Origin of the sequence: Pilimelia terevasa (genome assembly GCF_014647915.1) — a bacterium.
GTDB lineage: Bacteria > Actinomycetota > Actinomycetes > Mycobacteriales > Micromonosporaceae > Pilimelia > Pilimelia terevasa.
This window is the reverse complement of the sequence record NZ_BMQC01000002.1, coordinates 342,205-456,749: the sequence shown is the minus strand read 5'-3', so window position 1 is coordinate 456,749 and position 114,545 is coordinate 342,205. Positions and strand designations below refer to the sequence as shown.

Genomic DNA, 114,545 nt, shown 5'->3' with positions numbered 1-114,545 from the left:
GCGTGTTCAGTCGGCCGCCACCACGGGGTTGACCAGCTCCCCGAGGCCCTCCACGGACACCGCGACCGTGTCGCCGGCCGTCAGCGGCCCGACGCCGGCCGGGGTGCCGGTGAGGACGACGTCGCCGGGCAGCAGCGTCATGACGTGCGAGATGTAGGAGACCAGCGTCGCCACGTCGAAGACCATCTGGCCGGTACGGCCGAGCTGGCGGACCTCGCGGCTGTCCGCCTCGGGTCCCACCTCGCAGCGGATCTCGCGGTCCGCCGGGGTCCAGTCGGTGGCGATCCACGGCCCCAGCGGGCAGAACGAGTCGAAGCCCTTGGCCCGGGTCCACTGGCCGTCGGTGGCCTGGAGGTCGCGGGCGGTGACGTCGTTGGCGCAGGTGTACCCGAAGATCGCCCGCTGGGCGGCGGCCCGGTCGGCGCGCCGGGCCCCGGGCGCCCCGATCACCACGGCCAGCTCGGCCTCGTGCTCGACCCGGGCGGACTGCACGGGCAGCCGGATCGCGTCCTGCGGGCCGATCACCGCCGTGGACGGCTTCAGGAACAGCAGGGGCTCCTTCGGCACCGGGGCGTCGTGCTCGGCCGCGTGGTCGGCGTAGTTGCGTCCCACGCAGACGACCTTGCTGGGCAGGATCGGCGAGAGCAGCCGCACGTCGGCCAGCGACCAGCGCTGCCCGGTCACGGCGACCTCCCCGAACGGGTGCCCGCCGATCGCGGCCACCGTCAGGCCCGCCGGGCCCGCCGCCGGATCTCCCTCCACCAGGCCGAAGGACATTCCTCCGTCGTGCACGAACCGGGCGATACGCACTGGTCTGCCGTCCTCACTGTCGCCGTCACGCTGCCGATGAAATCTAGCGCCCCGCCCGCCGGGGCGACCCGGTAGCCACGGGTGGCCCGGGCATGGCACCCTGCGGACATGAACCCTGTGATGATCACCCGGCGGGCGGCCCTGGCCGCGGCCGCCGCCACCGTCGTCGTCGGCCTGGCCGGCTGCGGAGGCGACGGGGACGACGACGATGACGACATCGACCTGAAGCGCAAGAAGAAAAAGAAGAAGCGCTCCTGAGGGCCGGTCCCGTGCCGACGAGGGCCGGTACCGCGCCCGCCGCGCTCCCCGCGCCGGTCTGGCGCGCCCGGCAGGCCGCGCACGAGGCGCGCGTCGACGCCTGGCTGGCCGGGCACCGCGCCCGCCGCGCCGAGGGCCGCCGGCACCCGGTCGAGGACTTCCTGTTCACCTACTACTCGCACCGGCCCGCGCAGCTCCGCCGCTGGCACCCCGGGGCGGGCGTCGTCCTGGGCGGCGCCGACCCGGCCGCCTGGGGCGGGGACTACGCGGCCGTACCCGGCGGCGCCGCGCTGGACGCCGCGGGCGTACTGGCCCGGCGCGGCGCGAGCGCCGCGTGGATCCGCGACCTGCTCGCCGCCACCGCCGCGCGGCCGGCGCACCTGGGGTGCTTCGGGATGCACGAGTGGGCGATGGTGTACCGGCAGGCCCAGGGCGAGGTCCGGCACGAGGCCTGGCCGCTGCGGCTCGGCCCCGAGGGCACCGCCGCCGTCGTGGACGCCGCCACGATCCGGTGCAGCCACTTCGACGCGTACCGGTTCTTCACCGAGGCCGCCCGCCCGCGCAACGCCCTGACGCCCACCCGGCAGGCGCAGCGGGCGCTGGAGCAGCCGGGCTGCCTGCACGCCAACATGGACCTGTACAAGTGGAGCTACAAGCTCTCGCCGCTGGTCCCCGGCGAACTCGTCGCCGACTGCTTCGCCCTGGCCCGGGAGATCCGGGTGCTGGACATGCGGGCCAGCCCCTACGACCTGCGCGCGCTCGGGTACGCGCCGGTGCCGGTGGAGACACCGGCCGGGCGGGCGGCCTACGCCGCGGCGCAGCGGGACTTCGCCGCCCGCGCGGCCGGCCTCCGGGACCGGTTGATCGCCGCGGTGGACGCGGCGGCGGCCGCCGCTCAGCCGTAGGCGCCGACGAGCGCGGCGCCCGACACGGCCAGCGCCAGTACCAGGCCCACCAGCCAGCCGATGAGCAGGCCCACGCCCAGCGCCACGTCCCGCCGCGCGATCAGCACCGCGCCGCCCACGACGCAGCCGACGAGCACCGCGAGCTGGCCGACGAGCGGGAAGCCGAAGACGAAGCCCGCCGAGGCCGGGCTGTCCTCGGTCAGGAACAGCAGCAGCAGCGGCAGCACGGTCACCAGGTGGGCGGCGCAGGCCAGGCCGACGCCGCCGAGGGTGCGGGCGGTGGGCAGCGGCCGGCGGGCGCCGGCCGGGGCGCGGTGGGCGGCGTACGAGGGGTCCACGGTGCTCCTTCCGCCGGACCCCGCCGCCGGCGCCCGCGCCGGGATCCAGTGATGATCAGCTATCGACCTGCTCAACGGTCGAACGGCCCCGACGACGTGCCCGCGCGGGCACCGCGGCCCGCGCGCGATGACCACGGCGGGGCGCGGCGGACGCGGATACGGTGGCAGCCGTGGATACTCCGCCGCGGCGGCTGCCGTTCAGCACCCTGTTCAACTTCCGGGATCTCGGCGGCTACGCCTCCCGCGCCGGGCACACCGTGCGCTGGCGGCGGCTGTTCCGCTCCGACTCCCTGCACCGGCTGACCGCGGCCGACGGGACCGCGTTCGACGCCCTGGGCATCCGCACGGTCGTGGACCTGCGGCGGCCGACCGAGGTCGACCGGGACGGCCGGGTACCGGGCCACCACCGGTTCACGTACCACCACATCGAACCCGACCACGCGCCGTGGGAGGCGGTCCCCGCGCCGGACGCCGAGGACGCGCACGCGCGCTGGCTGGCCGACCGGTACCTGGACCTGGCCCAGGACGGGGCGGCCGGCATCGCGGCGGCGCTGGCCGTCATCGCCGACCCGGCCAACGCCCCGGTGGCCGTCCACTGCGTCGCCGGCAAGGACCGCACCGGCGTGGTCTGCGCGCTGACGCTGGCGCTGCTGGGCGTCGCCGACGACGACATCGCCGTCGACTACGCGCTCAGCGCCGAGGCGACCGCCGAGTTGCTGTGCTGGCTGGAGGAGACCGGCGGCAGCCTGCCGCCGCTGCCGGCGGCGTACTTCGACTGCCCCGTGGACGCGATGCGACTGTTCCTGGCCGACCTGCGGGCGCGTCACGGCTCGGCGCAGGGGTACGCCCGCGCCGCCGGCCTGGGCGCGGCCGAGATCGGGGCGCTGCGCGCCCACCTGCTCGACCCCTCCGGCCGGTGACGCCGCGCGGTGGGCCCGGGATCAGCGGACCCGGTACACCCAGCCGTCGGGGTCCGGGGCGACGCCCCGCTGGAGGTCCAGCAGGGACTGCCGCAGCGCCATGGTGACCGGCCCCGGCTCCGCGCCGCCGGCCCGGAACTCGCCGCCGGCCCACTTCACCGCGCCGATCGGCGTGACGACCGCGGCCGTACCGCAGGCGAAGACCTCCCGCAGCCGGCCGCTGGCGGCGTCGGCGCGCCACTCGTCGAACGAGACCTGCCGCTCGCGCACCTCGTGCCCGGCCCGGCGGGCGAGCGTGAGGATCGACTCCCGGGTGATCCCCTCCAGGATCGTGCCGGTGAGGGCCGGGGTCACGACCGTGCCGTCGTCGTAGACGAAGAAGACGTTCATCCCGCCCAGCTCCTCGACGTACCGGTGCTCCACCGCGTCGAGGAAGACGACCTGGTCGCAGCCCTGCGCGATGGCCGCGGCCTGGGGGGCCAGCGAGGCGGCGTAGTTGCCGCCGCACTTGGCCGCGCCGGTGCCGCCGGGCGCCGCGCGGGCGTAGTCCTCGGAGACCCACAGGGTGACCGGCTTGACGCCGCCGCTGAAGTAGGCGCCGGCCGGCGAGGCGATGAGGACGTACAGGTACTCCTGGGCCGGCCGGACGCCGAGGAAGACCTCGCTGGCGAACATGAACGGCCGCAGGTACAGGCTGCCGCCCTCGGCCGTCGGGATCCACTCCCGGTCGATCTCGACGAGCGCCGCGATGGAGTCGAGGAACGCCTGCTCGGGCAGCCGCGGCATGGCCAGCCGGTCCGCGGACCGCTGGAAGCGGCGGGCGTTGGCCTCGGGGCGGAACAGGCTCACCCCGCCGTCGGGCAGCGCGTACGCCTTGAGGCCCTCGAAGATCTCCTGCGCGTAGTGCAGGACGGCGCTGGCCGGGTCCATCGGGATCGGGGCGCGCGCCTCGACGCGGCCGTCGTGCCACCCCTTGCCGTCGGCGTACCGCAGCGTCACCATGTGGTCGGTGAACACCTTGCCGAAGCCGGGGTTCACCAGGCGGGCGGCCCGCTCGGCGGGGCTCGTCGGATGCGCGTGCGGGTGCACGTCGAAGGCGAGAATGTCACCATCGCTCATCGCGTGGACCTCCAGTCTCCGGTTGTGGGCAGCCGGAGTGACCGGGCCCGGACTCCGCCGTCGGAGGATGTCGGGTGCCGTGGCCTGGCCCGACAGTGCCGCGAAAACGACCGCGACCCCGGACCTGGCCGGGGGCGGCTCGGCGGCGGCGGGCGGGAGGCGGCGCGTGCCCGCATCCGCCCCGGCGTCCTGCCCGAAGACGCCCCGGGCAGTGCCCGAGGACTCGGTGCCGCGCGGCACGCGGCGGTGGGGGAAGTGGAGAAACTGTAACCCGTGACCCGCGAGTAGGGGATAGCACGCTCAGCCGAAGATCGGCGAGTCAGCGGCGGACAAAAGAGCCCACACGGCGCGATCGCCTGAGAAAAGGGGACGCCCGGCCACGCCCGCGGGTCCCGTTCGGGTCACGCAGCAGGCCGCACGACGCCACCCGAAGGCGAAGCCGACCTCACTGCGTAACCGCATCAATACGCTAACGAGGCCCGGTGTGTGGCGCAACCCTCCATCGGCCGGTCGTCCAAACTCCCCCGACCGGGGCGGCGTTGCGGCGCCGCGGTCGGGCTCACCCGCGGACGCCGGGGGCCGGGGCTGTGCAAAGGTAGGGAGCAGGCGGCGGTCCGGCCGCGCGGCCCCGCGCCGACGCCCGACCGGACCCCCGAAGCCACCGGTACGGGCAGGAGATGCGCCACCAGATGCGCGGCGACGATCCCGCCTCCCGGGCGGCCCGGTGGGCCCGCCGGCGGACCCACGCGGCCGGCGACTGGCCGGCCGCCGCGCTCGCCGACCGCAAGGCCGGGCAGACGGTCAGCGTCGTGCTGCCGGCGCGCAACGAGCAGGACACGGTGGGCGCCATCGTGGCCACCGTCCGCCGCCAGCTCCTCGACCGCCACGGGCTCGTCGACGAGATCCTCGTGGTGGACTCCCGCTCCACCGACGCCACGGCGCGGGTGGCGGCCGCCGCGGGCGCGACCGTCGTCAGCCAGGACGAGGCCACCCGCGGGCTGCCCCGGCTGGACGGCAAGGGCGACGCGCTCTGGGCCGGGCTGGCCCGCTCGCGCGGCGACCTCGTGGTGTTCCTCGACGCCGATCTGCGCGAGTTCGACGCCGCGTACGTCACCGGGCTGCTCGGCCCGCTGCTGGCCGACCCCGCGGTCGCGTACGTCAAGGGCTTCTACCACCGGCCGCTGCGGCTGGCCGGCGGCGCGGAACCCGACGGCGGCGGGCGGGTCACCGAGCTGGTCGCCCGGCCCCTGCTCAACATGTTCTGGCCCGAGCTGTCCCGGGTGGTGCAGCCGCTGTCCGGCGAGTACGCCGGCCGGCGGGCGGTACTGGAGCGGCTGCCGTTCGCCTCCGGCTACGCGGTGGAGACGGCGCTGCTGATCGACCTAGTGGCGCTGGTCGGCCTCGACGCGCTGGCGCAGGTGGACCTCGGCGAGCGGCACCACCGGCACCAGGACAACCAGGCGCTGGGCCGGATGTCGGCGCAGATCCTGCACGCCGTGTGGTCCCGGCTCCAGCGCCGCGGCTGGGTGGACGGGCAGGCGGCGCCCGCGACCCTGCTCACCCAGTTCGCCCGGGCCGCCGACGGGCGCCAGGTGTCCACGACCGACATCAGCGTCGCCGAGCGTCCCCCGCTGCGCGACGTCGCCGCCGCCCACCGCGCCGCGCCGCGCTGACCGCGGCGCGGGCCGGCCGGCCGGCGTGGGTGCCGGCGTGCCGGTCAGGCGTCGAGCCAGCTCATCGTGCCGCGCAGCGCGGCGCCGGCCGCCTCGACCGGGTGGACGGCGGCGGCCTCGTCGGCGGCGGTGAGCTTCGGGCGCCCGGCGTCCTCGTCGGCCACCCACTCGGCGACGAACGTGCCGTCGCGCAGCTCGGCGAACACCTGCCGCAGCGCGTCCGCGGCCGTCTCGCCCACCACCCTCGGCCCGCGGGTCGCGGCGCCGAACCGGGCCACCTCGGAGGCGCCCGCGGCCACCCCCGCCAGCCCCCCGGCGTACAGGTCCTCGGCCATGGTCTGGAGCTGGTGGACGCAGGCCAGGTACGCCACGTCCGGCGACAGGCCCGCCGAGGTCAGCGTCGTGAAGCCCGCCCGGACCAGCTCCAGCGTGCCGCCGACGATCGCCTGCTCGGCGAACCGGGCCGCCTCGGCCTGGGCGGCGAACGTGGTCGCCCGCACCCCCGCCCGGGTCGCGCCGACCCCCTTGGCGTACGCCAGCAGCAGCCCCCAGGCCCCGCCGGAGGCATCGGCCTCGACCGCCACCAGGCAGGGCTGGCCCTTGCCGTCGAGGTACTGCCGGCGCAGCAGCGCCCCGTCGCCCATCGGCGCCAGCAGCAGCACGTCCACGGCGGGCGGCGGCGTGACCAGCCCGTACCGGATCGGGAAGCCGTCGGTGAACAGCAGCGCCTTGCCGGGGGCCAGGACGGGCGCGACAGCCTGCTCGTACACGAACCGCTGCAGCGCCAGCGGCGCCAGCATCACGATCACGTCAGCCTCGGCGGCGGCCTCCGAGGGCGTGCACACCGGCAGACCCTCGTCCTGGGCGCGGGACCGGTTGACGGAGGTGGGGGGCAGGCCCATCCGCACGTCCACACCCGAGTCCCGCAGGCAGAGCGCCTGGGCCGCGCCGTGGTCGCCGTAGCCGATGACCGCGACCTTGCGCCGGGTCAGCAGGGACAGGTCGGCGTCGTCGTCGAAGTACACCGGCGTCGTCATACGTCCTCTTTCTGGGCGGGGCCGTCCCGGACGGGCGACAGTGCGCACCTTAACCAACCGGGACCCCCGGCCGCCGGACACGGCCGCATCCACCGCCCCGGGCACCGCCCGCCGTGACCCAGCGCACACGCCTGGCGCCGGGAGGTCACCGGCGGACCCGCGAGGCTACCGGCCGACCCGCTACGATCGCGTGGATCGCGCGCTGAGGGGCGCCGGACGCAGGAGGTTGTCGCATGCACGTCCCCCCGATCCCGAGCCTGTCCTCGGCGGACCCCCAGCTCGCGGAGCTGATCCACGCCGAGGCCGCGCGCCAGCACGACAGCCTGCGGATGATCGCGTCGGAGAACTACGTCTCCCAGGCGGTCCTGGAGGCCACCGGGACCGTGCTCACCAACAAGTACTCCGAGGGGTACGCGGGCCGCCGGTACTACGAGGGCCAGCAGGTCGTCGACCAGGTCGAGACGCTGGCGGTGGACCGCGCCAAGGCGCTGTTCGGGGCCGCGCACGCCAACGTGCAGCCGTACTCGGGCTCACCGGCCAACCTCGCCGTGTACCTGGCCTTCCTGGCCCCCGGCGACACCGTGATGGGGATGGCGCTGCCGATGGGCGGGCACCTGACGCACGGCTGGTCGGTGTCGGCCACGGGCCGCTGGTTCCGCCCGGTGCAGTACAGCGTGGCCCGCGCGACGGGCCTGGTCGACTTCGACGAGGTCCGGGACCTGGCCCGCCGCGAGCGCCCGAAGGTGATCTTCTGCGGCGGCACGGCCATCCCGCGGACGATCGACTTCGCCGCGTTCGCGGAGGTCGCCAGGGAGGTCGGCGCGGTCCTGGTCGCCGACATCGCGCACATCGCCGGCCTGGTCGCGGGCGGCGCGCACCCGTCGCCGGTCGGGCACGCCGACGTGATCACCACCACCACGCACAAGACGCTGCGCGGCCCCCGCGGCGCGATGATCCTCACCACCGAGGAGTGCGCGAAGCCGATCGACAAGGCCGTCTTCCCCGGGCTCCAGGGCGGCCCGCACAACCACACCACCGCCGGCATCGCGGTGGCGCTGCACGAGGCGGCCCAGCCGGCCTTCCGCGAGTACGCGGCGCAGGTGGTCGCCAACGCCCGGGCGCTCGCCGCGGAGCTGACCGGGCGGGGCTTCGACCTGGTGTCCGGGGGTACGGACAACCACCTGGTGCTCGTGGACCTGACCAGCAAGCAGATCGGCGGCAAGCCGGCGGCCCAGGCGCTGGACCGGGCCGGCATCGAGCTGAACTACAACACGGTGCCCTACGACACCCGCAAGCCGTTCGACCCCTCCGGCATCCGGCTGGGTACGGCCGCGCTGACCACCCGGGGCCTGACCCCGGCCGACATGCCGCAGGTGGCGGCGTGGATGGACGAGGCGGTGACGGCGGCACTCAAGGACGACGAGCCGACGCTGGGCCGGATCGCCGGGGAGGTCCGCGACCTGCTGTCCCGGCACCCGATGCCCGGCTACGCCGCCTGAGGGCCGCCGCCGGGGTCCTCAGGCGCGCGCCCCGGCCACGGCGGCCGGGGCGCCCTGGTGGGAGGATGGCCAGGTGATGGCTACTTCCGAGAGACACGGGTCCGCGCCGGGCCGGGGGGCCGGCGACGGTACCGGGACGCCCGCGCCGCAGGACGCGGCAGCGGCACAGGACACGCCGGCGGCACAGGACGCGGCCGCGCCGCGCGCGGTGGTGCGGTTCCGGCGCAGCGGGGCCGCGTTCGCCGCCGCCGTGATCGCCGTCATCGCCGCCGCGCCGCTGACCACCGCGTCGCGGTGGCTGTTCCCGCTGCTGCTGGTACCGGTCGCCGTGGCCGTCTGGGCCTGGCGCTCGGGCACGGTCGCCGACGGCCGCGGGCTGACGGTCACCGCGCTGGCGGGGCGGCGGTTCCTGCCGTGGGAGACCGTGGCCGCCGTCGGCCCGGACGAGCACCGCGGCGCCATCGCGCGCCTCGACTCCGGCCACCTGGTCCGGCTGCCGGCCGTCGGTGCCGAGGACGTACCCCGGCTGCTCGCGGCCGCCCCCGGCGGAAACGCCACCACGGCCCACTGACGCGGAGCGGGCGCCGCCCCCGCAGGGAGGGCGCCGCGCGGGCGGCGCGGCAGGCTCAGTAGTCGCCGTGGACCACGTTGGCGAGGGGGGCGCCGGCCGCGTGCCGGCGGAGCTGGGCCCCCACCAGGTCGTACGCCCGGCGCATCATCCCGCCCACCGCGCCCGCCACGTGCGGGGTCAGCAGCACCCCCGGCAGCGTCCACAGCGGGTGCCCCGCGGGCAGCGGCTCGGGGTCGGTGACGTCCAGGGCGGCGCCGATCCGGCCGCCGGACAGCGCCCGGACCAGGGCGTCGGTGTCGACCACCGGCCCGCGGGCCGCGTTGACCAGCAGCGCCCCGTCGGGCATCGCCGCGAGGAAGGCGTCGTCGACCAGGCCGCGGGTCGCGGTGGTCAGCGGTACGACCAGGATCACCACGTCGTGGGCGGGCAGCAGCGCCGGCAGCGCCGCGACCGCGTGGACCCCCGGCCGCGCGTGCCGGGCCACGTAGGTCAGCGACACCTCGAACGGCGCCAGCCGCGCCCCGATCTTGGTGCCGATGGCGCCCGCCCCCACGACGAGCACCCGCTTGCCGGTCAGCTCGTCGGTCGGCGTGTGGGCGCTGTGCGCCCACTCCCCCCGCCCCTGCGCCCGGGCGAAGTGGTCGAACCGGCGCAGCCAGGCCAGCGTCGCGGTGACCGCCCAGTCGGCGGTCGGGGCGTCGTGCACCCCCTGGGCGTCGCACAGCAGCGCCGTCGGCGGGATCCGGCCCAGCCAGGCGTCGGCGCCGGCGGTGAGGAGCTGGACGACCCGCACGTCGGGCAGGGTGCCCGCGAACGCCGTCCACTCCGGGGAGCTGACCAGGTACGGCGGGGTCCAGAACGTCACGCCCGCCGGGTCCGAGGGCGGCGCCTGCGGGTCGGTGACGACCTCGACGGTCACGCCGGGCGGGACCTCGCCGAGCAGCGCCGGTCCGTCGGGGTGCGCGAGCCATGCCTTCACGGCGCCCAACCTACCGGGCGGCCGGCGGCCCGCCGGGACCGCGGCGGCGGGTCAGCCCGCGCGGGCGCGGGTCTCCGCGCGCCAGAGCAGGGCGGTCAGCCGGGCGGTGCCGGCGGCCAGGTGCCGGCGGTACGTGCTGGTGGGCAGGTCGAGCAGGTCCGCGGCGGCGCGCTGGGTGCCGGCCGGCTGGAGGTAGGTGTGGTGCAGGGCGCGGTACCCGGCCCGGTCGCGGGCCGAGCCCGCCAGCGCGCGGGCGCCCTCGCGCAGGAAGTCGGCCACGGCGCGGGCGCCGTCGGCGGTACCGGCCGCGCGGACCGCCGCCGCCGCGCACAGCGGCGACCCGGCCAGCCGGTCGGGCCGCTCGAAGTGCCGCAGCGCCTCCCGGACCGCGGCGGCGAACGCGGCCTCGTCCAGGGCCGGTACCGGCTCCGGGTCGACCCCGCCGGCCTCGGCCTCCTCGCGGTCGGCGAGCCGGGCCAGCCAGGCCAGCGGCGGGGTGGCCCGCCAGTCGTGCCCGTACACGCCGAACTGCCGGCCGCCCACGGCGAAGTCGGCGCCGGCCAGCCGGTCGAAGTCCACGTACGCGCACACCTCGGCCCAGCTCGCGGGGTCGGCGCAGACGAGGAAGTGGAAGGCCAGCCCCGGTGTGGTCAGGTAGTGCCGGACCAGGTGCAGCGACAGCATCGTCTGCACCGGCGACACCGCCTGGTAGCCCACCGCGTCCAGCCAGTGCCGGACCACCGTCACCCGGTCGCCGCGCCCGACGGGCGCGTGCCGCTGGAGGTACGCCCAGGCCGCCTCGGCGCCCGGGTCGGCCGCGCGCTGGGCGGACGTGGTCCGGTCCAGCGCGACGAGCAGTTGCAGGCCGGCGAGGGCGCCGTCGGCGCGGCGGACGGCCTGCACGCCCTCCGGCTGTACCGCCGCCCAGTGGGCGAACGCGGCCGCCGACCGCTCGCCCTCGTGCGCGGCCACCAGCGCCCGCAGCGCCGGCAGCTCGGCCGGCCCGGCGGCGACCAGCCGCAGGCCGAACGCGTCGGCGGGGTCCGGCCGGACGTGGGCGAGCATCGCCGCCAGCCCGGGGGCGTGCCGGTGCAGGAACGCGTAGTCGGCCAGGACGGCCTGCTGGCCCGCGGCGTCCGCGGCGGCGAACCGCTCGCGGTACCAGGCCCGCGCCCGCTGGCGGATCTCCGCGTGCTGGCGCGGGTGCCGCCAGCGCAGCTCGCCGGCCAGCACCTCGCGGGCCAGGTCGTGCGGCGCGAGGCCGGCGCCGGCCTCGTCGATGACGGACAGCCCGCGCAGCCAGGCGAACTCCGCGTGCGCGTCCGGCAGGTCCAGCAGGGCCGCCAGCAGCGGCTCGGTCGTCGCGCGGACCTGCGCCGCGGCCTCCAGGGCGGCGCGGTGCCGCGGGTCCGGTACCGCGTCGATCAGCTCGCGCAGCAGCGTGCCCAGCACCTCCCGGGTGGCCGCCGGGGTGGGCGGGCCGCCGGTGGCGGCGCACACGTCCCCGACCAGCGCGAGCGCCAGCGGATGGCCGTGGGTGAACTCCAGCGCCGCGGCGCAGGCGTGCGCGGGGACGCCGCGGTGCCGCAGCAGGGCGACCGCGTCGTCGGGGTCCAGGTTGCCCAGCGGCAGGCTGCGCAGCAGGGCCCGCCAGCCCGGGTCGGCGCGCAGTCGGGCGGGGATGCGGTCGCGGCCGGCGAGGACGGCGACGACGCCGCCGGGCAGGCGCGGCAGCAGCTCGTCCCAGAGCCAGCGCTCCGCGGCGCCGAGCCGCTCGATCGTGTCGACCACCAGCAGCGCCCCGGCGAGGTCGGCCAGCGCGGCCAGCGGGTCGGCCGGGCCGGCCGGCAGGGCCTCGCGCAGCGCGTCGACCGGGCCGGCGGCCAGGTCGCGGCCGTCCAGCCAGTGCACGGTGCGGCCGGTGGCCCCAGCCCGGGCGGCGAACTGCCGCAGCAGCGTGGTCTTGCCGACGCCGCCCGGCCCGTGCAGGTGCAGCAGGCAGCGGCTGTCGGCGCCGCGCAGCAGGTCGCCGAAGGCGGCCAGCTCGGCGGTACGTCCGACGAATCCCCGTTGCCGGGCGTCGGCGAGCCGGTCGGCCAGTCGCGTCGCCATTTGCCCAGTCTCCCACCGCCGGGCCGCCCCGCGGGCGGCCGCGCGGGGCGGCCCGGCGGACCGTTTCGGGCGGTTCACCCCCGGCCGGGCGGACCGGCCGACTCCGGCGTTCCCACCCGGCGCAACGGGCGACGCCACGGCGCCCCGGACCGGGCTACGCTGCCTGGATGACGCCCCTGGATCGATGCCCCCCCACCGGCCGCCCCACCGGCCGACGCCTCCGCCGCGGCGCCGCGGCCGGCACCGCGCTCGCCGCGCTCCTGGCGCTGTCCGGCTGCGGGCTCGGCGCGCCGCCGGTCGTCGAGAGCGCCGGCGCCGCCCGCAAGGGCGTCGCCGCCACCGCGCCCGACGACGGCGAGCCGGCGGTGTCCGTGCTGGCCAGCCGCCTGCGCGTACCGTGGGGCATCGACTTCCTGCCCGACGGCGGCGCGCTGGTGACCGAGCGGGACAGCCGCCGCCTGCTGCGGGTCGGCCCGGCCTCCGACAGCGGCGGCCTGACGGTCACCCCGATCCAGACGATCACCGAGGCCGACGCCAACGGCGAGGGCGGGCTGCTCGGCCTCGCCGTGTCCCCGCGGTACGCCACCGACAGGACCGTCTTCCTGTACTACACCACCGGGCAGGACAACCGGATCGCCAAGCTCACGCTCGGCGGCCGGCCGACGCCGATCGTCACCGGGATCCCGATCTCGGGCATCCACAACGGCGGCCGGCTCGGGTTCGGCCCGGACGGCTTCCTCTACGCCAGCACCGGCGACGCCAGCCGCACCGGCAACAGCCAGGACCTCAAGAGCCTAGGCGGCAAGGTGCTGCGGATGACGCCCGAGGGCAGGCCGGCCCCGGGCAACCCGTTCCCCGACTCGCTGGTCTGGTCCTACGGCCACCGCAACGTCCAGGGCTTCGCCTGGGACTCCGCCGGCCGCATGTTCGCCACCGAGTTCGGCCAGAACACCTGGGACGAGCTGAACCGGATCGAACCGGGCAAGAACTACGGCTGGCCGATCGTCGAGGGCAAGGGCAGCGACCCGCGGTACGTCGACCCGCTGGTGGTGTGGACCACCGCGGAGTCCTCCTGCTCCGGCGCGGCGATCATCGGCGACACGTTCCACGCCGCGTGCCTGCGCGGTACCCGGGTGTGGGCGGTCAAGCTGGGCGCCGACGGCGGCGTCGTCGGCGAGCCCGTGGCCAGCCTGCGCACCTTCGGCCGGCTGCGGACGGCGGTCAAGGCGCCCGACGGGTCCCTGTGGGTGAGCACGTCCAACCACGACGGCCGCGGCAACCCGGTCGCCGACGACGACCGGATCGTGCGGGTCAGCAGCGCGGGTACGGAGACGGGGCGGCGCTGACCGCCCGGCTGCGCGCCCGGACCCTGGCCACGCTGCGGCGGGCCGGGGCCCTGGCGCGGCGGGTCGCGGGCCCGGCGCGGCGCGCCCGGCCCGCGGCGGCCGTGGCGCTGGTCGCGGTCGTCGGCGCGGTACTCGCGGTGGCCGGTGCGGCCCGGCTCGACGCCGACCTCGGGCCGTTCCGCAGCACGCTGGCCGTCGCCCCCTCCCTCACCGGCGACACCGACATCGAGATCCCGCCGCTGGGCGAGCTGCTGCTGGACTCCCACGACGGCCCCGTCCACCTCACGGTCCGGCTGGACCGGCTCGACCAGCGCCGGACCACCGCCCTGATCACCGAGCCCGACGGCGTGGCCCAGGCCGGGGCCACCGCCCTGTCCGACCTCGGCGACGCCCTGGTGCGGCTGGGCCTGCGGACCGTGGCCGTGGCCGTCCTGGGCGCCGTCGTACTGGGCTGGGTGGTGCTGCGCGACCGGCGGCGGGTCGCCGCGGCGGCCGTGACGGCCCTGGCGCTGGCCCTGGCCGCGCTGGCGGCCGGCGGGGCGACCTTCCGCCGGGAGGCGCTGGCCGAGCCGCGGTACGAGGGGCTGCTGACCAACGCGCCGGCCGTGGTCGGCGACGCCCGCAAGGTCGCCGACCGGTACGAGGAGTACGCGGCCCAACTGCAGAAGCTGCTGACCAACGTCGGCCGGCTGTACAGCACGGTGTCGTCCCTGCCCACCTTCGAGGCGCAGCCCGGCACCGTCCGCGCCCTGCACGTGTCCGACCTGCACCTGAACCCGACCGCCTGGCCGACGATCCGCACGGTCGTGAAGCAGTTCGACGTCGACCTGGTCATCGACACCGGCGACATCACCGACTGGGGCAGCGAACCGGAGCAGTCGTACGTGGACGCCATCGGCGGCCTGGGCGTGCCGTACGTGTTCATCCCCGGCAACCACGACTCGGCCGGCACCGCCGCCGCCGTCGCCCGGCAGCGCGGCGCGGTCGTGCTGGACAACCGCGCCGTCCAGGTGGGCGGGCTGCGCCTGGCCGGGATCGGCGACCCGCGGTTCACCCCCGACAAGGCCGGCGCGACCGAGGGCAAGCAGGGCCTGGAGCGACTGCGCGAGAGCGGTGCCGCCCTGGCCGCCACCGTCCGCGCCACCTCCCCGTCGGTCGACGTGGCGCTCGTCCACGACCCGGTGTCGGCGGCCTCGCTGACCGGGACCGTCCCGCTCGTCCTGGCCGGGCACACCCACCAGCGCGCGTTCGCGCCGCTGCCCGCCGCCCCCGGCCGCCAGCGGACCTGGCTGTCGGTGTCCGGCTCGACCGGCGGGGCCGGCCTGCGCGGGCTGGAGGGCGGGGAGCCGACGCCGCTGTCGATGTCGGTCCTGTACTTCGACACCGCCCGGCGCCTCCAGGCGTACGACGACATCCGGCTCGGCGGGACCGGACAGTCGCAGGTGACGCTGGAGCGCCACGTCGTGGGGGCCGTCCCGCCCGCGACCGCGGCCGGGACGAGAGGTATTGCCGCCGCCACCGACACTCACTAGGCTCACGCTGTCTACTCCACGGTGGACGCCCCACCGCGGTGCCGGACCCGGTCCGCAGCGCCGCCGGGCGCCGCCGGCCGGAGCTGAATGCGCCCCGCGCGACAGTCGCACCGCGCACACGCCCCGCCCGCTCCGCGCGCCCGCCGCTTCCCCGCCGGGCGGCCCGCGTCCGACGGCCCCGCGTGCCCGCCGGCGTACCGGCTGCCCGCGGCGGCGCCCACGGACGGGAGGGCGCGTGCGGTACGACCGACCGACATGGACGGGGGTGTGGGCGGCGCTGGCCGCCGCGGCGCTGCTCGCCGGGCCGCTCCCGGCGACCGCGCGGACACCCCCTCCGGTGACCGCGGCCGGCAACGCGACGACTGAGGCGGACGCTTCCGCCGTCGACGCGGCGGCCGGGGCCGGCGCTTCCGCCGTCGGCGCGGCGGCCGGGGCGGGCGCCGCCGGCCTGGGCGACCGGGAGGTGTGGTCCGCCCGACAGGTGAACGACGACGTCGTGGAGGTCGGCGTGTACACCCCGGGCGACGGGGTGACGCCGCAGGAGCTGTACCGCGAACTGGACCGGCAGGGCGTCCGCGGCCTCCGCCGCCCCGCCGCGGCGCGCGCCGGCCAGTGCCGCCTCGGCACCGCGTACGCCCTGGAGGACGGCCGCTGCCCGCCGATCCGCTGGGCCTGGGCCGGCTACCCCGACCCGCAGGTCCACTTCCGCGACCGGACCCCGCGCGCCTGGCCGGTCAAGGAGGCCGTCCGGGCCTGGAACCGCGCGCCCGGCGTCGACTCGCACTGGACCGACCGCGGCTGCCCCCGGGAGCGGCGCCACTGCGTGGAGGTGCGCAGCGGCGACTTCGGGTCCGGCTGGGCCGGCAACACCACGTACCGCATGACGATGGGGCGCAACTTCGTCGACGGTTCGGTGCTGGTCCGGCTGAACGACCGGTACGCCACCAGCACCGCCGACCGGCGCAGCACCGCCTGCCACGAACTCGGCCACGCCCTGGGAGTGGGCCACAACACGTCGACCGCGAGCTGCATGTACCCGGTCGATAACGCGCTGGACCGCACCCAGCCGCACCGCGGCGACGTGGATCTGCTGCGCCGGGTGATCTACCCGTGACCACGGAAGGGCCCGCCATGCCCCGCACCACCGGCATCCGCCGCGCCGCCACCGGCCTCGGCCTCGCCGCGGCGCTCGCGGGGGGCGCGGGGTGCGCCCCCGTCGCCGCGGGGGACGCCGCCGCACCCGCCGGGGTCGCACAGGCGGGCGCCGCCACGGCCGCCGACCCGCCGACCCGCGGGCCCGGCGGCGCCTCCGTGGACCCGACCGACCCGGGCCGGCCGCGCACGGGGCCGCGGCGGCCGGTGCGCGGCGAGGCGTACCCCTACGACCTGTACACCCACTGCGGGATCGCGTTCGCCCGGTTCGGCGGCCGGACGTGGCTGGCCTCGTCGCGGCGGTCGGAGCCGGCGACCCGGCCGGACAACGCCGGCCTGAGCACCTACACCGGCTACACGGCCGGCACCATGACGCTGGTCGACCCGCGCACGGCCCGGTTCGTCATCGACCTGCGACGGGTCGCCGCGGGCGTCCACCCGGTGGTCACGTTCCGGCCCACGTCGCGCCGCGCCCCGGTCTGCCAGTAGCTCCCCGGCCGGGCGGCGTGGCCGTCAGCTAAGTCGGGCGATGATCAGTTCGCGGACCGTCCGCGCGTCCGCCTGCCCGCCGGTGGTCTTCATGACCGCCCCCACGAGCGCGCCCGCGGCGGCGACCTTGCCGTCGCGGACCTTGGCGGCGACGTCCGGGTTGGCCTCGATCGCCGCGTCCACCGCGGCGGTCAGCGCCCCGGTGTCGGACACGACCGCCAGCCCGCGGGCGGACATGACGGCGGCCGGGTCGCCCTCGCCCGCGACGACGCCCTCCAGTACCACCCGGGCCAGCTTGTCGTTGAGCCGGCCCTCGTCGACCAGGGCCTGCAGCGCCGCGACGTGCGCGGGGGTGACACCGACCGCCGCCAGCTCGACGCCCTGCTCGTTGGCGCGCCGGGCCAGGTCGCCGAGCCACCACTTGCGGGCGCCGGCCGCGGTGGCGCCCGCCGCCACGGTCTGCTCGATTAGCTCGACCGCGCCGGCGTTGAGGACCGCGGCCATCTCCGCGTCGCTGAGCTCCCACGCCGCCTGCAGCCGCTGGCGGTGTACCCGCGGCAGCTCGGGCAGGGCGTCCTTCAGCTCGGCCACCCAGGCGGCGTCCGGCGCCAGCGGCACCAGGTCGGGCTCGGGGAAGTACCGGTAGTCCGTCGCCGTCTCCTTCGAGCGGCCCGGCGTGGTGTCGCCGGTGTCCTCGTGGAAGTGCCGCGTCTCCTGGTGGATCGGCACGCCCGCGTCCAGGAGGCCGGCCTGGCGGACCATCTCACTGCGCACGGCGCGCTCGACGCTGCGCAGCGAGTTGACGTTCTTCGTCTCGGTGCGAGTGCCCCAGGCGGCGCCCGGGAGGTTCAGCGAGGTGTTGACGTCGCAGCGCATCGAGCCCTGCTCCATGCGCACGTCCGAGACGCCCAGGGAGCGGACCACGTCGCGCAGCTCGGTGACGTACGCCCGGGCGACCTGCGGGGCGCGCGCGCCGGTGCCGGGGATCGGCTTGGTGACGATCTCCACGAGCGGGATGCCGGCCCGGTTGTAGTCCACCAGGGACTCGCTGGCTCCGTGGATGCGGCCGGTGGCGCCGCCGACGTGGAGGGTCTTGCCGGTGTCCTCCTCCAGGTGCACGCGCTCGATGCCGATCCGCACCGTCTCGCCGTCGAGGTCGATGTCCAGCCAGCCCTCCCCGCACAGGGGCTCGTCGTACTGGCTGATCTGGTAGTTCTTCGGCATGTCCGGGTAGAAGTAGTTCTTCCGGGCGAACCGGCACCACGACGCGATGGTGCAGTTCAGCGCCAGCCCGATGCGGATCGTCGCCTCGATCGCGGCGGCGTTGGCCACCGGCAGCGAGCCCGGCAGGCCCAGGCACACCGGGCAGATCTGGGTGTTCGGAGCGGCGCCGAACCCGGTGGGGCAGGCGCAGAACATCTTGGTGTTCGTACCCAGCTCCACGTGCGTCTCCAGGCCGACCACGGGCTCGTACCGACTGGTCACGTCCTCGTACGACGGCGACACGATCGCGCCCATCCACAGCCTCCCGGCGAACACCCGACCGACAACCCCACCAGCCTAGCCGCCACGCCCGCCCCGGGCTGCGCTCCCCCACCGGCGCGCGCGGGCGGGGCGGACACGGCGCGCCGCGGTGGCGGAGAATGGCCCGATGGGGAGCGCGACGCGGGTGCGGCGGTCACGGTGCGTCCTGGGCGGCGGCGTCGCCGCCTGCACGGCGGGCGGCGCGCTGCTCGGCTGGGGAGCCCGCCGGGCCGTCGACTGGCTGGTCGCGCACGGCGGGGTGCCGCTGCCGCTGGGCGGCCTGTGGCGTCGGCTCGCCGCTCTCGGCGAGCCGCTGGGCACCCTGAGCTTCCCCGTCCTCGGCCTCCTGGCCGGCGGGTACGTCGCCTACCACCTGTGGGCCGGGCAGCTCACCGCCACCGTCACCGACGACACCCTGACGATCCGCCGGCTCAGCGCCGCCCACTCCGTACCGCGGGCGGCCACGACGGCGGTGTACGTCGAGCGCGCCGATGTCGTCGTCCTCGGCGCCGCGGGCGAGGAGGCGCTGCGCGTCAAGGGCGACCTGCCCGCGGGCGGCCTCGGCGCGGCGCTGACCGCCCACCGCTGGCCGTGGTGCCCCGACGGCGACCCGCACGAGAAGTCCTACCGCCGGTTCGTCCCGGACGACCCGGCCCTCACCCCGACCGTCAACGCGCTGCTGAAGGCGCGCGCCGACGCCCGGGCGCGGGGCCTGCGCGACACCGCGGACGAGCTGCGCCGCACGGTGGCCACCGCGGACCTCGTCGTGCACGACCGCAAACGCGACCAGTACTGGCGCCGGACCACCCCGCCCGGCTGAACCACCCCGGCTGAACCACCCCGCAAGGCCGCCCGTCAGCGGGTCAGCACGGTCGGCTCGTGGGCCACGGGGAAGTTCACCGACGCGGCGATGAAGCAGGCCCGGTGCGCGTCGGCGTGCAGCGCCAGGGCCCGTTCGCACATCCCCGGGTCGGCGACGACGACCTCGGGACGCAGCGTGGCGGACGTGAAGGACCCGCCCTCGCGGCCGGCCCGCATCGCGCCCTCCGCCCGGTCGGTGTACCCGGTGACCACGACGCCGCCCACGGCGCACAGGTGCAGATAGGACAGCATGTGGCACTGGGCCAGGGCCGCGAGCAGGAGCTGCTCGGGGTTCCACCGGTCGGCGTCGCCGTGGAACGCCCGGTCGGCGCTGCCGGCCAGCGGCGGCGGACCGTCGGCGGTCACCACGTGGGTGCGGTCGTAGGAGCGGTAGCCGGTGGTACCGGCGCCGCGGTCACCGGTCCAGGCGACCGTCACGGCGTACTGGTGTTCGCGCATACCCATACCTCAGCACACCGGCGGGCCGCGCGTCAGGCGACGCGGCAGCGCCGGCCGCCCAGCGCGACGACGTCGCCGCGGACCAACTGCCGGCCGCGCCGCCGCTCCACCTCGCCGTTGACCCGGACCTCCCCGTCGGCGATCAGCTCCTTGGCGTCCCCGCCGGTCTCGACCAGGTCCGCCAGCTTGAGTAGCTGACCCAGCCGGATCCCACCCGCCCCGACCTCGATGTCGCGCATCCCTATCTCCCACTCCCCCACAGCTCACGCAACGCCTGCAACGTGTCCTCGCGCCAGCGGGCGAAAGAGGGCACCTTGTCGAGGACGTCCAGAGTGATCAGTCCGGCCAGCCGCTCGTAGTAGTCGGTGACGGGCCGGCGGATGCGGATGCCGAGCTGCTGCAACGGCACCTTCGGATCAGGTACGCGCTCGACGGCGGCCGCCGACCGGGGTACGCCCAGCTCGTCGTCCGACCAGCTCACCCCCAGGGCGCGGCGGAGCGCCTGTCCGTCCGCGAGGATCCAGGCCTCCGTCTCGCGCATCGGCACCACCGTGACCAGGCGCCCGGTGGCGGCGGTCCACCGCTGCCGCAGCGGCTCCCGCCACTCGCGTTCGACGCGCTCGCCGTTCGCCCCGGCGTCGCGGTGCGCGAAGACGAGGTCGAAGCTGCCGCTGTTGCGCGCCGCGACACCCAGGATCTCCTCCACGCTGGGCGGACCGGTGCGGCAGCGAACCGGCATCACGTCGGCGACCTCCACCGGAAAGTCGAAGTGGTGCGCGCACATGCGTTCCAACGCACGCCCCAGCAGGCCCGGGTAGATGCGGTCGTCGCTGGTGCCCTCGGCCAGGAGAGCGCATGACAGGTATCTCACGGGTCGCCCAGCGACTCGCGCACCTCGTAGGCGGCGATCTCGGCATCGCTCACCACGTGGACCTCCGGGTCGGCGAGCAGGGGCTGCACGCGGTCGCGCACGGCACGCCAGCGGGTCACCCGGCTGACCCGCCCGCTGCCCTCCGTCCGCGTCACCGCGTCCAGCCAGATCACGTTCTGCTGGACGAGACTGCCGGGATCGTGGGACAGGGTGTGCAGGATCGCCGGCGAGTGGCTGCTGACCACAAGCTGGACCGGCGTCTCGGCCGCACCGGAGATCCGCCGCTCAAGCCCGCGTTCGACCTGCGTACGCAGATGGCGCATCAGTACCTGCAACCGCTGCGGGAACACCCCGTTCTCGGGCTCCTCGAAGCACACGAGACCCGCGCCGCGCGGCTCGTAGAGGGCGGCAAGCAGCGCGACGGTACGCAGCGTGCCGTCGGACGAGACGCGCGCCAGGAACGGCGCCTCGCCGTTGGTGAGCACCTCCACCTGCCGCTGCCGGCGTCCGGGGTCGTCGCTGATCCGCACGCCCTGGATGCCGGCCACGACGCTGGCCAGGTCCGCCGAGATATCGTTCAGCACTCCCTCGGGGCGATCCCCGGTACCCGTCTCCCGGCTGACGCGCCGCAGGGTGTTGGGCAGGTGTTGGCCCGTACCCGAGAGGCTGTCCGGGTCGTCGTAGGAGTCCGCCATCCGCAGCGCCGTCGGGTCGAGGTGGAGGAGGCGCCAGTTGGCGATCTCACGCTGGAGGGCGAACAGAAGCGGAAAGTCGTTGGCGGTCGTGATGCTCGACAGCGCCGTCGCCGTGGCATCGGCGGCCGGTAGCTGGCGCGGCTGGCCCTGTGACCCCTGCTGGTAGATCTTGAACCGTGGCCGCTCGGGGTCGGCGTCCACGTCCAGCAGCGGCTTGCGGTTCAGCGAGTAGACCGCGAGCCGCTCGGCGACCTGCGGCGGAAACTGCCTGATCCACCTGTCGTCGGCTTTCCTGATCCGCTGGACCCTTTCGTCGACGACGAATGGTCGCAGGCTCAGGTCGACCCGGCGGGCTTCGATCTCCACCTCGTAGCGGAGTCGGGAGTGGGTCACCACTGCCCGGTCGCCGAACGCGTCCACGGCAGCGCCGTCGAGCAGTACCTCCACCGCGAACCGCATCCGGTCGGCGTGACTGCCGTCCGCGTAGCGGTGCAGCAGTTCGGCCAGGTCTCCGCGGGTGTGCTGCACCGCGTGGAGGAGGGGCTCCGTCGCCAACAGCCGCAGGAACTGGAGCGCGTCGAAAAGGTTGGACTTGCCCGCGGCGTTGCGGCCGACGACCGTGAGCAGTGGCGGGACGTCCAGTGCGAAGCCACGGAAGGTCTTGAAGCCGTCGATCTCGATCCGGGTGAGCACGGCGACTCCCGCTACAAGGCCGGCGGCGCGAGCGGGCCGACGGCGGCCTCCAGCGCGGCGGCGACCCGGTACATCCGGTCGTCGGCCATCGTCGGCGCCATCACCTGGAGGCCGACCGGGAGGCCGTCGGACAGGCCGGCCGGTACGGAGATCGCCGGGCCGCCGTACAGGTTGGTCGGGATCGTGTACAGGTCAGCCAGGTACATCTGGTACGGGTCCGAGGTGCGCGCGCCGAACGGGAACGCCACGAACGGGGTCGTGGGCGAGATCAGCGCGTCGACCCTGCCGAACGCCGCCGTGAAGTCCCGGGTGATCAGCGTGCGGACCTTCTGGGCCTGCCCGTAGTACGCGTCGTAGTAGCCCGAGGACAGGGCGTACGCGCCGAGGATGATGCGCCGCTTCACCTCCGCGCCGAAGCCCGCCTCGCGGGTCATCGACATGACCTCCTCCAGCGAGCGCTGGCCGTCGTCGCCGGTGCGCAGGCCGAACCGGACGCCGTCGAAGCGGGCCAGGTTCGAGGAGCACTCGCTCGGCGCGATCAGGTAGTACGCCGGCAGCGCGTACGCGAAGTGGGGGCAGGAGACCTCGACGATCTCCGCGCCGAGCTTCGTCAGGCGCGCGACGGTGTCCCGGAACACCGCGGCCACGCCCGGCTCGGCGCCGTCGCCCGCGAACTCGGCCACCACGCCCAGCCGGACGCCGGACAGGTCGCCCGAGGCGCCCCGGCGGGCCGCCTCGACGACCGGCGGCACGGGCGCGGGGATCGACGTGGAGTCCATCGGGTCGTGGCCGCCGATCACCGCGTGCAGCAGAGCGGCGTCGGTGACGGTGCGGGCGCAGGGGCCCGGGGTGTCCAGCGAGGACGAGAAGGCGACCAGGCCGTAGCGGGAGGTGCCGCCGTAGGTGGGTTTGACGCCGACGGTGCCGGTGACCGCGCCCGGCTGGCGGATCGAGCCGCCGGTGTCGGTGCCGATGGCCAGCGGGGCCTCGTAGCCGGCCACGGCCGCGGCCGAGCCGCCGCCGGAGCCGCCCGGGATCCGGCCGAGGTCCCACGGGTTGCGGGTCGGGCCGTACGCGGAGTACTCGGTGGAGGAGCCCATCGCGAACTCGTCCATGTTGGTCTTGCCGAGGATCACCATGCCGGCCTCGCGCAGGCGGGCGACGAGCGTCGCGTCGTACGGCGGCCGCCAGCCCTCCAGGATCTTCGAGCCCGCGGTGGTCGGCACCCCCCGGGTGCACAGCACGTCCTTGACGGCGACCGGCACGCCGGCCAGCGGGCCGAGCGCCTCCCCGGCGGCGCGGCGGGCGTCCACGGCCCGGGCGGCGGCCAGCGCGCCGTCGGCGTCGACGTGCAGGAAGGCGTGCACGCGCGCGTCCACGGCGGCGATCCGGTCCAGGTGGGCCCGGGTGACCTCCTCCGCGGACGACTCGCCCGCGGCGATGGCGCGGCCGAGCTGCTCGGCGGTCGCGGTGGTGAGATCGGTCATGCTCACGCCTCCTCGTCCAGGATGCGCGGCACCCGGAAACGGTCCTCGTACGCGTCGGGCGCGCCGGCCAGCGCCTCGTCCCGCGCCAGCCCGGGGCGTACCTCGTCGGCGCGCAGGACGTTGGTCAGCGGCACCGAGTGCGAGGTCGGCGGGATGTCCGCCGCCACCACCTCGCCGACGCGGGCGACCGCCTGGAGAATGACGTCGAGCTGCCCGGCGAACTGGTCCAGCTCGGCGTCGGTGACGGCGAGCCGCGACAGGCGCGCCAGGTGCGCGACCTCCTCGCGGGAGATGGCGGCCATCGGTCCCCCTCGGTGACGGGTGGGTGCGGGTGCGACCCGTGGAGTCTATTTGCTGCGCGGGCTGGCCGAGGCGGCCGGGGTCGCGGCGAGTCCGTCGCGTGTCGCGCCGGTCGCGGCGGCGGGCGCCTCGTCGGCGGCGCCGTCGCGGGGGGCCAGCGGGCGCGGGGCCGGCAGGCGGGCGGGCACCACGGGCCGGTACCGCCCCAGCCACGTCATCAGTTCGTCGGCCGGCATCGGGCGGGCGTGGAACCAGCCCTGGGCGACGTGGCAGCCGGCGGCGTGCAGTGCCCGCCAGATCCGCTCGTCCTCCACGCCCTCGGCGACCACCCGCAGCCCGAGGGCGCCGGACAGCTCGATGATCGAGCGGACGATCGCCGCGTCGTCCGGGTCCACGGCCATGCCCAGGACGAACGAACGGTCGATCTTGACCTCGGTCAGCGGCAGCCGCCGCAGGTGCGACATCGAGGAGTAGCCGGTGCCGAAGTCGTCCAGCGCGATGGCCACCCCGGTGCGGTCCAGCCGGCTGATGGTGGCCAGCACCCGGCGCGGGTCGGCCATCAGCGCGCCCTCGGTGATCTCCAACTGGATCAGGTACGGCGGCAGGTCGTGCGCGGCGAGCAGCCGGGCGATCTGGTCCACGAGTTCGCCGGTGTGCAGGTCGCGGACGCTGACGTTGAGCGACGCGCGCAGCGGCCGGCCGGCCGCCGCCCAGGCGGCCACCTGGTGGACGACGGTGTCCACGACCCGCCGGGTCAGCAGGGCCATCACCGCCGTCTGCTCGGCGACCCGGATCAGCTCCTCCGGGTCGACCAGGCCGCGCCGCGGGTGGTGCCAGCGCAGCAGCGCCTCCACGCCGACGACCTCGCCGGTGGCGATGTCCACCTGGGGCTGGTAATACATGGCGATCTCGTCGGCCGCCGGGTCCTCCAGCGCCCGGCGCAGGTCGGCGAGCAGGGCCAGCCGGTCGGCGGTGTGGTGGTCGGACTCCGGGGCGTACACGGCGGTCCCGGCGCTGCTCTGCTTGGCCTCGTACATCGCCACGTCGGCGCGGCGCAGCAGCGTGTGCACGTCGTCGCCGTGGCGCGGGTACAGCGCAATGCCCATCGAGGCGTCCACGTCCAGCGGCAGCCCGTCCAGGACCACGGGCGGGCGCAGGGCCGCGCACAGCCGGTCGGCCAGCTCCCGGGCCTGCGCCTCGCCGCCGACGCCGACGGACAGGACGGCGAACTCGTCGCCGCCGAGGCGCGCGACCACGTCGGAGGGCCCGACGGCCGCGGTGAGCCGGTGCCCGACCTCGACCAGGAGCTGGTCGCCGACGGTGTGGCCGAGGGCGTCGTTGACGTGCTGGAAGCGGTCCAGGTCGAGCAGGATCAGGGCCATCGGCGGGCGCCGGCCGCGGCCGGGGGCCGCGATCCGGGCGGCGACGGCCGCGACGAGGGCGGTCCGGCTGGCCAGGCCGGTGAGGGTGTCCAGCCGGTCGCGGGCGATCTGCTCGGCGGCCAGCCGGCTCATCCGGTACACCGCGTACAGCGGCACGAGCACTAGGGGAATCAGCGCCGGGGTGGCCGACGCGGCGCTGAGCATGATCGGGCTGAGCAGCAGCAGGGCGGCGGTGGCCAGCGCCTCCACCCCCAGGCCGGGGAAGGCGCGCGCCCACCCGCCGCCGAAGCGCAGGTGGACGGCCAGGGTCACGGCGCCGTTGTTGACGCCGAACCAGGCCAGCCCGGCCAGCCCGAGCAGGGCCACCTGGCCCCACCGCTGCGGTACGCCCGGCGGCGCCGACCCGCCCAGCCGCAGCACCAGGTCGGCGGCCGCGAGCGCGAGGGTGTACTGCCCGACGTTGAAGCTCGCCCGCCACAGCGCCTGCCGCTGCCGGAGCGCGGCCACGACGACGGCCGCGCACTGCACCGCCGCGGCGGCGCCGAGTCCCCACTGGAGCAGGATCGCGAAGGTGAAGCAGATCGAGGGGAAGATCGCCGAGCTCTCCCGGCGGCCGGGCGGGACGAAGGGCCGGGCGTCGCTGACGACCGCGAGGATCGCCATCAGCCAGAAGCCCGCCGGCAGGTCGGGCACCGTGTCGACGAGGCGGCGCAGCGGGCCGGCGCAGGCCGTGACCGCGGCGATGGTGATCAACAGGGCGAAGCCGTAGAGCGGTACCGCCCGGTCGCGGGGAACCGTGTTCCGCGACGCTTCAGGCCCCATGGACGAACCTCCGACGCCTCATCCGGCTACGACCGTCGCCGGGCGGGGCCGTTCCTACTTCGTGTACACGCTACGGAGTAACGGACACTAAGGGACTAACCGGACTAACTTGTAACAAATTTGCAATCCCGGAGTGCGGGCCGTCCTACTCGCCGCGCTCGGCGACCGCCTCGGCGGCCTCGGGACCCCGGTCGAGCAGTACCGCGAAACCGGCCTCGTCGAGCACCGGCACCCCGAGCGTCAACGCCTTGTCGTATTTGCTGCCGGGGTTGTCCCCCACGACCACGAAACTGGTCTTCTTCGAAACGGATCCACTGACTTTCCCTCCGCGCGCCGCCACCGCCTCGGTGGCCTGGTCCCGCGAGTACGCCGCGAGCGTGCCGGTCACCACCACCGTCATCCCCTCCAACGGGCGCGGTCCCTGCTCGGCCGACTCCTCCGCCATCCGCACCCCGGCGGCGCGCCACTTCGCCACGACCTCACGGTGCCAGTCCACAGCAAACCATTGCCGGACGCTTTCCGCGATAGTCGGACCGACCCCTTCTGCCGCGGCCAATTCGTCGACGGCCGCCTCGGCAATGGCGTCCAGCGACCGGAAGTGCCTGGCCAGCCCCTGCGCGGACGTCGGCCCGACGTGGCGGATGGACAACGCGACAATAACTCTCCACAGTGGCCTGCCCTTGGCCACCTCCAGGTGCTCCAGTAGCTTTGCGGCATTGCTGCCCAACGATCCGTCCTTGTTCACGAAGAACGGACACCGGGCCAGCGCCGCCGCGTCGAGCCCGAACAGGTCGCCCTCGTCGGCGATGACCCCGGAGTCCAGCAGCGCGTTGGCCGCCTTCACCCCGAGCACCTCGATGTCCAGGGCGCCGCGGCCGGCCAGGTGGAACACCCGCTCGCGCAACTGGGCCGGGCAGGACCGGCGGTTCGGGCAGCGGATGTCGATGTCGCCCTCCTTGGCCGGCGCCAGCGCGGTGCCGCACACCGGGCAGTGGTCGGGCATCACGAACGCCCGCGCGTCGGCCGGCCGCCGCTCGACCACCGGGCCGAGCACCTCGGGGATCACGTCGCCGGCCTTGCGCAGCACCACGGTGTCCCCGATCAGCACGCCCTTGCGGGCCACCTCCTGCGCGTTGTGCAGGGTGGCCAGCGCCACGGTCGAACCGGCCACGAGCACCGGCTCCAGGACCGCGAACGGGGTCACCCGGCCCGTGCGCCCGACGTTGACCTGGATGTCGCGCAGCAGCGTGGTGACCTCCTCGGGCGGGTACTTGTAGGCGATCGCCCAGCGCGGCGCGCGGCTGGTCGAGCCGAGCCGCCCCTGCACAGCCACGTCGTCCACCTTGACCACGACGCCGTCGATCTCGTGCGCCACGTCGTGCCGGTGCGCCGCGTAGTGCCCGACGTACTCCCGTACGGCGGCCAGGTCCGGCGCCGGCCGCCACAGGTCGCTGACCGGCAGGCCCCAGGCGCCCATCGTCGCGTAGGCCGCGGACTGCGAGACCGGGGCGAAGCCGGCGCGGGCCCCGACGCCGTGCACCACCATCCGCAGCCGGCGCGAGGCGGTGACCCGCGGGTCCTTCTGCCGCAGGCTGCCGGCCGCGGCGTTGCGCGGGTTGGCGAAGGGTGCCCGGCCCTGCTCCACCAGGGCCGCGTTGAGCGCGGCGAACGCCGCCACCGGGAAGTACACCTCGCCGCGGACCTCCAGCAGCGCGGGCAGGTCCGCGCCGGTGAGCCGGTCGGGGACGTCGGCGATCGTGCGGACGTTGGCCGTCACGTCCTCGCCCGTGCGCCCGTCGCCGCGGGTCGCGGCGCGCACCAGCCGGCCGTCCTCGTACGTGAGGTTGATCGCCAGGCCGTCGACCTTGACCTCGCACAGGTAGCCGACCGGGCCGCCCGCATCGCGGGTGACCCGCTCGGCCCACGCCGCCAGCTCCGCGTCGTCGAAGGCGTTGTCCAGCGAGAGCATCCGCTGCGCGTGCGCCACGGGCGTGAAGTCGGTCGAGAACGTGCCGCCGACCCGCTGCGTCGGCGAGTCCGGGGTGCGCAGCGCCGGGTACTGCTCCTCCAGCGCCGCCAGCGTGCGCAGCAGCGCGTCGAACTCCGCGTCGGGGACGGTCGGGGCGTCCAGGACGTAGTAGCGGAACTGGTGCGTGCCCACCTCCTCGGCGAGCCGGGCGTGCCGGGCGCGGGCCTCGGGCGGCGGCTCGGCGCCGCCGTCGCCGGGGGCGGGGCTGACTTGCGCTGCGTCGGACACCGGTTGACCTCCGTGCTGGCGGCGCCGCGGCCAGGGCGCGGCACAGCCGGGCACCGGACCGGCGCGGCGCCGGATGCGTGCGGGTGCGCCCCGACCACGGGTCGCATGATCGCGGCGCTCTCGCGATAGTGCCGCATCCGGCACGCTAGTCACCGCCTGCGACACGCGGACCGCGGGCCGGCGACCCTCAGGCGGACCGCGGGCCGGCGACCGGACCGGCGGGGCCGGCGACCCCTCAGGCCGCCCCGTCCTCCCAGGCGGTCCCGAGCAGGTGGAGCTGGTCGGCGTACTCGATCCGGTGCGCCCACCCCGCCGGCCAGCCCTCCATCCCGTGCGCCGCCCCCAGCAGCGCGCCGGCCAGCGCGGCGATCGAGTCGGAGTCGCCCGAGGTCGCGGCGGCGCGGCCGAGGCCCGCGACCGGGTCGTCCCGGTGCCGGACCGCGCAGTACAGCGCCGTGGCCAGCGCCTCCTCGGCGACCCACCCGGCACCGGTGGCCAGGCAGGCGTCGCCGCCGTCGTCCGGGGCGGTGAGCGCGGCCTCCAGCCGGTCGAGGGCGGCGGCGCACTCGCCCCACCCGCGGGCGGTGAACTCCGCCGGGCTGTCGATGCCCGGCTGGTGCCACAGGTCGCCCAGCCACTCGCCGCGGTACACCGTGCGCTGCGAGTCGCACCGGGCCCGCAGCAGGCCGGGCACCCGGCCCAGCGGCGCGCCGTCGCGCAGCACCCACACCGCCAGCGCGGTCAGCTCGGCCGCCGCGACGGCCGTGGGGTGACCGTGGGTGAGTGCGGCCTGGAACTGCGCCATTCCGGCCAGGGTGTCGGTGTCCAGCCCGCGCAGCAGGCCGACCGGGGTGGCCCGCATGTTCGCGCCGCAGCCCTTGGACGCTGTCACGGTCGCCTCCCGCCACGGCAGCCCGGCGGCCAGCCGGCCGATCGCCTCCAGGCAGGTGCGGCCGGGGGCGCGGGTCTGGTCGGCGCTCATCGCCCAGGCGACGAACCGGGCGCGCAGCAGCGGTTCGAGCAGGTCCGGCGTGGGGCCGTCGGCGTCGTGCAGGGACCAGGCGACGGCCAGCGCGAGCTGGGTGTCGTCGGTGACCCGGGCGGGGTCGCCGACCAGGTCGCGGGGGCCGCCGGAGCCGTACCGGGCGACGATGGCGGGGTAGCCGAGGAACTCGGTGGGCGCGCCCAGCGCGTCGCCGTACGCGAGCCCGAACAGTGATCCGGTGACCCGCCGCACCGTCAGCTCCACAGCCGACCGGACCACGCGCCCCCGACCGTGGTCGGCGGGACGGGAGGTCGCGAGGTCGCCGCGGTGGACCGCAGCCCGGTCGGACCGGGACAGGCGAGCACAAACGAGTGCAAGCGGCCAATCACGGCAACTCCTTCCATTGATGGTCGTGAACCATAGTCCGATGGTGATCTATGCGCCAATCCGGTCACGGAGCTCCCGGGCGGCCTCGTGACACGCCGTGAGCAGGGCGCGGGCACGGGTCGCCGAAGCGCCCGCGAGACCACAGGCGGGCGTCACGACCACCTGACGCGGGAGCAGCTCCGGCGCGAAGCCGAGGACGTGCCACAGCCGCTGCACCCGGTCCGCGACCACCTGGGCGCTCGCCGGTACCTGCGGATCGGTGCTGGCGGCACCGGCGAACAACCCCAGACCACGGTCCAGCGCCCCGCCGAGTTCATCCAGGTCGCCCATCTGGTCGAGGTCGACCGCCACGGCGGCCGCCCCGGCCGAGGCGATCAGCGCCACCGGCGCGTCCGCGGCGCAGCAGTGGACGGTCGTCGGCACGCCCGCCCCCTCGACGACCGCCGCGAGCGCCGACCGGGCCAGGTCGGCCTCGACCGGGCGGATCGCCGACAGCGTGCTCGCGGTGGGAATCCGCCCGGCGAGCACCGCCGGCAGCAGCGGCTCGTCCAGTTGCAGCAGGAGGTGGGCGCCCGGGACGCGCGCCGCGACGTCGGCCACGTGGACCCGGACCCCCTCGGCCAGCGCCCCGGCGACGTCCCGGGCCGCGCCCGGGTCGGCCAGCGCCGGGCCGCCCCGGGGCAGCTCCAGGCTCGCCGCCAGCGTCCACGGGCCGGCGACCTGCACCTTCAGCGGGCCGGTGTAGCCGTCAGCGGCGGCCGTGAGCTGGTCGAGGTCGCGCTCCATCAGGTCCCGGGTCACCCGCAGGTCCCGGCCGGGGTGGCTGGCCAGTTGCCAGCGCGCGGCGTACAGCTCGACCGGCAGCGCGGCGAGCAGGCCGGCACCGCGGCCGACCAGGTCGGCGCCGGGACCGCGGCCGGGCAGCTCGACCAGGTGCGGCAGGTCACCCAGCTCGCCGAGCACCATCCGCTGCGCCTCGGCCACGTCGGTGCCGGGCAGGGAACCGATGCCGGTGGCGGAGCCCGCCGGCCAGGGCCACGTCTGCGCACTCATGAGCGCCGAGGTTACCCGGGAGTCAGTTGTCGCGGTGACCCGCGCCACCGGGGGCCGCTCAGGCGATGGTGGCGGCGCCGAGCACGATGTCGCCGCCGGGGTCCGGGCGGTACGCGACGAGCGCCTGGCCCGCCGCCACGCCGCGCACCGGCGTGCGCAGCCGGGCGGACCAGCCGTCGGCGCCGGCGGTCAGGACCGCGGGCGTGGCGGCGCCGTGCGCGCGGAGCTGCACCGCGCACTCCAGCGGCGCCGCGGGCGGCGGGCAGCCGGTCCAGACCGGGCGGACGGCGCGCACCTCGTCGACCTCCAGCGCCGCCGCCGGCCCGACGGTGACCGTGTTGCTGACCGGGGTCACCGACAGGACGTAGCGGGGCCGGCCGTCGGGGGCCGGGCGGTCCAGCCGCAGGCCGCGCCGCTGGCCGACGGTGTAGGCGTAGGCGCCGCCGTGGGTGCCGAGGACCTCGCCGCTGGCCGCGTCGACGATGTCACCGGGGCGCTCGCCGAGCCGCCGGGCCAGGAACCCGCGCGTGTCGCCGTCGGCGATGAAGCAGATGTCGTGCGAGTCCGGCTTGTCCGCCACCGCGAGGCCGCGGGCGGCCGCCTCCGCGCGGACCTGCTCCTTGGTGGAGTCGCCGAGCGGGAACAGCGAGCGGTCGAGCTGGCGGCGGTCGAGGACGGCCAGCACGTACGACTGGTCCTTCGCGGTGTCGACGCTGCGCCGCAGCAGGCCGTCCGCGCCGAGCCGGGCGTGGTGGCCGGTCACGACCGCGTCGAAGCCGAGCGCGACGGCCCGGTCCAGGACCGCCGCGAACTTGATCTTCTCGTTGCAGCGCAGGCAGGGGTTCGGGGTCCGGCCGGCGGCGTACTCGGCGACGAAGTCCTCGACCACGTCCTCGTGGAACTCCTGCGCCAGGTCCCAGACGTAGAACGGGATGCCGAGGACGTCGGCGGCGCGGCGGGCGTCGCGGGCGTCCTCGGCGGTGCAGCAGCCGCGCGCGCCGGTGCGGTACGCCTGGGGGTGGCGGGAGAGCGCCAGGTGCACGCCCGTGACGTCGTGGCCGGCGTCGACGGCGCGGGCCGCGGCCACCGCCGAGTCGACCCCGCCGGACATCGCCGCCACCACTCGCACGCGCCCACGGTACCGCGGGCCGCCGGGCCCGCCCTACTGGCCCCAGACCAGGCAGAACGGATGGCCGGCGGGGTCGGCGTACACCCGGAAGCCCGACCGGACCCCGCCGCCGCCGCGCAGCAGCCGGGCACCGAGGGCGCACACCCGCGGCTCGGCGACGCCGATGTCGGCGACCTCGATGTCCAGGTGCGCCTGCTGCGGGACGCCGGGCTCCGGCCAGGTCGGCGCCGGGTCCGCGGGCGCCCGCTGGAAGGCCAGCCGGACGCCGTCGCCCGCGCGCAGCGTCACCCAGGTCTCGTCCTCGTCGACCACGGCCAGCCCGGTCAGCTCCGCGTAGAACCGGGCCAGCGCGGCCGGGTCGGGGCAGTCGAGCACCACGGTGTGCAGCTTGCCTACGCTCATCCCCCGACCCTAGCGGCCGCCCCTTGGCAGCATCCGATATCACATGTAAGCTTTTTCTTACACGTGGAAGGTGATGCTGTGGATGAACCTGTGAACGGGGACCGGTTGCTCGCGGCGCTGTCCGCCCTGGGCAACCCGCAGCGGATGCGGATCGTGGCCACCCTCGCCGGCCGCCGGCAGTACGTCTCCCAGCTCGCCCGCGAGCTGGGGATCAGCCGGCCGCTGCTGCACATGCACCTCCAGCGCCTGGAGGCGGCCGACCTGGTCACCGCCGACCTGGAGATCTCCGACAGCGGCAAGGCCGTGAAGTACGTCGAGGCGGCGCCGTTCGCGCTGCATCTGACCCCCGAGACGATCGCCCGGGCGATCCCGACCCTGACCGAGCAGAAGGAGCAGAAATGAAGGACAACGTCCCCGCGTGGCCCGAGGTCGTGATGGGCATCGGCTTCGGGCTGGGCTTCCTCGTCCTGCTGACGATCGTGCTGGTGGTCAGCATCCGGGCGTTCACCCAGACGAAGCAGGCCAGTGCCGCGCTGGCGCGCGACGACGCGTACCGCAGGCTGGCCGAGCAGTACGACGCGCACCTGACCCGGGCGGCCACCGCCGAGCGCGACATGCGCGACGAGCTGGCGTTCATCCGCTCCCGCGTGGAGGCCGTGGAGACCCTGCTGCGCAGCGTCGACTGACCCCGCGCGACGACCGGATCCGCGCGGCGACCGGCTCGCCGGTGGCGCGGGGGCGCGCAGGGCGCCGGTGGCGCGGCGGGGTCAGCGGCGGGCGCGCAGGGCGCCGGCCGCGCGGGCGCGGGCGACCGCCGCCGGCAGCGCCCCGAGCAGGGCCTCGACATCGGCCCTGGTCGAGGTGTGGCCGAGAGTGAAGCGCAGCGAGCCGCGGGCCCGGTCGGCGTCCGCGCCCAGGGCGAGCAGGACGTGGGACGGTTGCGCCACGCCCGCCGAGCAGGCCGAACCGGTCGAGCAGGCCACACCCTGGGCGTCCAGGAGCAGCAGCAGCGCGTCGCCCTCGCAGCCGGGGAAGCTGAAGTGCGCGTTGCCGGGCAGCCGCGCGCGCGGGTGTCCGTTCAGGACCGCGTCCGGCACCGCCGCCCGCACACCGGCGACGAGGGCGTCGCGCAGGGCGGCCCGGGCGGGCGCCGCCCGCTCCCGCTCGGCCACCGCCGCGTCCAGCGCGGCCGCGAACGCCGCGATCCCGGCGACGTCCGGGGTGCCCGAGCGCACGTCGCGCTCCTGGCCGCCGCCGTGCAGCAGCGGCGTACAGGCGACGTCGCGCCCCAGCAGCAGCGCGCCCACCCCGACCGGGCCGCCGAGCTTGTGCCCGCTGACCGTCAGTGCGGCGACCCCGCTGGCGGCGAAGTCGACCGGGACCTGACCCACCGCCTGCACGGCGTCGGTGTGCATCGGCACGCCCCGCGCCGCGGCCAGCCGGGCCAGCTCGGCGATCGGCTGGACCGTGCCGATCTCGTTGTTCGCCCACATCACCGTCACCAGCGCCGGCTCGGGACCCTCGGCCGCCAGCGCCCGCGCCAGGCTGGCCGGGGCGACCACCCCGTCGCCGTCGGTGGGCAGCCAGGTGACCGCGGCGTCCCCGGCGTCGGCCAGCCACTGCACGGCGTCGAGGACGGCGTGGTGCTCGACCGCGCTGGCGATAACCCCGCGCCGGGCCGGCCGCGCGTCGCGGCGCGCCCAGAAGATGCCCTTGACCGCCAGGTTGTCGCTCTCGGTGCCGCCGGCGGTGAAGACGACCTCGGACGGGCGGGCGCCGAGTGCCGCGGCGACCCGCTCGCGCGCCTCCTCGACGCGGCGGCGGGCGCGGCGGCCGGCGGCGTGCAGCGAGGAGGCGTTGCCCACGCCGCCGGCCGCCTCCGCGTAGGCCGCGAGCGCCTCGGGCCGCATGGGCGTCGTCGCGGCGTGGTCCAGGTATGCCATGTCCGGGCCAGCTTAACGTCGGCGCCTCGGCGGACCGGGGCCGACCGGGTACGGGCCCCGGGCGACGGCACCGGGGCGCGGTACCGGGCCGGCGGAGGCGGAGCGTCCACGTTGGACAGGCTGCCCCCACCGGCGCGGCGTGAGCACGTAGGCTCTCCGGTACGCGCGGCTGTTGTCGGGGGAGCGGCGACAGCCGCGCGCTCGCCGCCCGTTCCGGCGCCCGGCCTCGGCCCGCCCCGCCCCGTTTCCGCCCGCCGTTTCCGCCCGGTCGCCGCGGGCGCCGTGCGCCCGGTGGCGGCGCGCGCCGAACCGGTCACTTGCGCTTGCGGATCTCCTCGGCGGCCTGCGGTACAACCTTGAAGATGTCGCCGACGACGCCGAAGTCGGCCAGCTCGAAGATCGGCGCCTCGCCGTCCTTGTTCACCGCCACGATCGTCTTCGAGGTCTGCATACCGGCGCGGTGCTGGATGGCCCCGGAGATGCCGAGTGCGACGTAGAGCTGCGGCGAGACCGTCTTGCCGGTCTGCCCGACCTGGAACTGGTGCGGGTAGAACCCGGAGTCCACCGCCGCGCGCGAGGCGCCCACCGCGCCGCCGAGCAGGTCGGCCAGCTCCTCCACCATCGTGAAGTTCTCCGCGTTGCCGACGCCGCGGCCCCCGGAGACGACGACGGACGCCTCGGTCAGCTCCGGCCGCGAGCCCTTCTGCTCGACCACCCGCTCGGACACCCGGGCCAGCCGGTCGGCGTCGGTCAGCTCCACGGCCACCGGCGTCACCTCGGCGTCGGCCGGGGCCGGCGTGGGGCTGATCGAGTTCGGCCGCAGCGCGACCAGCGGCAGGCCGCGGGTCACCCGGGCCGTGACGATGGTGGCCCCGGCGAACGCGACCTGCGTGGCCGCGCCGTCGGCGGCGACGGCGACGGCGTCGGTGAGCAGGCCGTTGTCCAGCCGGACCGCCAGGCGGCCGGCGATCTCCTTGCCCTCCTGGGTGGCCCCCACGAGGACGGCCGCCGGCTGGACCCGGGCGACCAGGTGCGCGAGGACGCTGACCTTCGGCGCGACGAGGTGGTTGTCGATGTCCTCGTGCTCGGCCGCGTAGATTTTCGCCGCCCCGTACTCGGCGAGCTTGTCGGTCAGCGCCGCGGCCGCGCCGGGCGCGCCCATGACGACGGCCGCGGGGGTGCCCAGCTCGCGGGCGTGGGTGAGCAGTTCGAGGGTGACCTTCTTGACGCCGGCCGCGTTGGCCTCGACGACGACGAGTACCTCAGCCATGATCCTTCTCCCCTGCCCTGCTCAGACGAACTTCTCGGTGGCCAGGTACTCCACCAGTCGGACCCCGCCGTCGCCGGAGTCGGCGACCGTCACGCCGGCGCTGCGGGCGGGGCGCCTGCGGTGCTCCAGCACCGCACTGGTGGCCCCCGCGGCGCCGACCTCCTCGGCCGGGATCCCCAGGTCGGCGAGGCTGACCGTGCGGACGGGCTTCTTCTTCGCGGCCATGATGCCCTTGAACGACGGGTACCGCGGCTCGTTGATCGTGTCCCAGACGGAGACGACCGCCGGGGTGGCGGCCGTGACGACCTCGTACCCCTCGTCGGTCTGCCGCTCGACGGTCAGGGTGTCCCCGTCGACGGTCAGCTTGCGCGCGCCGGTCAGCGCGGCCATGCCCAGGCGCTCGGCCAGCATGTGCGGCATGACCTGGACGCGGCCGTCGGTGGACTCCGCGCCGCAGAGGACGAGGTCCGGGTTCAGCTCGCGCAGCGCGGCGGCCAGCACCCGCGAGGTGGCCAGCGCGCACGAGCCCGCCAGCGCCTCGTCGGTGACGTGGACGGCGCCGTCGGGCCCCATCGACAGCGCCTTGCGGATCGACTCGGCGGCCCGCTCGGGGCCCATGGTGAGGATGGTGACCTCGCCGCCGCCGGCTTCCTGCAGTTGCAGGGCCTCCTCGATGGCGTACTCGTCCATCTCATTGATCACGTTGTCGGCGGCGGCCCGGTCGACGGTGTTGTCGTCGGCGCGCAGGGTGCGCTCCGCCCCGGAGTCAGGCACCTGCTTGACAAGTACGACGATGTTCATCGCGCCCGATGACCCCCCAGCTTGAGGTTAACGATCGTTCATGTGCGGACCCCATCCTAGCCGCACACCGCGGCACCGCGACCGGTCAGGAGGGCGGTCGGGGGGCATCTCACAGGATGCCTGCCGCGGCCGGGTACCGCGACCGACCCGCCGAAGCCCCGGGTGGCGGACCACGGTGTGGTCACACGGGCGGCGATCACGCATGATGGCGGGTATGGCCCGGCTACTCCTGCTGCTCACCGTCGTCGAGATCGGGCTGGCCATCGCCGCCCTGATCAGTTGCCTGTCCACCGACGAGGGGCGGGTCCGGGTGCTGCCCCGGATCGGCTGGGTCATCGTGATCCTGCTGTTCCCCATCGTCGGCGGCGTGGCCTGGTTCGCCGCCGGCCGCGACCGGGCGCCGCGGCCCCCGGCGCCCCGCCGGCCACTGGCGCCCGACGACGACCCCGACTTCCTGCGCTCCCTGCGCGAGCGCCCGGACGACGACCCGCCGCGCCGGCCCTAGGGAGCCCGCGCGGCGGGCGCGCCGTCCGGCGCCGCTGTCAGACCCGCCGCCGGACGGCGCGCACCGCCAGCGGGGCGAAGACGAGCGCGATCACCGCCCCCCAGACCAGCGACAACACGACCGGGCGGGCCACCGGCCCGCCGACCATCAGCCCGCGCATCGCGTCGGCGAGCAGGGTGACCGGGTTGACCTTCACCCACGCCTGGAGCCAGCCGGGCATCGACTCGGTCTGGACGAAGATGTTCGAGGTGAACGTCAGCGGGAACATCACCGTGAACCCGTAGACCTGGACCTTCTCGGGGTCGCTGGCCAGGACGCCGACGAGGACGGCGATCCACGCCGCGGCGAGGGCGAACAGCAGCATCAGGCCGGTGGCCGCCAGGATGCCGAGTACCCCGCCCGGGGCCCGGAAGCCCAGCGCGAAGCCGATGGCCAGCAGCAGCGCGATGGCCCACGCCTGCTTGACGGTGTCGGCCAGGATCCGGCCCGCCAGCGGCGCCGACCGGGCGATCGGCAGCGAACGCAGCCGGTCGAAGACGCCCTTGGTCAGGTCGCTATTGAGGCCCATGCCGGTGTACATCGTGGCGAATATCGTGTTCTGCACGATGATGCCCGGCAGCATGAACTGGAGGTACTGCTGCGGCGAGTCGGCGATCGCGCCGCCGAACACGTACGTGAACAGCAGGACGAACATGATGGGCGTGATGCTCAGGTCGAGCAGCTCCATCGGGTTGTGCCGGATCTGCACCAGGCTGCGCCAGGACAGCGTCAGGGTCTGCTGGAGCGCCGCGGCCGGTGACACCCGGGCGACGGTGGCGGCGGTCATGCCGGTACCTCGTTCTGTGCGGCGCCGGACTCCGCCGGGCGCCCGGTCAGGGACAGGAAGACCTCGTCGAGGCTGGGGTTGCGCAGGGACAGCTCGGCGACCGCCACGCCGTCGGCGTCCAGCCGCCGGACCAGGTGCGGGAGCACGTCGGCGTCCGCCACCCGGACCGACACCTGGTCGCCGGAGGTCTCGGGCGCGGCGTGGTCCAGCGCGGCCAGCGCCGCGGCCACGGTCGGCAGGTGGGCGGCGTCGGCCGGGCGGACCGACAGGGTCTGCGCGCCGGTGCGCGCCTTCAGCTCGGCGGGCGTGCCGGTGGCGATGACCCGGCCGTGGTCGATGACCACGATGTCGTCGGCGAGCCGGTCTGCCTCGTCGAGGTACTGGGTGGTCAGCAGGACCGTGACACCGTCGGCGACCAGGCCGCGGACGATGTCCCAGAGGTCGTTGCGGCTGCGCGGGTCCAGGCCCGTGGTGGGCTCGTCCAGGTAGAGGACGCGGGGCGAGCCGACGAGGCTGGCCGCCAGGTCGAGCCGCCGGCGCATACCGCCCGAGTAGGTCTTGGCCGCGCGCTGGGCGGCGTCGGCCAGGCCGAAGCGCCCGAGCAGGTCCGCGCCGCGGGCCCGGGCGGCGGTGCGGGACAGGCCCAGCAGGCGGCCGATCAGCAGCATGTTCTCCGCGCCGGTCAGGGTCTCGTCGACGGCCGCGTACTGGCCGGTCAGGCCGATGGCCTCGCGGACCCGGTGCGGCGCGGCGGCCAGGTCGTGGCCGGCTACGACGGCGCGCCCGGCGTCGGGCCGCAGCAGCGTGGCCAGGATGCGGACCGCCGTCGTCTTGCCCGCCCCGTTGGGGCCGAGCACGCCCAGGACGGTGCCGCTGGCGACCTCCAGGTCGACGCCGTCGAGCGCGGTGGTGTCGCCGAACCGTTTGACCAGGCCCTCCGCGACGATGGCGGGGCCGGTACTGGTGGCGTGGGTCATGGCAGTGGGATTCCCTCGGACAGCGGGGTGGTCGACAGCCCCAGACTGCCCGAGGGGTCCGACAAACTCGATCGGTTTTCCGCCGCCGCTCCCGTCCGGGCAGCGGCGGCGGCCCGGTCAGCGGCCGGTGAAGTCCGGCTTGCGCTTCTCCACGAACGCCGCCATGCCCTCGGTCCGGTCCGCCGTGGCGAACAGGCCGGCGAAGAGCTGGGTCTCCCACGCCAGCCCGGCCGCCAGGTCCATGCTCAGGCCGCCGTCGACCGCCAGCTTCGCCGCCCGCAGCGCCTGGGCCGGGCCGGTCAGGTACGGCCGCACCAGCGCGCACGCGGCGTCGTAGACGTCGGCCGCGGGGACGACGCGGTCGGCCAGGCCGATCGCCAGCGCCTCCGCGGCGTCCACCATCCGGCCGCTGAGGATGAGGTCCTTGGCGCGCGCCGGGCCGACGAGCCGGGCGAGGCGCTGGGTGCCGCCGGCGCCGGGGATGAGGCCCAGCTTGATCTCGGGCTGCCCGAGCCGGGCGTCGTCGGCCACGACCCGCCAGTCGCAGGCCAGCGCCAGCTCGCAGCCGCCGCCGAGGGCGTACCCGGTGACGGCGGCCACGACCGGCTTGCCGATCCGCGCGACGGCGTCGAAGGCGCTGCTGAGGCCCGGGGCGCGGGCGGCCATGTCGACGTACGACATGCCGGCCATCTCCTTGATGTCCGCACCCGCGGCGAACACCTTCCCGCCCCCGTACACCACGACCGCCCTGATCTCGGGTGCCGCGTCGGCGATCCCGGCCGCGGCGCGCAGCTCCTCCTGGAGCGCGGCGTTCAGGGCGTTCATCGGCGGCCGGTCCAGGTGCATGGTGGCCAGGCCGTCGGCGACCTCCAGCCGTACGAACTCGCCCTTGAAGCTGCCCTCGCTCATGCGCCCACTCCTGTCCTCCGCGGTGTGCGGCCGTCCTCCGGGTTGCGACCGTTTCACCCTACGGCGCGGACCCGGCGGGCGCGTACGGTGGTGCCGGTGGACCGGATGCACTACCGCGACTCGCGGGTGACGGTGACCGCCGCCGGCATCGAGACCGACGGCCGGCACATCCCGCTCGCCGAGCTGACCGAGGTGTGGCACCGGCGCGGCGGCCGGTCCTGGCGGCGCGTCGCGGGGCGGGCCACGCTCGGCCTGGTGATCGGCGTACCGGCGGCGCTGGGCCTGGCCGCCGTCGCGGTGGCGCTCGCGCTGCGGCTGTCCGGCATGGCGATGGCGGTCGTCGTCGGCGCCGCGCTGGTCGTCGGACTGGTCACCGCGCCGCTGGCCGACCTCGTGCTGGAGCACCTCGACCGCGCGTACGCCCGCGGCGCCCGCGAGTGGGAGATCTGGGGGCGCTGGCGGGGTACCGAGGTCCTGCTGCTGCGCACCCGGGACCGGCAGAAGTTCGGCCAGGTGTACCGGGCGATCGAGCGCGCCGCCGAGCGCTAGCCCGCCGCCGCGGCGGTGAACCGCTCGCCCACCCGCCGCACCTCCAGCGGCAGGGCGAACGCCGCCGACAGCGTCTCGGCCGTCACCGTCTCAGCTAGCGGCCCGCGGGCGACCACCGCGCCGCCGCGCAGGACGAGCGCGTGGGTGAAGCCGGGCGGAATCTCCTCGACGTGGTGGGTGACCAGCACCATCGTGGGGGCGGCCGGGTCCGCGGCGAGCGCCGCCAGCCGCTCCACCAGCCGCTCGCGGCCGGCCAGGTCGAGCCCGGCGGCCGGCTCGTCGAGCAGCAGCAGCTCCGGGTCGGTCATCAGCGCCCGGGCGATCTGCACCCGCTTGCGCTCGCCCTCGGACAGCGTGCCGTAGGACCGGTCGGCCAGCCCGCCGACCCCGAGCTGCGCCAGCAGCGCCGCGGCGCGCGCGTCGTCGAGCGCCTCGTACCGCTCCCGGAACCGGCCCACCACCGACCACGCGGCCGTCAGGACCACGTCGTGCACGCGCTCGCGGTCGGGCAGCCGGTCCGCGGCGCTGGTCAGGCCGATCCGGGCCCGCAGCGCGCCGACGTCGGTGGCGCCGAGGCGCTCACCCAGCAGGGTCACCGTGCCGCCGCTGGGGTGCATCCGGCCGGCGGCGAGCTGGAGCAGCGTGGTCTTGCCCGCGCCGTTGGGGCCGAGCACGACCCAGCGCTCGGCCGGGTCGACCTGCCAGTCGACCGCCTCCAGCAGCACGGCGTCGCCGCGGGTGACGCGGACCCCGCAGAGCGCGACGGCCGCCTCGTCGGCCGCGCACGGTGCGGGCGGGTCGGGCGGCTCCGCCGGGGCGGGCGCGGTGACGAGGGGCTCGGCTGCGGCATTCGGCACGGGCCAATGTAATCACGCCGCGCCGGCCCCGCCGCACCGGCCGCCCGGGCGCCGGCGGCCGGACCGGGCACTTGAACTTGTTCAAAATTGCCGCGTACACTCAGGACGCTTAGTTGAACGCGTTCAGAAAAGAGGTTTCTGATGGATTCGACAGGTGTGGGCGGCGCTCCGTGCCCGCTGACGGCGGCCGCGGCCGGGTGGGGTGTCCGCGGTGGCGGGGCGTGCGGCTGGGCCGGGCCGGGCGCGGCGTCGCGGGCCACTCCCGCCGCTCCCGCCGCCGCCCGGCGCCGGCTACCGTGGCGCCGGTGAGCGACGCACCCGCCCCCCCGACCGCCCGCGGCGACCGCACCCGGCAGCTCATCCTGGACACCGCCCTGCGGATGTTCCGCGAGCGCGGGTACGCCGCTACCACGATGCGGGCCGTCGCCCGGGAGGCCGGGGTCGCCGTCGGCAACGCCTACTACTACTTCCCGTCCAAGGAGCACCTGGTCCAGCACTTCTACGCCGACCTCCAGGAGCGCCTGCGGGCCGCGGCCGCCCCGGCCCTGGCGGCGGAGACGGCCTTCGCGCCGCGGCTGCGGGCGGTCCTGCACGCGGGCATCGACACCACCGCGCCGTACCACGACTTCGCCGGCACCTTCTTCAAGACCGCCGCCGCGCCGACCTCGCCGCTCAACCCGTTCTCGCCGGAGTCGGCGGGGCCCCGCGAGACGGCCGTGGGGCTGTTCCGGGACGTCCTCGACGGCGCCGCCGTCAAGCCCGACCCCGAACTGCGCGCGGACCTGCCCGAGCTGCTGTGGCTGGCCTACCTGGGCGTGGTCCTGTACTGGGTCCACGACCGGTCCCCCGGCCAGCGCCGCACCCGCACGCTCATCGACGGCGCGGTGCCGCTCATCGACCGGCTCGTCGGGCTGAGCCGGCTGCGGGTGCTGCGCCCGGTGACCCGCGAGGTGACCGCGCTGATCCGCGCGCTGCGCGCCTGACCCGCCGCGCCGGCCGCGACGCGCCGCGCGGCCCCGCCAGCGGCGGGCACGCCGCGGTGTGCGACCGCCGGGTCGGCGGTCGCACACCGGCGTCGCTCAGGAGGCGCGGGAGGTGCGGACCAGGGTCCGGATCTGGCGCAGCAGCACCGACAGCGCGGCCAGGTCGGCCGGGGACTCGCCGAACTCGGTGACGGCGTTGCGCGTCCGGGTGATCGCCGTGGCGTTGTCCTCCTCCCAGCGGCGGACCCGGTCCTCCGGCGACAGGCCGGACGCGGTACCGGCCAGCACCTCGTTGGTCAGCCCGGCCAGCGCCGCGTACAGGTCGTAGCGCAGGGCCATCCGGGCCAGGGTCTGCCAGCGGTCGTTGCGGGGCAGGTAGGAGACCTTGGACAGCAGGTTGTCGACCCGGAACCGCTCCGACAGCTCGAAGTACACCCCCGCGACCTCGCCGACCTCGTGGCCGGTGTTCGCCGCGATCTCGACGATGTCGAGCAGGCCGAAGCTGTACACCATGCGGGTCGAGCGCTCCGCCAGGTCGGCGGGTACGCCGCCCTCGGCCAGGTGCGCGACGTGCGCGCGCAGGGACTGGCGCTCGGCGCCCCGGAACAGGGCGTCGGTACGCGGCAGCAGGTCGGCGACCCCGGGCCGCAGGCGGGCGGTCTCGCCCGCGACGTCCAGCGGCGAGGGCCGGGAGCTGACCAGCCAGCGGACGGCGCGGTCGAGCAGCCGCCGCGACTCCAGGTACAGCGCCGTCTGCGCGTCGGTGGAGATCCGGTTGTCCTGGTCCTCGACCGTCTGCCACAGCTCCCGGAAGCCGTAGACCTCGCGCACGACCACGTACGCGCGCAGGATGTCGGCCACCGAGGCGCCGGTCTCCTCCACCGCGCGGTAGACGAACGAGGTACCGCCCCGGTTGACGACCTCGTTGACCAGCGCGGTGGTGATGATCTCCCGGCGCAGCCGGTGCTCGGTCATCCGGTCGGCGAACCGCTTGCGCAGCGGCGTCGGGAAGTAGTCGACGAGGAGGTCGGCCGTCCACGGGTCGTCGGGCAGCTCGCTGGCGAGGATCTCCTCCTCCATGGCGATCTTGACGAAGGCCAGCAGGACGGCGAACTCCGGCATCGTCAGGCCCCGGCCGCTCTCGCCGCGGATCTGCAGGTCGCTGTCCGTCGGCAGGGACTCCAGCACCCGGTCGATGTGCCCGGAGCGCTCCAGCTCGATGATCATCCGCCGGTGCACGGGCAGCAGGGAGAGCGCCTGCGCGCCCGCGTTGCCCAGCGCCCGCGCCTGGTCGTAGTTGTCCTGCAGGACCAGGTCGGCGACCTCGTCGGTCATCTCCACCAGCAGCGCGTCGCGCTCGGCCAGCGTCATCGTCCCGTCGGCGACCGCGCTGCCCAGCAGGATCTTGATGTTGACCTCGTGGTCGGAGCAGTCGACGCCGGCCGAGTTGTCGATGAAGTCGGTGAAGATCCGGCCCCCGTAGGTGGCGAACTCGATCCGCCCGCGCTGGGTCAGGCCCAGGTTGCCGCCCTCGCCGACCACCTTGACCCGTAGCTGGGCGCCGTTGACCCGGATGGCGTCGTTGGCCTTGTCCCCGACGTCCAGGTGGGTCTCGCCGGTGCCCTTGACGTAGGTCCCGATGCCGCCGTTCCAGAGCAGGTCCACCGGCGCCTGCAGGATCGCCTTCATCAGCTCCGGCGGCGTCATGGCCGCGACGGTGGGCTCGATGTGCAGGGCGTCCCTGATCTGCGGCGTCAGCTCGATCGACTTCATCGTCCGCGGGAAGACGGCGCCCCCGGCGGAGATCTTGGTCGGGTCGTAGTCCGCCCAGGACGAGCGCGGCAGCGCGAACATCCGGCTCCGCTCCGCGAACGACGTCGCGGCGTCCGGGTCCGGGTCGATGAAGATGTGCCGGTGGTCGAACGCCGCCACCAGCCGGATGTGCGCGCTGAGCAGCATCCCGTTGCCGAACACGTCGCCGGACATGTCGCCGACGCCGACGACGGTGAACTCCTGCGACTGGGTGTCCACGCCCAGGTCCCGGAAGTGCCGCTTCACCGACTCCCAGGCGCCGCGGGCGGTGATCCCCATGCCCTTGTGGTCGTAGCCGGCCGAGCCGCCCGAGGCGAACGCGTCGCCCATCCAGAAGCCGTAGTTGGCCGAGATCTCGTTGGCGATGTCGGAGAACGTCGCCGTCCCCTTGTCCGCCGCGACCACCAGGTACGGGTCGTCGCCGTCGTGCCGGACCACGTCGGTGGGGGGCACGACCGCGCCGGCCACGATGTTGTCGGTGACGTCCAGCAGCGCCGCGATGAACATCCGGTAGCAGGCGACCGCCTCGTCGCGGTCCCCCGGCTTCTGCTTGAGGACGAAGCCGCCCTTGGCGCCGACGGGCACGATGACGGCGTTCTTGACCATCTGCGCCTTGACCAGGCCCAGCACCTCGGTGCGGAAGTCTTCCCGGCGGTCGGACCAGCGCAGGCCGCCGCGGGCCACGGCGCCGAAGCGCAGGTGCACGCCCTCGAACCGCGGCGAGTACACGAAGATCTCGAACTTGGGCCGGGGGGCCGGCAGGTCCGGGATCGCCGTCGGGTCCAGCTTGAACGACACGTACGGCTTCGGCCGGCCGCCGTCGGCGGTGGAGGCGCGCTGGAAGAAGCTCGTGCGCAGGGTCGCCTGGATCAGGGTCAGGTACGAGCGCAAGATCCGGTCCTGGTCCAGGCTCGTGACGCCCTCCAGCTCCAGCCCGATCGCCGTGGTGATGTCGCGGGCCAGGTGGTCGCGGCCCGCCGGGGCGTGCACGGCCGGGGCGAAGCGCGCCTCGAACAGCCGCACCAGCAGCCGGGCGATCTGCGGGTAGCCGATGAAGGTCTGCTCCATGTACTCCTGGGAGAACACGGTGCCGGCCTGGCGCAGGTACTTGGCGTAGGCGCGCAGGACCACCACCTGCCGCCAGGTCAGGCCCGCCCGCAGCACCAGCTCGTTGAAGCCGTCGACCTCCGCCTCGCCGCGCCACGTCGCCGAGAACGCGTTCTCCACGTGCGCGCGGACCTCGGTCAGCGCCCGGTGGCCCTCGGGCAGTTGCAGCCCGAAGTCGTACAGGTAGATGGTGCCGTCGGTGCGGCGCACCTCGAACGGGTGCTCGTCGGCGACCTTCACGCCGAGGGAGTGCAGCACCGGCAGGACCGCGGACAGCAGCATCGGCTCGCCGTACCGGAACACCTTGAACCGGACGTCGTCGTCGTCCTTGCGCTTGCGGAACAGGTGCAGTTCGAGCTGCCCAGGCTCCTCCAGCAGCTCCAGCTTCGCCATGTCCTGGCCGGCCTCGAAGGCGGTGTGCTCGTCCTTGTACGACTCGGTCAGCGCCGGGGCGTACCGGTCGAACAGGATCCGCGCCTGGCTCTCGCCGAACTTGGCCTCCAACCCGATGCGGAAGTCGTCCTCCCACGCCCGGGTGGCCGTGTTCAGCTTCTCGGCCAGGGCCGGGGTGTCGACGTCGCCGGGCGGGTTGTGCGGGTCGGTGCGGACGATGAAGTGCACGCGGGCGAGTACCGACTCGCTGACCCGGGTCGTGTAGTCGACGCCGACGCCGTTCAGCTCGCGCAGCAGGATGGCCTGCATCTTCAGCCGGTTGGCGGTGGTGAAGCGGTCCCGCGGCAGGAAGATCAGGCAGGAGATGAACCGGCCGTAGTCGTCGCGGCGCAGGAACAGCCGCAACTGCCGGCGCCCGGCCATCCGCAGCACGCCGAGGACGGTGTGGAACAGCTCATCGGTCCGGGCGTGGAACAGCTCGTCGCGCGGGTAGCTCTCCAGGATGTCCATCAGGTCGCGGCCGGAGTGGCTGCGCAGGGTCAGGCCGGAGCGGTCGAGCACCTCGGCGACCTTGCGCTTGACCACCGGCAGCTCGCGCACGCTGGTCAGGTACGCCGAGGAGGAGAACAGGCCGAGGAACCGGCGCTCGCCCACCACCGCGCCGCTGTCGTCGAACGTCTTGAACCCGATGTAGTCCAGGTACGCGTTGCGGTGCACGGTCGCCCGCGAGTTGGCCTTGGTGATGGTCAGCAGCCGCCGCTCCAGCGCCTTGGCGTAGGCCTCCGGCGTCATCGACGACAGCACCCGGGCCGCGGCCGGCTCGGAGCGCAGGATGCCCAACCCGCTGCCGAGGACCGCCTGGAGCATCAGCTCCGGGCTGCCGTCCTCGCCCTCGGCGTCGATCAGCCGGTACTCGCGGTAGCCGAGGAAGGTGAAGTTGTCCTCCACCAGCCAGCGCAGCAGCTCGACGGAGTCGGAGATGTCCTTGTCCGGTACCGGGAGCTGCGCCTCGCGCAGCTCGTCGGCCAGCTCCAGCGCGCGCTGCTGCATCCGCGGCCAGTCCTCGACCGACTCGCGCACGTCGGTCAGGACCCGCTGGAGCGCGCGCTGCACCTCGACCCGCTTCGCCGGGTCCCGGACGATGTCGATCTCGATGCGGATCCAGCTCTCCACCATCTCGCCCGGGCCGGCCTCGTCGGGCTCGCGGTCGGCGATCTGGACGAGCTGCCCCAGCGCCTCGCGCCGGACCACCAGCAGCGGGTGCACGATGAGGCGGACGTCGAGGTGCTGGGCGGCGAGCGCCGCGGTCACCGAGTCGACCAGGAACGGCATGTCGTCGGTGGCGATCTCGACCACGGTGTGGTGGTCGCCCGGGGCCGGCTCGCCGATCCGCAGCTTCAGCTCGCCGCCCACCCGCCGGGCGGCCAGCTCCGCGTGCTGGCGGACCGCCGCCAGGAGCTGCTCCGGCGTCCGCCCGGCCAGGTCCTCGTCCGGCGCGAACATCCAGTACCGCGCGACCAGCGCCCGCTCGGCGTCGTCCGCCGCCGCGGCGGCGGCGGCGGCGATCAGGTGCTCGGCGCTGGGCGGGCCGTCCCCGACCGCCTCGCCGTCGCGCGTCGGTCCCGCGCCGACCGTGGTGCCCACGCTGACCCCGGCGTGCCGCTCCATGTACCGCCCACTCCCCTCGCCGCCGCGCGGCCACCGCGCGGCGCCCTGCTTCCTGGCGCCTCGTCGTCCGTCCCGCGCCGCTGCCCCGCGGTGCGCGCGGCCCGCCGGCTCCCGCGGTCCGCGCCGCGCCCGGTGGTGCCGCACGACGCGCGCCCGCGCGGCGCCGTCATCCGACTGGAGGATCCCTCACAGCCTAGGTCCTCGCCGGGCCCGGGCCGCAGCCAGCACGGGACTCGGCTGTTCCCGGACCGGCCCCCCGGAGTGTGGTACAGCAGGGAGTGGCACGCATGTCGGACAATGGCGTCTCGGCCGTCCAAGGAGTAAAACGCATGGGCCACCAGCAGGGCGCGCGCCGCCGCGGCTTCCTCCGCAGGCCGGCACACCGGACATCCGACCGCAAACCGACGTGGGGTGCCGGGCGCCGGTCCGCGGCGGTGACGGCGGCGGCCCTCGCGGCGGGCGTACTGGCCGCGTGCGGGTCGGACGGGCCGCGGGAGACCGCGCAGGCGTTCCTCGACGGCTGGCGGGGCGGCCGGCTCGACTCGCTGGCGTTCGTCCGGCCCGACGGGTCGAAGCTGGCCGCGGCCGAGGTGGCCGCGCAGCTCGCCGCGCTCTCCGGCGAGCTGCGCACCACCCCGCCGAACCTGAAGCTGCGCGGCGGGCCGAAGACCGCCGAGAAGGCGGCCGACTTCGCCGTCGACGTCGACTGGGGCCTGCCCGGGGGCGCGCGCTGGAGGTACGGGACCGCGCTCGCCCTCAACCGGGTCGGCGAGGAGTGGGCGGTCGTGTGGCAGTCGGCGGTCGTCCACCCGGACCTGGTCGACGGCGAGGCGCTGGGTACCGAGCGGGTCCCGGCCCCGCGCGGCCCCGTCCAGGACGCCGCCGGGCGGCCCCTGATCACCGACCGGCCGGTCGTGGTCGTCGGGGTGCAGCCCGGTCGGGTGGCCGACGTGAAGAAGCTGGTCCCGGCGCTGGCGGCCGCGTTCAAGCTCGCGGGTGTCACCGTCGACCTGGCGGGGCTGCCGGCCCAGGTGGCCAAGGCGGACAAGGACGCCTTCGTCGAGGTGGTCACACTCCGCCAGCCGGACTACAACAAGATCCGCAACCGGATCCAGCCGCTGGCCGGCACGGTCTTCCGGGAGGAGCACCGGCAGCTCGCGCCGAGCCGCACCTTCGCCCGCGCGGTACTGGGCACGGTGGACCCGGTCCAGCGCGACGACATGGCCGGGCGGCCGGGTGCCTACGCGCTCGGCGACCAGGTGGGGCACGGGGGGTTGCAGGGGCGGTACGAGGACCGGTTGCGGGGTACGGCCGGGCAGCGGATCGTGGCCCGCAGCAGCGCGCCCGGCGGCAGTGCGCAGGCGCGCGAGCTGCACCGGATCGAGCCGGTCGCCGGCCAGCCGGTGAAGTCCAGCCTCGAACCCGCGGTACAGGCGGCGGCCGAGCTGGCCCTGGCCGGGACCACGCGGCGCGCCGCGCTGGTGGCGGTCCGGGTCCGCGACGGCGCCGTGCTCGCGGCGGCCAACGCCCCGGCCGGCGCCGCGGTCAACCTGGCCTTCACCGCCCAGGTGCCGCCGGGGTCGACGTTCAAGATGGTCAGCGCGCTGGCGCTGCTGGACCGCGGCGCGGTCACCCCGGCGACGCCGGTCGCCTGCCCGAAGACCGTCGCCGCCGGCGGCCGCACCTTCAAGAACGCCAACAACTTCGCGCTCGGCACGGTCCCGTTCCGGGTCGACTTCGCGCAGTCGTGCAACACCGCCTTCGCCTCGCTGGCGCCGCGGCTGGGACCGGGCGGGTTGGCCGAGGCCGGCGCCAGCCTGGGGATCGGCCAGCGGTGGGACGTCGGGCTCGACGCGGCCAGCGGCACGGTCTCCCGCGACGGCGACCCGGCGGAGCAGGCCGCGGCGGCGTTCGGCCAGGGCCGCACCGTGGTCAGCCCGCTGGCGATGGCCGCCGCCACCGCCGCCGTCGCCCGCGGGAGCTGGCGGCCGCCGTCGTTCGTCCTGGACCCGCTGCCCGACGCGGCGGCGCCGCAGACGCCCTCGGCCGGCGTGCCGGGGGCGACCGCCGCGCCCACGACGGCGCCGCCCGCGCCGGTCCCCAGCGGCGGCCCGGCCGCCCCGCTGCGGGCCGCCAGCGTCCAGGCGCTGCACGCGATGATGCGCGAGGTGGTCACCGACGGCACGGCCGCGGCGCTGCGCGGCGTGCCCGGCGGCCCGGTCTACGGCAAGACGGGCACGGCCGAGTTCGACAACAACCCCGCCCACACCCACGCGTGGTTCGTCGGCTGGCGCGGGGACGTGGCGATCGCGGTGTTCGTGGAGAACGGGGGCGGCAGCGGCGCGACCGCCGTGCCGCTGGCGGGCCGGTTCCTCACCGCGGTCCGCGGCTGACGCCGCCCAACGGCCGCAGCGCCGCCAGGCCGCTGGCCAGCGCGGTGACCAGCTCTCCGGCGTGCTCGCCGTCGGAGTCGTAGTCGGGGTCGAAGACGGTCACCTGCATCCCCAGGCAGTGCGGGGTGTCCACCAGGCCCGCGAGCAGCAGCTCCAGCTCCGCCAGCGCGATCCCGCCGGGCTCCGGCGCGTCGACCGCCGGCATCACGGCCGGGTCGAGGACGTCCACGTCCACGTGCAGCCAGTAGCCCGCGCAGTCGGCGAGCTGCTCGCGCGCCCACTGGGCGCTGCGCGCCGGACCGTCGGTGCGCAGTTGCGGCACCTGCCGGTGCACGATCCCGGCGGCCTGGAGGTCGAGCCGGTAGTCGTCGTGCGCGCGCAGCCCCAGCACCGCCACGTCCACGTCCTGGAAGTACGGCCGGCGGCCCTCGATCGCCGCCAGGTCGCCCTGGCCGCGGCCCGTCACCAGCGCGAGCACCTCGCCGGCCGCCGCCCCGACGTAGGCGGCGTTGCCGGGGTGCCGGAAGTCGGAGTGGGCGTCGAGGTACACCAGGCCGACCCGGCCGCCGACCGCCTCCCCGAGCCGGTGCATCGCCAGCGCCGCGCCGAGCAGGATGCCGCAGTCCCCTCCCAGGACCAGGGGGAACTCGTCGGCGTCCACGATGGCGCCGATGCGCTCCGCCAGCCGCCGGGCGTACCCGGCGAGCTGCGGCGCGTGGGCGGCGCCGTCGCCGGGCCGCCAGCCGCCCAGGTCGTACCGCGGCGGGGTGAGGCAGCCGGCGTCGCGGGCGCCCAGCCGGCCGAGCAGGTCGTGGTCCCGCAGGGCGCCGGGCGCCTTCGCGCAGCCGGGTACGGACGTGGAGGTGGGGGGCCGCAGCCCGAGGTTGGACGGCGCGTCGAGCACCGCTATCCGACGCACCGCCGCCACCTCAGAACAGCGCGCTGGCCAGCGCCCGACGCGCCGCGGCCACCGCGGGATCGTCGGGTCCGGCAACGGCGAACAGGGAGACCAGGTGGTCGCGGACGGTGTCGCGCTCCTCGCCCGCCGTCCGGCGTACGAGCGCCACCAGCCGGTCGTACGCCCGCTCGGCCAGCCCCGACAGGACCTCGACGTCGGCGGCGGTGAGCTGCGCCGCCACGTCGGCGGGCGCCGCGTCGGCGGCGGCGACCGCCGCGGCGGGGTCGACGTGGCGCACCCGCCGGGTCAGCGTGACCTGGGCCAGGCCGGACTGCGCCGCGACGTCGCCGGGGGTCTCGTGCAGGATCTTCTGGTACGCCGCCTCGGCCGCGTCCAGGTCGCCCGTCATCAGGGCCTCGTCGGCCTCGTCCAGGCGCGGGTCCTCCGCGGCGACGACCTCGACGCCGCCGGCCTTGAGCAGCGCGTCGACCCACTGCCGGAGCTGGGCCTCGGGTACCACGCCGGAGAAGGCGTCGACCGGCTGCCCGCCGACGATGCCGATGACCATCGGGATGCCCTGGATGCGGAAGAGCTGCGCCAGCCGCGGGTTGGCGTCGACGTCGACCTTGGCCAGCACCCACGCGCCGCCGGCCTCGGCCGCGAGCTTCTCCAGGAGCGGCGAGAGCTGCTTGCACGGCTCGCACCAGGAGGCCCAGAAGTCCACGACCACCGGGGTGGTCAGCGAGCGTTCGAGGACCTCGCCCTGGAACGTGGCCTCGGTCACGTCCACCACGGCCACGGCGGCGCCGCCGGCCGGCGGGGCGGCGGACGCGGCCGCCGCCGGGGGCGCGGCCGGGCGGCGCAGCGCGCCCAGGTCCACCGCGCCGCGGGTGAAGATCGATGGGGAATTACGTGGGTCGCTCATAGTTGTCCAGTCTGGCACGTAGGGGCGCGGCGGTCGGCGTCAGAAGCGCGCCGGCTCGCGGTAGACACCCCACTCGGCCCGCAGCGCGTCGCAGATCTCGCCCATGCTCGCCTCGGCACGCACGGCGTCGAGCATCGCGGGGATCATGTTCCCGGTACCGCGGGCGACCTCGACCAGCGCGGCGAGCGCCGCGTCCACCGTGTCCCGCTGCCGGTCGGCCTTGCGCGCGGCGAGCAGCTTCTTCTGCGCCAGCTCGACCTCGTGGGAGATCCGCAGGATCTCCAGGTCCTTGGCGACGGTGGTGGTGTGGCAGTTGACGCCGACGATCCGCTTGTCGCCCTTCTCCAGCGCCTGCTGGTAGGTGAACGCCGAGTCGGCGATCTGGCCGGTGAAGTAGCCGTCCTCGATGCCGCGCAGGATGCCGGCGGTGATCGTGCCGTCGCTGCCCAGCGAACGGATCTTGGCGAAGATCGCCTCCGCCTCCGCCTCGATCTTGTCGGTGAGCGCCTCGACGTACCAGGAGCCGCCCAGCGGGTCGGCCACGTTGGTGACGCCGGTCTCCTCCATCAGCACCTGCTGGGTGCGCAGGGCGATCTCGGCGGACTCGTCGGTCGGCAGCGCCAGGGTCTCGTCCAGGGCGTTGGTGTGCAGCGAGTTCGTCCCGCCCAGGACGGCGGCCAGCGCCTCGACGGCGGTCCGCACGACGTTGTTGACCGGCTGCTGCGCGGTCAGCGACACTCCGGCGGTCTGCGTGTGGAACCGCAGCCACAGAGCCTTCTCGCTGGTGGCGCCGTACTCCTCGCGCAGCCAGCGGGCCCAGATCCGGCGGGCGGCGCGGAACTTCGCGATCTCCTCGAAGAAGTCCACGTGCGAGTCGAAGAAGAAGCTCAGGCCGGGGGCGAAGACGTTGACGTCCAGCCCGCGGGACAGGCCCAGCTCGACGTACCCGAAGCCGTCGGCCAGCGTGTACGCCAGCTCCTGCGCGGCCGTCGCCCCGGCCTCCCGGATGTGGTACCCGGACACCGACAGCGGCTTGTACCGCGGGATGTGCCGGGCGCAGTACTCCATCAGGTCGCCGATGAGGCGCAGGTGCGGCTCGGGCGCGAACAGCCACTCCTTCTGCGCGATGTACTCCTTGAAGATGTCGGTCTGGAGCGTGCCGTCGAGCTTGGTGATGTCGGCGCCCTGCCGCTCGGCCGCGACCAGGTACATGCAGAAGGCCGGGACCGCCGGCCCGGAGATCGTCATCGACGTGGTGGTGGCCTGCAGGTCGATGCCGTCGAACAGCGTCTCCATGTCGGCCGCCGAGTCGATCGCCACGCCGCAGTGGCCGACCTCGCCGAGCGCCTTGGGGTCGTCGGAGTCGTGGCCCATCAGCGTGGGCATGTCGAAGGCCACCGACAGGCCGCCGCCGCCCGCGGCGAGGATCATCTTGTACCGGGCGTTGGTCTGCTCGGCGTTGCCGAAGCCGGCGAACTGGCGGATCGTCCAGCGGCGGCCGCGGTACCCCGTCGGGTACAGGCCGCGGGTGTACGGGTACTCCCCCGGCCAGCCGATCCGCGCGAAGCCGGGCACCTCGGCGCCCTCCGGCGGGCCGTACAGCGGCTCGACCGGCATTCCGGACAACGTGGTGAAATCCGCGTCGCGCTTGCGGGCGGCGTCGTAGCGGGCCTGCCAGCGGGCCCGGCCTGCGGCGATCTCGTCGGCGTTCATGGGACGGCTCCTTCATCTCAGCGCCACCCGAGTCTAGTCAGCGCGCGGCGCGGCGCGGGGTGGCCCGGGGCACCCGGCAGGCGGGCCGGCCGCGGCCGGCCCGCCTGCCGCACGCGCCGAAGGCGCCCCCCGCGGACAGGGGACGCCTTCCGTGCGTCGTCGGCGCCGCTGCCCGCTCAGGTCGGCGGCGGGCCGGGTCCGCGGTCGCCCGCGGTCAGCGGCGGCCCTCGCCGTCGAAGTCGATCTCGAAGGCCGCGGCCGGGACCTTGGTGCCCTCCAGCTCGTGGGTGGTCACCTGGCCCAGGGTGATGCCGGTCGAGGCGACGACGTGCTGGACGCCCTGGCCGGCCGTGGTGTAGTCGTCGGCGACGTCCTCCATGCAGGTCGCGATGCTGTCCTTGCCGGTCGCCCGGATGTTGAACGTACCGGCCGAGAGGATCGGCATGTCGGACTTGCCCGCCACCTGATCCATGATCGACTCAACGAGCTGCTTGCACTGGGCCGTGGCCGTGGCCTTGTCCCGCTCCGTCATCTGCACGGCGCAGGTGAAGTAGCCGGCGTTGTCCTTGGTATTCACCATCGAGCAGTTGGCGAGCCGGCGCTCGTCGCCCCGGGCCTGGTCCTTGAAGGTGTAGGCCCACGAGTTGTAGTGGCTCATGCCGTCCAGCGAGTCGATGACCGCGGAGCCGTAGTGGCCGCCGTTGGCACACATGATGTGGTGGCCGTTGGCGTAGTGGATCGGCGAGAAGGACCAGTGGACCATGGTCCCGGAGTTGACGCGGCGCATGACCTCGAACAGCGCGTCGACGTCCTTGCTGCACGCCTCGTTCAGCGTGAGGATCTGCGGCTCGATCTCCCGGACCAGCTCGGCGGTGGCCTTGACCGACTTGCCCTGGGCGTAGCACTCCTTGTCGGCGCCGCTGTTGCACAGGTTGACCTGCAGGACGGTCGCGGCCTCCAGCCGCGGCGCGGCGGCCGCGGACGGGGCCAGCGGCGCCGCCACGCCGCTGCGGTGCCCGGCGTCGGCCGGCGCCGCGGAGGCCGCGGCGGGGGCGCCGAGCGCCGCGCCGACCAGCGCCGCGGCGACGGCGAAGCGGGCGAACCCGGTGGTACGCGAGGCGCCGGAGCGCACGCGAGTCAGACCATGTGAGGGCATGGAGTCCTGTCCTTCTGCGAATGAAAGTGAGAATCCCGCAGCGGTGTTCCGCTGCCGTGAACCAGGTGGTGCAGCCTGGCGGGGACCACTCCCCGGAGGAACCGCGCACACGCTGAAACGGACAATCGAGAACCGTCTATCCTATTCAGATGGCGTGTCAACCGACAAGTAATCCACATCAAGCAAAATGCTTAGCGCGAGCATAGCGTCGATAAAGGACAGCAATCTTCACAGCGCTGTGAAGGCGCCGGCAGATCGTCCCTTTGACACCTATTGCTTCGGCATACACCGCATCTCCGCCGGTGGGTCGCGCGGTGAAGGCCGACCATGAGGGATCGACGCCCGACCTGAAGGTCCACACGCACCCCGCCACGGACCGTCCAACTTTCACAACACAGACGTCGAGAACTGTCAAAAATGAAATAATTCTTTTTACAGTTGTCGACCGACACGTGTGCATGTGAACGCCACGCGGCCCGGCGGACCGCACGGTGCAGGTCGGCAGGGCCAGCGGGGGGAGGGGCCCGGTCAGGCCGGGTGGAGACGCTCCAGGACGGCGTCCGCGGCGGCGTACGGGTCGAGGCGGCCCGCGGCGACCGCGGCGGCGAGCGCGTCCAGGACGCTGGCCTCGCCCAGCCCGCCGATGCGCGCCCGCAGGACGCCCAGGGCGATCGACTCGATCTCCGCCGCCGCCCGGCGCTCGCGGCGGGCGGTCGCCTCGCCGGTCTCCACCAGCCACGCGCGGTGCTTGGCCACCGCGGCGACGATGTCCTCAATGCCCTCGTTGCGGAAGGCCACGGCCCGGACCACCTGGGGCCGCCACTGCCCGGCCGCGCGCTCGCCGAGCGCGATCATGCCCTGGGTGTCGCGGTACGTCGCGTCCGCGCCGTCGCGGTCCGCCTTATTGATCACGAAGACGTCGGCGATCTCCAGGATGCCGGCCTTCACGGCCTGGATCGCGTCGCCCATGCCCGGCGCCAGCAGCACCAGCGTCGTGTCCGCGAGGCTGGCAACCTCGACCTCCGCCTGGCCCACGCCGACCGTCTCCACGAGCACGACGTCGCAGCCGGCGCCCTCCAGCACCCGGACCGCCTGCGGGGTCGCCGCCGACAGGCCCCCGAGGTGGCCGCGGCTGGACATCGAGCGGATGTACACGCCCGCGTCGGTGGCGTGGTCCTGCATCCGCACCCGGTCGCCGAGGATGGCGCCGCCGGTGAACGGGCTGGACGGGTCGACGGCGAGCACGCCGACGCGGTGGCCGGCCGCGCGGTACGCCCGCACCAGCTCGTTGGTGGTGGTGGACTTGCCCACGCCCGGCGAGCCGGTCAGGCCGATCACCTGGGCCTGACCGGTGTAGGGCGCGAGCGCCGCCGCGATGGCGGGCAGCAGCGGATCGCCGTTCTCCACGAGGGTCAGCAGGCGCGCCACCGCGCGCGGGTCGCCGTCGCGCGCCAGCGCCACCAACTGCCCGACGTCCCGGGAGCGGCGCGGTGGGACGGTCATCGCCGACGCCTCAGGCGGTGGGGACGCGCAGCAGCAGGGCGTCGCCCTGGCCGCCGCCGCCGCACAGGCCCGCCGCGCCCAGGCCGCCGCCGCGGCGCTTGAGCTCCAGGGCCAGGGTGAGGGCCAGGCGGGCGCCGGACATGCCGATCGGGTGGCCGAGCGCGATGGCGCCGCCGTTGGGGTTGACCTTCTCCGGGTCCACGCCGAGCTGGGCGGTCGACGCGATGCCGACGGCCGCGAACGCCTCGTTGATCTCGATCAGGTCCAGGTCGTCGACCCCGAGGCCGGCCTTGGTCAGGGCGTGCCGGATCGCGTTGGCCGGCTGCGCGTGCAGCGAGTTGTCCGGGCCGGCGACGTTGCCGTGGGCGACGATCTCGGCGAGGTAGGACAGGCCCAGCTCGTCGGCCTTCGCCCGGCTCATGACCACCACGGCGCAGGCGCCGTCGGAGATCGGCGACGCGGTCCCCGCGGTGATCGTGCCGTCCTTGGCGAACGCCGGGCGCAGCCTGGCCAGCGACTCGGCCGTGGTGTCGGGCCGGATCCCCTCGTCCTCGGCCACGACGACCGGGTCGCCCTTGCGCTGCGGGATCTCCAGCGGGGTGATCTCGTCGGCGAAGTGGCCGTTCTTCTGGGCCGCGGCGGCGCGCTGGTGGCTGGCGGCGGCGAAGGCGTCCTGCGCCTCGCGGCTGATCCCGAGCTTGGTACCGGCGCGCTCGGTGGACTCCCCCATCGAGATGCCGTCGTAGGCGTCGGTGAGGCCGTCGAGCGCCATGTGGTCCTTGACCACGACGTCGCCGTACTTGTAGCCGGCGCGCTGGCCGAGCAGCAGGTGCGGGGCGTTGGTCATCGACTCCATGCCGCCGGCCACGACGATGTCGCACTCGCCGGCCCGGATGAGCTGGTCGGCCAGCGCGATGGCGTCGAGGCCGGACAGGCAGACCTTGTTCACCGTCAGCGCGGGTACCGACATCGGGATGCCGGCCTCGACCGCGGCCTGGCGGGCGGGGATCTGCCCGGTACCGGCCTGGAGCACCTGACCCATGATCACGTACTGCACCTGGTCGCCGGTGACGCCGGAGCGCTCCAGCGCCGCCCTGATCGCCGCGGCGCCCAGGCGGGTCGCCGGGAAGGTCTTCAGGTTGCCCAGCAGCCGGCCCATCGGGGTCCGCGCGCCACCAACGATCACCGAGGTCATGGTCTCCACCCTCCGAAGCACAGCCTGCCCGCCGCGAAGCACGGCCTGCCCACCGCTTGGGGCGGGGCTCCCCGCACACCCTAACGTTGGTTCAGCCAGACTATCCCCATGCACACCGGAGACGACCAGGACCACCCCGCGCCGCCCGCCGCGGACGCCCCTGTCGGGCCGGCGGGGATCGGCGTCCTGCGGATCGACCACGTCGGCCTCGCCGTCCCCGACCTGGACGCCGCGATCGCCTTCCACGCCGCGGCGTTCGGCCTGCGCTGCGCGCACCGGGAGGTGAACGAGGAGCAGGGGGTGGCCGAGGCCATGCTCACGGCCGGCGACGGCGCCACCCGGATCCAGTTGCTGGCCCCGCTGTCCCCGGAGAGCACGATCGCGAAGTTCCTGGACCGGCGCGGCCCGGGGATGCAGCAGCTCGCGTACACCGTCGCCGACCTCGACGCCGCGTGCGCCGCCCTGCGCGGCCGCGGCCTGCGGCTGCTGTTCGACGCCCCGCGCCGCGGCACGGCCGGCTCCCGGATCAACTTCGTCCACCCCGCCGACGCCGGTGGGGTCCTGGTGGAGCTGGTCGAACCGGCGGCCTGAGCCGCCCGTCGGCCACCCGATGGCCTGTCGGCGGCCTCCCCCGGCCGGTGGACATGCCGACACGCCCACCGCGCGGATCGCCGGACGACCGTCGCAACTCGGACTCGGCGTGCGACGGCCGCCGCACACCCCGCCGACCTTTCCTCCCCTGTGGAGAGACGCGCGCCGGTCAGCCTGGCCCTGCCCCGCGCGCGCCTCCGCGCGGGGCAGGGCGGACAGCCCGCCGCGGCACTCCGGGCGCCCCGGGCGGAAGACGCAAAACACCTTGTCAACTGTCGATGAATGCCCCTTATCGACCCTTGCGGAGCCCCCCGGTCGGTCTGCGACGATGTGGCAATGGCCCAGCAGGATTCGTCCATCGCGTTCTTCGACAACAGCAACGAGGACCAGTACTTCACCGTGGTCCTGCGCGGCTACGACCGCCAGCAGGTGGACAACCACCTCCAGCGGATGACGTCCGCCCTCGACCAGGCCAAGCAGGCCCGCGGCGAGGCCGAGCAACGGATGAACGACGCGCAGCGGCGCCTCCGCCAGACCGAGCAGCGGGTGACGGCGGTCGAGCAGAAGCTCTCCGACAGCCAGAAGCAGCTTGAGGAGAACAACCGACCGACGCTCGCCGGGCTGGGCACCCGCGTCGAGCAGATCCTGCGGCTGGCCGAGGAGCAGGCCAACGACCACCGCGCGGACGCGCGGCGCGAGGCCGAGGGCATCCTGTCGGCGGCGAAGCTGGAGTCGCGCGAGATCACCGACAAGGCCCGGGCCGAGGCCACGTCGCTGAAGGCCAGCGTCGAGCGCGAGACGGGCAACCTGCGCACCGCCGCCGAGCGCGAGGCCGCCGAGACGCGGGTCCAGGCGCGCCGGGAGGCCGACACCCTCCGCTCGGACGCCGAGCGCGAGACCAAGCAGCTACGCACCGTCGCCACGCACGAGGTCGCCGAGCTGAAGTCCACGGCCGAGCGGGAGGTCGCCACGATGCGGGCCACCGCCGAGCGGGAGGTGACCCAGCTACGGGCGAAGACCTCCCGCGAGGCCGAGGAGAAGCGCAACGAGGCCAGCAAGATCCTCGCCGACGCCCGCGAGAAGCGGGACAAGGACATCCAGGCGCTGGCGCTGGAGATCGCCGAGCGCAACGAGAAGGCCGAGCGCGAGGAGTCCCAGCGGCACGCGGCCCAGGTCTCCGCCACCCAGAAGCTGGTCGGCGAGGCCGAGGAGCGCGCGAAGGTCGCCGACCAGCGCGCCAAGGAGACCGAGAAGAAGACCGAGGGCCGCCGCCTGGAGGCGGAGAAGACCGCCGCCGAGACCGTCGACAAGGCCAAGACCACCGCGGACAAGACCGTCGCGGAGGCGCGGGCCGAGGCCCAGCGGCTGGTCAGCGAGGCGCGCACCGAGGCGGAGATCACCCTGCAGGCCGCCCGGCGGGAGGTCGAGGACCTCACGCGGCAGAAGGAGGTCGTCACGGCCCAGCTCGGGCAGATGCTGTCCGGCCTTGCGGGTATCGTGCCCACCGTCGGCGCACCGGCCGCGGCACCCGCCGCCGGCAAGCCCGCCTCCAAGGCGGACACGGGCAAGCCGGCCGCCACGCCGGCGCCCCCCGCCGACGCCGGCGGCAACCGCACGTCGAAGCAGGCAGCCAAGACCAGCTAGCCCGGGCGACGGCCCGGGCGGCACCCAGCCAGCGGACAGCCCGGCGCGGGGATGGATCCCCAGCGCGCCGGGCTCCCGCATGAAAAGATGTGAGCATGGTGCAGCACGGCGCAGAGTTCTTTCCCCTCGACGACGGCGCGACCGAACCCACCTTCGACTTCGCCCTCCGCGGCTACGACCGCCGCCAGGTCGAGCGCTACGTGGCCCAGGTCGACGCGGAGAAGGCCACGCTGAGCACGGAGTGCGAGCAGGCGTACGCGCAGGTGCAGGCCATGGCCGGCCAGATCGACCAGCTCCAGAACGAACTCGTCGACGCCCGGCGCCGCGCCGCCACCCCGGAGAAGGTCTCGTTCCGGCATCTCGGCGCCCGGGTCGAGCAGATCCTCAGCCTCGCCGAGGACCAGGCGGACCAGCTTCGCGGCGAGGCCGCGCGCGATGTCGAGCAGCTCCGGCAGGCCGCCGACCGCGCGCTGAGCGACGCGCAGGACAAGGCCCAGACCGCGGTCCGCGACTTCGAGGTCGCGCTGGCCGCCCGCCGGGCCGAGGAGGAGAAGACCGACGCCGAGCAGGAGCGCGTCCGACAGGCGAAGATCGCCGACACGACGCGCCAGTGCGCGGAGCTGCGCACCTCCGCGGCGCAGGAGGCGGGGAAGATCCGCGAGGCCGCCGAGCGCCAGCTCGCCGAGGCCAGGGGCGAGGTCGAGCGCCAGCTCGCCGCCGCGCGCGCCGAGGCCCAGCAGGTCACCGAGGGCGCCCGCAAGCAGGTCGAGAGCACGCTGTCCGAGCTGGAGGCGCAGACCCAGGCCGTCCGCGCCCAGCTCCAGCAGGAGGCGACGCAGCAGCGCGCCGCGCTGGAGCAGGAGATCACCAAGCGTCGCACTCAGGCCGAGCAGGAGTTCGCCCAGCGGCGGACCGAGCTGGAGCAGGAGATCACCGCCCGGCGCGGCCAGGCCGAGCAGGAACTGCGCACGCAGGTCACCAAGGTGGAGCAGGAGATCGCCCAGCGGCGCGCCGAGGCCGAGGAGTACGCCACCCAGGTGCACCGCGACGCCGAGACCCAGATGCAGCACGCCCGCGAGCGCATGGGCGGCCTGCAGGCCGAGATCACCCAGGCGCACGAACGGCTGGCCGAGGTCGAGCAGCGGACCGGCGAGACCCGCAAGGACCTCGTGGCCGGCCAGCAGCGCCTCGCCCATCTGGAGGAGCGCCTGGCGGCCACCTCCCGCAAGGTGCAGGACGCCGAAAGCAGGGCGCGCGCCGCCGGCCCGACGACCGGCGGCCCGACACCCGCGGCCGGGTCGCCGACGCAGTCCCTGCGCCCGCCGGCACCCTCCGGTCAGGCCCGGCCGGACGACAAGGCCCCGGACGACAAGACTGCGGTCGACAGGGACACAGGCGACAGGGCTGCGGGCGACAGGGCCGCGCGGGACGAGAAGGCGCAGGGCGGCGCCGCCGGGCAGCCGGCCGGTCCGGCGGCGGACTCCGGCGCTGCGGGTACCTCCGCGCGGCCGGCCGCCGACCAGCCGCCCGCGGCCCGCCCGACGGACCAGGCCAAGCGCGCCGAGCAGGCCGGCAACGCACGGCCGGCCGCGGGGGACGCCGCGGTGCAGGCCCAGCGGGTCGGCGCGGAAACCGACTAGAGCCCGCGCCGATGACCGGTTCGGACGCCGCCCCGCCACCGCCCGCACCGCCACCCGGCGGCGCGGGCGGCGACCCCGCGCCCCCGGATGCGGAAGCGGCCGCGGAGCCGGCGGCGGGGCGACCGCAGCCGGACGCCCCGGTGGCGGCGGAGCCCATCGACGACGGCCGGGAGGCGGGGACGCCGCCGCCGCCCTTCGGTCGTCGATCCGGGGACGGGCAGCGGTTCGGCAGTCCCGGCCGGCCGCTGTCGCGGAGCCAGTTCGCCTTCGGATTCGTCTTCGCCCTGGGCGCGCTCACCGCGTTCGGGGTGTTCCGCGCCCTGGACCAGGCGGCGCCGATGCTGGTCCTGGTGTTCAGCGCCCTGTTCCTGGCCATCGGCCTGAACCCGGCCGTGGAGGCCCTGCAGCGGCTACGGATGCGCCGCGGCTTCGCGGTACTGCTGGTCGCCCTGAGTGCCGTCGGGATCTTCGGCGGCGGCCTGCTGGCCCTGGTACCGCCGCTGGTGCACCAGTCCAAGGAGTTCGCCACCAAGCTGCCCGAGTACATCCAGGCGCTGAACCGCAGCGCCACCGTGCGCGACCTCGACGCGCGGTACCAGCTCATCGACAAGCTCCAGGGCGCGGTCACCGCCGACCGCCTCTCCGACCTGGCCGGCGGGCTCGTCGGCGGGGCCGGGGTGGTGTTCGGCACCCTGTTCAAGGTCCTCACCGTCTTCGTGCTGACGCTGTACTTCATGGCGTCCTTCAACCGGCTGCGCACCCGCGCCTACCAGCTCGTCCCGGCCTCGCGCCGCGAACGGGTGCAGCTTCTCGGCGACGCCATCCTGGTCAAGGTCGGCGCGTACCTCGTCGGGGCGCTGTCCATCGCCCTGCTCGCCGGCCTCAGCGCCTTCGGCTTCCTCTACGCCATGGGCGTGTCCTACTCGTTCGCGCTGGCGTTCGTCGTGGCCGTCTGCGACCTCATCCCGCAGATCGGGGCGACGCTGGGCGCGGTGGTGGTGAGCCTGGCCGGGTTCGCCACGTCCGTCCCCGTCGGCATCGCCTGCCTCGTCTTCTTCGTCGTGTACCAGCAGGTCGAGAACTACCTGATCTATCCCAAGATCATGAGACGGTCGGTCAAGGTCAGCGACCTGGCCGCGATCGTGGCCGCGCTGACCGGCGTCGCCCTGTTCGGCGTGATCGGGGCGCTCGTGGCGATCCCGGCGGTGGCGGCGATCCAGCTCGTCATCGACGAGGTCGTCGTACCGCGCCAGCAGCGCCACTGACCGCGCTCCGGCGCGTCGCCGACCGCCACGCAGACGTCTGATCTTTCTCGCACACCGCAGGGTTGGCCCGGCGCCTGCCCGGGTAGCCGGGGGCGACAGCGACCCGCCGATCCGCGGAGGTGTGCGTGCTCCTGGTGCTGATCGTGGAGGTGCTGTTTCTCGCGGTGTTCCTGCGCGCCCTCGTGGGGTACGTACGGCACCGCGACGCCCTCCAGCGCCAGGTGATGCTGGTCTTCGCCGCCGTGACCTGCCTGTTCGTCCTCGGGCTGTTCCGGTTCCTCGGCGTCACCGCGCCGGGCTGGGTGCAGACGGGCGTGACCCTGATGCTCCTGGGGCAGCCGTTCTTCACCCTCGGCCTGGCCGCGCTGATCCGACCCGTCGCGCGGTGGGTACGCGCGGTGACGCTGGCCGGCTGGGCGCTGACGGCGGCGGGGCTGCTGCTGTACCCGGTCCGCCCGCCCTGGTTCGTCTGGCTGCTCGTCGGGATGTTCGCCGCCGGGGAGCTCGTCGCCGCCGGCTACTTCCTCGCCGCCGCGCGCGGGCGGGCCGGCTCCTCGCGGCGGCGCCTGGTCCTGGCCGGACTGAGCACCATCGCGTTCGCCGTCACCCTGCTGGCGGCGGCGGGCGGGCCCACCGGCGGCCGCGTCTCCCGGGTCATCGCGCTGGCCTCGGCCGCCGGCTACGCGATGACGTTCGCGCCGCCCGGCTGGCTGCGCCGCCGCTGGTCGCGGGCCTCGGCGCACGAACTCACCCTGAGCCTGCTCGACCGGACGCCGCACACCACCGCGGCCGACACCTGGCAGCGGTACGTGGACACGGTCGCGCGGCTCAGCGCCTCGCAGGCGGTCCTCGTGGTGCTGCCCGAGACCCGCGGGGGGATGGTGGTCGGCGCCCAACGCGGCCTGCCGGCCGAGCCGGCCGGCCGCGCGCCGCGCCTGAGCGAGGAGGCGCGCGCGAGCCTGCTGGCCGCGGCCGCGCAGCCCCAGCGGCGGCTCACCTCGTCGGCGACCCGGGACCTCGCCCGCGAGGTGGGGCTGCGGGAGAGCGCCGCGCACGGCGTCGTCGCGGCCGTGCCGCTCCCCGACGGCCGGACCGGCGTGCTGATCGTCCTGGACGCGTACGAGACGCTGTTCGGCGAGGACGACATGCAGTTGTTCGGCGAGCTGGGCGGCGCGGCCGCCGTCCTCGCCGAGCGGCAGGCGCTCACCGACCGGCTCGCCGACGCGCTGGCCGCGGCCGACGCCGCGAGCGAGGCCAAGACGAAATTCGTGGCCAGCATGAGCCACGAACTGCGGACGCCCCTGAACGCGATCATCGGGTTCAGCGACCTGATGCGCGACGAGCCGGCGGTCGACACGGGCCGGGTCATCCCGGCCGAGTGGATCGAGTACGTGCACACCAGCGGCCAGCACCTGCTCGCCCTGATCAACGACGTTCTGGACCTGGCCAAGATCGAGGCCGGGAAGGTGGAGCTGCGGCCGGTCCTGCTCGACAGCGGCCAGGTCGTCGACGAGGTCGTCGCCTCCCTGCACTCCCTCGGCGCGGCCAAGCACCTCGACATCATGACCGCCGTGCCGCCGCTGCCGCTGCGCGCCGACGTGACCCGGCTGCGGCAGATCCTGACCAACCTGCTGTCCAACGCCATCAAGTTCACCCCCGAGGGCGGGTCCATCTTCGTGGCGGGCCGGCGGATCGGCGCCGACATCGCGATCACCGTCAGCGACACCGGGCCGGGCATCAGCGCCGCCGACCAGGCCCGGATCTTCGACGAGTTCCAGCAGGTCGGCGACCCGACGATGCACAAGTCCGGCAGTGGCCTCGGCCTGGCGCTGACCCGGCGGCTGGTCGAGGCGCACCACGGCCGGATCGACGTGGCCTCGGTGCCCGGGCACGGCGCCCGGTTCACAGTGTGGCTGCCCTCCACCCGGACCGACATCGTGGCCGCCCGCGCCGCGGACCAGCCCGGCCAGGCCGAGGTGGAGCACGGCGGCATCCTGGTCGTCGAGGACGACCGCGCCGCGGCCGACCTGCTGGCCACCCACCTGCGCCGGGTCGGGTACGCGGTCGGCGTCGCCGGCAACGGCGAGGCCGGGCTGGCCATGGCCGCCCAGCAGCGCCCGGAGCTGATCCTGCTCGACGTGGTCCTGCCCGGCATCGACGGCTGGGAGGTGATGCGCCGGCTCAAGGCCGACGCCCGGCTGCGGCACATCCCCGTGGCGATCATCAGCGTGGTGGAGGACCACACGGTGGCGCTGGCGCTCGGCGCGGTCGACTACTTCACCAAGCCGCTGAACTACGACCTCCTGCTGGCCTGGCTGATCCGGCACGGCATGGTCCCGCCGCTGGCCGCGGAGGAGACGAACCTGCTGGTCATCGACGACGACCCCGCGGTACGGACACTGGCCCAGCGCCGCCTCGCCCGGCCCGGCCTGCGGGTCGTCACCGCCGAGAACGGCGTCGAGGGGCTGCGGCTGGCCCGCCAGCACGCGTTCGACCTGATCATCTGCGACCTGCTGATGCCCGACCTGGACGGCTTCTCCGTCATTGCGGCGCTGCACGGGGACGCGCGCACCAGCGGTACGCCGGTGCTCGTACTCACCTCGCAGGACCTGTCGGAGGCGGACAAGGCGCGGCTCTCCGGCAAGATCCTCGGCGTCGCGGCCAAGGGTGCCGACCCGGTCGACGCGGTCCAGAACTGGCTGCACCACCTGGAGGACCTGACCGACCCGCAGGGCCGCGACCGGAGCGGGCGGGAGGACGCGGCCGCTCAGTCGGTGTCGAAGGCGGCGGTCGTCCGGTCGGCGTAGGCGCTGGCGTCGCCGTACTCCATCGGGCCGTCCCAGGCGCGCGGCAGCGGCCCGCGCCCCGGGGCGACCCGGGCCACGACCGCGTCCAGGACCGTCTCGGCGTCGCCGACCCACAGGTGCCTCGCCCCGGGTACCCCGACCACCTCGGCCTGCGGCACGGCCGCGAACCGCCGCCGCGCCTCGTCCGGCCGCAGGTAGTCGTCGTGCTCGGGGACCAGCGCGGTCAGCGGCTTGCCGCTGACCGCCCAGCGCGCCAGGTCCGCGGCCGTGGCGGAGCGCAGCGGCGGCGAGAGCAGGACGGCACCGGCGACGGCGGGGTCGCAGCCGTGCCGCAGGGCCAGGTCGGTGCCGAACGACCAGCCGAGCAGCCACCGGGACGGCAACTGCGCGAACTCGGCGTACTCGATGGCCGCGGCCACGTCGAACCGCTCGCCGTCGCCGCCGTCGAAGGCGCCCTCGCTGGTCCCCTGGACGCTCGCGGTACCGCGGGTGTTGAACCGCAGAACCGCGACGTCGGCGAGCGCCGGCAACCGCCAGGCCGCCTTGCGCAGGACGTGGCTGTCCATCATCCCGCCGTGGGTGGGCAGCGGGTGCAGGCAGATCAGCGTCGCCACCGGGGTCCGGCCGGCGGGCGGCAGGGCCAGCTCGCCGACCAGGCGCAGGCCGTCGGCGGTCTCCAGGGCCAGTGCCTCGCGGGTGGCCGGCAGGATCGAGTTGGCGCGGATCGGGGTGCTCACTCCCCCATGGTGCGCCGCGCCGGCCGCGGGCGCGGGCGCACCCCGCGGAAACGTGATCCAGACCGCGGCTACCGGTCCCGGTTGATCATTTCGGGATGGGAGACGAGGAACTGCTCGGTCGTGTCGCTGCGCAGCGCGGCCAGAAACTGCTTGGCAGCCGCGTCCAGCGCCTCGCCCTGGTACGCCCCGCCGGTCAGCACCGAGCCGCCGGTCAGCTTGACCATGGTGATGTTGTCCGAGCGGATGTTGCGCAGGACGAACGCGAAGTCGGTGACGCTGTGGCCGCGGCCGCTGAAGGTCAGCGTCTTGCCGGCGGCCTGGAGGACCGCGTCCAGCTTGCCGGGGTTGGTGACGACGTCCCGGCTGAGCGCCTGGCCGACCATCGCCCGCAGGAATTGCTGCTGGTGGCGCTGGCGGGCGTAGTCGCCGCCCTCGATGTAGCGCTGTCGCGTGTAGTCCAGGGCCTCCCAGCCGGAGAGCTGGTGGTTGCCCTTGCGGTACTGCTTGCGGGGGCCCTTGAAGGCCAGGGCGCCCTCGCCGCCGCCCGGGTTGGGCGCGCGGTGCTTGCCGTCGGGGCGCATGTGGATCGAGGCGACGTCCATGTCGACGTACATGCGCACGCCGCCGAGGGCGTCGACGATCCGCTTGAACCCGTTGAACGTCACGATCGCGCCCGCGTCGAACCGGGCGATCCCCGTGGCGTTGCTGACCGCCCGGGACAGCAGCTCGAAGCCGCGGACCGGATCCTTCCTGCCGTCGCCGTCGACCCGGGAGCCGTAGTACATGGCGTGGGTCAGCTTGTCCCTGCCGCCGGGGTACCGGGCCGGCGGGAAGGCCGGGATGTCCACCAGCAGGTCGCGGGGCAGCGAGAACAGGACGGCGCGGTCCAGGCTCGCCGGTACGTGCATCACCAGGACCGAGTCGGCCCGCAGGTCGGGATTGTCCTCCCACTCGCGTGGGTCGATGCCGGCGAGCAGGATGTTCATCGGGCCGCGCAGGTCCTTCGCGCCCTCGGCCGCCTCGGCGCCGTCGCCGAACAGGTCTCCCTTGCCGACCGCGTTGTCGACGCGGCTGGCCAGGACGGTCGTCGCCGTCAGGCTGCCGCCGGCGAGCACGGCCAGCGCGACCCCGCCGGCGACGCACAGGCGGGCCCAGAGCGGACTCTTGGCCGGTGTCCCGGCCGCGGCCGGGACACCCCGCGCGGCCGCGGCGCCGGTCGCGGCGGGACCGCCGCGCGCCGCCGCGCTGCCGTACACCCCGGGGCCGCCCTGCGCCGTCGACGCGGCCGGTGCCGCCGGAAGATCCTCTGCCACCCTGCTGAGCCGCCGCGCACCCGCCACGTTCCGTTCCTCCCCAGGAAACCCGACTCCGCACGCTACGACCTCGCCGTCGGGACCGCCACCCCCGACAACGCGATCAAGGAATTTCCGACGTTAATCCGTGATGAATGCGCGGGAAATCCCTTGATCAATGTCTAGGAGCGGGGCGGCCGGCGCCGGGACCGGGCCCGCCAGCAGCCGCTGTGCCAGTGGCGGCGGTCGGCGAGGTCGCCCCCGTCGTCCGCCGGCCACGCCACCACGTGCGGGGTGCCCGGGGCGATCTCGTGGTCGCAGCCGGGGCAGCGGTACGCCTTGGCCGCCGACGGCGCCGGGACGGTGCGCACGTGCCACCGCCCGCCGGCCCAGGTCTCGACCGTGGCCGCCCCCGGCCAGGCCCGGTCCGGGCCGCCGGGCGGCGCCGGGTCGTCACGCCGGTTGCGCCGGGGACTCACCGGCGGTGGGTACGGAAACCCTGACCCGCCCGCTGACCGGTCCGCCCGGCCGTGACCATCTGCTCCAGCAGCGGCGCCGGGGTGAACGACGGCTCGCCCGTCTCGGCACACATCCGGCGCAGGGTCGCCGCGGCCCGGTCCAGGCCCACGTGGTCGAGGAAGGCGATCGGGCCGACCGGGTACCCGCAGCCCTTCGTCATCGCGGCGTCGACCGCGTCGGCGTCGGCGTACCCGGAGTCGACCAGGGCCACCGCGTCGTTGAGGTACGGCATCAGCAGCGCGTGCACGATCGCCCCGGCCCGGTCGCGGCACTCGACGGCGACGCTGTCCAGGCTGGCCGCCAGCGCGCGGGCGGCGGCGAGCGCCGGCGCACCAGACCGGACGGTCGGGACGATCTCGATCAACTTCACGGCCGGGGCCGGCAGCCGGAGCCCCACGACGTCCTCCGGCCGGCCGCTGGCCGCCGCGCACGCGATCACCGGCAGGGCGTCGCCGGCCGCGGCCAGGACCGCGCCCGGCCGGCAGATCCGGCCCAGCTCGGCGAAGCGCGCCCGCACGGCGTCGGCGTCGGCGCCCGACATCTCGACCACGAGGTCGACGTCGGCGAGCGCGGACAGGTCCTCGGCCGCGGTCACGACCGTGCGGCCGGTCTCGCGCAGCCGGGTGGCCAGGATGCCGGCGACCGGTCCGGCGCCGACGACCCCCACGCGGCGCGGCGCCTCGGCGGCCGGGGCCGGCGCGGCCGCGTCGGCGACGGCCCTGCCGCCCTCGTACGTGTAGAACCCGCGGCCCGTCTTGCGGCCCAGCAGGCCGGCGGTGACCATCTCGGCCAGCAGCGGCGCCGGGGCGTGCCGGCGGCTGCGGCCCCCGCGGGCGTACATGGTGCGCAAAATCTCGTACGAGGTGTCCAGTCCGATGAGGTCCAGCAGGGCGAACGGCCCCATCGGCAGCGCGCAGCCGTGCCGCATCGCGGCGTCGATGTCGTCCCGGGTGGCGTGGCCGGCCTCCAGCATGCCGACGGCCTGGTTCAGGTACCCGAACAGCAGGTGGTTGGCCACGAAGCCGGCCCGGTCGCCGACCGTCACCGGCGTCTTGCCCAGCCAGGTGCACAGCGCGGCCAGGTCCTCGGCGACGTCGGGGGCCGTGACGACGGTGCGGACGATCTCGACGAGCTTCATCACCGGCGCGGGGTTGAAGAAGTGCACGCCGACGACCCGGTCGGGGCGGTGGGTGGCGACCGCGATGTCGGTGACGCTCAGCGAGGAGGTGTTGGTGGCCAGGATCGTGTCCGGCTTGCACACCCGGTCCAGCTCCGCGAACAGGGACCGCTTGATCTCCAGCCGCTCCGGTACCGCCTCCACCACGAGGTCCGCCTCGGCGAGCGCGGGCAGGCCGACGGCGAAGGCGACCCGGCCGAGTACGGCGTCGCGGTCGGCGGCGTCGAGCCGGCCGCGGGCGACCGCCTTGTCGACCGACGCGGTCAGCGTCCGCCGGCCGCGCTCCAGCGCCTCGTCGGTGATCTCGACGGCGGTGACCTCGGCGCCGTTGCGGGCGAAGACCTCCGCGATCCCGGCACCCATGGTGCCCAGCCCGATCACGCCGACTCGCTGGAACGTACGGCTCACGCCCGCCTCCTGCTGGCTCGCGTACGCCGCGGCCGGCGTACCCCGCCGGCATCCTCCCATGCCGGCGGCGGCCGCTAGTCGCTGAGCACCGGCATCTCCCGCCGCGGCGCCACTTCCTCTACTACCACCGCTCCGGCTCGGGAGAGGTCGTCAGAAGAGGGTCAGCTCGTCGCGCGCCAAGCCGCGCAGAGCGTCGTAGTCCAGGACGGCGCAGCGGATGCCCCGGTCCTCGGCCAGGACCCGCGCCTGCGGCTTGATCTCCTGGGCGGCGAAGACCCCGGCGACCGGGGCGAGCAGCGGGTCGCGGTTGAGCAGGGCGAGGTACCGGGTGAGCTGCTCCACGCCGTCGATCTCGCCGCGGCGCTTGATCTCCACGGCGACCGCGCCGCCCGCCGCGTCGCGGCACAGCAGGTCCACCGGGCCGATCGCGGTCATGTACTCGCGCCGGACCAGCGTCACGCCCGCGCCGAGCACCTCGGGCGAGGCGGCCAGCAGCTCCTGCAGGTGCGCCTCGACGCCGTCCTTGACCAGGCCCGGGTCCACGCCCAGCTCGTGCGCGCTGTCGTGCAGCACCTCGGCGATCGTGATCAGCAGGCGCTCGCCCTTGGGGTTGGCGACCGTCCACACGGCGCCGTCGGTGGTGAGCTTGCAGGGCGGGCTCATCCAGTTCAGCGGCTTGTACGCGCGGTCGTCGGCGTGGATCGACACCGACCCGTCGGCCTTGACCATGATCAGCCGGGTGGCCAGCGGCAGGTGTGCCGAGAGCCGTCCGACGTAGTCCACCTGGCACTGCGCGACCACCAACCGCATCCCGCGACCCTACCGACCCGGCGCCGCCGGCCGCCCGGCGCCCTCCGGCGCTCCGGCCGCGCCGCGGCGGGGGGCGGAAAGCGCGGGCGTTCGCGGTGTCGGCGCCGCGCGGGGCGGGGATGCTGGAGGCGTGTGGGAACTGGTGACCGGGATCGGGCTCGCGGCGGCGGCCGGGCTCAACGCGTACATCCCGCTGCTGCTGCTCGGCCTGCTCGCGCGGTACAGCGACCTCGTCGCGCTGCCGGAGTCGTGGCAGTGGCTGACCGGCGGCTGGACGCTGGGCATCCTGGCGCTGCTGCTCGCGGTGGAGTTCGTCGCCGACAAGATCCCGGCGGTCGACCACGTCAACGACATCCTGCAGACCGTCGTCCGGCCGACCGCGGGCGGCCTGGTGTTCGGCGCCGGCTCCGGGGCGCAGACCGCGGCGGTCACCGACCCGGGCGAGTTCTTCACCTCGCACCAGTGGGTTCCCGTGGCCTGCGGGCTGGCGGTCGCGCTGGCCGTCCACGGGGCCAAGGCACTGGCCCGGCCGGTGGTGAACACCATGACCGGCGGCGTCGGCGCGCCCGTGGTCAGTACCGCCGAGGACGTCACCAGCGCCTCGCTGTCGGTGGCGGCGCTGCTGCTCCCGGCGCTGGTGCTCGTCCTGCTGGGCGCGGTGGGGTACGGCGCATGGACGGTCCTGCGGCGACGCCGGGCGCGCGCGGCCGCACCGGAAACCGCCCCGCCGCCGGGCGGTGGCGCGCAGCGGGCCGGCGGCAGCGCGGAACAGGGCTGACCGCGCGGCGGTCAGCCGGTCAGGCCCGGCGGATCCGGGCGCCCGTGCCCACCGGCCCGGCCGCCAGCCAGCCCGCCGCGGCGTCGCCGTCGTCGTCGGGCCGCGGATCCCCGGCCCCGCGGCCGGCGGCGGCGTCCCGGCGCGGCGGCCGCGCCGCGGGCAACGCGGCGGGGATCAGCCGGCACGGAATGCCGTGCGCCCGCTCGCCCGGCGGCAGGATCGCGCCGGCCGGCAGGACCGCCAGCGGCGCCAGACCGGCGGCGGCGCCGACCGCGGAGTCCGGCAGCAGCACCGCGCCCTGGCCGACCGACGCCTCGTCCGCCACGGTCACGGTGCCCGTGAGGAACCGCTGCCCGGTCCGCAGGTCCGCCTTGACTACCGCGTCCGCGCCCAGGGCCGCGAACGCGCCGATCCGCACCAGGTCGAACCCGGCGATGCGGGTCGTCCCGAGGTAGGCGTGCGGGCCGACCCGCACCCCGAACGCGCGCAGCGGCCCGGCCAGGAAGGGCGTGCCGACCAGCGCCGACAGCAGCGGCGCGGCGAGCGTGTCGTAGGCGGCCGAGACGACGCCGTACAGGCGGGCGTACGGCGACCAGGCGGCCCGCGGCAGCGCCCGCACCCGGCCGAGCACCAGCCGCTTGAGCGCGGCGACCGCGGCCACGACCGCCGCGCCGGCCGCCAGCCCGAGCAGCGGGGCGACCGGTACCGCGGCCCAGGCGCCGAGGGCCGACCACAGCAGGTACGTCGGGTAGGCGAACAGCACCGCGCCGAGCAGGGCCAGGCCGTACGGTACGAGGACCCGCGCGGCGTCGTACAGCAGCCGCTCGGCCCGCTCCCGCCGGCTCGGTCGGTACCGCTGCGCCCGCGGCGCGGGCCTGCGCCCGACCGGCGCGGCCGGCGACCCCGCCCACCGGCTGCCGGCGGCGGACCGCTGGCTGTCGTCGGGGGCCAGCGTGCCCGGCGCGAGCGTGGAGTCGTCGCCGACGCTGACGCCGCCGCGGACGACGGCGCCGTCGCCGACCTCGCCGCGCCGGCCGATCCGGCTGGCCGCCACGGTGAAGGCGCCGCGGTGCACCCGGCGGGGGGCGACGACCGCGTCGGCGGCGAGGTGCGCGTCGGCGGCGACGTTCAGGGCCTCGGGCGAGACCAGGTGCGGGCGCTCGACCTCCGCGCCCGGGCCGATCTGGGCGCCGAACAGGGACAGCACCGGCCGGGTGAACGCCGTGCCGAACACCGGCGTCAGCGGCACCCGGACCACCCGCAGGAGCTGGTCGGCGAGCCACTTGCGCAGGTAGGCCGGGCTGTGCACGGGGTAGGTGCCGACGTAGAACTCGCCGAGCAGGCGCCGCCGCGCCACGGCCAGCAGCAGCACCGAGAACGGCGTCAGGACCGGCAGCGCGGCGACCACCGCCCCGGCCGCCGACCAGCCGCCGAGCCGTTCCGCGAGCGCGCCGTACAGCAGCAGGGCGAGCAGCGGCGGCAGCGCCGCCAGGAAAATGACCAGGTACGCGCCCAGCACGTGCGCCACGCCGTAGCCGAGCTGGCGGTGCCGGCTGGCCGGCGCCGCGGGGGCGGGCAGCGGCACCCGCGCCGGTACCGCGGGCGCCCCGCGCCGCTGCGCGCCGGCCGGGATCTGGCTGTCGGCGGCGAGCGCCGACTGGTCGTCCAGCGCGCAGTCGTCGCCGAGGACGACGTCCGGGCCGAGGGCGGCGCGGGCGCCGACGAAGCAGCGGTCGCCGACCGCGATCCGGCCGACCCGCAGCACGCCGTCCGCGACGGCCCAGCCGCGCAGGTCGGCGCCGGGGCCGACACTGCTGTCGGCGCCGATGCGGAGCAGGTCGAACGCGCCGAACGCGACCGTCTCCAGGTGGACCCGCTCGCCGATCCGCGCGCCGAGCAGGCGCAGGTACACCGGCAGGGCGGGGGTACCGGCGAGCAGGCCCACGCCGCTGAGCGCGTACAGCCGGCCCACCAGCCACCAGCGGCGGTGGAACTCGCCCCACAGCGGGTACTCGCCCTCGGCGTACCGGCCGATCAGCAGCCACTTCGCGGCGAGCGTCACCCCGAGCAGCGCGGGCCAGGCCAGAACGGCGACCAGCAGCAGCCGGCCGAGCAGGCCGGCGGGACCGGTGCCGCCGGTCACCCACGCCGCGGCGGCGGTGACGACGAGGGCGGCCGGTACCGCGACCATGGCGGCCACCAGATACAGGCCGAGCAGTTGGCGCCTGCGGCTGGTCGCGCGGGCGTCGGCGGAGGTGTCCCGGAAGACCTCGCGGGCGGTGCGCGGCGCGGGCGGGCGCACCGGCGGCGTCGGCTCGGGCGGGGCGGTGCGCGCGGGCCGGCCGCCGGACTCCGCCGCGGCCGGGCGCCCGGGGACCGGAGCCCGCCCCGACGGCGGGCCGGCCGGCGGTACGGGGGGCGGCCCGTCCCCGCGCTGGCGCGGAGGGTGCGGGGCGGCAGGCGCGGGCTGGCGGCCGCGGTACTCCAGTTCGTCGCCGACCTGCCGCACCCGGTCGCCGGTGCGGAAGGCCCGCCGGCCGCCGTCGAGGGTGACGAACCGTTCCCGGGTCAGCTCCGGGTCGCCCACGTACCCGGCGGCCAGCGCCGGCCCGCCGAGCAGCAGCTCGCCGGTGTGCCCGTCGCGCACCGGGTGCAGGCCCGCGTCGACCACGCTGACCTCGTACCCGGGCAGTGCCCGCCCCAGCGTGACCGGCGCGCCGGGCGCGCACCGCTTGACCAGCGCGTGCACGGTGGTCTCGGCCGGCCCGTACACGTTGAGCAGCACGACGCCGTCGCCGCTCCAGCGGGCGACCAGCTCCGGCGGGCAGGCGCCGCCGGACAGCACCACGGCGCGCAGCTCCGGTAGCGCCGCCGGGTCCAGGTCCGCGAGCGTCTCCGGGGTGGTCGCCAGGTGGGTGATGCGCAGGTCGGCGAGGTGGTCGGTCAGCGCGGCGCCGGTGCGCGGGGCGTCCGGCGCGGGTACCACCAGCGTCGCGCCACCGGCCAGCGCCGACCAGATCTCGGCGATGCTGCCGTCGAAGCTCAGCGCGTGGCCCTGGTACACCCGGTCCCCGGGGCCGACCGGGCAGATCTCCCGGAACCCGGCCAGGTACGCCGCGACGTGCCGGTGCTCGGCGACGACGGCCTTGGGGGCGCCGCCGGCGTCGCGGGTGTACGTCACGTACGCCGGGTCGTCGGGCTCGGCGTCGTCGATGGGGCCGCGGTGATCGGAGCGCACGCCGACGGTGAAGAACGCCGAGTCGTGGCGGATGGCGATGGTGCGGCGGGCGGCCAGCAGCGGCGCGACGCGCCCGCCGAGGGCCGGCTCGGTCACGCACCAGCCCACGCCCAGCTCGTCGATGATCTGCGCTATCCGCTCGACCGGACAGCCAGGGTCGATCGGCACGTAGGTGACGGCCAGCGAGTGGCACGCCAGCACGGCGATGACCGGCAGTTCGGAGCGGGTCAGGTGGACCGCGACCACGTCGCCGCGGCGGACGCCGTGCTGGCGCAGCCGCCGGGCGAACCGGTCGGTGAGGTCGGCCAGCTCAGCGAACGTGACGTACCGGTCCTCGCAGGCGACGGCGATCGCGTCCGGCGTCCGTGCGGCGGTGGCGGAGAAAACCGCGCGGAGGCGCGCGTCATCGCTGGAGGTCACAGGGGTCCCTTTCGTCGTCGCGTCGCCCCGACGCGCGACATGAGCCGCCGCCAGCACGGTCGGCAGGGCCGGCTGGCGGTGGTGACGGTCCCGGTGCCCGCGGCGCGGTGCACCCCGTGTGCGACGTACCGCACGAGCGGGGTGGCTCGTCCGTGGCGCCCACCCGCGGCGGGCCGCGGACCGTCGGATCTACTGGTTTCGATGCCCACCGTAAAGGCAAGCCGCCGCCAGGGCAACAGGCATTCGCGCAGGTCAGCGCACCCGGGACGGGGATAGGGCGGGGGTCCGCGCGCACCGGGTGGGCGTCGGCAGGCGATAGTGGGCGAATGAATACAGATGGGCTGGCCGTCGCGGTGCGCGGCCTGCGCAGGTCCTACGGCGACCGCGTCGCCGTCGACGGCGTCGACCTCCAGGTGCGCACCGGCGAGGTCGTGGCGCTGCTCGGTCCGAACGGCGCGGGCAAGACCACGACGGTGGAGATCCTGGAGGGGTACCGCCGCCGCGACGCCGGGCAGGTACGGGTCCTCGGGGCGGACCCGGCCACCGCCGGTGCCGCCTGGCGGGCCCGGCTGGGCATCGTCCTGCAGAGCACCGGCGAGTTCGACGACCTGACCGTGGCCGAGGTCGTCGGCCACTTCGCCGGCCTGTACCCGCGCGCGCAGGACCCCGCCGAGGTCGTCGCCCGGGTCGGTCTCGCCGACAGCGGCCGGCGCCGGACCCGGACCCTGTCCGGCGGGCAGAAGCGGCGGCTGGACGTGGCACTGGGCATCGTCGGCCGGCCGGAGCTGCTGTTCCTGGACGAGCCGACCACCGGCTTCGACCCGCAGGCCCGGCGGGAGTTCTGGGAGCTGATCCGGGGGCTGGCCGGTGCCGGTACGACGATCCTGCTCACCACCCACTACCTGGACGAGGCCGAGGCGCTCGCCGACCGGGTGGCCGTCATCGCCGCGGGCCGGATCGTGGAGGTGGCCGCACCGGCCGACCTGGGCGGCCGGCGGGACGCGCCGGCCGTGGTGGCCTGGCGGGACCCGGCGGAGGGCGCCCGGCGGCGCGAGACGCACACCCCGGCGGCGCTGGTCGCCGAGCTGGCCGCGGCGTACGGCGGCGAGGTGCCCGGCCTGACGGTGAGCCGGCCCAGCCTGGAGGACACCTACCTGCGGATGATCGGAGCCACCGCGTGAACGCCCTGGACCTGAGCTGGCGGCGCGGCCGGCTGGAGCTGACCCAGTTCCTGCGCAGCCGGGAGTCGGTCGTGTTCACGATGGCCTTCCCGGTCATCATGATCCTGATCTTCTCGTCGATCTTCGACTGGGACCTGGCGCCCGGGGTGACCTTCACCCAGTACTTCGTCAGCGGCATGATCGCCACCGGCCTGATGACGGTGGGCTTCCAGGCGCTGGCGATCCAGATCCCGATCGAGCGCGAGCGCGGCGTCCTCAAGCGGCTGCGCGGCACGCCGATGCCGCCGTGGGCGTACTTCGCCGGCAAAGTCGTGCTCGTCGCCGTGATCGCCGCCGCCGAGACGCTGCTGCTGGTCGCGGTCGCGGTGCTGTTCTTCGGCCTGCGGCTGCCGGCCGCGCCCGGCCACTGGTGGACGCTGGCCTGGGTGTCGGTCCTCGGCGTCACCGCCTGCACGCTGTGCGGGATCGCGTTCTCCTCGGTACCGCGCAGCGCCCGCGGCGCCACCGCCGTGGTGACCCCGGTGGCGCTGGTCCTCCAGTTCACCTCGGGCGTGTTCGTCGAGTTCACCCGCCTGCCCGAGTGGATGCAGCAGGTGGCGGCGGTGTTCCCGCTCAAGTGGATGTGCCAGGGGCTGCGGGCGGTGTTCCTGCCGGACTCGTTCGCCGCGCTGGAGCCGGCCGGGTCGTGGGAGCTGGGGCGGGTGGCGCTCGTGCTCGGCGCCTGGTGCGTCGTCGGGCTGGCGCTGTGCCTGCGGACGTTCCGCTGGTCGCTCGACCGGTGAGCCGGCTCAGCCGACGGCGGTGAGCGCCTCCGGCGGGCCGGGGCGGCCGTAGAGCCAGCCCTGGGCGTAGTCGACGCCGAGGGCGTGCAGGGCGGCGGCGTCCTCGGCGGTCTCCACGCCCTCGGCCACGACGGCGGCGCCGCAGCCGTGCCCGAACGTGACCAGCGAGCCGACCAGCGTGGTCAGCACCTGGTCGGCGTGGATCCCGTCGACGATGCTGCGGTCCAGCTTCAGCAGGTCCGGGGCGGTCAGCACGATGTGCCGCATGGAGGCGAAGCCCGCGCCGACGTCGTCGACGGCCAGCCGCATCCCGCCCGCGCGCAGTGGCGCGAGGACCTTGGTCAGCGCCTCGTAGTCGGCCACCGGGTCGTGCTCGGACAGCTCCAGCACGACCCGGTCCAGCGGCAGGGTGGCCAGCAGCGCGGCGCCGTCGGGGTGCAGCAGGACGCCCGGGGACAGGTTCATCGACACGTACCCGGCGACCGCGTCCAGGTGGGCCGCCGCGCCGCGCAGGGCGGCCAGCTCCAACTCGGCGCCGCGGTCGACGCTGTGCGCCTGGGCGAAGCAGGCGTCCGGCGGCGCCTGCCAGGCCGCGGGGAACCGGCTGAGCGCCTCGGCCCCGACCCGCACGCCGCCGGGCAGGGCGACGATCGGCTGGAGCAGGACGGTCGGCCCGCCGGCCCCGACGACCTCGTCCAGCCGGGCGTCGATCTCGGCCCGCCGCCCCGCCTCGCGGACCTCCGGCTCGACCACGACGGCCGCGGCGGCGGCCAGCACGTTCATCAGCGCCTCGTCGCGGGCGGTGAGGTCCTTGTCCGAGGTGAGCCCGGCGGCGCAGAAGGTGCCGTACAGGCTGCCGTCGGAGAGGGTGACGGGGACGCTGACGAAGCTGCGGATCCGCGGCATCCGGGCGGCCGGCAGCCGCATGGCGGTCGGGTGCTGGCGCACGTCGGCCATGACGGCGGGCAGCCTGCGGTCCAGGACCGCCTGGCAGAACGTGGTGGCCCGGGGCTGGGTGACGCCCTCGCGGAACAGCAGCGGCACGGAGGACTCGACGACCTCCAGGTGCTGGAGGTCGTCGTCGAGGCGGCTGAGGAAGGCCACGCTGAGGCCGAGCGAGCGCCGGGCGGTCAGCAGCAGCTCCGCGACCTGCTCCCCCGCCGCCGTCCGCTGCCTACCCACAAGACCTCACAGACACGCCGGGACCTGACCCCGGTCCCATCGGCCCGGGGGCGGCGTAGCTAAGACCGCGGCGCAGGTTGTCCGTCGGTGTCCCCGGGAGCGGCGCGGGGCCGCCCCGCGGGGTCAGTGGTCGTAGAAGCCGCGGCCCGACTTGCGGCCCAGGTCGCCCGCGGCGACCATCCGCTGGAGCAGCTCCGGCGGGAAGAACTTCTCGTCGGCCGTGTCGGCGTAGATGTTCTTCGCGGCGTTCAGCAGGATGTCGGTGCCGGTCAGGTCGCAGGTCGCCAGCGGGCCCATGACGTGGCCGAAGCCCAGCTTGCAGGCGGTGTCCAGGTCCTCGGCCGACACGACGCCGGTCTCCACCAGCGTGACGGCCTCCATCACCAGCGCGCAGATCAGCCGGGTGGTCACGAAGCCGGCGATGTCGCGCTGGACGACGATGCAGGTCTTGCCCACGCCCTCGGCGAACGCCCTGGCCGCCGCCAGGGTCTCGTCGCTGGTCTTGAAGCCGCGGACCAGCTCGCAGAGCTGCATCATCGGCACCGGCGAGAAGAAGTGCGTGCCCACCACGGCCTCGGGGCGCCCGGTCACCGCGGCGATCTGGGTGACCGGGATCGCCGAGGTGTTCGTGGCCAGGACCGCGCCGTCGCGGCAGATCTTGTCGAGGGTACGGAAGACCTCGTGCTTGATCTCGATCTTCTCGAACACCGCCTCGACCACGATGTCGGCCTCCGCGGCCGCGTCCAGGTCGGTCGTCGGGGCGATCCGGCCGAGCGCCGCCTCGGCGTCCGCCTCGCTGATCTTCCCCTTGGCCGCGAACCTGCCCAGCGACGCGCGGATGCCGTCCAGGCCCCGCTGCACCGCCGCGACGTCGATGTCGCGCAGGGTCACCTGCCACCCCGACGCCGCCGCCACCTGTGCGATGCCGGAGCCCATCAGCCCCGCGCCCACGACCGCCAGCCGACCCGTCACCCGCGTACCCCTTCCGACCGATCAGTACCGATGCCGCGACCCTACCCGGCGGCCGGCGCCGCCGGGGCGCCCGGCCGGACTCAGAAGCCGAACGACGGCTCGGCCGGCGCGGCGGCCCGGCTGACCGGCGCGCCCAGGTGCCGGAGCTGCGCGACGAAGTCGGGGTACCCGCGGTCGATGTGGTGCGCGTGCGAGACCGTCGTCTCCCCCTCGGCGGTCAGCGCGGCGATCACCAGCCCGGCCCCGGCCCGGATGTCGGTCGCCCGCACCGGCGCCCCGGACAGCGCGGGCAGGCCGCGCACGACGGCGTGGTGCCCGTCGGTGCGCACCGCCGCGCCGAGCCGCGCCATCTCGTTGATGAACATGAACCGGCCGTCGAAGATGTTCTCGGTGATCAGCGAGGCGCCCTCGGCCACCGCCGCCAGCCCGATCGCCATCGGCAGCAGGTCGGTGGCGAACCCCGGGTACGGCAGGGTGGCGACGTCGACCGCCCGCGGCCGGCCGTCCATCCGCACCCGGAACCCCGCCGCGCCGCGCGTCTCGACCATCGCACCGGCGTCCACCAGCTTGTCCAGCGCGACGGCCAGGCACTGCGGGTCGACGCCGGTCACCGTCACGTCGCCGTAGGTCATCACCGCGCCGAAGGCCCACGTGCCGGCGACGATCCGGTCGCCGACGGTGGCGTGCCGGACCGGCCGCAGGCCCTCGACGCCGGTCACGTGCAGGGTCGACCCGCCCGCGCCCGCGATGGCGGCGCCCATGCCGGTGAGCATCGCGCACAGGTCGACGATCTCCGGCTCCCGGGCGGCGTTGTCGATGACCGTCTCGCCGTCGGCGAGGACCGCCGCCATCAGCAGGTTCTCCGTGGCGCCGACGCTCGGGAAGTCCAGCCGGATCTTGGCGCCGCGCAGCCGGTGGCCGCGCTCGGCGATCACGAAGCCGTGCGCCCCGGACACCCGGGCGCCCATCGCCTCCAGGCCCGCGATGTGCATGTCCAGGCCCCGCGAGCCGATCGCGTCGCCGCCGGGGTGCGCGACGCGGGCCAGCCCGCGCCGGGCCAGCAGCGGGCCCAGGACGCAGATGGAGGCCCGCAGCCGGCGGACGAGGTCGTAGTCGGCCTCCGCCGCGAGCGCCTCGGGCACGTCGACGGCCACCTCGCCCGGGCCGAAGGCCACGCCGCAGCCGATCCGCCGCAGCACCTCCGCCATGATCGCGATGTCGGTGATCCGGGGGACGTTGGTCAGGACCGTCCGGCCCGGCGCCAGCAATGCGGCCGCCATCAGCTTGAGGGCGGAGTTCTTCGCGCCGACGACCGCGACCTCCCCGGCGAGCCGGGCGGCCCCGGCGACCCGGATCACGTCCACGTCGGCCATCGTAGGGTCCGCGGCGGGGCCGGCGAGGGTCAACGACGGGCCGGGCGGGCGGCGGGTCGGCGCCCGTAGGCTGGACGGCATGGCAGTTCACCTCACCCGGATCTACACGCGGGCCGGCGACGCGGGGACGACGCGGCTCGGCAACAACGACAAGGTGGCCAAGACCGACCCGCGGATCGGCGCGTACGCGGACGTGGACGAGTGCAACGCCGCGCTCGGCGTGGCGCTCGCGCTGGGCGGCCTGGACCCGTCGGTCGCGGCGGTGCTCACCACCGTGCAGAACGACCTCTTCGACGTCGGCGCGGACCTGTGCAACCCCATCACCCCCGACCCCGGGTACCCCCCGCTGCGGGTCACCGAGGAGTACGTCACCCGCCTGGAGGCGTGGTGCGACCAGTTCAACGAGCCGCTGCCGGCGCTCGACTCCTTCGTCCTGCCCGGCGGCTCCCCCGGCGCCGCCCTGCTGCACGTCGCCCGGACGGTCGCCCGCCGGGCCGAGCGCAGCGCGTGGCTCCTGCTGGAGGCCGACCCGGAGCGGACCGGCACGCTGCCGGCAAAGTATCTCAACCGGTTGTCCGACCTGCTGTTCATTCTGTCGAGATCGGCGAACCCCGGCGGGGACGTGCGGTGGGTGCCGGGAGCGCAGCGCTGAGCCTGCTGGCGGCGGTGCTGCCCGCGGACGTCCGGCACGCCGAGGCGCGCGGCGAACTGGTCGAGGGGCCCGCCTACCCCGAGGAGGTCGCCCAGGTCGCGCGGGCCGTGCCGCAGCGCCGCCGGGAGTACCTGACGGTCCGCGCCTGCGCGCGGCGGGCGCTGGCCGGGCTGGGGCACCCGCCGGTCCCGCTCCCCCGCGGCGAGGGCGGCGCCCCCGCCTGGCCGCCCGGGGTGGTCGGCAGCATGACCCACTGCGCCGGCTTCCGGGGGGCGGCCGTCGCGGCCGGCGCGGCCTACGCCTCGCTCGGTGTCGACGCCGAGCCGGACGCCCCGCTGCCCGAGGGCGTGCGGGACGTGATCGCCCTGCCCGGCGAACTGGCCGGCCCGCTGGTGACGGCCCACGCCGACCGGCTGCTGTTCTGCGCCAAGGAGGCCGTCTACAAGGCCTGGTACCCGCTGGCCGGCCGCTGGCTGGGCTTCGAGGAGGCGCGGGTGAGCCTCGGCGCCGACGGCACGTTCCACGCCGCGCTGCTGGTGCCCGGGCCGCCGTACGCCGGCCGGCCGCTGGCCGCGTTCGAGGGCCGCTGGCTGAGCCGCGACGGGCTGCTGCTGGCCGCCATCGCCCTGCCCGCGCCGGCCTGAACAGGGCGGGTCAGTCCGGGGCGCCGGGCGGGGCCGCCTCCAGCCAGGACAGGAAGCCGGCCACCGTCGGGCCGGCCATGGCGATCTCGACCACGGTGCTGCGGTTCAGGCAGCGCAGGACCACCCAGTCCGCCGGCAGCACGGCCCGCTCGGGGCCGTCGGGCAGGCGCCGGTCGGCGATGACGAGGCCGCGCCGGGACAGGACCCGGCGCGGCCTCGGCGCGAAGCTGAAGATGCGGAACCACCGCAGCTCGTCCCCCGCGAACCGCGCCAACCCGGGCGACCACCCCCGCCCGGGCAGCACCGTGGACAGCCGCAGGTGGACCGGAATGGTGCCGCCGGAGCGGGCGATCGCGGCACGCCGCAGGTAGAGCACGAGGACGACGGCGAGCAGGAGCAGGATGCCGATGCCGATGCCCTTGAGGATCACCACCGGCGGCCGCCCGTCAGTTCGCGGTGACGAGGCTGGCGCTCTCCGCCAGTACGGTCACGCCCTCGCCGGTCACGGAGAGGAACCCGCCGGCGACCTCGTACACCCGGCGCGTGCCGTCGGCCAGGTTGACCCGCACCTCGCTGGGCTCGGCGAGCTGGCCGAGCAGGGGGGCGTGCCCCGGCAGGACGCCCAGCTCCCCCTCGGTGGTGCGGGCCACGAGCATCGCGGCCTCGCCGGACCAGATCTTCTCCTCGGCGGCGACGAACTCGACGTGTAGCTGCTTGGCCACGCGACAACTCCTCGGTGGGCGGATCCGGCCGGGGCGCCGGGGCCGCGGGCCGCCCCGGTCGGGGACGGCGCCGCGGGCCGCAGGGGCCCTGGTCGGACGGCGGAGCGGGATGAGCGGAGGTCCCCCGCCGGGGCGTGACCCCGGCGGAGCCGCGGCCGCCTGCCGGCGGGCCGGGCCTGCCCGCGCGCACCGCGGGACGGGCGCCTGGGCAGGGTAGGGCGAGTCTAATGGGAGGCGCGCCGCGCGCCCCAGCCGGGCCGGTCCGGGCTGGGGCGCGCTGGTCCGGGCCGCCCGGGCGGGCGCCGCGGCGCGGCGATTACGGCCGGAACGGGAAGAACGTCACTGGACCGGGGTCGCCAACGCCGGGTTCCGGGCCAGGAACTCGTCCACCTTGTTCGCCCGGACCGCGGCGAAGAACGCGGTCGCCACCGGCGCGAGCCGCTCCCCCGCGTACCGGCCGCCGACGTCGAGGCCGCCGCCGGGCAGCCGCACCATCGTCATCGACTCCGAGCGCAGGTGCCGCAGCGTCACGGCGTACTCCAGCAGCGAGTGCCCCCGGCCGTTGAACGTCAGGGCCGACCCGGCCGCGCGCAGCACCCGGTCCAGCTTGAAGGGGTTGGTCACCACGTCGCGGGCCCGGGCCCGGTTGATCATGGCGCGCAGGAACTGCTGCTGGTGGCGCTGCCGGGCGTAGTCCCCGCCGTCGATGTAGCGCTGCCGGACGTAGTCCAGCGCCTCCCAGCCCTTCAGGTGGTGGGTGCCCCGGGTGTACTGCTTCTGCGGCCCGACGTACGCGTACGGCCCCTCGCCGCCGTACCCCGTCGGCGCCCGGTGGCTGCCGTCGGGCCGCAGGTGGATCGACGTCACGTCCTGGTCCAGGTACATGGTCACGCCGCCCATGGCGTCGACGATGCGCCGGAACCCCGGGAACGTCACGATCGCACCGGCGTCGAAGCGCTTGATCCCCGTGTACGCGCTGACGGTCCTGGCCAGCAATTCGAACCCCCGCGGCACGTCCGGGGCGGTCTGGCCCGGCACCTGGGAGCCGAAGTACATCGCGTGCGCCAGCCTGTCCTGCCCGCCGCGGTAGCCGGCGTGCGGGAACGGCGGGATGCTCACCAGCAGGTCGCGCGGCAGCGAGACGAGGAAGGCGCGGTCCAGCTCCCGCGGGACGTGCACGAGGATCACCGAGTCCGCGCGCGGGATCCAGTCCGCCACGCTCTCCCGCGGGTCGATGCCGGCCAGTAGGAGGTTGAGGGGGCCCTTCAGGTCGGACCTCGGGCGGGCGCCGGGGCCCGCCGACGCGGTGACGTCGCCGAACAGGTCCGGGGCGTCCACCGGCGCGGTGTACCGGGCGGCGAGGACCTGGCTGCCGACGAACGTGCCGCCGCTGACCAGCACCAGCAGGATGCCGGCCAGGAGGCTGAGCTTGGCCCAGAGCGGACCCTGTGCGCGCAGCACGGCCACTCACCCCCGTCCGGCCGGTCGGCGCCCGCCCGCGGTGTGCGGGCGCGCGCCGACCCAGCCTACGGCGCCGGTGCCGCCGCGTCGGCCGGTCCACGACATCCGGGACCGGCCGGCCCTACAGCGGGAAGAACGCCACCCGGCGGCGGCGCTCGCCGGCCACCAGTTCGGTGTCCGAGCCGATCCACAGGCCGGCGTTCGTGGCGTGCAGGGCCCCGGTGCCGATGCCGCGCTGCTTGCCGGGATTCCAGGTCAGCGCGCGCCCGGTGGTGGGGTGGATCGCGCCGATGCCCTCCCGGGTGACCGCACCCGGGCCGGGGTGGTTGGAGCCGAACGGGTTGTTCAGCCAGCGCTGGTGGCCGCCGACGTACACGGCGACGCCGGTGACCGCCGCGGAGAGCAGGGTGTCCCCGCCGGTGTAGTTGACCCAGGTCGGCCGGGCGTCCGCCGCCTGCCCCAGCTCCCAGCGCGCCGCGGTGTCGCAGAGGGTCCGGGCGACCGGGCCGCCGCTGGTGACGACGACGAAGTACCGCCCGTCGGGCGAGATGTCGACGTCGCGCACGTACGACGGGATCGTGGGGGCGCAGTAGGGGCCGTACTGGGCCGTGGACCAGGGCGAGAGGGTGGCCCGGGCGCCGAGGTCGACGACGGCCACCTGCGGCCGGCTGGCGCCCGCCACCTCGCCGAACGCGCCGGTGACCACCATCCGGCGGCCGTCCGGGGTGACGTCGAGCGCGCTGACCCGCAGCGGCGCGCGGTGCCCGGCGGAGGTGACCCGCGGCTTGGCGAACCGCAGGTCGACGGTGTCGTCCGGCGCGCCGGTCCGCGGGTCCACCGCGGCCAGCGCGGGCCGGTCCCGGCCCGCGATCCGGCCGAACGCGCCGCCGACGATCAGCCGTGCCCCGGCGACCCGCAGGTCGTGCACGTTGCCGTCCAGCGCGGGCGGCCGGAAGCCCGCGACGGCGGCGCCGGTCGTCGCGGCGACGCGGGCCAGCGAGCGCGCCTTGCCCCGGCCGGCGTTGCGGAAGTCGCCGCCGACGTACAGCGACCTGCCGTCGGCGGCGGGCGCGAGCGCCCGGACCGCCCGGTCCAGGCGCGCGTCGAACGTCGTGTCGACCACGCCGGTGCGGGCGTTGACGGCGGCGAGGTACGGCCGGGCGACGGTCGCGCCATTGCGCGGGTTGCGCAGCCGGGTGAAGGAGCCGCCGAGGTACACCCGGTCGCCGACCTGGACGATGGTCTCGACGGCGCCGTCGAGGACGTCGGGCGTCCAGTCGGCGGGGTTGGCGGTGACGATCCGGGTATGGGCCGGATTGACGGCGTCGGCGGGCGTGCCGACGCCGGCGGCGAGCAGCGCGGCAGCGCCGCCGGCCAGCACCGCCCGGGCCGCCCGGCGGCGGACGGCTCCCGGCGGCGGTGATGCGAAAAGTCTCAAGGCGACCCAAACCCTCCACATTAGAACCTGCGGTCGATCGGGGTCAATGTAGCAGCGCGCGGCCATAGATCGAGGCCCCGCGCGACAGCCGGATTCCGTTGGGGGCAACGGAATCCGGCGCCCCGCAGTCCAGCATGGCCCGGATTCCGCGGCACCCGACGCACACCCGGTCCGTCCCGTCGGAGTCGTCGGCCGCCGGGGCGGGACCGCCGCCGGCCGGTACGCGGAGACGCCGACGGCCGCCGTGCACGTGCACGGCGGCCGTCGGCGTCTGGTCGGGTCCGCTGCCGGCCCGGCCGGAGGGGTCAGGAGTTCTCGATCTCCCGCGCGTTGCGCTCCAGGTCGTCCAGGCCGCCGCACATGAAGAAGGCCTGCTCCGGGACGTGGTCGTACTCGCCCTCGGAGATCTTGCGGAACGCCTCGACGGTGTCCTTGACCGGCACGAACGAGCCCTCGATGCCGGTGAAGATCTTCGCCGCGTAGGTGTTCTGCGACAGGAAGCGCTCGATCCGGCGGGCGCGGTTCACCGTGATCTTGTCTTCCTCGGACAGCTCGTCCATGCCGAGGATGGCGATGATGTCCTGGAGGTCCTTGTACTTCTGCAGGATCCGCTTGACCTCGGAGGCCACCGCGTAGTGCTCGGCGCCGACGTACTCCGGCGCGAGGATCCGCGACGAGGACGCCAGCGGGTCGACCGCCGGGTAGATGCCCTTGTCGGAGATCGACCGCTCCAGGTTGGTGGTGGCGTCGAGGTGCGCGAAGGTGGTGGCCGGCGCCGGGTCGGTGTAGTCGTCGGCGGGCACGTAGATCGCCTGGAGCGAGGTGATGGCCTGGCCCCGGACCGAGGTGATCCGCTCCTGCAGCTCGCCCATCTCGTCGGCCAGCGTCGGCTGGTAGCCCACGGCGCTCGGCATCCGGCCGAGCAGCGTGGAGACCTCCGAGCCGGCCTGGGTGAACCGGAAGATGTTGTCGATGAACAGCAGCACTTCCTGCTTCTGCACGTCGCGGAAGTACTCCGCCATCGTCAGCGCCGACAGCGCCACCCGCAGCCGGGTGCCCGGCGGCTCGTCCATCTGGCCGAAGACCAGCGCGGTCTTCTCGATGACGCCGGTCTCGGTCATCTCGTGGATGAGGTCGTTGCCCTCGCGGGTCCGCTCCCCCACGCCGGCGAACACCGAGGTGCCGCCGAAGTTGTTGGCGACCCGGATGATCATCTCCTGGATGAGCACGGTCTTGCCCACGCCGGCGCCGCCGAACAGGCCGATCTTGCCGCCCTTGACGTACGGGGCGAGCAGGTCGATGACCTTGATGCCGGTCTCCAGCATCTCGGTCTTCGGCTCCAGGTCGGCGAACGCCGGGGCCTTGCGGTGGATGCCCCACCGCTCGGACACCTGCAGCGTCTCGCCCTCGGCCAGGTTCAGGCACTCGCCGATGGTGTTGAACACCTTGCCCTTGGTGCCGTCGCCCACCGGCACCGTGATCTGGTCGCCGGTGTCGCGGATCTCGCTGCCCCGGACGAGGCCGTCCGTGGGCTGCATGGAGATCGCCCGGATGATGTTGTCGCCGAGGTGCTGCGCGACCTCCAGCGTCAGCGTCCGGCGGCCCTCGGCGAGGTCCACGTCGACCTTGAGGGCGTTGAAGATCTCGGGCATCGCGTCGCGCGGGAACTCGGCGTCCACGACGGGGCCGATGACCCGGACAACGCGACCGGTGGCGGTCATGGTCTCTGTCGTCATCACTGTTCACTTCCTGCCGCAGCGAGAGCGTTGACGCCGCCCACGATCTCGCTGATCTCCTGGGTGATCCCGGCCTGGCGCGCGGAGTTCATCTCCCGCGTGTACTTACGGATCATCTCTTCCGCGTTCTCGGTGGCGCTCTTCATCGCGCGCCGCCGGGCGGCCGACTCGCTGGCCGCCGAGTCGATCAGTGCCGCGTAGATCCGCGTGTTGATGTACCGGGGCAGCAGCGCGTCGAGCAGCGCCTCGGCCTCCGGCTCGAACTCGTACGCCGGCACGGCGCCCGGCGTCCGCGGCTGGTCCTGCACCTGCATCGGGCCGAGGATCCGCGCCTGCGCGTGCTGGGTCATCAGCGACTGGAACTGCGTCGACACGATGTGCAGCTCGTCGACCCCCAGTACCCCGTCCGGCCCCGCGCCCGCCGCCGTGTCGTCGGCGCCCCGGATGAACGCCTCGATCAGCGTCTCCCCGATCAGCCGCGCGTCGCCGAAGGACGGCTGCTCGCTGAACCCGGTCCAGCTCGCCGCGATCGGCCGCCCCCGGAACGAGTAGTAGCCGACGCCCTTACGGCCGACGACGAACAGCACCGGCTCCTTGCCGTCCGCCCGCAGCCGGGCCATGAGCTGCTCCGCGGTCTTGATGGCGTTGGAGCTGTAGCCGCCGGCCAGGCCGCGGTCGCTGGTGATCAGCAGCACGCCGGCCCGGCGGACCTGCGGCCGCGCGGTCAGCAGCGGGTGGTCGATCGAGGTGCTCGACGCCAACGCGGTGAGCACCTCGGTGATCGCCTCCGCGTACGGCAGCGACGCCGTGACCCGCGCCTGCGCCTTGGCGATGCGGCTGGTCGCGACCAGCTCCATCGCCTTGGTGATCTTCTTCATCGACTTCGCGGAGCGGATCCGCTGTCGAAGAACGCGTACCTGACCAGCCATGACCGGCCTACTTCTGGTCGTCGCTGGTGCGCGTGTACCGGGTGACCGACTCCTGGCCCTCGGCGGCCTCCAGCGGCGAGGCCGGAGCCTCGTTCACCCGCACCGGCCGGTCCTTGGCGAGGAACATCTGCTTGAAGTGCGCGATCGCCTCGTCCAGGGTGTTGATGATCTCGTCGCCCCAGTTGTTGGCGGCGATCGAGTCCAGGGTGCCGCGGTGCGAGTGGCGCAGGTACTCCAGGAACTCGCTCTCGAAGCGGCGCACGTCGGCGATCGGGATGTCGTCGAGCTTGTTCGAGGTACCGGCCCAGATCGAGACGGTCTGCTCGGACGCCGGGAACGGCGAGTAGTTCGGCTGCTTGAGCAGCTCCACCAACCGCGAGCCCTTCTCCAACTGGGCGCGCGAGGCCTTGTCCAGGTCGGAGGCGAAGGCGGCGAACGCCTCCAGCTCGCGGTACTGGGCCAGGTCCAGCCGCAGCCGGCCGGCGACCTTGCGCATGGGCTTGGGCTGCGCGGCGCCGCCGACCCGGGAGACCGAGGTACCGACGTTGATCGCCGGGCGGACGCCCTGGTTGAACAGGTCGGCCTCCAGGAAGACCTGCCCGTCGGTGATGGAGATGACGTTCGTCGGGATGAACGCCGAGATGTCGCCGGCCTTCGTCTCAATGATCGGCAGGCCGGTCATCGAGCCGCCGCCCAGCTCGTCGCTGAGCTTGGCGCAGCGCTCCAGCAGCCGCGAGTGCAGGTAGAACACGTCGCCCGGGTACGCCTCGCGGCCCGGCGGGCGGCGCAGCAGCAGCGACACGGCGCGGTACGCCTCGGCCTGCTTGGTCAGGTCGTCGAAGACGATCAGGACGTGCTTGCCGCCGTACATCCAGTGCTGGCCGATCGCCGAGCCGGCGTACGGGGCCAGGTACTTGAAGCCGGCCGGATCGCTGGCCGGCGAGGCGACGATGGTCGTGTAGGCCATCGCGCCGTGCTCCTCCAGCGTGCCCTTGACGGACGCGACGGTGGACGCCTTCTGGCCGATCGCCACGTAGATGCAGCGGACCTGCTTCTTCGGGTCGCCGCTCTCCCAGTTCGCGCGCTGGTTGAGGATGGCGTCCAGGGCGACCGTCGTCTTGCCGGTCTTGCGGTCGCCGATGATGAGCTGGCGCTGGCCGCGGCCGATCGCCGTCATCGCGTCGATCGCCTTGATGCCGGTCTCCAGCGACTCGAACACCGACTGGCGGGCCATGACGTTGGGCGCCTGGAGCTCCAGCTCGCGGAAGCCCTCGTTGCGGATCTCGCCGAGGCCGTCGATGGGCTTGCCCAGCGGGTCCACGACGCGGCCCAGGAAGGCGTCGCCGACCGGCACGGAGAGCACCCGGCCGGTCCGCTTGACCTTCTGGCCTTCCTCGATGCCGGCGAAGTCGCCCAGGACGACGACGCCGATCTCGCGGACGTCGAGGTTCAGCGCCACGCCGAGCGAGCCGTCCTCGAACTCCAGCAGCTCGTTGGCCATGGTCGAGGGCAGGCCCTCGACGTGGGCGATACCGTCCCCGGCGTCGGAGACGACACCGACCTCCTCACGGGAGATCTCGGGGTTGTAGGAGGAGACGTAGCGCTCCAGCGCGCCGCGGATCTCCTCCGACGAGATGGTCAGCTCGGCCATCCTCTGCTTCCTCTGCGTAGTGCCCGGGCTCCCCGCCAGGGGCGCCGTGAGCGAGCGGCTTGGTCCGGCGCCCGATCAGGCGCGTTGTCGGCGACCGGCGCGGGCCGGTCTGGTGCGCGCTAGCGCGCGGTGAGTGCCTTGCGGGTCTCGGCCAGGCGGCGGGCGATCGTCCCGTCGTACAGATCAGCGCCCACCTGCACGCTCATCCCCCCGACGACCGACGGGTCGACCTCGAACCGCATGGAGACCTCGCGGCCGTACTGGTCGGCCAGGGCCGCCGCGAGGCGGCCCTGCGCGTCGGCGTCCATCGGGGCGGCGACGGTCACGTACGCGACCTGCCGCTCCCGCTTCTCGGCGGCCAGCTCGACGAGGCGGTGCAGCCCCGACTCGAAGCCGCGCCCCCCGAACCCCCGGACGGCGAGCGCGACGAGCTGGACGGTCACCGGCCGGGCCCTGCCGCCCAGCAGGTCCGCGACCAGCGCGATCCGGCGGGCCGGGTCCACGGTCGCGTCGCCCAGGGTGGCCGACAGCCGCGAGGTGCCCGAGACGACCTGTCCGAAGCGGAACAGCTCGTCCTCGACCTCGGCCAGCTCGCCCGCGGCGTCCGCCGCGGCCAGCAGGCCGTCGACCACCAGCGTCTCGGCGGCCGTGACCAGCTCGGCCGCGGACGACCAGCGGCCGCCCGCCAGCGCGTCGAGCACGTCGAGCGCCGGCTCGCCCACCTTGCCGGTCAGCGTCGACCGCAGCAGCCCCGCCCGCTCCTGCCCGGCGCGCGCCGGGTCGGCGAGCGCGCGGCGCAGCCGCGGCTCCCGGCCGAGGAGCTGGGCCACGCCGCCGATCTCGTCGGCCGTCGCGGCCACCGCGCCCGGCGTCGCGCCCTCGGCGTACGCCGCCAGGCGCGCGGCCGCGGCGGCGTACGACTCCCGACTGGCGGTGTGCATCAGCGCCGCCCGGCGGTTTCGAGGTCGGACAGGAAGCGGTCGACGGTGCCCCGCTGGCGCGCCTCGTCGGCGAGCGACTCGCCCACGATCCTGCCGGCCAGGTCGACCGCGAGCGTGCCCAGCTCGGCCCGCAGCTCCCGGACGATCGTCTGCCGCTCGGCGGCGAGCTGCTCGGTGCCGGCCGCCAGGATGCGGTCCCGCTCCTCGGCGGCCTTGGCCAGCACGTCGCGGCGGATGCCCTCGGCGTCGGCCCGGGCCTCGTCGCGGATACGGGCGGCCTCGGTCTGCGCCTCGGCGAGCTGCGTGCGGTACTGCTCCAGTGTCGCGGCGGCCTCGGCCTGCGCGGCCTCGGCCCGCTGGATGCCACCCTCGATGGCGTCGACCCGCGCCCGGAACGTCTCCTCCATCTTCGGGTAGACGTACTTGCCGAGCACGTAGAGCAGAATGCCGAAAGCGACGGCGCCGATCAGCAGCTCTTCCCAGATGGGGAAGATCGGGACATCCTTGCCCTCAGCGGCAAGGTACGCATACCTCATTGCGGCCTCCTAGCAGAACGGTGCGAACCCTAGGCCAGGTCGCCGGCGAAGACGAAACCGAAGGCGATGCCCAGCAGCGCCAGGAGCTCGATGACGGCGAAGCCGATCCAGACGAACGGCTGGGTGATGCGGGCCGACTCCGGCTGACGTGCGGTCGACTGGATGTAGGACGCGAAGACCAGGCCCACACCGATGCCGGGGCCGATGGCCGCGAGGCCGTAACCGACAGCGGACAGGTTACCGAAGACCTCGGCAAGTGCCATGATGTGTTTCCTCCTGAGAGCCGGGCGTGACCTTCACGCACCGAGTTCCAATGTGCGGAATTGACGCTGATCAGTGTTCGTCGGCCAGCGCGCCGCCGATGTAGCTCGCCGACAACACACTGAAGATGTACGCCTGGAGGATCACTACCAGCATCTCCAGGAAGGTGAGCGCGATCGCCATGAGGAACGAGAGGATGCCGATCGGCTTCAGCAGGATGTTCTGCGCGCCCAGCAGCGCGAACCCACCCATGGTGAACACGACCAGAATCATGTGGCCGGCGAACATGTTGGCGAAGAGTCGCAGCGCCAGGGTCAGCGGGCGGGCAATGAAGTTCGAGATGAACTCGATGGGGATCAGCAGCGGCTGCATGAACCAGGGCGCCGGGGGCATCAGGTGGTTCTTGAAGAACCGGCCCGCGCCGTGCTTCTTGATCCCCACCGCGATGAAGATGAAGTAACTCAGCAGGCCGAGTACCAGCGGGTACGCGATGTGCGAGTTGGGGGAGGTCTGCACGCCCGGCAGAATGGCGAAGAAGTTCATCGCGGCGATGAAGACGAACAGTGTCGTGATGTACGGCGCGAACCGCACGCCCTCCGGGCCGATCATGCCCTGCGAGATGCTGTTACGGGCGAAGCCGTAGATCGACTCGGCGAACCACTGCTTCTTCGTCGGGACCAGCTTCGGGTCGCGGTACGCCAGCAGGAAGAAAGCGAGAATCGCCACCACGGCGATCGCGACGAGGATGGTGTACTTCGTCAGCCAGCCCGGCGCACCCTCGACGATCGGGCCGGGAAAGAAGTCGCCTACCTTCGGCGCGTGGAAACCGCTCTCGCCCGGGTCGGTCGTCAGCTGTGCGAACACCGTTTTCCTTCCGTCGCTACTGGGTCATCCGGCGGACGACGATGAACACACCGCCGAAGGCGCCGAGGACGAGGCCGATTCCGGTGGCGATGCCGCCGGAATCCAGCCAGCGGTCCACCAACCAGCCCGCGAAGCCCCACACCGCCATCCCGGCGACCAGGTAACCGATCACCGCCCAGCCTTGGCCCGACTCGGGCGCTGGAACGTCGCCCGGGTCCTTGTCCTGCTCAGAAGTGGGGTCACCTGCCATGACGCGGCGAACGATATCAGTCCACCGGAGAGCTGGCCGCACACCCCCCTGCCGTCCACCGGAGCGGCGTTCGCCGATCCGCTAGGCCGGCGGTGTGTAGTGCAGGCGGGGCCGTCCGCGGCGCGTGTGCAGCCATGCGATATGCATACCGACCCACGCCAGCGCGCCGATCACGATGCCGATCGCCAGGGCCGGCAGTCCGGCCCAGCCGCTGCGCGCGACCGCGAACATCAGCACGCCGAGCGCCGTGAACTTGGTGACGTAGAGCGCAAGCCCGAATGGCAGGATCAGCGGCCGCGCGACGCGGTCCAGCCACGCCAGCACCGCCGTCGTGGACGCGAAGCTGGCCACCGCGACGGCCACCCCGACGCCCGTCCCCCACGCCGCCGTCCACCCCGCGACCGCCGCGGTCACGAGGACGGCGACGGCGGCGGTCGCCGCGCTGCCGCCCAGGAGGACCGGCAGGTGCCGCAGGCGCCACCGCGCGTCCTCGGCGTCGCCGTCGGAGCCGCCCATCGCCCTACCACCCCTCGTCGGTCGCCGGCACGCGTCGGGCCGCGCCGGCCGCTGCCCATCGTCCACGACCACGGCACGCGGCGGCGGCCGGGGGTGGCGGGAGGAGCGGCGCGCCCGGCCCCACGCGTCGACGTCTGCTCCGCCGCGCCCGCGGGCGTACGTCTCGTCAGTGAGGGTAGGCCGGGAACTTGCCGGCCAGGTCGGTGACCTCGGCGGCGACGTCGCGCAGGGCGGCGGCACCCCCCGGGGCGGCCGGGTCGGCGCGGACCGCGGTGGCGATGAGCCGGGCCACCGCCGCCATCGTCTCGGGACCCATGCCCTGGGTCGTCACGCTCGGCGTCCCGACCCGGATGCCGCTGGCCGTCATCGGCGGCTGCGGGTCGTACGGGATGGCGTTCTTGTTCAGCGTGATCCGCGCCGCGTCGGCGCGCGCCTCGGCGGCGGCGCCGGTGACGCCCAGTTCGCGCAGGTCGAGCAGGGCCAGGTGGGTGTCGGTGCCGCCGGAGACCGGCCGCATCCCGTGGCTGGCGAGCGCCGCGGCGAGCGCGCGGGCGTTGGCGACGACCTGCCGGGCGTACGCGGCGTACTCCGGCGTGGCCGCCTCGCGCAGCGCGACGGCCTTCGCGGCGACGGCGTGCATCAGCGGCCCGCCCTGGGTGAACGGGAAGACGGCCTTGTCGATCCGGCCGGCGACCTCCTCCCGGCAGAGGATCATGCCGCCGCGCGGGCCGCGCAGGACCTTGTGGGTGGTGGCGCAGACGACGTCGGCGTACGGCACCGGGGAGGGGACGGCGCCGCCCGCGACGAGGCCGATGAAGTGGGCGGCGTCGACCATCAGGTACGCGCCGACCTCGTCGGCGACCTCCCGGAACGCGGCGAAGTCGATGAGGCGGGGGTAGGCGGTCGCGCCACAGATGATCATCTTCGGGCGGTGGGCGCGGGCCAGGTCGCGGACCTCGTCGTAGTCGATCAGCTCGGTGTCCCCGCGGACGGAGTAGCCGACGGTGGCGAACCAGCGCCCGGAGAAGTTGACCTTGCTGCCGTGGGTCAGGTGGCCGCCGTGGGGCAGGCCCATCGCCAGGACGGCGTCGCCGGGCTGCAGGAGCGCGGCGTACGCGGCGAGGTTGGCGCTGGCGCCGCTGTGCGGCTGGAGGTTGGCGTGCGCGGCGCCGAACAGCGCCTTGGCCCGGGCGACGGCCAGCCGCTCGGCGACGTCGACCTGTTCGCAGCCGCCGTAGTACCGCCGGTCGGGGTAGCCCTCGGCGTACTTGTTGGTCAGCGTCGACCCGAGCGCGGCCAGGACGGCCGGCGAGGTCAGGTTCTCGCTGGCGATGAGCTGGAGGCCCCCGCGCAGCCGCGCCAGCTCTCCGAGTACGACCTCGGCGATCTCCGGGTCGGTGGCCGCGAGCTGCCCGAAGTCCGGTCCCCAGTACGTCTGATCCACTCCCGCAGCCTACGGCCCCGCCGACCCGCACGCGCCCACTCGGCCGCCCGCCGGCCCGCGGACACGCGGACGGGCGACGGCGGACGGGCAGCGGCGGCGGGCTCAGGCCGCGGCGCGGTCGGCGGCGGGGACCAGCAGGGCGGCCAGCGGGGTGACGATGGCCGCGATCCGGTCGGCGATCCCGGCGAAGACGTCGTCGGCCAGGCCGTAGGGGTCGTCGAGGTCGTCGCCCGGCTGCGGCGGGGCGTCGGCGCGCAGGGCGTGCACGGCCGCCACCAGCGCGACCCCGCGCAGGTACACCAGCTTGGCGTCCGGCCCCGACACCGGCAGCAGCGAGGTGTCCACGCGCGGCAGGAGGCGGCCCAGCTCGCCCAGGACGAAGGTGCGGTCGGCGGCGTCGGGGCGCAGCGCGCGGACCTGCCCGGCCTGCGCGCCGGTCGCGGTGAGGACGAGGTCGGAGGCGTCGAGCTGGTCGCCGCGCAGCCGGCGCGCGGCGAACCCCGCCGGGTCGGCGCCGCGGTCGCGGAGCTGGCGGGCGGCCGGCTCGTTCATCGCCTGGCCGACGTGCCAGCCGTCGGTACCGGCGCCGTGGCTGTGCACCAGGTCGGCCGCGCTGACCGGCCACCCGGCGGCGGCGACCCGGCGGCGCAGGGAGTGCGCCAGCAGCCGCTCGGCCATCGGGGAGCGGCAGATGTTGCCCATGCAGACGTGCAGGACGACGAAGGGCGGCATCACTGCTCCCCGACGTCGGCCAGCTCGGGGACGACCTCGCGGAGCTCGGCCAGCGGGACCGCCCCGGCGCGCAGGACGCGCGGGACGTCGCCGGTGCAGTCCACGATCGTGCTCGCCAGCGCCGGCTCCGCCGCGGCCGGCCCCGCCTCCAGGTAGACGCGCACGCGCGCGCCGAGCTGCTCGTGGGCCTCCTCGGCGGTGTTGGCCGCGGGCGCGCCGGTGCGGTTGGCCGAGGAGACGGCCATCGGGCCGGTGCGCTGGAGCAGCTCCAGGGCCACCGGGTGCATCGGCATCCGCACGGCCACGGTCTGGTCGGTCTCGCCCAGGTCCCACTTCAGCGACGGGGCGTGGGTCACCACCAGCGTCAGCGCGCCGGGCCAGAACGCGTCGACCAGGTCGCGGGCGGCGACGGGGAGGCTGTAGACGAGCCCGTCGAGGGTCTGCCGGGTGCCGACGAGCACCGGCGGCGGCATCTGCCGGTCCCGGCCCTTGGCCGCGAGCAGGCGGGTCACCGCGTCGGCGGAGAACGCGTCCACGCCGACGCCGTACACCGTGTCGGTGGGCAGGACCACGAGCTCGCCGGTGCGGACGGCCTCCACCGCGGCGGCGATGGCCCGGTCCCGCTCGGCGGCGGTCCGGCAGTCGTAGAACGTCACCCCTCCACCTTTCCACGCTCCGTGTCCCCGGCCTCCGCGGGGCGCCCCCACCCTCCCACGTCGGCGGCCGCCCCACCATCGCCGCGCCACCCGGTCGTGTACCGCGGCCGGCCGGCCAGGTCCTCGTGCCCGGCGACGTCGGCGAACGCCGGCCGCAGCAGCGCGGCCACGGCGGCGGCGTGGGTGTCGTCGTGCTCGACGGCCAGCCCCCCGCCGGGCCGCAGGACCGCCGCGGCCAGCGCCACCAGGGGGCGGATCACGTCGAGCCCGTCGGCACCGCCGAACACCGCGGCGGCCGGGTCGCGCCGGACGTCCGCCGGCACGGCGACCGCCGCCGGCACGTACGGCGGGTTGGCCAGCAGCAGGTCCACCGGCGCCGGCAGAGCGGCGGCGAGCCCCGGGTCGGCCACGTCGCCGGCGACGACGGTCACCGGCCGGTCCCCCGCGGCGGCCCGCGCGGCGGCGTTGCGGCGCAGCCAGTCCAGCGCGGCGGGTTCCCGCTCGACGGCGTACACCCGGGCCCGCGGCAGCTCGTGGGCGACCGCCAGCGCGATCGCGCCGGAGCCGGCGCAGCAGTCCACGACCACCGGGGCGGCGACGTCCCGCAGCGCGGCGAGCCCCCAGTCGACCAGCAGCTCCGTCTCCGGCCGTGGGACGAAGACGCCCGGCCCGACGGACAGTTCCAGGTACCGGAACGCGGCCCGCCCCGTGAGGTGCTGCAACGGCGCCCCGCCCGCGCGGGCGGCGGCCAGCGCCCGGATCCGGTCCGCGGCCGAACCGGTCACGGAGTCCACCGACAACAGTCGCCCACGGGCCACCCGCAGCACGTAAGCTGCCAGTAGCTCGGCGTCCACTCTGGGCGATGGCAGCGCGGCGGCCGCGAGGACCCGCACCGCTTGTGCGATCACCACGCTGAGTGGTTCTGTACTTTCAGTGGGCTGTTCAGTGAAGCCGGGCACGCCATAATCATGCCTGTCGGGTGTCGGCCCCGGGCCGGGGTGGTACGTCGGCACCCGCCAGGCCGTACGCGACCCGGCCGTGCCCACGCTCACCAGCGGACAGCCGGACGGCGTGGCTAAGGAGGCGGAGTGGGCTGGCTCGACCGGGTGGCGGACCAGGTCGACGCGCTCACCCGGGCGCGTCAGCTCCAGGTCGACGGGCGCTCGGCGGACGCCTGCCTCGTCGTCGACCGGGTCCTGGCCGGTACCCACGACCCGCATGCGCGCGCCGACGCGCTCGTCCAGCGCCTGGGCATCCTGCACAACCTCGGCCGGACCGCCGCCTACCGCGAGGCCACCGAGGCCGCGCTGGCCGCCGCCGAGCAGATCGACGACCCGTACCTGCACGGCCACCTGCACGCGCTGGCGTCGCTGACGGTGCAGCCGTCCGGCCTGTTCGAGCGGGCCGTCACCCACCTGGTGCACGGCGCGCGCTTCCTGAACCGGATGACCGACGCCGACGGCGACGCCGCCGCCGCGTGGCACGACCTGGCGGCGGCGTACTCCCACCACGGCTTCCACCGGCACGCCCTCAGCGCGCTGGCCAAGGCCCGGGAGGTCGGCGAGGCCGCCGGGATGCCCCCGGAGACGCTGGCGGCGCCGGCCATCCGGCTGCGCGGCGCGCTGGCCCTGGACCACCGCGGCGACACCGACGGCTGCGTGCGCATCCTGTCCGACCTGGCCGTCGAGCTGGGCGTGCTGCGCCACCGCGGCGGGGTGGCCCGGCTGCGGCCGACGGGCCGCACGGGGTACGGCTACGCGCTGGCCCGGCTGGCCGCGCTGGGCGGGCCGCCGGCGCCCGACGCCGGTGCGCTGCTCGCCTCGGGGGGCACCAGCCCGATGGCGCGGGAGATCCGCCAGCTCGGCGAGGTCTGCCTCGCCGTCAACTCCGGCTTCCCGATCGAGGCGCTGACCCGGCTGGACGGCCTGTCCCCGCAGACCTCGCTGGGCGGGCCCGAGCCGCTGCGGCTGCGCAGCCTGGCCTGCCAGCGCGCGGGCGACCACGCCGGGGCGCACGAGGCCGACCGCGCCGCGTTCCGCATGGTCGCCGCGCAGATCGCCGCGCAGCAGGAGGGGTACGTCGAGGGGCTGGCGGCGCGGCTGGCGCACGAGGAGCTGCGGCACACGGTGGCCCGGTACGCCGACGAGGCCCTCACCGACCCGCTGACCGGCCTGCCGAACCGCCGGCACCTGGAGCGGTACGTGGCCTCGACCATGGCCCGCGGCGCGCAGCCGGTGATCGGCGTGTGCGACCTGGACGGCTTCAAGGCCGTCAACACGGTGCACGGCCACCTGGCCGGGGACCTGGTCCTGCAACGCATCGCCGGGGTGCTGGCCCGGGTGATGCGGGCCGGGGACTTCGTGGCGCGGTACGGCGGCGACGAGTTCGTGGTCATGCTGCCGGCCGGCGGCACCGCCGACACGGTCGCGCTGCACCGGCGGATCGTCGCCGCGGTGGCGGCCGAGGACTGGGAGGCGCTGGTGCCCGGTACGCCGGTCGGGGTGACCGTGGGCTGGGCGGAGGTCACCGCCACCGACCCGGACGCGCTGCCGGCGGCGATCATCGCCGCGTTCGAGACGGCCGACCGGGCGATGCTGCACGCCAAGCGCCAGCCCCGCCCCCGTGCGCCGGTGCGGACCCTGCACCGCGGCGCCCTGCCGCTGAGCCGCGCCGCGGGCGACAGCTAGCCGGGCCGGCCGGCCGGTCCGGCGGCCGGGTCACCGGCGGCTGAGGGTGTCCTCGCCGGCCAGGCGCGCCGCGCGGTCCGCCTCGGCCAGGGCGTCCAGGACGCTGTCGAGGTCGCCGTCGAGCGCCAGGTCCAGGTTGTACGCCGTGTAGCCGATCCGGTGGTCGGTGATCCGGTTCTGCGGGTAGTTGTAGGTGCGGATCCGCTCCGAGCGGTCCACGGTGCGCACCTGCGCGCGGCGCACGTCCGAGGCCGCCGCGTCGGCCTGCTCCTGGGCGACCGCCAGCAGCCGGGCGCGCAGGATCCGCATGGCCTGCTCGCGGTTCTGCAACTGGCTCTTCTCGTTCTGGCAGGACACCACGACGCCGGTCGGCAGGTGGGTGATCCGCACCGCCGAGTCGGTGGTGTTGACGGACTGGCCGCCGGGGCCGGAGGAGCGGAAGACGTCGATGCGCAGCTCGTTCGGGTCGACGGTGATGTCGACCTCCTCGGCCTCGGGCAGCACGAGCACCCCGGCGGCGGAGGTGTGGATGCGGCCCTGCGACTCGGTCGCCGGCACCCGCTGCACCCGGTGCACGCCGCCCTCCCACTTCAGCCGCGACCAGACGCCGTTGCCGCCCTCAGGCACGCCCTTGGTCTTCACCGCGAGCTGGACGTCCTTGACGCCGCCGAGGTCGGAGCTCTGGCTGTCGATGATCTCGGTGAGCCAGCCGCGGCGCTCGGCGTACCGGGTGTACATGCGCAGCAGGTCCCCGGCGAACAGCGCCGACTCCTCGCCGCCCTCGCCCGCCTTGACCTCGATGATCACGTCCTTGGCGTCGTCGGGGTCGCGCGGGATCAGCAGCTCGGCGAGCCGCCCCTCCCGGCCGGGTACCTGCGCGGCCAGCGCCTCGACCTCCGCCCCGAACGCCGGGTCCTCGTCGGCCAGCTCGCGCGCGGCCGTCAGGTCGGCCCGCAGGTTGGCCAGCTCGGCCGCCGCCTTGTGGATCGGCGCCAGCGCGGCGAAGCGGCGGCCCACCCGGCGCGCGTTGGCCTGGTCGGCGTGCAGCGCCGGGTCGGCGAGCTGCCCCTCCAGGTCGGCGTACTCGGCCAGCAGGGTCTCCAGCCGTTGGGTGCCGCTCATGGCTACCTCCGCACCGCTGTGGGGGGCGGGACGGCCGCCGGCCGGCCCGGGATAGACGTCGGCGCCCGCCGGCCGGCGGTCGGAACCGTCGGGGGGCGGGCGCCGGGACGCGCTACTTGGCCTTCTTGGCCTGGATCTTGGCGTACTTCTGCTGGAACTTCGCCACGCGGCCCGCGGTGTCGAGCACCCGCTGCTTGCCCGTGTAGAACGGGTGGCAGGCGCTGCACGTCTCGACGTGGATCGCCCCGCTCGGCGCGGTGCTGCCGGTCGTGAAGGCGGCGCCGCAGGAGCAGGTGACCTGCGTCGCCTGGTACTGGGGGTGGATTCCCTTGCGCATCTCGGCGCTTCCTCTCGTCGTGGTCGCCGGGTCGCCCGCCGGTCCCCGCGTGTCGCGGGGCGCGGCGCCTCCCCTGCCGGGGCAGGGAAGCGGCGTGAACCGGTACCGGGTCGGCCTCCCAGTCTGCCATGACCGGCCACCGGGCCGGCCGTGGGGGCCACCGCGTCCAACCACCGGCACCGCCCCCTGATTCCCGCGCGGGCGGGCGCCGGTTTCGGACCCGCCGGCCCGTCTGCCCGGTCCGCCGCGGTAGCCTCGGCGTCCGCGCTCCCGCCGCGCTAGGAGGACACCGATGGCCCTGGCACGGGACACGTTCTGCTCGTACTGCGGGCACTCCTACGGCCCGGTGGACGGCTACCCGCGCACCTGCGCGCGGTGCGGCACGGCCGTGTGGGCCAACCCGCTGCCCGTCGCCGTCGTCCTGCTCCCCGTCCGGCAGCACGACCGGACCGGCCTGCTCGTCGTCCGCCGGGCGGTACCGCCGGGGCTGGGCCTGCTCGGCCTGGTCGGCGGCTTCGTCGAGGAGCACGAGAGCTGGCAGGCGGGGGCGGCGCGGGAGGTCCGCGAGGAGGCCGACGTCGTGGTGGACCCGGACCGGCTCGCGCCGTTCTGGTTCGCCTCCTCGCGGCCGGTACCGCACCGGGTGATGCTGTTCTCCGTCGCGCCCGCGGTCGACGCGACCGACCTGCCGCCGTACGTCGGCGACGCCGAGACCAGCGAGCGCGGCGCGGTCTTCGGGCCGGACGGGCTGGCCGACGTCTTCGCGTTCCAGGTCCAGACCGAGGCCGCCGGGCGCTACTTCGCCGGCGAGCAGATCAGCGGGCCGCACGGGTACTCGGTCCTGTAGCCCCGCGGCACAAGTCCGCCGCGGCGCGCGGCCTCACCGGCAGCTTCGCGGCTCGTAGTTCGCCCGCTCCGCGCGCGGGTGGCCGCCGCGTGTCTCCTACGGCCCCGGCTCGCGCGCGTCGCCCGCGTACGTGGGCCGGCGGCGCACGGGCGGGGCGATCCGCGCCGACAGGGCGGGTGCGCCCTCGGCCGCCGGCACCCCCGGCCGCGCCGCCGGAGCGGTCCCGGCCCGCCGCGACGCGGGCGCGGACGTCTCCGCGGGCGCGGCGGCCGGTGCCGCCGCCGGCTCCGCGCCGCCCGCCGGCCGGTGGGCCGGGCAGCCGGGCGGGGGCGTGCCGTACCGCCCCAGGTGCCGCGCCTCCTCGTCGAGGTAGAAGTTGGGCCGCTGGTCGGCCTCGTCGTAGTACCGGTGGAAGACGCCGGTCAGGCCGCCGGACATCGGGGGGACGATCCAGGTCCAGTCGGCGGGCGTCGGCCGGCCCACCCGCTCCTCGTTGGCCAGGTGTCGCAGGAAGCGGTCGGACTCGGTGTGGTGGTCGGCGATCCGCACCCCGGCCGACTCGAACGACCACAGCACCGCGCGGTTCAGCTCCACCAGGGCCCGGTCCCGCCACAGCGTCGACTCGCGGGTGGTGTCCAGGTCCAGCCGGCGGGCCACCTCCGGCAGCAGGTTGTACCGGTCGGCGTCGGCGAGGTTGCGGGCGCCGATCTCGGTGCCCATGTACCACCCGCTGAACGGCGCCAGCGGGTAGTGCACCCCGCCGACGGTCAGCCGCATGTTGGCGATGGCCGGCACCGCGTGCCAGCGCAGCTCCAGCTCCGCGAACCAGTCGTACTCCGGGTGCCGGATCGGCACCTCCAGCACCGCGTCGGCCGGCAGCCGGTACAGCCGCACCCCCTCGGCGGGCGTCTCGATCGCCAGCGGCAGCACCTCGTACGGCGCGCCGGTGGACTGCCACCCGTACGCGCGCATCCGCGCCGTGAACTCCACGTACCGGGGGTCGCCGACGACCCCGCCGGCCGAGTCGTGGCCGGCGTACCGGATCAACTGCTCGTTGTGCACCCGCGCATACGGCCGCCCCGGCACCGCGGGGGCGAAGATGGAGATCACCGGCCGGATGTGGCCGGGGCGGGTGGCCTCGCCGATCCGGCCGTCGCCGATCGGCCGGTGCCCGCCGGCGATGCGCAGGTGGGTCACCAGCAGCGAGAAGATGTCGTCGGCGGTGTGCGCGCGGCGCCGGTCCAGGACGACGAGGCTGCGCCAGTACAGCCGCCCGATGCAGCGGCTGGCGTTGCGCCAGGCCAGCTTCGCCCCGTACGCCAGTTCGTCGGGCGTGTGGGTGTACGTGCCGGTCGCGGCGAGCTGCGCCGCCACCACGGCCAGCCGCGGGCCGACCGGCCCGAACTTCGGATTCTCCGCGTAGCACCGGCGGAGGAAGTCCGCGGCCTCGCCCGGGTCGACGTCCGCCGTCGTGTCCCACGGCCGCGGCGGGGTGTCACGGTAGCCGGGAACCCTCATGTCCGCCTCCTGCTAAGACTGTGTGCGACCAAAATCTGACACACAGCAACCCGCCCGGCCAGGTCACAAAGAGGATTAATAGCGACTTACCAAAAATGAACGGCTCTACGAGGCCGGGCGACGGACCGCGTGTGCGATCCGTCGCCCGATTTATCGACCATGCTGGATCACCGGGCACGGTACGCCCGGCGGCCCGTCACTCGCCCGGCGTGGTCTTGGCGATCTGCATGAGGAACTCCACGTTGGTCTTGTTCTGCCGCAGCTTGTCCAGCAGCAGCTCCAGCGCCGCCTGCGAGTCCAGCGACGTCAGGACCTTGCGGAGCTTGTGGATGATCGCCAGCTCGTCGGAGGCGAGCAGGATCTCCTCCTTGCGGGTACCCGACGGGTGGATGTCGATCGCCGGGAAGATCCGCTTGTCCGCGATCTTGCGGTCGAGCTTCAGCTCGGCGTTGCCCGTGCCCTTGAACTCCTCGAAGATGACCGTGTCCATCGCCGAGCCGGTCTCCACCAGCGCGGTCGCCAGGATGGTCAGCGAGCCGCCGTTCTCGATGTTGCGGGCGGCGCCGAGGAAGCGCTTGGGCGGGTACAGCGCGGTGGAGTCGATACCACCGGACAGGATCCGCCCGCTGGCCGGCGCGGCCAGGTTGTACGCCCGCCCCAGCCGGGTGATCGAGTCCAGCAGCACCACGACGTCGTGACCCAGCTCGACCAGGCGCTTGGCCCGCTCGATGGCCAGCTCCGCGACCGTCGTGTGGTCCGCCGGCGGGCGGTCGAAGGTGGAGGCGATGACCTCACCCTTGACCGACCGCTGCATGTCGGTGACCTCTTCGGGCCGCTCGTCCACCAGCACCACCATCAGGTGGCACTCGGGGTTGTTCGTGGTGATGGCGTTGGAGATCGCCTGGAGCACCATGGTCTTGCCGGCCTTCGGCGGCGAGACGATCAGTGCCCGCTGCCCCTTGCCGATCGGCATGGTCAGGTCGATGACCCGGGTCGTCAGGACGCCCGGCTCGGTCTCCAGCCGCAGCCGCTCCTGCGGGTACAGCGGCGTGAGCTTGTAGAACTCCGGCCGCCGCCGCGCCTCCTCCGGCTCCATCCCGTTGATGGTGTCGAGCCGGACCAGCGGGTTGTACTTGTCCCGCCGGTTGCCGGCCTCGCCGGTGTCCCGGGTGGCCCGCACGGCGCCGGTGACCGCGTCGCCGCGGCGCAGGCCGTGCTTCTTGACCTGGGACATCGCGACGTAGACGTCGTTCTGCCCGGCCAGGTAGCCGGTGGTGCGGACGAACGCGTAGTTGTCCAGCACGTCGATGATGCCGGCGACGGGGACGAGGACGTCCTCGTCGCTGACCTGCGGCTCGCTGCCGCTGCCGCTGCCGCCCTCGACGCGGTCGCGGCCCCGGCCGCGGCGCTCCCGGAACCGGCTGCGCCGGTTGCGGCGGCCGCCGGCCTCGTCGTCGTCGTCGGGCCGCTCACCGCGGTCCCGGGAACGGTCGTTGCGGTCGCGCTCGGCGCGCTCGCCGCGGTCCCGGTCGTTGCGGTCCCGGTCGTTGCGGTCGCGGTCACTGCGGTCCCGGTCGTTGCGGTCCCGGTCGCCGCGCTCGGCCCGCTCGGGCCGGTCCGTGCGCTCGCTGCGCTCGGGCCGGTCCGTGCGCTCGGGCCGCTCGCCGCGCTCGGACCGGTCGCGCTCGCCCCGCTCCCCGCGCTCGCGGGTGCGGCGGCCGCTCTCGACCTCCGCGTGCTCGCCGTCGCGGGTCTCCGCGCCGCGCCGACGGCGCCCGCCCTCGCGGACCGGCGCGTCGCCGGCCGGCTCGGCGGTGGGCGCCGGGTCGACCGCGGTGACCTCGGCCCGGACGGCCTCCCGGCTGACGGGCGCCGCCGCGGGCACCTCGGCCCGCTGGCGCGGCGCGCCGCCGTTCTGGCGCTCGGAGATGGCGGCGATCAGCTCGCTCTTGCGCATCCGGGCAGTGCCGGAGATGCCGAGCGACGTGGCCATGCTCTGCAACTCGGGCAGGAGCATGGCGGACAGGCCGGTGCCGGATCGCCGCCGCCGCGTGGTGCCGGCGGCCTCGCCCGCAGCCTGGGTGACATCCGACGTGACGTCGGTGGTGTCGCTCAATGGATTCCTTCCCTCGGTAGGCCGGGCAACCCCCGCTGACTCAGCGTCCGCGCTTTGATGGGGTGACCTCGGTAGACCCCGCTTCGCGACGGACGCGGTCACGGGGGTGGGGCACAGTCGCGCGGGTACCCGCTCTCCCCGACAGAGAGGGAGGAAAGGGAGCCCGCGTGCTGACGTACCGTGCCGCTTCGCCTCCAGCGGCCGGAACAGACATCCCGTCAACGGCCAGATCGAGAAACTCGGGCCGGGGACGAGCACTGCAGGTCAACGATCCGCCAGGACAGGTGGAACTTGCTCTGCCTGACGAGGTGACGGGTTGGCCGTCGAGATCGGGCCAGGTGCCCTTCGCACGGGTCAACCCACTGAAGATCGCCAACTGCGCGAACTGTGCTTGCCGGGAAGCGTAGTAAAACTCCGCCGGCTACGGCAAGCTACCTGCGGCGATAAGCCGCGCGGCGTGTCCCAGCATACCCCGCCGCGACGCCCCGGACACCGTGGGCCACAACTTTCTCCGTGACCGGTCGTTGCCCCGCCCGGCCCGGACACACCCCCGGCGGCGGCGCGCCGGCTGTCCGGGTCAGCCGGCCGGCCGCACCGCGGCCCCGCCCGCCACCGCGCACTCCACCCGCTTCCAGCCCGCGCCCGGCTCCGCCTCGGACGGGACCGGCGAGAGCGCGAGCACCGTCGGCCCGGCGCCGCTGACCACCGCCGCCACCCCGTGCCCGCGCAGCCGCGCGACCAGCGCCGCGGTCGCGGGCATGGCGGCCGCCCGGTACGGCTGGTGGAGCCGGTCCTCGGTGGCGGGGAAAACCAGCTCCGGCCGCTCGGTGAGCGCGTGCACGAGCAGGGCGGCCCGGCCGACGGCGAACGCGGCGTCCCGGTGCGGCACGGACCCGGGCAGCGCCGCCCGGGCCTGGCACGTCAGCCCGTGGTCCGTGGGGACGTACAGCACCGGCTCCAGGTCGGGGTGCGGCGTGAGCCGGACCGCCCGCGCCCCCTCGCGTGCGGTCCACGCGACGGTCAGCCCGCCGAGCAGGCACGCCGCCACGTTGTCGGGGTGGCCCTCGATCTCGCCCGCCAGCCGCAGCACCGCCGCGTCCGGCCAGTGCGCCGGGCCGTCGGCCACCAGCGCCCGCGCCAGCAGCAGCCCGGCGACGATCGCCGCCGAGGACGAGCCCATCCCCCGGGCCTGCGGAATGCTGTTGCGGCAGTGCACCGCCACCCCGGCCGGGCGCACCCCGAGGGCGTCGAAGCCGGCGTACATCGACCGGACCACCAGGTGTGACGCGTCGGCGGGCAGCAGGCCGGCCCCCTCGCCCTCCACGGTGACCCGGACGTCGCCGGCGACCCGCGCGGTCACCTCGTCGTGGAGGTCGAGCGCCAGGCCGCACGCGTCGAAGCCGGGCCCGAGGTTCGCGCTGCTCGCGGGCGCGCGGACGGTCACGGCGTGGGGCAGCGGGTCCGGCATGGGCTCAGGCTAACCCCCGGGCGATCATGCCGCGGACGGGAGCGATCATGCCGCGGACGGGAGCGGTCACGCCGCGGACGGCTGCGGGGCGGGCGCCGGGAGGCGGCGCGTGCCCAGCCGCCAGAGCACCGCGTACACCAGCGTCACCGTGCCGCAGCCGGCGATCAGCACGGCTGGCGTGACCACGTCCAGCAGCGCCCCGACGACCGTCTGGCTGACCGAGATCGCCAGCGTGGCGAGCATCATGTCCGTGGCGATCACCCGGCCGCGCAGCCCGTCGGGCACCTCGAACTGGAGCGCGAAGTTGGAGGTCACCCAATTCGCGCCGCCGGCCAGGTGCGCCACGAACACCAGCGCCAGCACGAGCGGGAACCAGGCGGCGGCGGCGACCCCGAGGTAGGCCAGGCCGTACGTGGCCATCGACAGCCCCAGCACCGGCAGCAGCCACCGGCGGTGGGTCAGCACGGGCCGCATCAGCAGCGGACCGATCAGCGCGCCCGCGCCCCGGACGGCGAACAGCAGGCCGGTCCCCCACCCGCCGGTGCCGAACGACAGGGCGAGCAGCGGGAACGCCGCCAGTACCCCGTTGCCCAGGCCGACGGCCGACTTCACGGTGACCAGCGCCCGGACCCGCGGGCGGGCACCGATGTACCGCAGCGACTCGCGCACCGCCGCGAACGTCCGCGCCGGCACCGCGCCGGGCTCGCGCGGTGCCTGCAGCGGCCGGCGGATCCCCCACAGCAGCACCGCGGCCAGCACCAGGCAGACGAGCGCGATGGCGAAGCTGTAGTACGGCCCGACGGTGCTCGCCAGGATGCCGCCCAGCGACGCCCCGACGACGGCCATCGTCCCCCAGGCGGACCCGGCGACCGTGTTGGCCAGCGGCAGGTCGGCCGGGTCGACGACGTTGGGCAGCGCCGCCCCGGCGGCCGGCGAGTAGAACGCCTTGCCGACCGCGACGACGGCGATCGCCGGCAGCGCGAACCAGGCCGTGGCCGGCGTCCGCACGGTCAGCAGCGCCGCCACCCCGACGACGGCGGCGATGTTCGCGGCCCGCATGATGGTCCGCCGGTCGTACCGGTCGGCGAAGGTCCCGCCCACCGGCAGCAGCAGCGCCCCCGCGCCGGTCGACGTGGCGAGCACCAGCGCCCCGAGCAGGCCGCCGCCGGTCAGCCGGGGCAGCAGGACCAGCAGCGGCACCAGGACGAACCAGTCCGCCCCGAACAGCACCAGTTCGGCGGCGAACAGCCGCCGGAAGTCCCGGTTGCGGCGCAGCAGGGCCAGCGGCGAGGGCGCCGCGGGGGAAAGTGGCGAGGACACCTGACGCACCTTACCCGCGGCCGCGGGTTCAGCCTATGGGGTGACCGGCGCGCAGCAGTTGCGTGACGGTGACGAACCGGAAGCCCCGCGCCCGCACACCCGCGATGAACTGCGGCAGGCCCCGCAGCGCCACCAGCCGGTCGGCCGGGCCGACGTCGTGGGCCAGCAGCACGGCGCCCGGCTCGACCCGCGCGGCCAGGTCGCGGGCGTGGCCGGCGGGGTCGCCCGGGTACTGGGACTCCAGCATCTGGAGGCTCCACAGCACGACCTGGTAGTCGAAGCGGCTCGCCGCCAGCAGGGTCGCCCCGCCGAGGTGCCCGTACGGCGGCCGGAACAGCCGCGGCTGCTGTCCGGTGACCTCGGCGATGGCCGCGTGCGCCCGGGCCAGGTCGGTGTGGACGGCGTCGGCGTCGAGGGTGGCCAGGTCCGCGTGCCGCCAGGAGTGGCTGCCGACCTCGTGCCGGCCCATCCGCCCGCGGACCACCGCCGCGTGCCGGCGCACCCGCTCGCCGACGAAGAAGAAGGTCGCCGGGACGTCGTGGGCGGCGAGGGTGTCCAGCGTGAACGTCGTCCAGTCCGGGCGCGGGCCGTCGTCGAAGGTCAGCGCCACCAGCCTGTCCGGGGTCCGCACCGACCACATCACGTCCAGGCGCCCCTGGCCGGGGTGCCGGCCGCGGTCGGCGACCGTCGCCGAGGCCGGCCCGCCCAGGATCGGCAGCCGCCGCTCCAGCAGTCCCGCGCCGCTGGCCGCGCCGACCGCGCCGAGGCCGACGCCGCAGCCGAGCAGCCCCGCACCGCGCAGCAGCGCGCGCCGGTCCACGCCGCGCGGCATCGTGTGCCGCCGCGGCGGCACACCACCTGACCCGTCCATCGGTCCCTCCACGGTGGATATCGACCGAGGGTGATGTTAACCGGCCGACCGGTCGGCCGTAGGTGCCTATCGGATATCCGACTCAGCCCAGGTCCAGGCGCCCGGCCACCGCGGCGGCGTCGTTGCGGACCCGGACCGGCGGCGGCGCCGAGTCCAGCGCGGCCTGCGGATCCTTGAGGCCGTTGCCGGTCACCGTGCAGACCACCCGGGCGCCCGCCGGCAGCCGGCCGTCGGCGGCGGTCCGCAGCAGGCCGGCGACGCTCGCCGCGCTGCCGAGTTCGACGAACGCGCCGACCTCCCGGGCGACGAGCGCGTACGCCGCGCGGATCTCGTCGTCGGTCACCGCGTCGATCAGGCCGCCGGACTCGTCCCGGGCGGCCACCGCCAGCCCCCAGCTCGCCGGGTTGCCGATGCGGATGGCCGTGGCGACGGTCTCCGGGTCGCGGACGACCTCGCCGCGCACGATCGGCGCCGCGCCCGCGGCCTGGAAGCCGTACATCCGCGGGCGGGTGGCCGCGTTGCCGGCGGCGTGCTCCTCGCGGTAGCCCATCCAGTACGCGCTGATGTTGCCCGCGTTGCCGACCGGGACGCAGTGCACGTCCGGGGCGTCGCCGAGCGCCGCGACGATCTCGAACGCCGCGGTCTTCTGCCCGTGCAGCCGGTCCGGGTTCACGGAGTTGACCAGCGTCACCGGGTAGTCGGCGGCGAGCTTGGCCGCCAGCGTCAGGCAGTCGTCGAAGTTGCCGTCGACCTCCACCAGCCGGGCGCCGTGCACCAGCGCCTGCGCCAGCTTGCCCATGGCGATCTTGCCGTGCGGCACCAGGACGGCGCAGGTGATGCCCGCGCGGGCCGCGTAGGCCGCCGCCGAGGCGCTCGTGTTGCCGGTCGACGCGCAGATCACCGCGCGCGCGCCCGCGCCGACGGCCTTGGCCACGGCCAGCGTCATCCCGCGGTCCTTGAAGGAGCCGGTCGGGTTGGCGCCCTCGACCTTGAGGAACACCTCCGCGCCCGTGCGCGCCGACAGGACCGGCGCCGGCAGCAGCGGGGTGTTCCCCTCCAGCAGGGTGACCACCGGGGTGCCGGCGTCCAGCGGCAGGCGGTCCCGGTACTCCTCGATCAGGCCGCGCCAGGCGCTCACAGCGCCTCCACCCGTAGCACGCTGACCACCGAGCGGACGATCGGCAGGGCCCGCAGGGCGTCCGTCGTCGCCGACAGGGCCGCGTCCGGCGCCCGGTGCGTGACGATGACCAGCGAGGCGTCGTCGCCGCGGCCGGCCTGCTTGACGGTGGCGATGGACACCTCGTGCGCGGCGAAGACGGAGGCGACCGTGGCCAGGACGCCCGGCCGGTCGGCGACGTCGAGCCGCACGTGGTACCGGGTCAGCGTCTCGCCGATCGGCCGGACCGACAGGTCGGCGTACGCGGACTCGCTCGGCGCCCGCACGCCGGCCCGCCGGTTCCGGCACACCGCCACCAGGTCGCCGAGCACGGCGCTGGCCGTCGGCGCGCCGCCCGCCCCCTGGCCGTACAGCATCAGCTCGCCGGCCGCGGCCGCCTCCACGAACACCGCGTTGAACGCCCCGCCCACCCCGGCCAGCGGGTGGCTGCGCGGGATCATCGCCGGGTACACCCGCACCGACACCGCGTCCTCGACCCGCTCGGCCAGGCACAGCAGCTTGATCGTGCAGCCCAGCTCGGCGGCGCTGGCCACGTCCGCGGCGGTCACCTCGGTGATGCCCTCCCGGTGGACGTCGGCCGCGGTGACCCGGGTGTGGAAGGCCAGCGACGCCAGGATCGCCGCCTTCGCCGCGGCGTCGAAGCCCTCGACGTCCGCCGTCGGGTCGGCCTCGGCGTAGCCCAGCTCGGTGGCCCGCTCCAGCGCCTCCGCGAAGCCGGCGCCGGTGGAGTCCATCGCGGACAGGACGTAGTTGGTGGTGCCGTTGACGATGCCGGTCACCCGGGTGATCGTGTCGCCGTGCAGCGACTCGCGCAGCGGGCGCAGCAGCGGGATCGCCCCGGCCACCGCCGCCTCGTAGTACAGGTCGGCGTCCCCCGCGGCCGCCGCCTCGTGCAGCGCGGCGCCGTCCTCGGCCAGCAGCGCCTTGTTCGCCGTCACCACGCTCTTGCCCGCCCGCAGCGCCGCGGTCAGCCAGCCGCGCACCGGGTCGATGCCGCCGATGACCTCGACCACCACATCGACGTCCGGGCGCGCGACCAGCGCCGCCGGGTCGGTCGTGAACAGCGCCGGGTCGACCGGCAGGCCGCCGCGGTCCCGGCCGGTGCGGCGCACGGCGATCCCGGCCAGCGAGACCGGCACCCCGATCCGGGCCGTCAGGTCGCCGGCCTGGTCGTGCAGGAGGCGGACCACCTCCGCGCCCACCGTCCCGCAGCCCAGCAGGGCCACCCGCAGTGGCCGGTCCCCCGTGGACGCACTCACCCGACGTCCAGCCGCAGCAGGTCGTCCTCGGTCTCGCGGCGCACGATCACCCGGGCCTCGTCCCCCTCGACGGCCACGACCGCGGCGCGCGGCACGTGGTTGTAGTTGCTGGCCATGCTGCGGCCGTACGCGCCCGTGCCCGGGACGGCCACCAGGTCGCCGGGCCGCACGTCCGAGGGCAGAAACTCGTCGGAGACGACGATGTCGCCGCTCTCGCAGTGCTTGCCGACGATCCGGGCCAGCAGCGGCCCGGCGGCCGAGCGGCGCGAGGCCAGCGTCGCCGAGTACGTGGCGCCGTACAGCGCGGTGCGGATGTTGTCGCTCATCCCGCCGTCCACCGACACGTACGTGCGGATGCCGTCGACGTCCTTGACCGTCCCCACCTCGTACAGCGTGAGCATCGCCGGCCCGATCAGCGCCCGGCCCGGCTCGATCGACAGCCGCGGCTCGGGCAGCGCGCGGGCCCGGCACTCGTCGGCGACGATGGCGCGCATCCGGTCGGCCAGCTCCTTCGGCGAGGCCGGGTCGTCCTGGCTGGTGTAGGCGATGCCGAAGCCGCCGCCCAGGTCCAGCTCCGGCAGGTCGACGCCGCGGGCGTCGCGGACCTGCGCCGCCAGGCCCAGGATCCGCCGCGCCGCCACCTCGAAGCCGGCCGTGTCGAAGATCTGCGACCCGATGTGCGAGTGCAGGCCGACCAGGTCCAGCACCCCGTCGTCGATGATCCGCAGGGCCGCGGCGAGCGCCGCCCCGCCGGACAGCGACAGGCCGAACTTCTGGTCCTCGTGCGCGGTGGCGATGAACTCGTGCGTGTGCGCCTCGACCCCGCAGGTCGTGCGGACCAGCACCCGCGGCCGGACGCCGCGCTCGCGGGCCAGCGCCGTCAGCCGGTCGATCTCGTCGAACGAGTCCACCACGATCCGCCCGACGCCCACGTCCAGCGCGCGACCCAGCTCGGCGACGGACTTGTTGTTGCCGTGCAGGCCCAGCCGCTCGGGCGGGAAGTCGGCCGCGAGCGCGACGGCCAGCTCGCCGCCGGTGCACACGTCCAGGTGCAGGCCGCACTCGGCGACCCAGCGGACGACCGCCTTGGACAGGAACGCCTTGCCGGCGTAGAAGACGTCGGCACCGGCGAACGCCGTGACGAAGTCCCGGCAGCGGGCCTTGAAGTCGGCCACGTCTAGCACGAACAGCGGGGTGCCGAACTGCGCGGCCAGCGCCCCCACCCGGTGGCCGGCCACCGCCAGCTCGCCGTCGTCCTCGCGGGCCACCGACCGGGACCACAGCGCCGGCAGCAGCGCGTTGACGTCCGCGGGCGCCCGCAGCCACTCCGGGCCGCGGTGGCCCATGTCCTGGTGCAGCGCCCCCGCCTCGTGCGCGCGGCCGCTCACCTGCTGGCTCCGTCCATCGCGATGCCCACCTTCTCGTCCGCTCTCCGCCGCGCTGCGCAGCCTATCGGCCGGTGCCCGGGTCGGGCCGCCACGCGCCCGTCACATCCGCTCGGGCGCCGAGACGCCCAGCAGGTCCAGGCCGTTGGCGAGCACCGTCCGGGTCGCCTCGATCAGCCACAGCCGCGCCCGGTGCAGGTCCGTGGGGGCCTCGTCGCCGCGCGGGAGGATGCGGCACTCGTCGGTGGACTGGAACCGGTGGTACTCGCCGGCCAACTCCTCCAGGTACCGGGCCACCCGGTGCGGCTCGCGCAGCTCGCCGGCCGTCGCCACGACGGCCGGGAACTCGCCGATGCTCTTGAGCAGGACGTTCTCCCGCTCGTGCGCGAGCAGGCCGGGGCGGAAGTCGGTGCCGCGGTACAGGCCCAGCTCGCCCGCGTTGCGCAGCACCGAGCAGATCCGGGCGTGCGCGTACCGGACGTAGTGCACCGGGTTGTCGTTGGCCGCCCGGGTGATCGCCTCGATGTCCAGCGTGAGCGGGGAGTCGGTGGAGGACCGGGCTAGCGAGTAGCGGGCGGCGTCCACGCCCACCGCCTCGACGATCTCGTCCAGGGTGATCAGCGTGCCGGCCCGCTTGGACAGCCGGACCGGCTCGCCGCCGCGCAGCAGGCTCACGAGCTGCCCGATGAGGATCTCGATGTGCGCCTGCGGGTCGTCCCCGGCGCAGGCGGCGATCGCGCGCAGCCGGCCGATGTACCCGTGGTGGTCGGCGCCGAGCAGGTAGATGCAGCGGTCGTACCCGCGCCCGCGCTTGCTGAGGTAGTAGGCGGCGTCGGCGGCGAAGTACGTCTTCTCGCCGTTGGACCGGACCAGCACCCGGTCCTTGTCGTCGCCGAAGTCGGTGGTCCGCAGCCACACGGCCCCGTCGGCGTCGTACACGTGCCCCTGGGCCCGCAGGGTCTCCAGCGCCTGCTCCACGGCGCCGCCCGCGTGCAGCGTGCGCTCGGAGAACCAGACGTCGAAGTGCACCCCGAACCGCTCCAGGCTGGCCCGCATCTCGGCGAGCATCACCGCGTACCCCTCGTCGCGGAACACCGCCAGCGCCTCCGCGGCCGGGCGCTCCAGCAGCCCGGGGTGCGCGGCGGCCACGGTCGCGGCGACGTCGGCGACGTACGCCCCGCCGTAGCCGTCGGCCGGGGTCGGGGCGCCGGTGGCCGCGGCGTACAGCGACTCGCCGAACCGCTCCACCTGGAGGCCGGCGTCGTTGGTGTAGTGCTCGCTGTCCACCCGGGCGCCGGCCGCGGTGAGGATCCGGCGCAGCGCGTCGCCGACGGCCGCCCAGCGGGTGTGCCCGAGGTGTACGGGGCCGGTGGGGTTGGCGGAGACGAACTCCAGGTTGATCCGCTCGCCGGCCAGCCGGTCGCTGCGCCCGTACGCCGTGCCCGCCTCGACGACCACCCGGGCCAGCTCGCCGGCCGCCGCGGCGTCGAGCCGGATGTTCAGGAAGCCCGGCCCGGCGATCTCCACCGACTTGACGCCCGGCTCCTGGCCGAGGCGCTCGGCCAGCGCGGCCGCCAGCTCCCGCGGCGGCACCCCGGTCCTCTTCGCCAACTGCAGGGCGAGCGTGGACGCGTAGTCGCCGTGCTCGGGGTTGCGGGGGCGCTCGACCGTCGTGGTCGCCGGCAGCGCCGCGGGGTCTAGGCCGCGCGCCAGGAAGACGTCGCGGACGGCGGCGAGGACGGTCGCGGAGAGCTGGGCGGGAGTCACCCACGTATGCTACCGAGCCCCGCCGGCGGGCTTCCGCCACCGGCGCGCGGAAGCGGCCGGGCTCCCAGGTGACCGGGGTAGTATCGCTGGTCGGCGGCCCGCAGCGGCCGTCGCGGCGGCAGGCAGGCGCGCGGCAGGCAGGCGCCCCGCCGGCCCGCCCGTCCGACCGCCCAGCGCCGCCCACGGCCGGCCCCCGACCGATGACGAGGCACCATGAGCATCAGCAGCACAGGCGACGGCCAGCGCGACCCGTCCGTCGTCCGCACCGGCGGCGCCAAGGCGGGCGCCGGGCGGCCCGGCGGCAAGGCCGGTGCCGGGCGGCCGGGAGGCGGCCGGTCGGGCAGGGGGCCGAAGAAACCGATCAAACCGGTCAAGATCGGCAGCGACCGCAACTGGGGCCCGATCGCCCTGTTCTCGGCCGTCGGCCTGCTCGCCGCCGGCATCGTCGGGTTCGGCGTCTTCGCGGCGGTGCGGGACAAGGCGCCCGAGGCCGCGGACATCAAGGGCCTGAGCAACTACCGGGAGAGCCAGCCGAAACTGGTACAGAGCGGCGACCACCGGATCGGCCCGATCAAGTACGACATCATCCCGCCGGTCGCCGGCCCGCACAACGCGCGCTGGCAGAACTGCGTCGGCGAGGTCTTCGACGCGCCGATCTCCAACGAGCACGTCGTGCACAGCCTGGAGCACGGGGCCGTGTGGATCACCTACCGGCCGAACCTGCCCAGGGACCAGGTCGACCAGCTCGCCGGCAAGGTGCGCAACCGGGACCGGATGATCCTGTCGCCGTACCCGAACCTCGACGCGCCGATCTCGCTCCAGGCCTGGGGCTACCAGCTCAAGGTGGACTCGGCCGGCGACGGGCGGATCAACGACTTCATCAAGGCCTTCCGCAAGACGGCCGCGGTGGAGAACGTGCCCTGCTCCGAGGGCGTCACCACGACCGGGACGGTACCGGTCGACCTGCCCGCGGGCGCGCCCGCCGGATGACGGCCGACCCCGCGGACACCAGCCGCCGGGCCGGGTGGGGCGGCTGGCGCGGTACGCCCGCGCTCGCGCTGATGCTCGTCCTCGGCCTGCTCGTGGGCGCCGCGGGCGGCTGGCTGGCGCCCCGGCTCGCCCTCCCCGGGGAGAACTCGGCGGAGGCCGGCTTCGCCCGCGACATGGACAACCACCACGCCCAGGCGATCGAGATGGCGCTGATCGCGTTCCGCGAGACCCGGGACGCCGAGGTCCGGTCGCACGCGGTCGACATGGCGATGGCGCAGCTCACCGAGGTCGGGACGATGCAGACGTGGCTGCGCCAGTGGGGGCTGTCGCCGACGTCGACCGACGCGCCGATGTCCTGGCTGCCGGCGGCCGAGCGGCACCTCACCGGCGACGGCCAGATGCCGGGGATGGCGAGCAGGCAGGAACTCGCCCGGCTGCGCGCCGCCCAGGGCCGCGACCTGGACGTCCTGTTCCTCCAGCTCATGATCCGCCACCACCTGGGCGGCATCCACATGATCGACGGGGTGCTGGCGCGGACCTCGAACGCGGAGGTCCGCAAGGCCGCCGGCACCATGCGCACGGTCCAGGACGCCGAGGTCGGCAACCTCACCCGGGTGCTGACCCGCCTCGGCGGCGCCCCGCTGCCCGCGAGCTGACCGCCCGGGCGTCGCCCCGCGCCGGCCGGTGCGGGGGGGCACTCAGATCAGGCGGCGGTCGGCCGCCCACCGGGTCAGCTCGTGCCGGTTGGAGACCTGGAGTTTGCGCAGCACGCTGGACACGTGCGTCTCGACCGTCTTGACCGAGATGTACAACTCCCGGGCGATCTCCTTGTAGGCGTACCCGCGGGCCAGCAGGCGCAGCACCTCGCGTTCGCGGTTGGTGAGCCGGTCCAGCTCCGGGTCGGTCGTCGTGGCCGGGTCGGGGTTGCCGGCGAACGCGTCGAGGACGAACCCGGCCAGCCGCGGGCTGAACACGGCGTCGCCGTCGGCGACCCGGCCGATC

The 114,545-nt window shown here is 75.1% G+C and carries 101 protein-coding genes and 1 pseudogene (1 of these 102 running past the window's edge); 31 read left to right on the top strand and 71 right to left on the bottom strand.

What is annotated here, in order from left to right; genetic code table 11:
• Positions 1–6: 6 nt before the first annotated feature.
• Positions 7–810, bottom strand: coding sequence for a fumarylacetoacetate hydrolase family protein (locus IEY75_RS05020; protein WP_189112983.1), 804 nt, complete (start codon positions 808–810; stop codon positions 7–9).
• 108 nt (positions 811–918) lie between these two features.
• Here IEY75_RS05020 and IEY75_RS05015 point away from each other — a divergent pair, with 108 nt between their 5' ends.
• Together IEY75_RS05015 and IEY75_RS05010 are read left to right on the top strand one after the other, a co-directional pair.
• The gene (locus tag IEY75_RS05015; protein WP_189112982.1) at positions 919–1,068 is read left to right on the top strand and encodes a hypothetical protein; all 150 of its coding nucleotides are present in this window, start codon (positions 919–921) and stop codon (positions 1,066–1,068) included.
• An 11-nt stretch (positions 1,069–1,079) separates the two neighbouring features.
• Positions 1,080–1,973, top strand: coding sequence for a 3-methyladenine DNA glycosylase (locus IEY75_RS05010; RefSeq protein ID WP_189112981.1), 894 nt, complete (start codon positions 1,080–1,082; stop codon positions 1,971–1,973).
• Here the strand turns inward: IEY75_RS05010 and IEY75_RS05005 are convergent.
• The gene (locus IEY75_RS05005) at positions 1,964–2,311 is read right to left on the bottom strand and encodes a hypothetical protein (protein ID WP_189112980.1); all 348 of its coding nucleotides are present in this window, start codon (positions 2,309–2,311) and stop codon (positions 1,964–1,966) included. The two genes, IEY75_RS05010 and IEY75_RS05005, sit on opposite strands and share 10 nt — an antisense overlap.
• 170 nt (positions 2,312–2,481) lie before the next feature.
• Between IEY75_RS05005 and IEY75_RS05000 the strand changes: the two genes are divergently transcribed.
• A complete protein-coding gene (locus IEY75_RS05000; protein WP_189112979.1) occupies positions 2,482–3,231 on the top strand; it encodes a tyrosine-protein phosphatase in 750 nt (249 codons plus the stop codon).
• Positions 3,232–3,252: 21 nt separating this feature from the next.
• Here the strand turns inward: IEY75_RS05000 and IEY75_RS04995 are convergent, their stop codons facing one another.
• Positions 3,253–4,350, bottom strand: a complete 1,098-nt coding sequence (locus IEY75_RS04995) for a branched-chain amino acid aminotransferase (RefSeq protein WP_189112978.1) — start codon at positions 4,348–4,350, stop codon at positions 3,253–3,255.
• 677 nt (positions 4,351–5,027) lie between these two features.
• Between IEY75_RS04995 and IEY75_RS04990 the strand changes: the two genes are divergently transcribed.
• On the top strand, positions 5,028–6,023 hold the full coding sequence (locus IEY75_RS04990; protein ID WP_229789355.1) for a glucosyl-3-phosphoglycerate synthase: 996 nt from the start codon (positions 5,028–5,030) through the stop codon (positions 6,021–6,023).
• Between the two features lie 44 nt (positions 6,024–6,067).
• Here IEY75_RS04990 and ilvC read toward each other — a convergent pair whose 3' ends face one another.
• Positions 6,068–7,060, bottom strand: a complete 993-nt coding sequence (gene ilvC / locus IEY75_RS04985) for a ketol-acid reductoisomerase (protein WP_189112977.1) — start codon at positions 7,058–7,060, stop codon at positions 6,068–6,070.
• A gap of 233 nt (positions 7,061–7,293) precedes the next feature.
• On the opposite strand from ilvC, the gene glyA (IEY75_RS04980) reads away from it, so the two are divergent.
• Together glyA (IEY75_RS04980) and IEY75_RS04975 are read left to right on the top strand one after the other, a co-directional pair.
• Complete coding sequence (gene glyA / locus IEY75_RS04980; protein WP_189112976.1) at positions 7,294–8,559, top strand: serine hydroxymethyltransferase; 1,266 nt, start codon at positions 7,294–7,296, stop codon at positions 8,557–8,559.
• A 76-nt stretch (positions 8,560–8,635) separates the two neighbouring features.
• Positions 8,636–9,130 (top strand): PH domain-containing protein, encoded by a 495-nt coding sequence (locus IEY75_RS04975; RefSeq protein ID WP_189112975.1) that lies wholly within the window; start codon positions 8,636–8,638, stop codon positions 9,128–9,130.
• Positions 9,131–9,185: 55 nt separating this feature from the next.
• On the opposite strand, the gene IEY75_RS04970 is transcribed toward IEY75_RS04975, so the two are convergent.
• Positions 9,186–10,109: a 2-hydroxyacid dehydrogenase gene (locus tag IEY75_RS04970; protein WP_189112974.1), complete on the bottom strand. Its 924-nt coding sequence runs from the start codon at positions 10,107–10,109 to the stop codon at positions 9,186–9,188.
• Between the two features lie 51 nt (positions 10,110–10,160).
• Positions 10,161–12,221 carry an AAA family ATPase gene (locus tag IEY75_RS04965; protein WP_189112973.1) on the bottom strand — a complete coding sequence of 687 codons (2,061 nt, stop codon included), beginning with the start codon at positions 12,219–12,221 and terminating at the stop codon, positions 10,161–10,163.
• Between the two features lie 167 nt (positions 12,222–12,388).
• Here IEY75_RS04965 and IEY75_RS20760 point away from each other — a divergent pair, with 167 nt between their 5' ends.
• From IEY75_RS20760 to IEY75_RS04950, 4 genes are all read left to right on the top strand, one after another.
• Entirely contained in the window at positions 12,389–13,567 is a 1,179-nt protein-coding gene (locus IEY75_RS20760; protein WP_229789354.1) for a PQQ-dependent sugar dehydrogenase, read from the top strand.
• Positions 13,465–15,099 carry a metallophosphoesterase family protein gene (locus IEY75_RS20755; RefSeq protein WP_229789353.1) on the top strand — a complete coding sequence of 545 codons (1,635 nt, stop codon included), beginning with the start codon at positions 13,465–13,467 and terminating at the stop codon, positions 15,097–15,099. The genes IEY75_RS20760 and IEY75_RS20755 overlap by 103 nt, the downstream gene beginning before the upstream one ends.
• A gap of 235 nt (positions 15,100–15,334) precedes the next feature.
• Complete coding sequence (locus IEY75_RS04955; protein WP_189112972.1) at positions 15,335–16,213, top strand: matrixin family metalloprotease; 879 nt, start codon at positions 15,335–15,337, stop codon at positions 16,211–16,213.
• Positions 16,214–16,230: 17 nt separating this feature from the next.
• The gene (locus IEY75_RS04950; RefSeq protein ID WP_189112971.1) at positions 16,231–16,740 is read left to right on the top strand and encodes a hypothetical protein; all 510 of its coding nucleotides are present in this window, start codon (positions 16,231–16,233) and stop codon (positions 16,738–16,740) included.
• Between the two features lie 24 nt (positions 16,741–16,764).
• Here IEY75_RS04950 and gatB read toward each other — a convergent pair whose 3' ends face one another.
• The gene (gene gatB, locus IEY75_RS04945) at positions 16,765–18,258 is read right to left on the bottom strand and encodes an Asp-tRNA(Asn)/Glu-tRNA(Gln) amidotransferase subunit GatB (RefSeq protein ID WP_189112970.1); all 1,494 of its coding nucleotides are present in this window, start codon (positions 18,256–18,258) and stop codon (positions 16,765–16,767) included.
• Between the two features lie 133 nt (positions 18,259–18,391).
• Here gatB and IEY75_RS04940 point away from each other — a divergent pair, with 133 nt between their 5' ends.
• The gene (locus IEY75_RS04940) at positions 18,392–19,084 is read left to right on the top strand and encodes a YqeB family protein (RefSeq protein WP_189112969.1); all 693 of its coding nucleotides are present in this window, start codon (positions 18,392–18,394) and stop codon (positions 19,082–19,084) included.
• A 35-nt stretch (positions 19,085–19,119) separates the two neighbouring features.
• On the opposite strand, the gene IEY75_RS04935 is transcribed toward IEY75_RS04940, so the two are convergent.
• The 12 genes from IEY75_RS04935 to IEY75_RS04880 form a co-directional block, all read right to left on the bottom strand.
• The gene (locus tag IEY75_RS04935) at positions 19,120–19,584 is read right to left on the bottom strand and encodes an OsmC family protein (protein WP_229789352.1); all 465 of its coding nucleotides are present in this window, start codon (positions 19,582–19,584) and stop codon (positions 19,120–19,122) included.
• A gap of 32 nt (positions 19,585–19,616) precedes the next feature.
• Entirely contained in the window at positions 19,617–19,823 is a 207-nt protein-coding gene (locus IEY75_RS04930) for an RNA-binding S4 domain-containing protein (protein WP_189112967.1), read from the bottom strand.
• A 2-nt stretch (positions 19,824–19,825) separates the two neighbouring features.
• Complete coding sequence (locus IEY75_RS04925; protein ID WP_189112966.1) at positions 19,826–20,455, bottom strand: DUF4276 family protein; 630 nt, start codon at positions 20,453–20,455, stop codon at positions 19,826–19,828.
• Positions 20,452–21,843, bottom strand: coding sequence for an AAA family ATPase (locus IEY75_RS04920; protein WP_189112965.1), 1,392 nt, complete (start codon positions 21,841–21,843; stop codon positions 20,452–20,454). Before IEY75_RS04920 ends, IEY75_RS04925 begins: the two co-directional genes overlap by 4 nt.
• Positions 21,844–21,854: 11 nt before the next feature.
• Positions 21,855–23,330, bottom strand: a complete 1,476-nt coding sequence (gene gatA / locus IEY75_RS04915; protein ID WP_189112964.1) for an Asp-tRNA(Asn)/Glu-tRNA(Gln) amidotransferase subunit GatA — start codon at positions 23,328–23,330, stop codon at positions 21,855–21,857.
• A 2-nt stretch (positions 23,331–23,332) separates the two neighbouring features.
• A complete protein-coding gene (gatC, locus tag IEY75_RS04910) occupies positions 23,333–23,632 on the bottom strand; it encodes an Asp-tRNA(Asn)/Glu-tRNA(Gln) amidotransferase subunit GatC (protein WP_189112963.1) in 300 nt (99 codons plus the stop codon).
• Positions 23,633–23,677: 45 nt separating this feature from the next.
• Positions 23,678–25,834 (bottom strand): putative bifunctional diguanylate cyclase/phosphodiesterase, encoded by a 2,157-nt coding sequence (locus IEY75_RS04905; RefSeq protein ID WP_189112962.1) that lies wholly within the window; start codon positions 25,832–25,834, stop codon positions 23,678–23,680.
• A 145-nt stretch (positions 25,835–25,979) separates the two neighbouring features.
• A complete protein-coding gene (gene ligA, locus IEY75_RS04900; protein ID WP_189112961.1) occupies positions 25,980–28,091 on the bottom strand; it encodes an NAD-dependent DNA ligase LigA in 2,112 nt (703 codons plus the stop codon).
• A 235-nt stretch (positions 28,092–28,326) separates the two neighbouring features.
• Positions 28,327–29,355, bottom strand: coding sequence for an ADP-ribosylglycohydrolase family protein (locus IEY75_RS04895; protein ID WP_229789351.1), 1,029 nt, complete (start codon positions 29,353–29,355; stop codon positions 28,327–28,329).
• 156 nt (positions 29,356–29,511) lie between these two features.
• A complete protein-coding gene (locus tag IEY75_RS04890) occupies positions 29,512–30,516 on the bottom strand; it encodes a uroporphyrinogen decarboxylase/cobalamine-independent methonine synthase family protein (protein WP_189112960.1) in 1,005 nt (334 codons plus the stop codon).
• 58 nt (positions 30,517–30,574) lie between these two features.
• Complete coding sequence (gene mnmA, locus IEY75_RS04885; protein ID WP_189112959.1) at positions 30,575–31,645, bottom strand: tRNA 2-thiouridine(34) synthase MnmA; 1,071 nt, start codon at positions 31,643–31,645, stop codon at positions 30,575–30,577.
• A gap of 33 nt (positions 31,646–31,678) precedes the next feature.
• On the bottom strand, positions 31,679–32,047 hold the full coding sequence (locus tag IEY75_RS04880; protein WP_189112958.1) for a VOC family protein: 369 nt from the start codon (positions 32,045–32,047) through the stop codon (positions 31,679–31,681).
• A 78-nt stretch (positions 32,048–32,125) separates the two neighbouring features.
• On the opposite strand from IEY75_RS04880, the gene IEY75_RS04875 reads away from it, so the two are divergent.
• Positions 32,126–32,449, top strand: coding sequence for an ArsR/SmtB family transcription factor (locus IEY75_RS04875; RefSeq protein ID WP_268244327.1), 324 nt, complete (start codon positions 32,126–32,128; stop codon positions 32,447–32,449).
• Positions 32,446–32,733, top strand: a complete 288-nt coding sequence (locus IEY75_RS04870; protein WP_189112957.1) for a hypothetical protein — start codon at positions 32,446–32,448, stop codon at positions 32,731–32,733. The genes IEY75_RS04875 and IEY75_RS04870 overlap by 4 nt, the downstream gene beginning before the upstream one ends.
• Positions 32,734–32,814: 81 nt before the next feature.
• On the opposite strand, the gene IEY75_RS04865 is transcribed toward IEY75_RS04870, so the two are convergent.
• The 3 genes from IEY75_RS04865 to IEY75_RS04855 form a co-directional block, all read right to left on the bottom strand.
• On the bottom strand, positions 32,815–33,990 hold the full coding sequence (locus IEY75_RS04865) for a cysteine desulfurase family protein (RefSeq protein WP_189112956.1): 1,176 nt from the start codon (positions 33,988–33,990) through the stop codon (positions 32,815–32,817).
• Between the two features lie 313 nt (positions 33,991–34,303).
• A complete protein-coding gene (locus IEY75_RS04860) occupies positions 34,304–35,260 on the bottom strand; it encodes an electron transfer flavoprotein subunit alpha/FixB family protein (protein ID WP_189112955.1) in 957 nt (318 codons plus the stop codon).
• Positions 35,261–35,281: 21 nt separating this feature from the next.
• Positions 35,282–36,061: an electron transfer flavoprotein subunit beta/FixA family protein gene (locus IEY75_RS04855; RefSeq protein WP_189112954.1), complete on the bottom strand. Its 780-nt coding sequence runs from the start codon at positions 36,059–36,061 to the stop codon at positions 35,282–35,284.
• Between the two features lie 214 nt (positions 36,062–36,275).
• Here IEY75_RS04855 and IEY75_RS04850 point away from each other — a divergent pair, with 214 nt between their 5' ends.
• Positions 36,276–36,566, top strand: coding sequence for a PLDc N-terminal domain-containing protein (locus IEY75_RS04850; RefSeq protein WP_189112953.1), 291 nt, complete (start codon positions 36,276–36,278; stop codon positions 36,564–36,566).
• Between the two features lie 37 nt (positions 36,567–36,603).
• On the opposite strand, the gene IEY75_RS04845 is transcribed toward IEY75_RS04850, so the two are convergent.
• From IEY75_RS04845 to IEY75_RS04835, 3 genes are all read right to left on the bottom strand, one after another.
• Positions 36,604–37,392 carry an ABC transporter permease gene (locus tag IEY75_RS04845; protein ID WP_189112952.1) on the bottom strand — a complete coding sequence of 263 codons (789 nt, stop codon included), beginning with the start codon at positions 37,390–37,392 and terminating at the stop codon, positions 36,604–36,606.
• Positions 37,389–38,369 carry an ATP-binding cassette domain-containing protein gene (locus IEY75_RS04840; RefSeq protein WP_189112951.1) on the bottom strand — a complete coding sequence of 327 codons (981 nt, stop codon included), beginning with the start codon at positions 38,367–38,369 and terminating at the stop codon, positions 37,389–37,391. The genes IEY75_RS04845 and IEY75_RS04840 overlap by 4 nt, the downstream gene beginning before the upstream one ends.
• Positions 38,370–38,486: 117 nt before the next feature.
• Positions 38,487–39,278 (bottom strand): enoyl-CoA hydratase/isomerase family protein, encoded by a 792-nt coding sequence (locus tag IEY75_RS04835; RefSeq protein WP_189112950.1) that lies wholly within the window; start codon positions 39,276–39,278, stop codon positions 38,487–38,489.
• A gap of 105 nt (positions 39,279–39,383) precedes the next feature.
• Here IEY75_RS04835 and IEY75_RS04830 point away from each other — a divergent pair, with 105 nt between their 5' ends.
• Positions 39,384–39,827: a DUF6232 family protein gene (locus IEY75_RS04830; protein ID WP_229789367.1), complete on the top strand. Its 444-nt coding sequence runs from the start codon at positions 39,384–39,386 to the stop codon at positions 39,825–39,827.
• Here the strand turns inward: IEY75_RS04830 and IEY75_RS04825 are convergent.
• Positions 39,824–40,684, bottom strand: coding sequence for an ABC transporter ATP-binding protein (locus IEY75_RS04825; RefSeq protein WP_189112948.1), 861 nt, complete (start codon positions 40,682–40,684; stop codon positions 39,824–39,826). The genes IEY75_RS04830 and IEY75_RS04825 overlap by 4 nt on opposite strands.
• A gap of 305 nt (positions 40,685–40,989) precedes the next feature.
• On the opposite strand from IEY75_RS04825, the gene IEY75_RS04820 reads away from it, so the two are divergent.
• Positions 40,990–41,667 (top strand): TetR/AcrR family transcriptional regulator, encoded by a 678-nt coding sequence (locus IEY75_RS04820; RefSeq protein ID WP_229789350.1) that lies wholly within the window; start codon positions 40,990–40,992, stop codon positions 41,665–41,667.
• Between the two features lie 96 nt (positions 41,668–41,763).
• Here the strand turns inward: IEY75_RS04820 and IEY75_RS04815 are convergent, their stop codons facing one another.
• On the bottom strand, positions 41,764–46,647 hold the full coding sequence (locus IEY75_RS04815; RefSeq protein WP_189112947.1) for an NAD-glutamate dehydrogenase: 4,884 nt from the start codon (positions 46,645–46,647) through the stop codon (positions 41,764–41,766).
• 329 nt (positions 46,648–46,976) lie between these two features.
• Between IEY75_RS04815 and IEY75_RS04810 the strand changes: the two genes are divergently transcribed.
• Complete coding sequence (locus IEY75_RS04810) at positions 46,977–49,040, top strand: penicillin-binding transpeptidase domain-containing protein (RefSeq protein ID WP_189112946.1); 2,064 nt, start codon at positions 46,977–46,979, stop codon at positions 49,038–49,040.
• Here the strand turns inward: IEY75_RS04810 and IEY75_RS04805 are convergent.
• The 6 genes and pseudogenes from IEY75_RS04805 to IEY75_RS04780 all read right to left on the bottom strand — a co-directional run.
• Positions 49,036–49,959, bottom strand: a pseudogene (locus IEY75_RS04805) (arginase family protein); the annotation flags it as partial. The gene IEY75_RS04810 and the pseudogene IEY75_RS04805 sit on opposite strands and share 5 nt — an antisense overlap.
• 10 nt (positions 49,960–49,969) lie before the next feature.
• Positions 49,970–50,863 carry a tetratricopeptide repeat protein gene (locus IEY75_RS04800; RefSeq protein ID WP_189112945.1) on the bottom strand — a complete coding sequence of 298 codons (894 nt, stop codon included), beginning with the start codon at positions 50,861–50,863 and terminating at the stop codon, positions 49,970–49,972.
• A 39-nt stretch (positions 50,864–50,902) separates the two neighbouring features.
• Complete coding sequence (icmA, locus tag IEY75_RS04795; RefSeq protein WP_189112944.1) at positions 50,903–52,576, bottom strand: coenzyme B12-dependent isobutyryl-CoA mutase large subunit; 1,674 nt, start codon at positions 52,574–52,576, stop codon at positions 50,903–50,905.
• Positions 52,577–52,790: 214 nt separating this feature from the next.
• The gene (locus IEY75_RS04790; RefSeq protein WP_189112943.1) at positions 52,791–53,732 is read right to left on the bottom strand and encodes a hypothetical protein; all 942 of its coding nucleotides are present in this window, start codon (positions 53,730–53,732) and stop codon (positions 52,791–52,793) included.
• A 528-nt stretch (positions 53,733–54,260) separates the two neighbouring features.
• The gene (meaB, locus tag IEY75_RS04785; protein ID WP_189112942.1) at positions 54,261–55,235 is read right to left on the bottom strand and encodes a methylmalonyl Co-A mutase-associated GTPase MeaB; all 975 of its coding nucleotides are present in this window, start codon (positions 55,233–55,235) and stop codon (positions 54,261–54,263) included.
• A 10-nt stretch (positions 55,236–55,245) separates the two neighbouring features.
• Entirely contained in the window at positions 55,246–56,430 is a 1,185-nt protein-coding gene (locus IEY75_RS04780; RefSeq protein ID WP_189112941.1) for an acetyl-CoA C-acetyltransferase, read from the bottom strand.
• A 108-nt stretch (positions 56,431–56,538) separates the two neighbouring features.
• Between IEY75_RS04780 and mce the strand changes: the two genes are divergently transcribed.
• From mce to IEY75_RS04755, 5 genes are all read left to right on the top strand, one after another.
• Positions 56,539–57,021, top strand: coding sequence for a methylmalonyl-CoA epimerase (gene mce / locus IEY75_RS04775; protein ID WP_189112940.1), 483 nt, complete (start codon positions 56,539–56,541; stop codon positions 57,019–57,021).
• 336 nt (positions 57,022–57,357) lie between these two features.
• Entirely contained in the window at positions 57,358–58,665 is a 1,308-nt protein-coding gene (locus IEY75_RS04770) for a coiled-coil domain-containing protein (protein ID WP_189112939.1), read from the top strand.
• Between the two features lie 95 nt (positions 58,666–58,760).
• Positions 58,761–60,305, top strand: a complete 1,545-nt coding sequence (locus IEY75_RS04765; RefSeq protein WP_189112938.1) for a hypothetical protein — start codon at positions 58,761–58,763, stop codon at positions 60,303–60,305.
• 11 nt (positions 60,306–60,316) lie between these two features.
• Positions 60,317–61,570: an AI-2E family transporter gene (locus IEY75_RS04760; protein ID WP_189112937.1), complete on the top strand. Its 1,254-nt coding sequence runs from the start codon at positions 60,317–60,319 to the stop codon at positions 61,568–61,570.
• Between the two features lie 125 nt (positions 61,571–61,695).
• Complete coding sequence (locus tag IEY75_RS04755; protein WP_189112936.1) at positions 61,696–64,377, top strand: response regulator; 2,682 nt, start codon at positions 61,696–61,698, stop codon at positions 64,375–64,377.
• On the opposite strand, the gene IEY75_RS04750 is transcribed toward IEY75_RS04755, so the two are convergent.
• The 5 genes from IEY75_RS04750 to nucS form a co-directional block, all read right to left on the bottom strand.
• A complete protein-coding gene (locus IEY75_RS04750) occupies positions 64,338–65,114 on the bottom strand; it encodes an alpha/beta hydrolase (RefSeq protein ID WP_189112935.1) in 777 nt (258 codons plus the stop codon). The two genes, IEY75_RS04755 and IEY75_RS04750, sit on opposite strands and share 40 nt — an antisense overlap.
• A 68-nt stretch (positions 65,115–65,182) precedes the next feature.
• Positions 65,183–66,370 carry an LCP family protein gene (locus IEY75_RS04745; protein WP_189113042.1) on the bottom strand — a complete coding sequence of 396 codons (1,188 nt, stop codon included), beginning with the start codon at positions 66,368–66,370 and terminating at the stop codon, positions 65,183–65,185.
• A 218-nt stretch (positions 66,371–66,588) separates the two neighbouring features.
• Entirely contained in the window at positions 66,589–66,885 is a 297-nt protein-coding gene (locus IEY75_RS04740) for an Rv1322 family protein (protein WP_189112934.1), read from the bottom strand.
• Positions 66,882–68,510: a 3-hydroxyacyl-CoA dehydrogenase family protein gene (locus tag IEY75_RS04735; RefSeq protein WP_189112933.1), complete on the bottom strand. Its 1,629-nt coding sequence runs from the start codon at positions 68,508–68,510 to the stop codon at positions 66,882–66,884. The genes IEY75_RS04740 and IEY75_RS04735 overlap by 4 nt, the downstream gene beginning before the upstream one ends.
• Before the next feature lie 150 nt (positions 68,511–68,660).
• Positions 68,661–69,320 (bottom strand): endonuclease NucS, encoded by a 660-nt coding sequence (gene nucS / locus IEY75_RS04730; protein ID WP_189112932.1) that lies wholly within the window; start codon positions 69,318–69,320, stop codon positions 68,661–68,663.
• A 130-nt stretch (positions 69,321–69,450) separates the two neighbouring features.
• Between nucS and IEY75_RS04725 the strand changes: the two genes are divergently transcribed.
• Entirely contained in the window at positions 69,451–70,098 is a 648-nt protein-coding gene (locus IEY75_RS04725) for a DUF4126 domain-containing protein (protein WP_189112931.1), read from the top strand.
• 19 nt (positions 70,099–70,117) lie between these two features.
• Here IEY75_RS04725 and IEY75_RS04720 read toward each other — a convergent pair whose 3' ends face one another.
• The gene (locus IEY75_RS04720) at positions 70,118–73,756 is read right to left on the bottom strand and encodes an AMP-binding protein (RefSeq protein WP_189112930.1); all 3,639 of its coding nucleotides are present in this window, start codon (positions 73,754–73,756) and stop codon (positions 70,118–70,120) included.
• Positions 73,757–74,082: 326 nt separating this feature from the next.
• Here IEY75_RS04720 and IEY75_RS04715 point away from each other — a divergent pair, with 326 nt between their 5' ends.
• Together IEY75_RS04715 and IEY75_RS04710 are read left to right on the top strand one after the other, a co-directional pair.
• Complete coding sequence (locus IEY75_RS04715; protein ID WP_189112929.1) at positions 74,083–74,937, top strand: ABC transporter ATP-binding protein; 855 nt, start codon at positions 74,083–74,085, stop codon at positions 74,935–74,937.
• Positions 74,934–75,719, top strand: coding sequence for an ABC transporter permease (locus IEY75_RS04710; protein ID WP_189112928.1), 786 nt, complete (start codon positions 74,934–74,936; stop codon positions 75,717–75,719). The genes IEY75_RS04715 and IEY75_RS04710 overlap by 4 nt, the downstream gene beginning before the upstream one ends.
• Positions 75,720–75,725: 6 nt before the next feature.
• Here IEY75_RS04710 and IEY75_RS04705 read toward each other — a convergent pair whose 3' ends face one another.
• From IEY75_RS04705 to murA, 3 genes are all read right to left on the bottom strand, one after another.
• A complete protein-coding gene (locus IEY75_RS04705; protein ID WP_189112927.1) occupies positions 75,726–76,901 on the bottom strand; it encodes a sensor domain-containing phosphodiesterase in 1,176 nt (391 codons plus the stop codon).
• A 123-nt stretch (positions 76,902–77,024) separates the two neighbouring features.
• Positions 77,025–77,873 carry a 3-hydroxyacyl-CoA dehydrogenase family protein gene (locus IEY75_RS04700; protein ID WP_189112926.1) on the bottom strand — a complete coding sequence of 283 codons (849 nt, stop codon included), beginning with the start codon at positions 77,871–77,873 and terminating at the stop codon, positions 77,025–77,027.
• An 80-nt stretch (positions 77,874–77,953) separates the two neighbouring features.
• On the bottom strand, positions 77,954–79,327 hold the full coding sequence (gene murA / locus IEY75_RS04695; RefSeq protein WP_373290204.1) for a UDP-N-acetylglucosamine 1-carboxyvinyltransferase: 1,374 nt from the start codon (positions 79,325–79,327) through the stop codon (positions 77,954–77,956).
• Here murA and IEY75_RS04690 point away from each other — a divergent pair.
• Complete coding sequence (locus IEY75_RS04690) at positions 79,326–79,898, top strand: cob(I)yrinic acid a,c-diamide adenosyltransferase (RefSeq protein WP_189112925.1); 573 nt, start codon at positions 79,326–79,328, stop codon at positions 79,896–79,898. The two genes, murA and IEY75_RS04690, sit on opposite strands and share 2 nt — an antisense overlap.
• Complete coding sequence (locus tag IEY75_RS04685) at positions 79,874–80,542, top strand: 4'-phosphopantetheinyl transferase family protein (RefSeq protein WP_229789348.1); 669 nt, start codon at positions 79,874–79,876, stop codon at positions 80,540–80,542. The genes IEY75_RS04690 and IEY75_RS04685 overlap by 25 nt, the downstream gene beginning before the upstream one ends.
• A 10-nt stretch (positions 80,543–80,552) precedes the next feature.
• On the opposite strand, the gene IEY75_RS04680 is transcribed toward IEY75_RS04685, so the two are convergent.
• From IEY75_RS04680 to prmC, 17 genes are all read right to left on the bottom strand, one after another.
• On the bottom strand, positions 80,553–80,975 hold the full coding sequence (locus IEY75_RS04680; protein ID WP_189112924.1) for a DUF2550 domain-containing protein: 423 nt from the start codon (positions 80,973–80,975) through the stop codon (positions 80,553–80,555).
• Between the two features lie 13 nt (positions 80,976–80,988).
• Positions 80,989–81,264, bottom strand: coding sequence for a F0F1 ATP synthase subunit epsilon (locus IEY75_RS04675; RefSeq protein ID WP_189112923.1), 276 nt, complete (start codon positions 81,262–81,264; stop codon positions 80,989–80,991).
• A 339-nt stretch (positions 81,265–81,603) separates the two neighbouring features.
• Complete coding sequence (locus IEY75_RS04670; protein WP_308425665.1) at positions 81,604–82,725, bottom strand: LCP family protein; 1,122 nt, start codon at positions 82,723–82,725, stop codon at positions 81,604–81,606.
• Between the two features lie 121 nt (positions 82,726–82,846).
• Positions 82,847–84,163 carry a hypothetical protein gene (locus tag IEY75_RS04665; protein ID WP_229789347.1) on the bottom strand — a complete coding sequence of 439 codons (1,317 nt, stop codon included), beginning with the start codon at positions 84,161–84,163 and terminating at the stop codon, positions 82,847–82,849.
• A gap of 305 nt (positions 84,164–84,468) precedes the next feature.
• Positions 84,469–85,899 (bottom strand): F0F1 ATP synthase subunit beta, encoded by a 1,431-nt coding sequence (atpD, locus tag IEY75_RS04660; RefSeq protein ID WP_189112921.1) that lies wholly within the window; start codon positions 85,897–85,899, stop codon positions 84,469–84,471.
• Complete coding sequence (locus tag IEY75_RS04655) at positions 85,899–86,828, bottom strand: F0F1 ATP synthase subunit gamma (protein ID WP_189112920.1); 930 nt, start codon at positions 86,826–86,828, stop codon at positions 85,899–85,901. The genes atpD and IEY75_RS04655 overlap by 1 nt, the downstream gene beginning before the upstream one ends.
• A 7-nt stretch (positions 86,829–86,835) precedes the next feature.
• Positions 86,836–88,479: a F0F1 ATP synthase subunit alpha gene (atpA, locus tag IEY75_RS04650; protein WP_189112919.1), complete on the bottom strand. Its 1,644-nt coding sequence runs from the start codon at positions 88,477–88,479 to the stop codon at positions 86,836–86,838.
• A 119-nt stretch (positions 88,480–88,598) separates the two neighbouring features.
• A complete protein-coding gene (locus IEY75_RS04645; RefSeq protein ID WP_373290208.1) occupies positions 88,599–89,423 on the bottom strand; it encodes a F0F1 ATP synthase subunit delta in 825 nt (274 codons plus the stop codon).
• Complete coding sequence (locus IEY75_RS04640) at positions 89,420–89,956, bottom strand: F0F1 ATP synthase subunit B (RefSeq protein WP_189112917.1); 537 nt, start codon at positions 89,954–89,956, stop codon at positions 89,420–89,422. Before IEY75_RS04640 ends, IEY75_RS04645 begins: the two co-directional genes overlap by 4 nt.
• Positions 89,957–89,985: 29 nt before the next feature.
• Complete coding sequence (locus IEY75_RS04635) at positions 89,986–90,219, bottom strand: ATP synthase subunit C-like protein (protein ID WP_189112916.1); 234 nt, start codon at positions 90,217–90,219, stop codon at positions 89,986–89,988.
• A gap of 70 nt (positions 90,220–90,289) precedes the next feature.
• On the bottom strand, positions 90,290–91,081 hold the full coding sequence (gene atpB, locus IEY75_RS04630) for a F0F1 ATP synthase subunit A (RefSeq protein ID WP_189112915.1): 792 nt from the start codon (positions 91,079–91,081) through the stop codon (positions 90,290–90,292).
• A 16-nt stretch (positions 91,082–91,097) separates the two neighbouring features.
• Positions 91,098–91,331, bottom strand: a complete 234-nt coding sequence (locus IEY75_RS04625) for an AtpZ/AtpI family protein (RefSeq protein WP_189112914.1) — start codon at positions 91,329–91,331, stop codon at positions 91,098–91,100.
• A gap of 81 nt (positions 91,332–91,412) precedes the next feature.
• Positions 91,413–91,847 carry a hypothetical protein gene (locus tag IEY75_RS04620; protein ID WP_189112913.1) on the bottom strand — a complete coding sequence of 145 codons (435 nt, stop codon included), beginning with the start codon at positions 91,845–91,847 and terminating at the stop codon, positions 91,413–91,415.
• 166 nt (positions 91,848–92,013) lie between these two features.
• A complete protein-coding gene (gene glyA / locus IEY75_RS04615; RefSeq protein ID WP_189112912.1) occupies positions 92,014–93,291 on the bottom strand; it encodes a serine hydroxymethyltransferase in 1,278 nt (425 codons plus the stop codon).
• 102 nt (positions 93,292–93,393) lie between these two features.
• Positions 93,394–94,023, bottom strand: coding sequence for an arsenate reductase/protein-tyrosine-phosphatase family protein (locus IEY75_RS04610; protein WP_189112911.1), 630 nt, complete (start codon positions 94,021–94,023; stop codon positions 93,394–93,396).
• Complete coding sequence (locus IEY75_RS04605; RefSeq protein ID WP_189112910.1) at positions 94,023–94,679, bottom strand: L-threonylcarbamoyladenylate synthase; 657 nt, start codon at positions 94,677–94,679, stop codon at positions 94,023–94,025. The genes IEY75_RS04610 and IEY75_RS04605 overlap by 1 nt, the downstream gene beginning before the upstream one ends.
• A complete protein-coding gene (prmC, locus tag IEY75_RS04600; protein WP_189113038.1) occupies positions 94,676–95,587 on the bottom strand; it encodes a peptide chain release factor N(5)-glutamine methyltransferase in 912 nt (303 codons plus the stop codon). The genes IEY75_RS04605 and prmC overlap by 4 nt, the downstream gene beginning before the upstream one ends.
• 180 nt (positions 95,588–95,767) lie before the next feature.
• On the opposite strand from prmC, the gene IEY75_RS04595 reads away from it, so the two are divergent.
• Complete coding sequence (locus tag IEY75_RS04595; RefSeq protein WP_189112909.1) at positions 95,768–97,366, top strand: GGDEF domain-containing protein; 1,599 nt, start codon at positions 95,768–95,770, stop codon at positions 97,364–97,366.
• Positions 97,367–97,396: 30 nt separating this feature from the next.
• Here the strand turns inward: IEY75_RS04595 and prfA are convergent, their stop codons facing one another.
• A complete protein-coding gene (prfA, locus tag IEY75_RS04590; protein ID WP_189112908.1) occupies positions 97,397–98,488 on the bottom strand; it encodes a peptide chain release factor 1 in 1,092 nt (363 codons plus the stop codon).
• 112 nt (positions 98,489–98,600) lie between these two features.
• Positions 98,601–98,825, bottom strand: a complete 225-nt coding sequence (gene rpmE / locus IEY75_RS04585; RefSeq protein WP_189112907.1) for a 50S ribosomal protein L31 — start codon at positions 98,823–98,825, stop codon at positions 98,601–98,603.
• Positions 98,826–99,117: 292 nt separating this feature from the next.
• Here rpmE and IEY75_RS04580 point away from each other — a divergent pair, with 292 nt between their 5' ends.
• Positions 99,118–99,672, top strand: a complete 555-nt coding sequence (locus IEY75_RS04580) for an NUDIX domain-containing protein (protein WP_189112906.1) — start codon at positions 99,118–99,120, stop codon at positions 99,670–99,672.
• A 96-nt stretch (positions 99,673–99,768) separates the two neighbouring features.
• Here the strand turns inward: IEY75_RS04580 and IEY75_RS04575 are convergent, their stop codons facing one another.
• The 9 genes from IEY75_RS04575 to argS form a co-directional block, all read right to left on the bottom strand.
• Positions 99,769–101,190: a nitric oxide synthase oxygenase gene (locus IEY75_RS04575; RefSeq protein ID WP_229789346.1), complete on the bottom strand. Its 1,422-nt coding sequence runs from the start codon at positions 101,188–101,190 to the stop codon at positions 99,769–99,771.
• Between the two features lie 196 nt (positions 101,191–101,386).
• A complete protein-coding gene (gene rho / locus IEY75_RS04570) occupies positions 101,387–103,306 on the bottom strand; it encodes a transcription termination factor Rho (protein ID WP_189112905.1) in 1,920 nt (639 codons plus the stop codon).
• A gap of 577 nt (positions 103,307–103,883) precedes the next feature.
• On the bottom strand, positions 103,884–104,774 hold the full coding sequence (thrB, locus tag IEY75_RS04565) for a homoserine kinase (RefSeq protein ID WP_189112904.1): 891 nt from the start codon (positions 104,772–104,774) through the stop codon (positions 103,884–103,886).
• Positions 104,775–104,840: 66 nt separating this feature from the next.
• Positions 104,841–106,094 carry an MFS transporter gene (locus IEY75_RS04560; protein WP_189112903.1) on the bottom strand — a complete coding sequence of 418 codons (1,254 nt, stop codon included), beginning with the start codon at positions 106,092–106,094 and terminating at the stop codon, positions 104,841–104,843.
• Positions 106,095–106,122: 28 nt separating this feature from the next.
• Positions 106,123–106,965, bottom strand: a complete 843-nt coding sequence (locus IEY75_RS04555; RefSeq protein ID WP_229789345.1) for a polysaccharide deacetylase family protein — start codon at positions 106,963–106,965, stop codon at positions 106,123–106,125.
• An 82-nt stretch (positions 106,966–107,047) separates the two neighbouring features.
• Positions 107,048–108,103, bottom strand: a complete 1,056-nt coding sequence (gene thrC, locus IEY75_RS04550; protein WP_189112902.1) for a threonine synthase — start codon at positions 108,101–108,103, stop codon at positions 107,048–107,050.
• Positions 108,100–109,374, bottom strand: coding sequence for a homoserine dehydrogenase (locus tag IEY75_RS04545; RefSeq protein WP_189113036.1), 1,275 nt, complete (start codon positions 109,372–109,374; stop codon positions 108,100–108,102). Before IEY75_RS04545 ends, thrC begins: the two co-directional genes overlap by 4 nt.
• Before the next feature lie 23 nt (positions 109,375–109,397).
• On the bottom strand, positions 109,398–110,747 hold the full coding sequence (gene lysA, locus IEY75_RS04540; RefSeq protein WP_189113035.1) for a diaminopimelate decarboxylase: 1,350 nt from the start codon (positions 110,745–110,747) through the stop codon (positions 109,398–109,400).
• A gap of 141 nt (positions 110,748–110,888) precedes the next feature.
• Positions 110,889–112,553, bottom strand: coding sequence for an arginine--tRNA ligase (gene argS / locus IEY75_RS04535; protein WP_189112901.1), 1,665 nt, complete (start codon positions 112,551–112,553; stop codon positions 110,889–110,891).
• 213 nt (positions 112,554–112,766) lie between these two features.
• On the opposite strand from argS, the gene IEY75_RS04530 reads away from it, so the two are divergent.
• Both IEY75_RS04530 and IEY75_RS04525 read left to right on the top strand, forming a co-directional pair.
• The gene (locus tag IEY75_RS04530) at positions 112,767–113,543 is read left to right on the top strand and encodes a thioredoxin-like domain-containing protein (protein WP_189112900.1); all 777 of its coding nucleotides are present in this window, start codon (positions 112,767–112,769) and stop codon (positions 113,541–113,543) included.
• Positions 113,540–114,199, top strand: coding sequence for a DUF305 domain-containing protein (locus IEY75_RS04525; protein WP_189112899.1), 660 nt, complete (start codon positions 113,540–113,542; stop codon positions 114,197–114,199). Before IEY75_RS04530 ends, IEY75_RS04525 begins: the two co-directional genes overlap by 4 nt.
• 42 nt (positions 114,200–114,241) lie before the next feature.
• On the opposite strand, the gene IEY75_RS04520 is transcribed toward IEY75_RS04525, so the two are convergent.
• Positions 114,242–114,545, bottom strand: partial view of a LuxR C-terminal-related transcriptional regulator gene (locus IEY75_RS04520; RefSeq protein ID WP_189112898.1) — the 3' portion only. It continues 359 nt past the right edge of the window; only the last 304 of its 663 coding nucleotides appear in the window; its start codon lies off the right edge, out of view; it ends in the stop codon at positions 114,242–114,244.

Bases quoted from the DNA above. Each gene is read 5' to 3' on its own strand.
- IEY75_RS05015 (WP_189112982.1), top strand. From the start codon at position 919: ATGAACCCTGTGATGATCACCCGGCGGGCGGCCCTGGCCGCGGCCGCC.
- IEY75_RS04995 (WP_189112978.1), bottom strand. From the start codon at position 4,350: ATGAGCGATGGTGACATTCTCGCCTTCGACGTGCACCCGCACGCGCAT.
- IEY75_RS04990 (WP_229789355.1), top strand. From the start codon at position 5,028: ATGCGCCACCAGATGCGCGGCGACGATCCCGCCTCCCGGGCGGCCCGG.
- ilvC (WP_189112977.1), bottom strand. From the start codon at position 7,060: ATGACGACGCCGGTGTACTTCGACGACGACGCCGACCTGTCCCTGCTG.
- glyA (WP_189112976.1), top strand. From the start codon at position 7,294: ATGCACGTCCCCCCGATCCCGAGCCTGTCCTCGGCGGACCCCCAGCTC.
- IEY75_RS04975 (WP_189112975.1), top strand. From the start codon at position 8,636: ATGGCTACTTCCGAGAGACACGGGTCCGCGCCGGGCCGGGGGGCCGGC.
- IEY75_RS04965 (WP_189112973.1), bottom strand. From the start codon at position 12,221: ATGGCGACGCGACTGGCCGACCGGCTCGCCGACGCCCGGCAACGGGGA.
- IEY75_RS20760 (WP_229789354.1), top strand. From the start codon at position 12,389: ATGACGCCCCTGGATCGATGCCCCCCCACCGGCCGCCCCACCGGCCGA.
- IEY75_RS04950 (WP_189112971.1), top strand. From the start codon at position 16,231: ATGCCCCGCACCACCGGCATCCGCCGCGCCGCCACCGGCCTCGGCCTC.
- gatB (WP_189112970.1), bottom strand. From the start codon at position 18,258: ATGGGCGCGATCGTGTCGCCGTCGTACGAGGACGTGACCAGTCGGTAC.
- IEY75_RS04940 (WP_189112969.1), top strand. From the start codon at position 18,392: ATGGGGAGCGCGACGCGGGTGCGGCGGTCACGGTGCGTCCTGGGCGGC.
- IEY75_RS04935 (WP_229789352.1), bottom strand. From the start codon at position 19,584: ATGCGCGAACACCAGTACGCCGTGACGGTCGCCTGGACCGGTGACCGC.
- IEY75_RS04930 (WP_189112967.1), bottom strand. From the start codon at position 19,823: ATGCGCGACATCGAGGTCGGGGCGGGTGGGATCCGGCTGGGTCAGCTA.
- gatA (WP_189112964.1), bottom strand. From the start codon at position 23,330: ATGACCGATCTCACCACCGCGACCGCCGAGCAGCTCGGCCGCGCCATC.
- gatC (WP_189112963.1), bottom strand. From the start codon at position 23,632: ATGGCCGCCATCTCCCGCGAGGAGGTCGCGCACCTGGCGCGCCTGTCG.
- IEY75_RS04905 (WP_189112962.1), bottom strand. From the start codon at position 25,834: ATGGGGCCTGAAGCGTCGCGGAACACGGTTCCCCGCGACCGGGCGGTA.
- IEY75_RS04890 (WP_189112960.1), bottom strand. From the start codon at position 30,516: ATGAGTGCGCAGACGTGGCCCTGGCCGGCGGGCTCCGCCACCGGCATC.
- IEY75_RS04880 (WP_189112958.1), bottom strand. From the start codon at position 32,047: ATGAGCGTAGGCAAGCTGCACACCGTGGTGCTCGACTGCCCCGACCCG.
- IEY75_RS04870 (WP_189112957.1), top strand. From the start codon at position 32,446: ATGAAGGACAACGTCCCCGCGTGGCCCGAGGTCGTGATGGGCATCGGC.
- IEY75_RS04865 (WP_189112956.1), bottom strand. From the start codon at position 33,990: ATGGCATACCTGGACCACGCCGCGACGACGCCCATGCGGCCCGAGGCG.
- IEY75_RS04860 (WP_189112955.1), bottom strand. From the start codon at position 35,260: ATGGCTGAGGTACTCGTCGTCGTCGAGGCCAACGCGGCCGGCGTCAAG.
- IEY75_RS04855 (WP_189112954.1), bottom strand. From the start codon at position 36,061: ATGAACATCGTCGTACTTGTCAAGCAGGTGCCTGACTCCGGGGCGGAG.
- IEY75_RS04850 (WP_189112953.1), top strand. From the start codon at position 36,276: ATGGCCCGGCTACTCCTGCTGCTCACCGTCGTCGAGATCGGGCTGGCC.
- IEY75_RS04845 (WP_189112952.1), bottom strand. From the start codon at position 37,392: ATGACCGCCGCCACCGTCGCCCGGGTGTCACCGGCCGCGGCGCTCCAG.
- IEY75_RS04840 (WP_189112951.1), bottom strand. From the start codon at position 38,369: ATGACCCACGCCACCAGTACCGGCCCCGCCATCGTCGCGGAGGGCCTG.
- IEY75_RS04835 (WP_189112950.1), bottom strand. From the start codon at position 39,278: ATGAGCGAGGGCAGCTTCAAGGGCGAGTTCGTACGGCTGGAGGTCGCC.
- IEY75_RS04830 (WP_229789367.1), top strand. From the start codon at position 39,384: ATGCACTACCGCGACTCGCGGGTGACGGTGACCGCCGCCGGCATCGAG.
- IEY75_RS04815 (WP_189112947.1), bottom strand. From the start codon at position 46,647: ATGGAGCGGCACGCCGGGGTCAGCGTGGGCACCACGGTCGGCGCGGGA.
- IEY75_RS04810 (WP_189112946.1), top strand. From the start codon at position 46,977: ATGGGCCACCAGCAGGGCGCGCGCCGCCGCGGCTTCCTCCGCAGGCCG.
- IEY75_RS04800 (WP_189112945.1), bottom strand. From the start codon at position 50,863: ATGAGCGACCCACGTAATTCCCCATCGATCTTCACCCGCGGCGCGGTG.
- icmA (WP_189112944.1), bottom strand. From the start codon at position 52,576: ATGAACGCCGACGAGATCGCCGCAGGCCGGGCCCGCTGGCAGGCCCGC.
- IEY75_RS04790 (WP_189112943.1), bottom strand. From the start codon at position 53,732: ATGCCCTCACATGGTCTGACTCGCGTGCGCTCCGGCGCCTCGCGTACC.
- meaB (WP_189112942.1), bottom strand. From the start codon at position 55,235: ATGACCGTCCCACCGCGCCGCTCCCGGGACGTCGGGCAGTTGGTGGCG.
- IEY75_RS04780 (WP_189112941.1), bottom strand. From the start codon at position 56,430: ATGACCTCGGTGATCGTTGGTGGCGCGCGGACCCCGATGGGCCGGCTG.
- mce (WP_189112940.1), top strand. From the start codon at position 56,539: ATGCACACCGGAGACGACCAGGACCACCCCGCGCCGCCCGCCGCGGAC.
- IEY75_RS04770 (WP_189112939.1), top strand. From the start codon at position 57,358: ATGGCCCAGCAGGATTCGTCCATCGCGTTCTTCGACAACAGCAACGAG.
- IEY75_RS04765 (WP_189112938.1), top strand. From the start codon at position 58,761: ATGGTGCAGCACGGCGCAGAGTTCTTTCCCCTCGACGACGGCGCGACC.
- IEY75_RS04760 (WP_189112937.1), top strand. From the start codon at position 60,317: ATGACCGGTTCGGACGCCGCCCCGCCACCGCCCGCACCGCCACCCGGC.
- nucS (WP_189112932.1), bottom strand. From the start codon at position 69,320: ATGCGGTTGGTGGTCGCGCAGTGCCAGGTGGACTACGTCGGACGGCTC.
- IEY75_RS04715 (WP_189112929.1), top strand. From the start codon at position 74,083: ATGAATACAGATGGGCTGGCCGTCGCGGTGCGCGGCCTGCGCAGGTCC.
- IEY75_RS04690 (WP_189112925.1), top strand. From the start codon at position 79,326: ATGGCAGTTCACCTCACCCGGATCTACACGCGGGCCGGCGACGCGGGG.
- murA (WP_373290204.1), bottom strand. From the start codon at position 79,327: ATGCCGTCCAGCCTACGGGCGCCGACCCGCCGCCCGCCCGGCCCGTCG.
- atpD (WP_189112921.1), bottom strand. From the start codon at position 85,899: ATGACGACAGAGACCATGACCGCCACCGGTCGCGTTGTCCGGGTCATC.
- IEY75_RS04655 (WP_189112920.1), bottom strand. From the start codon at position 86,828: ATGGCTGGTCAGGTACGCGTTCTTCGACAGCGGATCCGCTCCGCGAAG.
- atpA (WP_189112919.1), bottom strand. From the start codon at position 88,479: ATGGCCGAGCTGACCATCTCGTCGGAGGAGATCCGCGGCGCGCTGGAG.
- IEY75_RS04640 (WP_189112917.1), bottom strand. From the start codon at position 89,956: ATGAGGTATGCGTACCTTGCCGCTGAGGGCAAGGATGTCCCGATCTTC.
- IEY75_RS04635 (WP_189112916.1), bottom strand. From the start codon at position 90,219: ATGGCACTTGCCGAGGTCTTCGGTAACCTGTCCGCTGTCGGTTACGGC.
- IEY75_RS04625 (WP_189112914.1), bottom strand. From the start codon at position 91,331: ATGGCAGGTGACCCCACTTCTGAGCAGGACAAGGACCCGGGCGACGTT.
- IEY75_RS04620 (WP_189112913.1), bottom strand. From the start codon at position 91,847: ATGGGCGGCTCCGACGGCGACGCCGAGGACGCGCGGTGGCGCCTGCGG.
- IEY75_RS04610 (WP_189112911.1), bottom strand. From the start codon at position 94,023: ATGCCGCCCTTCGTCGTCCTGCACGTCTGCATGGGCAACATCTGCCGC.
- prfA (WP_189112908.1), bottom strand. From the start codon at position 98,488: ATGAGCGGCACCCAACGGCTGGAGACCCTGCTGGCCGAGTACGCCGAC.
- rpmE (WP_189112907.1), bottom strand. From the start codon at position 98,825: ATGCGCAAGGGAATCCACCCCCAGTACCAGGCGACGCAGGTCACCTGC.
- IEY75_RS04580 (WP_189112906.1), top strand. From the start codon at position 99,118: ATGGCCCTGGCACGGGACACGTTCTGCTCGTACTGCGGGCACTCCTAC.
- IEY75_RS04575 (WP_229789346.1), bottom strand. From the start codon at position 101,190: ATGAGGGTTCCCGGCTACCGTGACACCCCGCCGCGGCCGTGGGACACG.
- thrB (WP_189112904.1), bottom strand. From the start codon at position 104,774: ATGCCGGACCCGCTGCCCCACGCCGTGACCGTCCGCGCGCCCGCGAGC.
- IEY75_RS04555 (WP_229789345.1), bottom strand. From the start codon at position 106,965: ATGGACGGGTCAGGTGGTGTGCCGCCGCGGCGGCACACGATGCCGCGC.
- lysA (WP_189113035.1), bottom strand. From the start codon at position 110,747: ATGGGCCACCGCGGCCCGGAGTGGCTGCGGGCGCCCGCGGACGTCAAC.
- IEY75_RS04530 (WP_189112900.1), top strand. From the start codon at position 112,767: ATGAGCATCAGCAGCACAGGCGACGGCCAGCGCGACCCGTCCGTCGTC.
- IEY75_RS04525 (WP_189112899.1), top strand. From the start codon at position 113,540: ATGACGGCCGACCCCGCGGACACCAGCCGCCGGGCCGGGTGGGGCGGC.